We start from the raw sequence: 114095 nt of genomic DNA, 5'->3' as shown, positions 1-114095 counted from the left end.
AGGTCGCGGCAGAAACGCGCGACGACCCGAATTTCCAGATCGTCGCCCGCACCGACGCTCGCACTTCGCTGGGACTCGACGAAGCATTGCGGCGCGGCGAAGCGTTCGCGAAAGCCGGCGCCGACGTGCTGTTCATCGAATCGCCGGAGACCGTCGAGGAACTGGAAACGATCGCACGCACGTTCGATACGCCGCTGCTCGTCAATATCGTCGAAGGCGGCCGCACACCGCAACTGACGCCGGCCGAACTGCAGAAACTCGGCTTTTCGATTGCGATTTATCCGGCCTCGGGCTTTCTCGCGGTGGCCAAAGCACTGCAGCAGATCTACGGCGAAATCAAGGCGCAGCGCGGCACCACGGGTGCTGAGCAAGCCATGTACCCGTTCGCCGAAATGTGCAAGCTGATGGGCTTCCCCGCAGTGTGGCAGTTCGACCGTGAGCACGCCGAATGAACCGGCGCTAACAAAATTTCACGTTATTCACCCCACCAGATCGCGTAGCATAGCGGGGCATTTTGCTGCGAGCGCATGCGCTCGCATTCAACCTATCTGCGGAGGATCTGAAGATGAGTATTTTCGGCGACATCGTTCACAAGCTGTTCGGCAAAGCCAAGCCGGACCAACCTGCCCCCGCTGCTGAACCGACTCCCGACCCGGCCGCCGCGCAAGCCGCCGCACCGGCAGCCGCGCCGCTCGCCGACGTCGACGTCGCCGCGGTGATGGATCAGCTCGTCAGCGAAAGCGGTCAGACGCTGAACTGGCGCACCTCGATCGTCGACACGATGAAGGCGCTCGGCGTGGACAGCAGCCTCGAGCATCGCAAGCAGCTTGCGAAGGAACTGAAGTACAGCGGGGATATGAACGACTCCGCCAGCATGAACATCTGGCTGCACAAGCAGGTGATGCAGGCACTCGCGGCAAACGGCGGCAAGCTGCCGGCGGATCTGGCCAGCTAAGCTCGCTAACCGGGGCGGCTAACTACTCTGATTACTCCGATTAGTTAGCTAACCTGGTAAAGCCGCGCGCGGCGAAGCAATTCGCCGTTCACGCGCGGTTGCCCGCGGCAAAGGCGGCGCAACCGCAAAGACGACCGCTGGCAATCATTACTCACTTTTATGTTTCATTTGAGTAATGATTGCCAGCGGTCGTGCGTTTACCGTCGCCCCGCGTGATCTACGAGAGCGACGATGGCGACAGTCGAACTAATTCCAGTAACCGGCACCCGGGCTATTGCGCCGCAGTGAGCTTGAGTCCCGGCCGCAATGGCTGAGGCGCTTCCTGTGGACCTTTGCGTTCGTCCGAGACCTGTTCGATGCCCTTTCTTGTGACTTCTTCGAGAAAGGTCAGGCGGGCCCGATAGTAGTCGGCGCGTAGCTGGGCGTCGAGCACCAGCTGTTCGGCCTGAAACAGTTCCATGCGCAGGTTGTTCAGCGCGCGCTCGGCCTGTTTCTCGGGAGTAGGAGCATGTTGTGAAGCCCAGTTAGCCAGCCACCTCATCATGGTGAAGCCCTCCTTGAGTTCGATGCTCAACTAGCAGACAGGCTATCAAATTCCGCAACGGGCGTGTGTTAATTCGTTTCAGCCGTTGCTTATTGTGCAAGTCATGGTGGGGCAACGCACAATCGCGTGTTAGCGGCGCCACAGCCGCGCCGCCGCGCGAGCAGAAAAAAGCCCGCGCAAAGGCGGGCGAATTCCACTCTCGGTCGACACGTGTCATCACGATGACACGCGCAAAGCTTAGCGTTCCTACAGGGTCGGCGTCAGTGGGCTGACGATCAGTTCGGCGCGATTCGACCCGTGCGATTCAAACTGGATGACACAATCGGCGACGTTGTTCCAGTTCTGAGTTCAGCTCTGAGTTCAGCTTTGACCCAGATGCAATGCGCCGACATTGTTCGCAATCGCCCGCGAAAATTGCGCGACCTGGCGGCCCTGTTCGATCAGATCCATCGCCAGCCGGAACGTCACCACGTCCGTCTTGTCCGTCAGTTGCAGCTTGGCCAGCACGACCTGGCGCGCGGTGGCCGCCAGCTTGTCGATGCTGGCCTTCGCGTCGACCACTTTCGCGACTTCTTCCGGGTCCGGTTGCTCGATCGTGCGGATCGCCTGCTCGAGGTTGCGCAGCACCGCGTCGGTGAACGCGGTGGTCGCCGGTTCGCGCAGGCGCAGCAGATCGACCGGCTGGTTCATCCGCTGCTGGCCGACCGACATCAGCGTGACGCCGACAATGCCGCTAATGCTTTCGAGGTTGCTCGCCACCTGCGTATAGCCGACCATCTGCTGGCCCTCTTCCTCCGAGTGCTGCACCTGCGAAAGCTGACCGATGTAGTGGAAGATTTCGAACGCGAGCCGGTCGGTTTCCTTGTCCTGATCGAGCATCCGGTTGATCTCTTCCATCGTGCCGTTCGACACCATCTGCGAGCCGCGCTGCACGATGTCGAACACCTGTTCGCCGAGCCGGGTCAATTCCATCCGCACGCGCTGCAAGCCGAGCGCGGGCACCGTCAACGACGAGTCGTCGAGATACTGCGGATCGCCCGGGCGTTTGGCGGCCTGCGCGCGCTTTGGCACCACCCATTGCGCGAAACGCGCGATCGGGTCGGTGAACCAGATCATCAGGAGCGTGCCCGCCACGCTGAACAGCGTATGCACATTGGCGACCTGACGCGGCGCTTCGGCCGCGAGACGCGCGACGCCTTGCAGTTCCGGATACGACGGCGAGACCCAGCGCACGAACTCCGCCATTTGCGGAATCAGGAACAGCGCGATCACGACGCCGACCACGTTGAACACCAGATGCACGATGCCGACCTGCACCGCCTCCGCGGTCTTGCCGATCGATGCGAGCAACGCGGTGCCGCAAGTGCCGACATTCGCGCCGAGAATCAGCGTAATGGCGGCTTCGAGCGGCATCAGGCCCTGCCCGCTCAACGCGATCACGACCGCCAGCGTCGCCGCCGAGCTTTGCACGATCGCGGTGAAGATCGCCCCGGCGATCACGCCGAACAGCGGATTGCGCATGTCCTGCATCGCGTCGATAAACGGCTGGTACGTGCGCAGCGGATGGGTGGACTCGCCCATCAGCTGGATGCCGAGGAACAGCAGCCCGAGCCCCAACACGACGCGGCCGATCTCGCGCAACAGTTCGCGCCCGCCGAACGCATGCAGCACGAAGCCGATCGCGAGCATGTACGGGGTGAGCCGCGACACGTCGAACGCGATGATCTGCGCGGTGATGGTCGAGCCGATGTTCGCGCCCATGATCATCGGCACCGACTGCGTCAGCGTCATCAGGCCGGCGGATACGAAGCCGACCATCAGCACCGTGGTAATCGTCGACGAGTTCAGCAACGCGGTCACGGCGGCGCCCGCCAATACGCCGCGAAAGCGGTTCGCGGTCAGCACGCCGATCAGCGACTGCAGTCTCGATCCCGCGATTGCCTTCAGCCCGCCGGTCAAAAACTCCAGACCGAGCAGGAACAGCGCGAGGCCGCCGATCAACAGCCCGAAGATGCCGAGCAGGTTCATGCCGACCGGGTCGATGTCTGCCAGATATTCAGTCATCCTGTTTTGCCTTTGTTCTGATGACGCGAATCCACCAACGAACGCTGGGCGGCGCGAGGCCGGTTCCGACGTCCACGCAATGTGTTCTTTCGTGCTTCCTGTCGTGCCGCTGTGCTTCTCTTGTGTTTGAGGCAGCTACTTAACGCCGGAGTGAGGCGTTGGTGGATGATTGTACTCAGGCGAGGAATAAGGCGGCAGAAGCCCGAGAGCCACAGAACATGCGGCGCGCATCGTAATACGCAATCAGCGAGCGGTAAGCTCGCCCCATCTCGCCGCTTCGCAGTTAACCCCTAGGTAAAAATGCCCATCGTCCCACCCGCTGACGGCTGCCAATAATAGCTCCATCCTCCAGACAAACTTGCTCTACTCACCCCAAAAAGAAGGAGGAATTATGGCAAATCGCATTGCCTACGTAACCGGCGGCATGGGCGGTATCGGTACCGCTATCTGCCAGCGCCTGCACAAGGAAAACTACACGGTCGTCGCGGGCTGCGGTCCGAACTCGGCGCGCAAAGCCCGATGGCTGGAAGAACAGAAAGCGCTCGGCTATAACTTCATCGCCTCGGAAGGCAACGTCGCGGATTGGGAATCCACCGTGAAAGCCTTCGACAAGGTCAAGAAAGAAGTCGGCGAAATCGACGTGCTGGTCAATAACGCGGGTATCACGCGCGACGGTGTATTCCGCAAGATGACCCGCGAAGACTGGCAAGCGGTGATCGACACCAACCTCACGAGCCTGTTCAACGTGACCAAGCAGGTCATCGACGGCATGGTCGAGCGAGGCTTCGGGCGCATCGTCAACATCTCGTCGGTGAACGGTCAGAAAGGCCAGTTCGGCCAGACCAACTACTCGACCGCGAAGGCCGGCCTTCACGGCTTCACGATGGCGCTCGCGCAGGAAGTGGCGACCAAGAACGTGACGGTCAATACCGTGTCGCCGGGCTATATCGGCACCGATATGGTCAAGGCGATCCGCCCGGAAGTACTGGAGAAAATCGTCGCGACGATTCCGGTTCGCCGCCTCGGCACGCCGGACGAAATTGCGTCGATCGTTGCGTGGATCTCGTCGGATCAGGCAGGCTTCGCAACGGGAGCGGACTTCTCGCTCAACGGCGGTCTGCATATGGGCTAACGGTAACGGCGCCGCGCAACGCGCGGCGCACACGTTCACCGTGATGGCGTTTCAGGTTCCGTGATGGTGCCGCGGTCCGGCGCGAGCCGGCCGCGTCAGTAAGCTTATGGCCAGAAAAGCAAGCCCTCCTCGCGACACTCGCGCGAAGTCGCCGCGGCCCCGCTCGAAAGCGATGCTGCGGCCTATCGTGCCCGCCAAAGCAGGCGAAATCTCGCTCGACTATCACATGACGCTCGAAGCATTGCGCAGCGGCGTCGGCAGTCAATATCACGTCGGCAGCATGGCGCAGGCCATTTATATGGCAATGCTGCTCAATCAGCGCGGCTATGGCACGGCCGTCCCCGAACTCTTTCGCGACGCGGAGAGCGTGATTCTGCGCTGCCGGCAAAGCGGTCTCGACACCGGTATCTGCGTGGTCGACAACGATGCATACGCGCTACTCGGCGAAGTACTCACGCTATTCGATCAGCAACTCGCGGCGGCGCCGGTGCAGGAACTGATCGCGATCAACGCGAAGCTGAAAACGATTTTCAATGCGGCTAATGCGCAGCGAGAAGGCAAGGAGAACAGCGCTTCGTAGCGCGCGCCGCTAATGCCGGTTACTTATGCAATGCGCTGCGCACACTCGTTACGTCGTTGCGTGTAACGGGGCCGGCTGTATTTCCCCAGGTATTCCGAACGAAAGTCAGGACACGCGCCATTTCGGTGTCGGTCAGCTTGCCGGCGAACGACGGCATCTTGCGCGACTCCGGTCCCGTCTGCGTATGCGCACTGCCTCCTCCTTCCACCAGCAGCCGCACCAGCGACTCGCTCGACGCGGACAACACCGCCGGATTGCCCGCGAGCCGCGGATATTTATTCGGCACGCCGCCGCCATCCATCTGATGACAACGCGCGCAAAACGATGCGTAGATGCCGGCGCCGGGCCGTTCCACATCGCCGGTCTTTAATGCTTGCGCGGTTTGCCGCGCGGCCTCCGAGCGCGCATTGAAATAGCCGCTCGGCGCGCGCGGCGGCAGACTCTTCAGATAGCCGGCAATCGCGTCGAGGTCGGCGTCGCTCAGGTACTGCGTGCTGTCTTCGACGACCTGCACCATGCTGCCGAACGCGACCAGGCCGCCGCCGTGACCCTGTTTCAGGAATGCGGCGATCTCGGCGGCGGAAATGCGGTTCAGTCCCGAGCCGGGATCGCCGGTCAGGTTCGGTGCGAACCAGTGATCGTTGGTGCCGCCGGTTAAATAGGTCGAGCTTGTTTCGTTGTATCCGCGCTCTTCGTACGCGGGTCCGCGCGGCGTGTGGCACGCGCCGCAATGGCCGAGCGATTGCACGAGATAGGCGCCGCGATTCCATTGCGCGTCGCGTTTGTCGTCGGGTTGGTACACGCCTTTCGGCGCGAAGGCCCAGGCCCAGAACGTCAGCACCCAGCGTTGGTTGAACGGGAACGGCAGCTGCGTTTGCGGCGCGGGCTCGGCGACCGGCTTTACGCCGTGCATGAAGTACGCGTAGAGCGCGTGCATGTCGTCGTCGTTGATCTTCGCGAACGATGGGAACGGCATCGCCGGATAGAGCCGTTTGCCGTCTGCGGCGATGCCGTCGCGTAGCGCTCGCGCGAACTCGTCGTAGGTGTAGCGGCCGATCCCGTAGCGCGCATCGGGCGTGATGTTCGACGTGTAGATCGTGCCTAATGGCGAGCCCATGCCGAGTCCGCCTGCGAATGGCGGTGTGGCGAGCGGCTTCGCACCCGGATACGGTACGCGCGGCGCGGCGGTGTGGCAGCCGGCGCAATCGGCGGCTTTCGCGAGGTAGGCGCCGCGGGCGATCTGGGCGGTGTCGGGGGTGGCGGTGGTGGCCGGTACGCTGGACGTGCTGGACGTGCTGGAAATGCTGGAAGTGACTGACGCGGCTGAAGCACCGTCCAGCGCGGCATTCGCCTCGCTTATCCACGCCCATGTGCACGCAGCCATCACCGCGAGTGCCAACGCCACCACCGCGCCGCCCCACCCGTTGCAGCGCGCCAGAATCGCATCAAACACCCTCTCTTTCACCTTAGCCTTCATCACCACCACCTACACGGCGACACAATCGCAACCGCGATATCCGTCGCGATCAGCGCGAACAGAAACAACCCGCTGCTCATCGCCGCGACATGCACGATGAACCAGTCGAGTTCCGCGCGCGTGCGCCGCTCGCCGCCCAGCGCGCCCCACTTCAGCGGCGCGATCCGGCGCAGATTGCGCACCGCGACCCACGTACCGAACGCGCCCGCCAGCAGACACAACACGCTGACGGCGATCAGCAGCGGATGCATCCACCACACGATCGGCGCGCCGAGCGGATGGTTGTACGGATAACAGGTTTGCGCGGCCACCGCCTCTGTGATCATCATCTGCACCAGCCACGCGAACGGCGCGGCCAGCAGCGCGATCAGTACATAGCGCAGCGCGACGCGCGTGCCCGACTGCGTCGTCATGACAGCGCCCGAAACAGATAAGGCGTCAGATACAGCGTGCTGAAAATAAACAGCCAGACGATATCGACGAAGTGCCAGTAAAGCCCGCCGATCGACAACGCCGCGCAGCGTTTATCGTCGAAATAGCCGAGCGCGGTCCAGATCAGCAGCAGCGTCAGCACGACGATCCCAACCGCGACGTGCGCGATGTGAAAGCCGGTAATCGTGAAGTACAGCGAACCGTACAGATGGGACGTGAGGTTGTACGGATGGTTGTGCCATTCGCGCAGCTGGATACCCATAAAGATGCAGCCGAGCACAATGCCGACCGCCATCGACGCAACAGCCCAGCGCAATCTCTTGCGCCGCACGCATTGTTCGCAGCCCCACACGAACACGCTGCTGCTGAGCAGAATCACCGTATTCACGCTGCCCAGGCCAAGCTTCGGCAATCCTTCCGGCGGCCAATGCTGCTGGCTTTGCGACGCCAGATACAGATACGAGAAGATCAGATAGCCGAACAACGCCCCTTCGGTCGCGATCAGCGTGAAGCAGCCCCACCAGCCGCTCGAACGCTCGCCCGCGCTGCCCACCGGCAACGGCCGCGGGGCGTAGATCGGCTCCGGCGCGGGTGAATCGAAATCGACTGCGTCGCTCATCTCAGCCTCCCGCGTCTTCGACCGTGACCGGCTCGCGCTGGATCAACGCGCGCTCGGGCCACAGCCACGCGATGATCGACACCGCGCAACCGGCCAGCATCGCGCCGGCGAAAACCCACGCGGTCAGCGCCAGTGCCGCGAACAGCAGTGCCGCGAACAGCGCGAGCCAGAACGGCGCGTAGGAATCCTCAGGCATCTTGAGGATGATGTCGGGGCTCGCTTCGAGCGGCGTGGTGCCCATCGCTTCACGCCCTTGCGCGAGCAGATAGCCGTCGCGCAGTTGCGAACGGGTGTGCACGCTCACATCCGGCTCTTCGATGCGGCCCTCCCACAACGGATGGCGGCTCGCGACCGTCGGCACGACCGCGAAGTTATACGGCGGCGGCGGTGAGCTGACCGACCACTCGAGCGTCGGCGCATCCCACGGATTGTCGCCGGCGATCTTGCCGCGTTTCAGGCTCACCGCGATATCGATCAGAAACAGCAGCACGCCGGCCGCGAACAGAAACGAGCCGAGCGACGTGATCAGGTTGACCGAATTCCAGCCCATGTCGGCCGGATAGGTGTACATGCGGCGCGGCATGCCGAGCAGTCCGGCGATATGCATCGGAAAGAACGCGATATTGAAGCCCACGAACAGCACCCAGAACGCGAGCTTGCCGAGCCGCTCGTTGGTCATCCGGCCGGAAAACTTAGGAAACCAGAAGTAAATACCGCCGATCACCGGAAACACGTTGATGCCGAGCAGCACGTAATGCAGATGCGCGACGACGAAGTACGTGTCGGTCAGTTGCCAGTCGAACGGCACCGCGGCGGTCATCACGCCGGACACGCCGCCGATCACGAACAGCAGCACGAAGCCCGCGAAAAACAGGAACGGCACGCGATACACCGGCCGCCCGGTCCAGATCGTCGCGATCCACGCGAACGTCGCGACCGCGCTCGGCACCGCGATCACCATGCTGGCCGCGCCGAAGAACGACAACGCGAGCGCGGGAATGCCAGTCGCGAACATATGGTGAATCCACACCGCGAAGCCGACCACCATTGTCGCGACCGTCGACAGCGCGACCGGCCCATAGCCGACCAACGGCCGCCGGCAGAACACCGGCAAAGCATCGGAGACGATCCCCATCGCCGGCAGCACCACCACGTAGACCCACGGGTGCGCGAAGATCCAGAACAGGTGCTGCCATAGCAGCGGCCGGCCGCTATTCAGGACGTCGAAGAAGTGCGTGCCGATGCGGCGATCCATCCACAGCATCAAAAACGCGAGGCTCACCGACGGCACCGCGAACAGATTGCCGGCCGACGCGGTCAGCGTGCCCCACACCAGCACCGGCACGCGGTCGAGCGACATGCCCGGCGCGCGCATGCGCAGCAACGTGACGACGAAGTTCATCGCGCCGACCGTCGTCGAAATGCCGAGCAGCACCATGCCGAGCGCGTACACGTCGATGTTCGGCCCGGTGCTGTATTGCAGACCCGACAACGGCACGTAGTTGAACCAGCCGGCGTCCGGCGCCTGCCCGCCCGGGAAACTCGCGTACAGAAAGATGCCGGCGAACAGAAACACCCAGTACGACAGCGCGTTCAGACGCGGAAACGCCATGTCGCGCGCACCGAGCACGAGCGGCCACAAATAGTTCGAGAAGCCCGACAGCACCGGCGACGCGTACAGGAAGATCATCGTCACGCCGTGCATCGTGAACAGCTGGTTGTACTGCTCCGGCGTCAGCACGGTCGCGTTCGGGCGCGCCAACTGAATCCGCATGAGCAGCGCTTCGACGCCGCCCATCAGCAGGAATACGAACGCGGTCACCAGATAGCGCAGGCCGATCGCCTTGTGATCGACCGTCGAGAACCAGCCGCGCCAGCCCGGCGCCGTCTCCCAGATTTCGCGCAAACGCTTTTCCTGCTCGCTGCCGGGTTCGACGCGGCCGCGCTCCGGGATGCGTTGCAGTGCGGGCGGAGAAACAGGTGGCGAAGCGGGCAGCGGATGATCGGACATCGAACGGGACTCCATACGTGCGGTGCGGTGTGCGTCAATGCAGCGTCGCGAGATACGCCGACAACGCGGCAGCCTCGTTCGCGCTGAGCGCGATACTGGGCATCAATCCATCGGGTTTGATCTGCTGCGCGTGCTGGATCCAGTCGAGCAGATGGTCGGGCGAGTTCGCGAGCATGCCGGCCGCGATCGTGCGGCGCGAACCGAGATGGGTCAGATCGGGGGCCTGCTGGCCGTTGGCGTCGCTGCCGCGAATCGCGTGACAGCCGGCGCAGCGCTCGCCGAACAGATGCTTGCCGGCGGCGACCGCGGCGTCGCCGGTCGGCACGCTGGCCGCGCGGCCCTGCGCGTCGCGCCACGCGGAGAATGCGGCCGGATCCTGCGCGACGACTTCGAACGCCATATGCGCGTGCTGCGCGCCGCAGAACTGCGAGCATTGCCCGCGATAGATGCCCGGACGATCGGCCTGAATCCACTGCTCGTTGGTCTGGCCGGGAATCGCCTGGGTTTTGCCGGCGAGTTGCGGCACCCAGAACGTGTGGATCACGTCCGCGCTTTTCAGCTGGATTTTGACCGGTTCGCCGACCGGGATATGAATTTCGTTCGCGGTACTGAAGTTACGCGCCGGATTCGGATCGCCGCCGTAGTCGGCTTTCCACCACCAGTCGTACGCGGTTACGGTGATCGTCAGTTGCGGATAGCTTGCGGGCGACGCGACCGATTCGAGCGTGACCAGCAGATAGACCAGCATCGCCAGCAGGACGACCGACGATATGCCTGTGCCGATGTAGATCCAGCGCATTCCGCCCGCTTCCGCGTGCAGATCGTCCGCTGACGCGGCCGGGCGCTTGCGCAGCAGCGCGCCGATCAGCAGGCCCGCAATCAGCAGCGTGACCAGCGTCGAGATCGCCGCGAACACCCAGCCGAGATACATCGTCGGCGTGGCCGCTGGGCCCGCCGCGTGCAGGAAGTAGTTGAGCGGAGCCGCGGGAGCCGCGGGACTCGCGTGGGCGGAAGCGGCCGCTAACGCCAGTAACAACGTCGACGCAAACGTGCGAGCGCCGCGCGATCCATGCCGGGCTGACGTTGCGGACGTTTCCGTTGCTGACACTGGCGGCTCCTCGGGACCTGACGGTGTGACCTCGCACACCGGCGCCTGCGCTCGATGCGACGCCCGAGAAGTTGAGCAAAAAGCAGACCGCTTACCGTGCAGTCAGGAAGTTGAAAGTTACCCGGCGAGTTTCAGGCCCGCGGCGCCTCGCTCTCGCGCGACCACGCGACACAGCCCGCGTAACCTGCCGGCACCTGCAGCCATACCGCGTCGAGTTGCAGCAGCGCGGCGCCGCTGCGCACGCGCTGATCGTTGACCGCGACGCGCGGTTCGCGAGCGTCGTCGTTGTGGTTACCGTTGTCGTTGCCGCTCAGCACCGAAAACCACGTCATACCCTCGCCGATGCCAATGCCCAGCGCTTTCAATAGTGCTTCTTTCGCAGTCCAGACTGCGTAGAACGCGTCGGCTCGCTGTTGCTCCGGCAAAGCCGCTACCCATGCCTCGTCGCGCGGCGCGAACACAGCCGGCGTCAGCCCTTGCCACTTCTTGTCACGACGCGCGACCTCGATATCGACGCCCACTTTTCGCCGTGCGGCGAGCGCGATCAGCGCGTGCTGGCCGGAATGCGATACGTTGAAATCGGGCCACGCGTGAGAGGCCTCCTGCGCCGAATCAGCGCTCGCGGCAAGCCGCGGCCGTCCCGCCGCGTCCTGCTCGAAACGCAAAGCCGCGGGCGCTACGCCGGTTCGTTCGGCGAGCAGCTCGCGCAACGCGACGCGGGTTGCCGCGTGACGCACCGAGTCTTCGTGGCGCAGATAGCGGGCGGCTTTCGCGCGCTCCGCGTCGGACAGCACTGCGAACGCGGAATGGTCGAGCGTCGCGGTGAAATCGAACGTCACGCAGAAAACCTCGACACCGGCGGCGGCTGCGCGTGGTATCGCGAGCGGCTGGAGGTCGAAATCCGGGGCGGCGGCGGCAAGCGTCGAATTCATTCGAGCGGGTAGTGGTGGACAGGAGGCCGTACCATTTACCTGAAATCGACTCGCGCGGCAAGTGCGGCGGTAACTGCCGCGCCAGTTTTCAGCCCGAAGCGAGCGGCCGGCGAAGATCGGCCGGCGAAGCTTTCCGCGCAACACGCGCATTTAGCGGCTAAGCTCGCGATTGCGCGAGGCCAGTCGACGCTCAGCGCGACCGCTCAACGTCAGCGTGAAAAACAGGCCATGCGTTCGAACATCTCTCTTCGCCGCCGCGTCGCGGCCTTGGTGATCGCGCTACCGGTCGCCGCCGCTATGCTGCAAAGCTGCGCGAACGCCGATGCCGGCACGCATTCGCACGCCGGCCCCTATCAGGCCGAAATCCGCCGTACCGCGCTCGGCATTCCGCATATCAAAGCCGCCGATTGGGGCAGCCTCGGCTACGGATACGGCTACGCGCAGGCGCAAGACAATCTGTGCACGATGGCCGAGAGCTTCGTCACCTATCGCGGCGAGCGCTCGCGATATTTCGGCGCGGATGCGCAGCCCAGGTCCGAAGCGTCGTTCGGTCAACCGAATAATCTCGACGCGGATTTCTTCTTTCGCTTCATCGTCGACGATGCGGCCGTCGCGCGTTACCGGCGCAGTCAGAGCGACGACATGCGCGCGTTGATCGATGGCTTCGCTGCCGGCTACAACCGCTACGTTGCCGATCTCACGCGCGGCGACTTTCCGGGCGCGCATGCGGCTTGCCGCGCAGCGCCATGGCTCGGCAAGATCAGTCACGCGGACTTGTACCGGCGTCTGTACGCGGCGAATCTGGCCGGTGGCGCCACACGTTTCATTGGTTCGATCGCCAACGCTCACCCGCCGGTTGCCGGATCGTTGCCGCCGCAAGGCGCGCTGCGCGAGACCTTGGGAAACAACGCGCGACTCACTCTCACCGCGCCGCTCGCCGAATTCGGCGGCCACGCCGGCCTCGGCAGCAACGCGCTGGCGTTCGGCGCGGACGCGACCCATACCGGCATTGCACTGCTGCTCGGCAATCCGCACTGGTTCTGGGACGGCCCCGACCGCTTCTACCAGGCTCAACTGACTATTCCCGGCAAGCTCAACGTCGCCGGCGCGTCGTTTCTCGGCGTGCCGCTGATCATGATTGGCTTCAACGACGACATCGCATGGACGCATACGGTGTCCGCCGCGAAGCGCTTCGGTCTGTTCCAGCTCGCGCTGGTGCCGGGTGCGCCGACCCGCTATCGGGTGGACGGCAAAGCCGAAGCGATGACGCCGACGCGCGTCGACGTCGAAGTGCGCGCCGCCGACGGTTCGCTGCATACCGTGTCGCGCACGCTGTACCGCTCGCGCTTCGGCCCGCTCGTCAATCTGTCGATGCTCTCGCCCGCGCTCGCATGGAATACCGAGCAGGCGTTCGCGCTGCGCGACATCAATGCGGACAATTTCCGCGCGTTCGACAACTTCCTCGAATGGAACCGCACTGATTCGCTGGACGCTTTCATTCGGATTCAGAAGCAATACGCCGCGATGCCGTGGGTCAACACGCTGGCAATCGGCCGCGACGACCCGCGCGTCTGGTATGCGGATATCGGCGCGATCCCGAACGTGCCCGACGAACTCGCGCGACGTTGCACGCCGCCGGCCGGTCGGGCCTTCGCGCAGAAAGTGCCGGGTGTGCCGTTTCTCGACGGCTCGCGCGGCGAGTGCGACTGGCGCGACACGCCGGACGCGGTGCAACGCGGTGCGCTGCCGGTCGCGCAGATGCCGGCGCTACTGCGGCGCGACTATGTCGGTAATTTCAATGGCAGCTACTGGCTCAGCAATCCGGCCGCGCCGCTGAGCGGTTTTCCGCAAATCGCCGGCGCGACCGGCACGCCGCAATCGCTGCGCACGCGCCTCGGCCACACGATCGCCGCGCAATTGCAGCGCGATCCGCACGGCGTTTCCGCCGATGCGCTCGGCACGGCGGCGCTCGACAGCCGTTCGATGTCGGCATTGCTGTTCAAGCAGGCGGCGCTCGATCGCGCATGCAATGGCGAGGCGCTCGCGGCGATGCCGACCGATCCGTCTGATGGAGAGTTGCGCGCGGCCTGCAAGGTACTCGCCGCATGGGACGACACTGGGGCGGCCGATGCCAGAGGCGCAACACTATGGGATGAATGGTGGCGGCGTTTGCAAACCATTGCGCCGGCACAACTGTATGCGGTGCCGTTCGACGCCGCGCAGCCGCTGACCACGCCCGCCGGTATCGCCGCAGACCCCACGAAACTCGCCGCGACGCTGCATGAAGCGATCGCGGCACTGAAGCACGCGGGCCTCGCGCTCGATGCACCGCGCAGCGCGGCGCTCTACGTGCAACGCAACGCCGAACGTATTCCGTTGTTCGGCGGTTGCGACGCGGGCGGCTATTTCACCGCCGCGTGCGCCGCGCATCCGTTCGACGCGAGCGGCTATTCGATGAACGTGAATCCGATGGGAGATACGTATCTGCAAATCGTGCGATTCGCGGAAAACGGAGTCGTCGCGCGCACGTTACTCGCGCCATCCGAATCCGACGACCCGGCCTCGCCGCATTACGCCGACGCCACACGCGATTACGCCGCGCAACGTTGGCTGACGATGCCGTTCACGGAGGAAGCGATCCAGCGCGATCCGGCGTTGAGCATTCAACTGCTGAGTTCGCCGGACACGCCGAGGCCGAAGCAATAGCCCGCGTGGGACCATCAGCCCGCGCGACCGCCTGAATCAAAGATCGAGTACCAGCACCTGCGACTTCGCACGCGAACAACACGGCAGGAACTGATCGTTCGCCGCGCGTTCCTCATCGGTCAGATAGGAATCCAGATGGTCGGGCTCGCCTTCGAGCACCCGCGTCAGGCAGGTACCGCACACGCCCTGCTCGCACGACGTAATGACCTCGATGCCATTGGCGGCGAGAGCCTGCACGACCGTGCATTCCGGCGGCACGTCGATCATCGCACCGCTGCTCGCGATACGTACCTGGAAGCTGCCGCCCGTTGCCGGCTGTTGCGCGGGCGCCGCGAAGAACTCATAGTGCAGCCGGTCTTCCGGCCAGCCTTTCGCGCGCGCGGTGGCGAGCACGAAATCCATGAAGCCGGTCGGGCCGCACACGTACAGATGCGTACCGGCCGGCACGCCGTTCAGCACCTGTTCGAGCGCGAAAGTCGAGCCGCCCGGATGATCGTCGTGATGCAACTGGACCGAGTTTGCGAAACCGGCCTGCGCGATCCGCTCGACAAACGCGGTGCGTTCCTGCGAACGGGTGCAGTAATGCATGTCGAACGACGCGCCGTTCGCCGCGAGTTGTTCAGCCATGCAAAGAATCGGCGTCACGCCAATCCCGCCCGCGAGCAGCAGATGATGCGGCGCCTGCGGCGCGAGTGCGAAAAGATTGCGCGGCGCGCTGATCTGCAGGCGGTCGCCCTCGCGCACCATCTCGTGCACCGCTTTCGACCCGCCGCGTCCCGCTTCGTCGCGCAGCACCGCGATCAGATAGCGATGCGTTTCGCGCGGATCGTTGCACAGCGAGTACTGACGCACCAGACCATTGGGCAGATGCACGTCGACGTGCGAACCCGCTTCGAACGCGGGCAACGGCTCGCCCGTTGCGCTCGCCAGTTCGAAGCTGGCGATCCCCAATGCTTCGTCGCGCCGCTGCGCGACCACCACATTCAACACCGGATGACTCATGTTGCCGCCCGCACCGGAATTACCTTCGTCACTTCCGCGGCCGGCTTGCCGGCGTCCGCCGCCGCGCGCTCCTGCGCAACCAGCCGGTCGATCACGCGACGCGACATCACCCCGCCCGCATCGATATTGAGCTTCAGCAGATTGCGTTCGGGCCAGCGCAGCAGGTTCTGCTGCTGGCGTTCGAGCATGTCCAGATCTTCGCTGAAGATCTTGCCCTGCCCTTCGCGAATACTCGCGGTCAATTCCGCGTCGTTCGGACGGAAATTGCGCGCCATTCCCCAGAAATACCAGATCGACGTTTCGGTTTCCGGCGTGATGAAATCCACCACGATCGACGACGCTTTCTTGTCCGCCGGCGCGTCATAACCGCCATGCCCCGCATGCGCAACGCCGACTTCGATCAGCACATGGCTCGGCGGCGTGAAGTGGCAGATCTGCCAGCGGTCGACCGGCACGTCGTCCGCGAGACCATTGCCGCGCAACGCCATCTTCCAGAACGGCGGCGCGCCGACGTTCTCCATGAAACGGCTGGTGCGCACAGTGTCGTCTTCGGCAACCGTCTTCGGCGCGGCTTCGTCGATTTCCTTCTGGCCGATGCTGTTCGCGTGCACGTAGGTTTCGTGCGTCAGATCCATCAGGTTATCGATCATCAGCCGGTAATCGCAGTTGATGTGATACAGCCCGCCGCCATACGCCCATTCCGAACTTTCGGCCCATTCCAGATGATGCAGCTTGGCCGGATCGGCCTGCGCCGCATCGCCGGGCCACACCCACACGAAACCGTAGCGCTCGATCACCGGGAAGTTGCGAATCGCCGGAAAGCCATTGACGCGCTGACCGGGCATCCCGGTCGCCTTGCCCTGACAGCCCATTTCGAGGCCGTGATAGCCGCACACCAGCGTACCGTCGCGCACGAAACCGAGCGACAGCGGCGCGCCGCGATGCGGACAGAAATCTTCCAGCGCGGTCACCGCGCCTTCGGCGTTCCGATAGAAAACCATCTGCTCGCCGCAGATCTGGCGGCCCAGCGGCTTGTCCGTAATTTCATCGGGCATACATGCGACGTACCACGCGTTCCGAGGGAACATGTCAGTCTCACTCCTGTTTGAGGGGCGCACGCAGCCACGATTAGCTACGCGATCGGATACGGTTCATTCCGTACACTCATTGTCATTCAGTGTACTCAATGAAGCTTTGATGATTAAATAAGGTTTTCCCCTAGATAAAACTTTCATTTAGATAACACGGTTATCATTTGCGCCCCGAGTAGTACGCAACACGACAAGCTTTCAGAATTCTTATGGCCACCTCAACCGAAACCAGTCCTTCCGCGATCAGCATCGACCTGTACAACCAGCCCGGCCATCTGATCCGACGCGCGCATCAGATTTCCGTATCCATGTTCCATGATCTGGTGGGCCGCGAAGTGACGCCCGTGCAATACGCGGTACTCAGAATGCTGCAGGAGTTGCCGGGACTCGATCAGGTCACGCTCGCGCAACGCGTCGGCCTCGATACGTCGACCACCGCCGATATCGCGGTGCGGCTCGAAGCGAAGGGCTGGATCGTGCGTGAACTGTTGCCGCGCCGGCAGCGTCGTCTACTGCTGACGCCGGCGGGACAGGAACTGCTCGATCAGTTGATTCCCGGCGTCAGCGCGCTCAATCACGAGCTGCTCGACGGGATGGGAGAAGAGGATGCACAGGATCTCTTGCGATTGCTGAGAAAGTTCGTGCATCTGAATAACGATCAGAGCCGCGCGCCGCTGCGCAGCGCCAGCGACGAAGCGAAAGCGCAGTGAAGGCTTAGTGAAGGCGTGGTGAAGGTGCACGCTGAATAAGACGAAGCCCGGCCATTACGCCGGGCTTCGTTCATTCGCGATAGCTCGAATCCATCCGGTCGAGCATCCGCAGTAATGCGGGCCATTCCATTACACCATACGGCCGGCGCGTCTGCGGCTGGTAGTTCATATAGGTGTCTTCGAGTACTTTCGCCGGCACCGCATTCAGTTCGACCCCGCAGGCCAGCGCCGCCAGTTGCGACTTGCTCGACAGTTCGAGCCGGTGCATCGCATTGAACGCCTCGGCAATCGTGTGGCCGACGGTCAGCAAGCCGTGATTGCGCAGAATCAGCGCATTGTTGTCGCCGAGATCGTTGATCAGCGAATCGCGTTCGGCCATATCGAGCACGACGCCCATATAGTCGTGATAGCCGATATGAACGAAGCGCATCGCGGTTTGCGTAATCGGCAGCAAGCCGCATTTCAGCGTCGATAGCGCCATGCCGGCCCAGCTATGCGTATGGATCACACACGCGAGTTCCGGCTTCGCATCGTGGATCGCGCCATGAATCACGAACCCCGCGCGATTGATCCCGTAGTCCGCGCCGGCGAACGCCGGCTTCGCGAGAATCCGCCCTTCGTTGTCGATCTTGATCAGACTCGACGCGGTCACTTCCTCGTACATCATCCCGTACGCGTTGATCAGAAAGCTGCCGTGCTCGCCCGGCACACGCGCCGAAATATGATTGGCGGCCATATCCGACATGCCGTAATGCGCGATCAGTCGATAACACGCGGCCAGATCGACGCGGGTGCGCCACTCTTCTTCGGAACAATGTTCGCGCATCGACGGAATGGAAAATTCGGGGAATGTGGTCACAGCGGCCTCCTGCCAGCCAGAGATGTCGAAAGATGTGAGGTGTCGGATTTGCGCATGCACAGCGCCGCGATCAGCGTGCAGGCAATGCACGCGGACGCATACAGATAAAAGCCGGTTTCGTGGCCGATGCTCTTGAACCAGAGCCCGACGTAACCCGCGGTGCCGCCGAACAGCGCGGTCGCAATCGCATACGGCACGCCGACGCCGAACGCACGCAGTTGCGCGGGAAAAAGTTCTGCTTTCACGATCGAGCACACCGACGTGTAGCCGGTCACGATCAACAGTGCGAGCGACAGCAGCACGAACGCCATGCCGACGCTATGCGTGTGCGACAGCGCGGCAAGCAGCGGCCACGTGCCGAACGTGCCGCCAATGCCGAATGCGATCAGCAGCGGACGCCGGCCGATCCGGTCGGAGAGCGCGCCGAACACCGGTTGCGCAAGCATGAACAGCGTCAGCGTCGACAGTGACACCCAGCCGCTTTGCTGCGCACTCAGGCCGACCGTGTTGATCAGATAGTTGTGCATATAGACGGTGTAGGTGAAAAACGCGAGCGTGCCGCCGGTCGTCAGACCGAATACGAGAAGCGCCGCGCGCGGGTGCTTCAGCAATTCGCGAAAGCCCGAGCGTTTCCGCGCTTCGTCGGTGAGCTGGGTGAATTCGCTGGTCTCGTCGATGTTACGGCGTACGTAATAGGCGACCAGCGCCAACGCGGCGCCGATCAGGAACGGCACGCGCCATGCCCATGCACTCAGTTGTTCGCTGCTGAACACCAGCCCCTGCAACGTCACCTGCACCGCGGTTGCGAGCAACTGGCCGAGAATCAGCGTCACGTAATGGAAGCTGCTGAAAAAGCCGCGTCGTCCGGGCGGTGCGATTTCGCTCAGGTACACCGAACTCGCGCCGTATTCGCCGCCGAGCGAAAAGCCCTGCACGAGGCGCGACAGCAGCAGCACCAGCGGCGCGGCCAGACCGATCTGCGGATAGGTCGGACACAGGCCGATCGCGAGCGAGCCGCCGCACATCAGCGCGACCGATAAAGTCAGCCCCGCGCGCCGCCCTTTCAGGTCCGCATAGCGGCCGATCAGCCAGCTGCCGACCGGCCGCAGCAGGAAGCCGAGCGCGAACACGGCGGCTGCGCTGAGCAGCTGGATCGTGCGGTTTTCGCGCGGGAAAAACGACGCTGCGAAGTACACCGAAAAAGTCGTGTACACATGAAAGTCATACCACTCGATCAGATTACCGATCGAGCCGCCGACAATCGAACGCGCCTCGCCGCGCGCACGGGTTGCCGGCGTTGCGCGCGCCGCCGTGCTGTCGTAACTGCCGCGCGCTCCTGTGCCTGAGGTATCCGCCATTTTTGTCTCCGGTTTTTTTATTGAACGACTGGGATGAGATGCGCCGCTAAGCCGCCGCCGCGGCCAGCGCGGCAGCGTGCGTGATCTCATTGCATAAAGGCTCGCCGCGCTGCCAGTGCGCGAGGTTGTCGAGTCACATTCGATCGACCACCGCCGCATTGCCGCTCGAATGGCCGGCGCTATGCGGCGACACGATCACATTCGGCAGGTCCCACAGCGGCGACGCGGCAACCAGCGGCTCCTGTTCGAACACGTCGAGATACGCGCCCGCGAGCTTGCATTGCGCAAGCGCGTCGATCAGATCCGCTTGCACCAGTACTTCGCCGCGCGCCACGTTGATCACGTGCGCGCCGTCGGCGAGCAGGCCGAGCCGGCGCGCGTCGATCAACCGATCGGTCTGCGGCGTCAGCGGACACGCGAGAATCAGCCAGTCGGCGTCGTGCAGTGCGAGATCGACGTCGTCGAACGAAAAGGAGTTCGCGGTACTCGCCGAGCGCCGCACGATGCGCACGTTCAGTTCAAACGCTTCGAGCAGCTTCGCGATGCGTTGGCCGATCGGCCCGAAGCCGACCACCACCGCCGTTTGTCCGGCCAGCGGAGGCGGCGCATCGGTGAGCAGCTGACGCCATGCGCGGTCGCGTTGCGCGGCGGCGAGGCGCGGAAAACGCCGCGCCAGTGCAAGCACTGCGCCCACTGCCGTTTGCGCGACGATCGGCGCATTCGCCCCCGACGAAGTGGTCACGCGCACGCCGCGTTGCAGCAGTTCCGGAAAAATCGGCCGATCGGCGCCGGCCGAATGCGTATGCACCCACGTGAGTCGCGACGCCGCTCGCAATGGCACATAGAAGTCGAGCAGCGAGCGTTCGAGCTGCGTCTTCGATGAACCGCCGGTTACGTCGCGGCTGATGAAGGCGATATCGATCGCGGCGCCGCGCGCTTCGTCCGGTGTGATCAAACGATGCGGCCGCTGCGCGAGCACACCCGCAATTTCGTGCCGCAACCGCTCGCGCGTGGCGGCGGATAAAAGTATCTCGATCAAGCCTGTCTCCTTGCCTCGTAATTGCCGAGGTCTGGAGATCGATTGTCGTCGTTCGTCACCGGCGTGCCAGGCCATTTGGTGAACGCAGCTTTTCTTTTCGTTCAACGCACGCACGGCGTTATATTGACGGCCGACGTCTTCTAATCAGAACTCCCCATGAAAATAGACCTCCCCGGCCTGCAGATGCTGGTCGCGGCCATCGAGCTGAAAAGCCTGTCGAAAGCGGCCGAACACGAGAATCTCGTGACTTCGGCGGCGAGCAAGCGGATCGCCGAACTCGAACGGCAGCTCGGCGCGGTGCTGCTCACCCGTCATGGTCGCGGCGTCGAGCCGACGCCGGCCGGCATCGCGCTGTACCATCGCGCGAAATCGATTCTGCGCAGCGTCGAACTCGCGCAAAGCGCGGTCGCGGAGTTTGGCCCTGGCGGCATGCCGCGCATCCGGCTCGCGGTCAATCGTTCGGCGATCATCCAGTATCTGGCGCCCGCGTTGAGCCGCTATTTCGGGCTCAAACCCGATGCGCAGGTCGATTTGCAGGAGCGCTACAGCTACGATATTCCGCGTCTCGTGCACGAAGGCGAGGCCGATATGGGTATCTATCACGCGCTCGCGCCGGCGCCTGGTGTGGAGTCCGTACCGTATCGACGCGATCGGGTCGGCCTCGTCGTGCCGCTCGATCATCCGCTCGCGACGCACACGGAGATTCTGCTGGAACAGGCGGTCGAATATCCGTTCGTCGGGTACTTCCCGCGCCATTCGTTCGCGGCGTTTCTGTCGCTCGCCGAGCGCAGTCTTTCACACCCGTTGAAGGTGCGAATCGAAGTGTCGAATTACGAAGCGCGCTGCCGGATGATTCGCGAAGGGATCGGCATCGGCATCATGCCGGAGCAGATCGCCGCTTCCTATGTCGCCGCGCATGGACTGAAGACGATTCATTTGCGCGATCCGTGGGCGTATCGGCAGTTCTATCTGTGTACGCGTTCTCGCGAAGAACTGGTGCCGTCGGTCGTCGATTTTCTCGAACATATGCTCGCGCAGTAGTGAGCGTGCTGCAGTACGCGTGCAGTACCGCGAATGCAAAAGCGGCGATGCCATTACAGCATCGCCGCCTCGATCTTCCCGCAACGGGCAAACCGCCTAGCCGAGTTCCGCCTGCAATTGCGCGGCGCCGCCGCGCCGATACAGCGCCAACGTCGCCGAAAATCCGCACACCGCCGCGAAGATCAGCCAGTACGCCGGCGCGGCTTTATCGCCGGTTACCTGAATCAGGAACGTCGACACCGCCGGCGTAAAGCCGCCGAATAGCGCGGTCGCGAGACTGAATGCGAGCGAGAAGCCCGCTACCCGCACATTGACCGGCATTATTTCGGTCAACGCAGCAACCATCGCGCCGTTATACGCGCCGAAGAAGAACGAGAAATACAGCAGCACCACCAGCATGCGCAGAAAACCGGGGGCCGCGGTGAGCCATTCGAGCGCCGGATACGCGGTCACGATCGCCAGCGCCGACACGAACAGCAGCAGCGGCTTGCGGCCGATCCGGTCGGACAGCGCGCCGCCGATCGGCAGCCAGATGAAGTTCGACACGCCGACCAGCAACGTGACGATCAGGCTGTCCGAGGTACTCAGATGCAGCACGGTCTTGCCGAACGTCGGCGTATAGACGGTGATCAGATAGAACGTCGTGGTGGTCATCGCGACCATCAGCATCCCGGCGATCACGGTCTTCCAGTTCGCCAGCATCGAGCGGAACACCTCGCCGCTCGCGGGCCGATGCGCGCGCGCTTCGAATTCGGCGGTCTCCTGCAACGAGCGGCGCAGCACATAAAGAAACGGCACGATCGCGCAGCCGATAAAGAACGGCACGCGCCAGCCCCATGCACCGATCTGCTCGTGACTCAACCACAGATTGAGCGCATAGCCGAGCGCCGCGGCAACGACGATCGCCACCTGCTGACTCGCCGATTGCCACGCGGTATAGAAGCCCTTCTTGCCGGGCGTCGCCATTTCCGCCAGATACACGGACACGCCGCCCAGTTCCGCGCCCGCGGAAAAGCCCTGCAGCAGGCGGCCGACCAGCACCAGCGCCGGCGCCAGCAAACCGATGCTCGCGTAGCCGGGCACGCACGCAATCAGGATCGTGCCGCTCGCCATGATCGACAGCGTGACGATCAGACCGCGCCGCCGTCCGACCCGGTCGATATACGCGCCGAGCACGATCGCGCCGAGCGGGCGCATCAGAAAACCCGCGCCGAATACCGCGAAGGTCTGCATCAGCGAAGCGAATTCGCTGGCGGCCGGAAAAAAGGTCTTCGCGATGAAAGTCGCGTAGAAGCCGAACAGAAAGAAATCGAACTGCTCGAGGAAATTGCCGCTGGTAACGCGCAGCACCGCGCCGACTTTCGAAGCAGTAGGCGTGCGCGTGCTCGCGTTGTGTATGTGGGGAGTGGGTGTCATGAAGTCTCCTGGCGGACGGCTTGACCGTGCCGTGCCGCCTCTTTTATCTATGTTCCGCGTGCGCGTCGCGCCCGCTCAATCTTCGACCAGCAAGCTGCTCGGCTTTCTCTTCTCGATCGACCATTTCAGCAGCGCCGCGCTGCGATAGATGCCATGCGCGAACTTGCCGTACGGCAGCGTCAGAAAGAGTGCCATCACGATGCCCAGGTGAATCGCCAGCAATACGCCCATCAGCGACGTATCGCGCAACAGCATCAAGCCCAGGCCGCTCGCGCTGGTCAGCAGCAGCAACGCGATAAAGCCGCGGTCCATCGGCCGCTGCGCGGCATCGCCGGCGAGCGGATGACGCTTCAGGTTCAGCCACAGCAGTCCGGCCGGACCAATCAGCAAACCGAGGCCGCCCAGCGTGCCGAGCACCACCGGCAGACTCGTCAACGCATACGGCGCTTCGAGCGCGAATACGTAGTGGTAGAGCGTCGCGACGCAGGTCGCCGCGAAGCACAGCATGAAGCCGTAGAAGGTCAGGTGATGAAAGCGGCGGCGCGCGAGCGAGAACGCGTCGTTATCCGTATTGCAGCCGGAGCCGTGGCCGCCGCCCAGATAGCGCAAGCTCAACACGTCGTGCACGGTTTCGCCGAGCGCGGCACCGGACATCGCGCCGGGGTCCTCGTTGCGCCAGAAGCGTCGCACGCCGACGCCGAGCGCGCCAATCGCGAACACGAATACCGCGCCGAACAGCAACGCGAGCGTGTTGTGCGGAAACACCGCGTAGAAATTGCCGGCCACCGGCGTGAACAGCGACGCGCCCTTGAACAGCATCGCCAGAATCAGGAATAGCGCGAGGCCGCCGGCCAGCGCCAGGGCGAGCGTCACGCCATTGCGCTTGTACAGCTTGCCGAAGCCGGCCGGCCACGCGTAATCGGTGTAGGTCTGCAAGCGCACCTGGGCCATCGCTTGCGGCACGTTGACCGCGAATTCGTGCGGCGGCGCGTACTGGCACGCATGCAGACAGGCGCTGCAGTTGTGGCACAGATTGGCGAGAAAATGCGCGTCGCCGCGGCCGAATTCGAGGCGCCGCGTCATCGCCGGAAACACCGCGCAAAAGCCTTCGCAATAGCGGCACGCGTTGCAGATCTGCATGATGCGGCTTACTTCCGATTCGGCCGCGCTCATCGCGCGCGTCAGCGGCATTTCGTTCGACGCGAGCGCACTCGCCTCACGGGTCAGCGCTTCAAGCGACTGCATGATCGGTTTCCTTGGTTTTCTGCTTGATGTTCTGTTTAGCCAGCAGCGCCGCGCGCGCGGCCTCGGTGCCCGCAATGCGGCCGAACGCGGTGCCGATCGACATCCCGACACCGGCCGTATAGCCTTTGCCGAGCACGTTGCCGGCCATCATTTCGCCGGCCACGTACAGGTTCGAACTGGGCTTGCCGCCGAAATGCACGGCCGAACGTTCGTTGACCTTAAGGCCCAGATAGGTGAACGTGATGCCGGGGCGCAGCGCGTACGCGTAGAACGGCGGTTTGTCGATCGGTTGCGCCCAGTGGGTTTTGGCGGGCTGAATGCCTTCGGTATGGCAATCGTCGAGTACCGCGTGATCGAAGCTGCCGACGCGGCACGCGCGGTTATATGTCTCGATCGTGTTGACGAATGCCGTTTCGTCGAGGCCGGTCGCGCGCGCGAGCTCGGCCAGCGTATTCGCCTTGGTGCCCGGAAAAACCGGCGGCATGAAGCGGCCGATCGCTTTCGAATCGATGATCGAATAGCCGATCTGCCCCGGCTGCTGCGCGACGAGCCGGCCCCAGATCGCGTAGCGTTTCGGCCAGAAGTCCTCGCCTTCGTCGTAGAAGCGCTGCGCGTGCTGGTTGACCACCACGCCGAGCGACACGCAATCCACTCGCGTGCAGATCCCGCCGTCGTAGAGCGGCGCGCGCGCATCGATCGCGACGCAATGCGATTGCGACGGATCGCCGATCGCATCCGCGCCCGCGTCGATCATGTATTTGAGCAGCACGCCCATATTGAAACGGGTGCCGCGAATCAGGAAGTTCTCGGCGACCCATTCGCCGTTGACCTGCCCCCACGCTTCGCGCAGCCACTCGCGATTCGATTCGAAACCGCCCGCGGCCAGCACGCATGCGCGCGCTTCGATCCGCTCATCGCCGATCCGCGCGGCGACGAAGCGGTCGCCGTCGAGTTCGATCGCATCGACCGGCGCGTTGTAGCGGATCTGCACGCCGAGCGCCTCGGCGCTGCGGTAATACGCGTTGACGAGCGCCTTGCCGCCGCCCATGAAAAACGCGTTGGTGCGCGCGACGTGCAGCGCGCCCGACAGCGGCGGCTGGAAATGCACGCCGTGCTGGCGCATCCAGCCGCGGCAGGTCGACGACGCGCGAATCGCGATACGTGCGAGCTTTTCGTCGGTCAGCCCGCCGGTGACCTTGAGCAGGTCTTGCCAGTACTCTTCTTCCGGGTAGGCATCGACCAGCACGTCTTGCGGCGCGTCGTGCATGCAACGCAGATTGCGCGTGTGCATCGAATTGCCGCCGCGCCATTCGCGCGGCGCCGCTTCGAGCAGCAGCACCGACGCGCCCGCCTCGCGCGCCATCAGCGCGGCGCACAACGCGGCGTTGCCGCCGCCAATGACCAGTACGTCCACCATGTTCGAGCGTCTCCTCCAGTTGCCCGGAGTGTAGGACGCGCTCGACCTGATCCGCCAGCAGGCAGCCGGCAATGGGTGTTCACGAATCGTGAAGGCTACCCCGCTTACGCCGCTTACGCCGCCTCCATCTCCTACCCCGCGAGCGTCGCGCCGGCCCAGCGCCCTTCGGTCACCAGCGAACGCGCAACGTCCGCGAGCACCACGCGCGCCGCGAGGCCGGCCGGCGACAGTTCGTCGTCGGCGAGGCTGACCAGTTGATTGGGGCGCACCATCTGCCGGTCCGCGAGCGGCAACGCGCGAAACGCGGCCGGATCGCGCCGCGCGAGCGCGGCGCCGGGCTGGATCGTCACGCCGATGCCGCCGCCCACCGCATCCATCAGCATCGCCAGGCCATCGATTTCGGCGACCACGTTCGGCGTGCATTTCGCGCTCGCGAACGCCGAAGTCAGCAGCGCGCGCAAACCGTGCGGACTGCTCGGCAGGATCAGCGGCAACGGCGCGACCTGCGCGAGCTTGACCTTCTTCGTGTCCGGCAGCGCGCCGAAATCGGCCGACGCGATCGCGAACAGTCGCTCGTCGATCAACGGCGTCGCGCTGAAACGTTGCTGGCTGTCGGTACTCTGGAACAGGATCGCCAGATCGATCTGGCGCGCGTTGAGCATCACCGCGAGATGCCCGGACAGGCTCTCGACCATCCGCAGCCGCACCGCCGGGTAGCGCTCGCGCATCGCCCGCATGAACGGCAGACCGAGCACGCCGGTCGTGCTCGGCGCCATGCCGACGCTGACGTGGCCGGACAAACGCGCGTGCTGGGCCGCATGCGCGGCATCGTCGACGTGGCGCAGCGCCAGTTGCGCCTGGCGCCAGAACGCGAGGCCCGCATCGGTCGGCAGTACGCCACTGGACGTGCGTTGCAGCAAGCGCGTCGACAGTTCGCTTTCGAGCCGGCTGATCTGCTGGCTCAGCGCGGACGTGACCACGCCGAGTTCGGCCGCCGCGCGGCCCATGCTGCCGTGTTCGACGACAGAGACGAAATAGCGAAGCTGGCGCAGTTCCAAGTGGTCCCCTTTTCCGCGGCGTGTTTTGACATGGAAGTCTTATACACGAATGCGCGGCAAAGGATCAGTCGGGCGTGCGCGGAACCGGCAATCACTGGGTCGAATTACCGGCGCGGCTTATCGTGGCCTATCGTGGCCTCCCGCGGCTATTGCGCGACCTCCACGACGAGCTTGCCGCGCACATGGCCTTTGGCAAGCCGTTCGAGCGCCTTCGCAAGCGCGTCGAACGCAAAGCGCTCGGCGACCGCGACCCGCACGCTGCCGTGGTTGATCAACGCCGCGATTTCGGCCAATTGCCTGCCGTCGGGTCGCGCGGTATAACGCGCGGCTCTCGCGCCATGCTTCGACGCCTCGGTCTGCGACGGTTCGGTGAGCGTAGAAATCAGCGCGCCGCCGGAGGCGACCGCCGCCCACGAGCGGCGCTGCGTATCGCCGCCGATCAGATCGAATACGAGGTCCATGTCGCGCGCGACGTCTTCGAAACGTTGCGCGTGATAGTCGATCACCCGGTCCGCGCCGAGCGAGCGCACGAATTCGATGCCGTCGCCCGACGCCGTCGCGAACACTTGCGCGCCATGCTGCTTCGCGAACTGCACCGCGAAATGGCCGACCCCGCCCGCGCCGGCATGAATCAACACGCGGCCGCCCGCTTCGAGCTTGCCGTGATCGAACAGTCCCTGCCACGCGGTCAGCGCGGCAAGCGGCACCGCGCCCGCGGTGACCGCGTCGACGTGTCGGGGCCGCCGCGCCAGCGCAGCCGCGGCAACCACGACGAATTGCGCATACGCGCCCTGCCCCTGGCCGACGAAGCCGTACACGCCGTCGCCCGCGTGCCACTGCGTGACGCCGCCGCCGGCGCGTTCGACGACGCCCGAGAAATCGCGGCCCAGCGTATAGGGCAGTTTGTCCTCGCGAATCAGCGGGTACTGACCCGCGCGGGTCTTCAGGTCGACCGGATTCGCGCTCGCCGCGCCCACCCGCACCAGTACTTCGCCGGCGCCCGGCTCGGGAATCTCGATGTCTTCTGCCTTCAATACTTCGGGACCGCCGAAACCGTGAATGCGGTAAGCGCGCATCGTGCTCATGATTGCCTCCTTGAACGATCCGCGCCTGAAGCGACGCGCGAGCGGAATTGGTCGACGCTGCGCAAGCGGCGTTCCCAGTTGGGTTGGACGCGTGGTGCGTCTGGATTTGGGCTGGGTGCGAGCCTGCATGCGTGCTGCTCGAACGCAACGGACCGCCGCCATTTCGATGATCGCGGTACGAGATAGGCGAATGCGCGTTTCGACGCGCAGTGCTTGATGAAACAACCCGGTTTGCAGACAGCGCCCGCGACTGCAACGACCTGATTACTTGCCTTTGCGCGCGAGTGCAAGTGCGAGTTTCTGCGCGGTTTGCAGCGCGGCCACGATCTTCTCGTATGCATTGCGACGCGTATCGGGATCCGGCGCGCGCAGTGCGAACGACGGATGATAGGTCGCGACGATACGCTGTTCGCCGCGCTCGATCGTCTTGTCGAACGCATCCTGCAAGCGCGCGTGCGAATCGTCGAGTATCGCTTTCAAAGCGGTCGCGCCCAGTGCAACGACTACTCGCACATCCGGTTTTACCAGTTCCTGCTCGAGCCAATAACTGCACGCATCCACTTCCCGTTGCGCCGGCGTCTTATGCAGCCGGCGCTTGCCGCGCGCAATCCATTTGAAATGCTTGACCGCATTCGTCACGTAGACGTCGTCGCGTTTCAGGCCCGCTTCTGCGAGCGCTTTATCGAGCAACGCACCGGCCGGACCGACGAACGGCTTGCCCTGCAAATCTTCCATATCGCCGGGCTGTTCGCCGACCAGCACGATCGATGCGTGTCGCTGGCCTTCGCCGGGCACCGCCTGGGTCGCATTGCGCCACAGCGCGCAGCGGCGGCAGTCGTCGAGCTTCGCGGGCTGCTGATCGGGGTCGACGTCCGCCTGTTCCGCTTGCTGCGGTCGAGCACTGCCCCGCGCGCGCTTTTTCCGCTGTCCGTCGGTCATGGGCGTAATGCGTGGCTTAATGTAACGCGTAATGCGACGCGTAATGCGACGCGTATTGCGCGTTATTTATCGTGCTTTTTCGGAATCTTCGCGCCGGACTTGCGCGCCTGATTCAGCGCAATCGCGACCGCCTGTTTGTGCGGCTTGCCCTGTTTCGTTTCGGTCTTGATGTTGTGCGACACCGTCTCTTTCGACGTCCCTCGTTTCAGCGGCATGATCTTCTCCTGTTGCGTGGTGAACCGGAAATGACAAACCACCTGGTGCGGCGGTTGCCGTGCTGAAAACGCGCAGCATACGGCGTGCCGCGTCGACGCACACACATACCACCGCGTTTCGCGAATTCAGCCGGCAAGCCGGCCGGCGCGTGCCGTTTTGCTCTTCGCGCCGCCGCGCTTCCCACCGCGTTTCCCGGCGAGCGACGGCGAACGCTCGGTCAGTGCCGGCACGCTTTCGTCCTCCGCCTGCCGTGTGCCGGTGAATTGCTGCCGGTACTCGGCCGGCGTCATCGCCTTCGAGAGCCTGAATTGGCGGTTGAAATTCGCGACGTTCGCGAATCCCGAACGCGCGGCGATTACCGAAACCGGCAGGCCGGTCCCGGTCAGCAGGCGGCACGCATGGCCGATCCGCACCCGCGCGATATAGCGCCCGACACTCTCGCCGAGATGCTGTGTGAAGTGCCGCGTCAGCGAGCGCTCGGACAATCCGGACGCTTTCGCGAGCGTCGCGAGCCGCAACGGATGCGCGAATTGCGTGTCGATCAGCGCGAGAACCCGGTTCAACTGATCGGGCTGATAACCGGACGGCGTACCGGTATGCGCGCCGCCATGCGCATCGAACGCGCTCGGCGACGCGAGCGGCGTGCCCGGTGCCTCGGCCAGCCAGTCGAGTACATCGAGTACCGCTTTCAGCCGTTCGCGCGGGTCGGCTGATAGCAGCCGGTCGAGTTCGCCGCGCAAATGCGCGCCCGCGCCCGGCTCGAACGCGAGCCCGCAGGCCGCGCGCCGCAGCAGATTGCACAGACCGTTGTACTCGGGACAGACGTCGGCGAGCCGCCGCACCCACGCGCCGTCGAACCAGACGACGATCGCGACCTGCGCGGCGGACGAATCGATCGAGCGATTCGACGCCCATGTATGCGGCAGATTCGGCGGCACCAGCACGAGATCGTCGTCGCCATAGACCGTCACCGAATCGCCGATAAAGCGCTTGCCCTGACTGTTCATCGTCAGCGTCAGTTCGTATTCGGGGTGGTGATGCCACTCGAACGGAATTCTCGGCAGCCGCCGATGGTAAACCCGCACTGAACAACTCGCACCGATATCGACGTGCTCGTAGGTCGCCTTCATGACCAGATACGCAAAGAGATTGGCCCGATCATATCACTCGAATTTGCGCCGCCGCAGTACGCTCTTTACATCGCCCCATCACTCATCACCCATCGAAATATGGAGACGACACCATGGCCCTGCAAATCGACGACCTGCCGGCAAGCATCAGAAATGCCAAACGAGAACTGCGCGCAATGCTGCCCAATTACCGGGAAGTCTTCGGCGAAGTCGAAGCGGCGATGACGCGCGAAGCGCAGCAGATCGCCGCGCTGCGCGAGCGCGGCGAAGCGGTAATCCCCGAAATCCGTTTCGCCGACATCGCGAACAATCGCGTCACCGCCGGGCAGATCGCGCTCGTCAAAGCGCGCGGCGCCTGCGTGATTCGCGAGGTGTTCGAGCGTTCGCGCGTCGAGCAATGGGATCGCGATATCGCCGACTACGTCGAGCGAAATGATCTGGATACCAAACTGCTCAATCGCGCCGAAGACAAGTACTTCGGCCAGCTCGCGTCGAGCAAGCCGCAAATTTACGGCGTGTACTGGTCGAAACCGCAAGTGCTCGCGCGCCAGTCGGCCGAACTCACGCAGGCGCGCGTATTCCTGAACCGGCTGTGGCGCAGCGAAAGCGAAGGCCGCGTGCACTTCGATCCCGATCATGTACCGGTCTACGCGGACCGCCTGCGTCGCCGCCCGCCCGGCTCCGAATCGCTGGGGCTGTCCGCGCATTGCGATGGCGGCTCGGTCGAACGCTGGATCGAAGCGAATTTCCGCAAAGTCTATCGGCACGTGTTCGCCGGCAACTGGCGCGACTACGATCCGTTCGATGCCGCGTGGCGAACCGACGTCGAGGAAATTCCGTCGCCGGCGGTCTGCTCGATGTTCCGCACGTTTCAGGGCTGGACCGCATTGACGCCGCAGGGCCCCGGCGACGGCACGCTGCAACTGGTGCCGATTGCGAACGCGATGGCGTATATCCTGCTGCGCGCGTTGCAGGACGATGTCGCCGACGACGATCTGTGCGGCGCAATGCCGGGCCGCGCGCTGTCGATCAACGCGAAATATCACGCGCCGCTATTCGACGCGCTGTCGTCGATTCCGTTGATGCAGGCGGGCGACACGGTGTTCTGGCACAGCGACGTGATTCACGCGGTCGAGGACGCGCATCGCGGCAAAGGCTATAGCAACGTGATGTATATCGCGTCCGCGCCGGCATGCGCGAAGAACGACGCGTATCTGAAGCGGCAACGGGCGAGTTTCGTCGAGGGCATGAGTCCGCCGGATTTCCCGGCCGATCATTTCGAAGTGGATTTCACCGGGCGCGCGACGACCGAAGATCTGTCCACATTGGGCAAGCAGCAGATGGGGATCGGCCTTTCCTGATGAAGTACCGCAATGCCGGCTACGCGACATGCAGTTCGTAGCCGGCATTCAATAGCAGCGATACCCCGCCCACCAGAATCAGGCTCAGCGCCCACACCGCATCGAGATTGAACCAGCTGCGCGACACGAATTTGAGTCCCAGATAGCGATAGACGAGCCACGCGAGCAGACCGCCGGCCGCGATCATCGCGGCCGCGTGAACCGCGGCGACCGCCAGCGCGGTGCGCAATCCGCTTTCGACCAGCGTCTGCGCGGCCCGGTGCGCGTCGTCCAGTTGATCGGCGCGGCACAAGCCCAGATAGATCGGCACCAGCATCAAGCCCGCGCCATGCGCGATCGCAACCGCGAACGACCACAACGCGAGCCGCGCCGGCGGAATTCTCGCGAGTATGCGCGGATGCCGGCGGCGTATCAGCAGCAGCAGACCGAAGCCGATCACCAGCACACTGGCCGCGATCTGAATCTCGCGCTGCCACGCGAGCACGCCCGCGAGCAGCGCGAACGGCAGCATCATCAGAAGAATCGCGAGCGCGTGCCCCGCCGCCAGATACAGCAGCGCGGTAAGGAGTGCCTGCGTGCGCCGCTGCATCAAACCGTTCGATACCGCGAGCGGCCAACCCATCGCCGGATTGAGGCCGTGATACAAACCGCTCGCGAGCACCGCCAGCCACAGGCCGCCTTGCGGCGACACCGCGCCGCTCAAACGCCCACCGACGGATAGCAGAACGAATCGGTCGAGCAGTCGCCGCCTTCGAGGCGGATCTGATGCGCGCGATAACCTTCCGGAAATTCGACGAAGTAATCGTCGGCGAGCGTCAGGCCGCCGTTCGGATCCGCGTACGCCATCACCTGCGCGCCGGGCACGCCGTCCGGGTAGAACTGGTTGTCCCACGTCGAGTACAGCGAATTGGTCCAGTACACGCGCTTGCCGTCGCGACTGATTTCGACCATCTGCGGGCCGCCCGCGAAGCGCTTGCCGTTCGGATGCGGGGTGCAGCGCTGGATTCCGCCGATCCGCACCGAGCCGGTCAGGTTCGGCTTGCGCGGCTCCGTCACGTCGTACTGACGCATTTCGCCGGTGCCCCAGCACGCGACGTAGAGGAATTTATCGTCGATCGACAGATCGATATCGGTCACGAGCGGCGGCACCGCGCCGAAACCTTTCAACAGCGGCGGCAATTCGTCGGCATGCGCGGGTTCGGGCGGAATCGTCGCGGTCTTCTCGATGTGGAACTGGCCGTCCTCGCGCCACCACGTCCAGATCGAGCCCTCCAGATTGGTGGTATCGACGACCACGCCGATAAAACCGTATTCGCGGCTCGGATCGTGCGCGGGCCGCACTTCGAGCGCCATCTGATGATTGGCGCCCAGATCCAGCGTCTGCACGTTGCGGCGCGCGCGCAGATCCCAGAAGTGCACGCGATGTCCGTAGCGGTTAGCGAGCAGATCTTCGGGCACGATGCCGTTTTCGAATTGCGGCGGCAATGCCCATTCGGTCGACACCATATAGTCGCGCGGCAGATTCCACCAGAAGTCGTAATGCTTTTCCTGCGCGCCGCGCTCGATTTCCCAGCGGCCGAGTACCTCGAAGGTTTGGCAATCCATAATGAAAATGCCGGGCGGCCCGTCGGTGCCGTCCTCGCCCGCGCCGCCGAGCGTGCTCACATAAATGCCTTCCGGTCCGCAATGCACGGTGTGCGGGCGCGAATAGCCGGTTTTGCGAAAGATCTCTTCGGGCTCGATGATCTTGTGAATCTTCGCCTGAGTCGGATGCGGCTTCGTATCGACGATATAGATGCGCGACGAGCGCATCCCGGGAATGATCAGATAACGCCGTTCGAGAAACGCATGGCCGGTCAGCGGCGACAATGACGACGAACACGCATTCCAGCCGAAATGGTGGAATTCGTCGCCTTTATTGGGCACCGGCACCGTATGCACGACCTGGCTATAGGTCGGCGAGCCGGGCTTCACGTCGATCACCGCGAGTGCGTCGGGCTGCGAGAAGTCCGGACTGAGCAGCACCGTATACGCATAGTCTTCCGCCGGCGCGTCCATCGCGAGTTTCGGCGACGCATGAAAAGTGGGATCGGGGCGCATTCCCATGACAGCACTCTCCTTGGGGTTCTGACTGAAAGCCCGCAATGGTCCGGCGCTCCGGTTGGCGGGCGAACGCAATCGACTGCGTACTGCGGCGCAACACCGTTTTTCCGGCATTTCCGGCGCCGAGGGCCAGCCCAGCGAAATTCGGGCCACTGCATAGCCTTAAATTTGTAGTTCACAGCGGCGCGGTAAGCAACCGGAAAATCGCCGACCGCCCGCTTAGACGCTCACTGCTGCAAACCCCAGCGCCGCACGGTCACGCGTTCGAGCGTATCGAACACGAGGTGCTCGACCAGCAGACCGATCACGATCACCGCCGCGAGCCCCGCGAATACGCGATCCGTATACAACTCGTTGCGATTCTGGAAGATGTACCAGCCGAGCCCGCCGCTGCCCGAACTCGCGCCGAACACCAGTTCCGCGGCGATCAGCGTGCGCCACGCGAATGCCCAACCTACCCGCAAACCGGCGAGGATCGACGGCAGCGCAGCCGGCACGAGAATCAGCAACACATGACGCAAGCCGGTCAGCCCGTAATTGCGGCCGGTCATCTTCAGCGTCGCCGGCACCGACTGAAAACCCGAATAGGTATTGAGCGCGAGCGGCCACAGCACGGCGTGGACCAGCACGAACAACAGGCTGCCGGTGCCGAGGCCGAACCACAGCAACGCGAGCGGCAGCAATGCGATCGACGGCAACGGATTGAACATCGCGGTCAGCATCGACAGCAGATCGCGGCCGACCCGCGTCGACACCGCGAGCGAGGTCAGCACGAATGCGCCCGCCGCGCCGAGCAGATAGCCGCGCAGCAGAACCGACATCGACACCGCGGTTTTCGCCAGCAATTCACCGGACCACACGCCCTGCACGAACGCGCTGAAAGTCGCGCCGAACGTCGGCAGCAACAGGTCGTTATTGATTGCGCGCGCGGCGATTTCCCAGCCGGCGATCAGCACCAGCGCGATCAATGTCTTACGCAGCCACGCGTGCGCGAATAAACGTTTAGCGGCCGGCAGCGGCGCTTCGAATGCGAGTTCGCCGGGCGCTTCGAGCGGGCGTTCGTATTCGTCGCGCACCGGCGGCAGCAACGTAACGGGAGTACTCATTGCACGGCCTCCGCCGGGTCGAACAACAGATGATGAATGCGCGCGACGCTGCGCTGAAAATCCGCGCGGCCGAAACTGTCCTGCGAATACTGGTGACTGTTCAGTTCCGCGCGCACGCGGCCCGGATGCGGCGACAACAGCAAAATCCGGTTGCCGACCACCAGCGCCTCTTCGATCGAATGCGTGACGAACAGCAGCGTGAAGCGGACCTCTTCCCACAGCCGCAGCAGTTCTTCCTGCATCTTGCGGCGCGTCAGTGCATCGAGCGCGGCAAACGGTTCGTCCATCAGCAGCACGCGCGGCTGCATCGCGAGCGCCCGCGCAATCGCGACACGCTGCTTCATCCCGCCCGACAGCGTGTGCGGATACGCATTCGCGAATGCGGCGAGTCCGACCTTGTCGAGGTAATGCAGCGCGCGTTCGTGCGCTTCCGCCTTCGACAGCTTCTTCGCGACCCGCAACGGAAACGCGATGTTCTGCACGACCGTTTTCCACGGCGGCAACTGGTCGAATTCCTGAAACACGACGATCCGGTCGGCGCCCGGTCCGCGCACTCGCTGACCGTCGAGCGAGATACTGCCGGCGCTCGGTTCGATGAAGCCCGCAACCGCTTTCAACAACGTCGACTTGCCGCAGCCGGACGGACCGAGCAATACGAAACGGTCGCCGCCGTAGACGTCGAAACTGACGTCGTGGGTCGCGCGCACGATGCGCTCGCGGGTCCGGTATTCGAGGCTCAGGTTCTCGACCGTCAGCAGTTTGCCGCTGGTTGCGGGTGTGGTTGCGGCTGTGGTTGCCACGGTAGTTGCCGCATTGGTTTGCGCCGCGTCGTGCGGAAATAGAAACTTAGGATTGGCCACCATCAGAGCGCCTCCCGCGAGTGATTCGAATTCAAAACCGGCGGATTCATCCTCAGCTCCCCGCCGCGGTCGCCGGATCGTCGAAGAAGTAGTCCTGCCACGACTTCGGTTCGTTCCTGATCACGCCGACGCGATGCATGAACTGCGCGAGCCCGACGGTGTTCTGCGGGACGATCTTGAACTGCACCTGCGGGTTAGTGATGATCTTCACCAGCAGATCGCGATCGATCTTCGACTGATTGGCGCGGATATAGATATCGGCCGCGCCTTGCGGATTCGCGTTGACGTACTTCGCCGCATCGGCCAGCCCATCGACGAACGCGCGATAGGTCTTCGGATTGTCGCGGCGGAATTTCTCGGTCGCGTACAGCACGGTGGCCGAACTCGGGCCGCCGAGCACGTCGTAAGAACTGAGCACGATATGCGCTTTCGGATTGCCGGCCAGCTCCTGCTCCTGGAACGGCGGATTGCCGAAGTGGCCGGTAATTTCAGTGCGGCCCGCGATGATCGCCGCCGCCGCGTCCGGATGCGGCAATGCCTGGGTGTACTTGTCGAGCCGGTCGTATTCCTTGTCGCCCCAGCGTTTGGCCGCCGCGTATTGCAGCACGCGCGACTGCACCGACACGTTCACCGCCGGCAACGCGATCCGGTCCTTCGGCGAGAAGTCGGCGATCGTCTTCACGTTCGGATCGTTGCTGATCAGGTAGTACGGCAGATTGCCGAGCGACGCGACGCCCTTCACGTTCTGTTTGCCGTGCGTGCGGTCCCAGATCGTCAGCAGCGGACCGACGCCGGCACCGGCGATATCGATCGCGCCCGACAGCAACGCGTCGTTGACCGCCGCGCCGCCCGACAGCTTGACCCAATCGACCTTGATATCGAGGCCCTGCTTGCGGCCTTCGGTCTCGATGAAATGCTGATCGCGCGCGACGTTCAGCAGCAGGTAGACGATGCCGAACTGTTCGGCCACGCGGATCTGGCCTTCGGCGTGCGCGGGCGCGGTGACGGCGAGACTCGCCGCGCCGGTCGTGAGGCTCAGCAATAGCGCGGTTAAACGGCGGAAATGGCGGAAATGGCCGCTATGGCGGCTACGGCGAGTAAACGACGGCCGTGCGGCGGTCGGACGAATCAGGCTCGGCATTGCGACTCCAGTCGGCGGGCGGTGTGTATCGGTGTGCTTGTAATAGAAGCGCGCTGCTCAGAACGGCACGTCGCCTTCGATCGTCGTGCGATACAGCTTGCGGCGCAGATGATCGGGCGTGCCGGCGGCCAGATGCATCAGCGAGCGGTTGTCCCAGAACACCATGTCGTGCGCGGTCCAGCGATGCCGGTACAGATGCTCGGGCCGCACGCTGTGCGCGAACAGTTCGGCGAGCAATGCGCGGCTCTCGTCTTCCGGCACGCCGATCACGCGAGTCGTGAAATGCTCGCTGACGAACAGCGCCTTGCGGCCCGTTTCCGGGTGCGTGCGCACGATCGGATGCACGACCGGTTTCACCTGGGCGATCTGCTCGGCCGACAGATTCGGCCGCCACGGGCTGCGCTTTTGCAGTTCCGCGTATTTCGCCAGGTACGTGTGCTCGGCGCTGCGCCCTTGCACCGCGCTGCGCAGATGCGCGGGCAACGTGTCCCACGCGAGGTGCATGTTCGCGAACAGCGTATCACCGCCTTCCGCCGGCAACTCCTGCGCGTGCAGCAGCGAACCCAGGCTCGGCTTCTCCTTGTATGAAAGGTCCGAGTGCCAGTAATGACCGGCATCGCCGAGACCGATCGGCTGGCCGTTCTCGATGATGTTCGACACCACCAGCACCTCCGGATAACCTGGCAACCCGAACTGATGCAGCACATGAATCTGCAGCGGGCCGAAGCGGCGGCTGAACGCGATCTGCTGTTGCGGCGTGATGCGCTGATCGCGAAACACCAGCACGTGATGATTCAGATGCGCGAGGTGCAGGCGCGCGAAATCGTGCGCATCGAGCGGTTGGCTCAGATCGAGACCGATTACTTCGGCGCCGAGCGGCGCGTCGAACGGGCGGATCTCGAAGGATTGGGCGGACACCGCGCGGTCCGCGGCGGGCGTGGTGGATGCGATAGACGCGGTGGGCGTAGCAACAGAGGCAGCAGCGGTAGTCGTCGTCACGGGAGGCTCTTCGTCGGATCGGTTCAGCGGGCGCTTAACGGCGCGGATAGTCCGACGAATGTACCGGCCGGCGCGCGCAAAGCCAACGAAGCAAATCCGATACGGTTATCTGCTGAAGTGATAAACCCGCCGCTGCAACGTGTCGCGGCCTACGGCGCGCCGCCTTTCATCCTTCTTTCAGCGCGTCAGAACTTCGGCAGTCCCGGCGGATTGCTCTCTGAACGCGGCAACGCTTCCGACTCGATGCCCCATAGCGCGAGCGAGCGCCGGTAGGTGCCGTCGGCGATCAGACCGTTGGTCGCGACCGTCAACGCATCCATCAGGCCGCCGCCCTTGCGGGTCGCGATCGCGACATCCGAGCGGGCCGGCCAGCCGGCGTTCAGCGTGCCGACTTCGCGGATCGCGCCGGTGGTGGCCGCGTCGTACGCGAGCGGCGCGTTCGGATTGAATTCGACATCGGCGCGGCCCGACAGCAGCGCGATGCGGCTCGCGGCATCGTCGTCGAAGTACTGGAACTCGACCGGCTTCAGTCCGTTCGCGATGTTGCGCCGGTTCCATTCGAGGATGATCTTCTCCTGATTGGTCCCCGACGACGTAATCAGCCGCAGTCCGGCCACGTCCTGCGGCTGCGCGATCTTTCTGATCGGACTCGCGGTTCTCACATAGAAACCGTGCAGCCCCTGCCGGTAAGTCGTGAAGTCGAACTTCTCCTTGCGCTGCTCGGTCACGCCGACGTTCGAGATCACCGCGTCGTATTTGCCGGAACCCAGACCGAGCGGCCAGTCGGCCCATGCGATCGGCACGAGGTTCAGCTTCAGGCCGAGCGAATCGGCAATCAATTGCGCGTAATCGGGATCGGCGCCGACGACGGTACGCGCATCGGTTGCATAGGTCGCGGTCGGCGGCACGTGCGGCGTGATGCCGACCGTGAAATAGCCGTCTTTCGCGAAGCGGTGCTGATTGCCGAGCGCCGTGAGTGCAGCCGGATTCTTTTGCACGCGGATCCGGTTCGGCTGCTGCGGACTCAGGTCGACCGTGTCGCGCGGCGTGGGTGCCGCGTGGGCAAGTTCGAACGAGTTGCGCAGCAGCAGAGCGCCGAGCGCACTGCCGGTGAGAATGAATTGACGTCGATTGGGCATGGCCAGGTTCGTAATGCGTTCACAGAACACGCGACAGGAATTCGCGCGTGCGCGGATGGCTCGGCTGATTCAGTACCTGCGCGGGCGGGCCCGCTTCGACCACGCGACCGCGATCCATGAAGACGATGTTGTCCGCGACTTCGCGCGCAAAGCCGATTTCATGCGTGACGATCACCATCGTCGTGCCGGAGCGCGCGAGTGCCTTGATCACGTCGAGTACTTCGTTGACGAGTTCCGGGTCGAGCGCCGACGTCGGTTCGTCGAATAGCAGCACCTTCGGCTTCAGCGCCAGCGCACGCGCAATCGCGACCCGCTGCTGCTGGCCGCCGGACAGCTGACGCGGCCACGCATGCGCCTTCGCTTCGAGACCGACCCGCGCGAGCAGACTCAACGCGAGGCTTTCCGCTTCCGCGCGCGACAGGCGCCCCAATGCGACCGGCGCCTCGACGATGTTTTCGAGCACGGTCAGATGCGGAAACAGATTGAAGTTCTGGAACACCATGCCGACTTCGACGCGGCGGCGCAGAATCTCTTTCTCTTTCAGTTCGTATAACGTGGCGCCGTCGCGGCGATAACCGATCAGCTCGCCGTCGATATCGATCAGGCCGGAGTCGACGCGTTCGAGATGATTGATCGTGCGTAGCAACGTCGATTTGCCGGAACCGGACTGGCCGAGAATCACGGTGACGCTGCCGGGATGCATCGTCAGCGACACGTTGTCGAGTACTTTCAGCGTGCCGAAGCTCTTCGATACCTGCTGGATCACGATGCGCGCGCCATCGCGCTGATCGGCCCAGCGTTGCGGCGAAGCGGTGGCAGTGGCGGCGGCTTTGGCATTAGCGGCGGCGCTAACCGCTTGCGCGTCCGCCTTCGTCACAACTCGTGCGGCGACGCGCGCTTCGTTGCCGCCGCGCGCGAGACCCACGTATTTCAGCAACCCGGCGAAAACAGACGGCGCAGTATTGCGCTTCACGCCGCGCGAGAAATGCCGCTCCACATACACCTGCAGCGCGGACAGCACGGTCAGAATGATCAGATACCAGACCGTCGCGACCATCAGCAGCGGAATCACTTCGAGATTGCGCCGGTAAATGATCTGCACCGTATAGAACAACTCCGGCATCGCGAGCACGTACACCATCGACGAACCTTTCGCGAGCGCGATCAGATCGTTGAACGCGGTCGGCACGATCGCGCGCATCGCCTGCGGCAGCACGATGCGCCACGCCTGCCGTTCGCGCGGCAAGCCGAGCGCGGCGGCCGCTTCGAGCTGGCCGTGATCGACCGACTGAATCCCGCCGCGTATCACTTCCGCCGAAAACGCCGCGTGATTCAGCGTCAGGCCGAGCACCGCGGCGAGGAATGGACTGATCAACTCGGTAGTCGGCACGTCGAGCAGTACTACGCTCGTGAACGGTACGCCGAGCCGCACGGTTTCGTACAGATAGCCGAGATTGTTCAGGATCAGCAGCAGCACGATCAGCGGAATCGAGCGGAACAGCCACACGAATGCCCACGCGCAACCGGCCAGCAACGGCGACCGCGAAACGCGCGCGAGCGCGAGCGGAATGCCGAGCGCGAAGCCGAGCACCGCGCCGAGCGCGGTCAATAGCAAGGTGCGGCCGAGCCCGGACAGTACCGGCTCGGACAGAAACCACTCGGCGAATACCGGCCAGCCCCAACGCGGATTGACGAGTACCGAATGCAGCACGAGGCCGATCAGCGCCGCCGCCGCAACGGTGCCGAGCGTGCGCGCGCGGTGCCTCGCCGGCACGATCCGGTAGTGGTCGCGCTCGCGTGGGGAGTCGGCGTGCGCGGCGGCGAGTGGCGGGTTGGCGAGTTTTGCGGTGTCGTTCATCGTGGTCTACTCCGCTCGCTCAGGCCGCTGCGGCCACGGCCGCCAGTTCCGGTGCCGGTGCCGGTGCCGGTGCCGCCGTCGCGTAACGGCTCGCCTTGCGCGGCAAACCAAGGTGATCGCGCAACGTCGCGCCCGTCAGCGTGCGCTCGTAGCGGCCGCGCTGTTCGAGTTCGGGCACCACATAGCGCACGAAATCGTCGAGACCTTGCGCCTGCACCGCGAAGCCGAGAATAAAACCGTCTGCGGCGCCCGCGTCGAGCCAGCGGATCAGTTCGTCGGCAATCTGCGCGGGCGTGCCGAGAAAATGCGTGCGTGGCGTCGCGACTTCGAGTGCGACTTCGCGCAGCGTCGAGCCCTTCTTGAGGGCGTCAGCCTTGATGCGGTCGGTGGTCGAACGAAAACTGTTGCGGCCTATCTCGCCCAACTCGGGGAACGGTTCGTCGAGCGGATATTGGGTGAAGTCGTGGTGATCGAAATAGCGGCCCAGGTACGCGAGCGCTTCGTCTATCGTCAACAGTTCGCGAATTGCGCGGTACTTCTCTTCCGCTTCTTCGGGCGTCGCGCCGACGATCGGGCTGATACCCGGGAAAATTTTCACATCATCGCGGCTGCGACCGTGTTCGACCGCGCTGTCTTTCACGCGCTGTGCAAACGCGCGGGTTTCTTCGAGCGACACCGAATGCGTAAACACCGCGTCAGCGTATTTGCCGGCCAGCCCGATGCCCGCATCCGACGATCCGGCCTGGAAGATCACCGGCTGCCCCTGCGCCGAGCGCTGGATATTGAGCGGCCCCGCGACCTGAAAGAACTGGCCTTCGTGATTCAGCGTATGCAGCTTGTCGCGCTCGAAAAACACCCCGCTCTCGCGTTCGCGCACGAATGCATCGTCGTCCCAACTATCCCACAGCCCTTGCGCGACGTTCAGGTATTCGTCGGCGATTTCGTAGCGCAATGCATGTTCCGGATGCGAGCCGCCGTAGTTTTTAGCGGTGCCTTCGAGCGGCGTCGTCACCACGTTCCAGCCCGCCCGGCCGCCGCTGATCAGATCGAGCGACGCGAACTGACGCGCGACCGTAAACGGATCGCTATACGACGTCGACACGGTGCCCGCGAGCCCGATCTTCGACGTGACCGTCGCGAGTGCCGACAGGATCGAGATCGGTTCGAAGCGGTTCAGAAAATGCGGGATCGACTTCTCGTTGATATACAGCCCGTCCGCGACGAACGCGAACGAAATTCCGAACGCCTCGGCCTTGCGTACCGTATCGACGAAGAACTTCAGGTTCACGCTCGCGTCGGCGGGACCGGCCGGATGCTTCCACGAATTCATATGGCTGCCGGCGCCTTGCAGCATGATGCCGAGATTGAGTTTGCGAGTACTCATGGGATCGTCCGCGAATCGATGAAGGGTCGTTGGGAAAGGTCACGCATACGCGGGCTCGATCGTGCCGCCGAGCAGCTCGACCGAGCGCAGGCGCGCCGGATAGTGTTGCAGCGGCGAATCGATCACGAATTCGTCGATGCCGTAGCGATGGCTCAGCGTGTCCAGCTGCTCGCGCACGTCTTCGGCCGTGCCTTTGACCACGTGCGGACGACGCTCTTCGAGCGTGTAGTCGCTCACGCCCGCTTGCCGCGCGTACTCCTGCGCGGCTTCGACGCTCGGCAAATTCACGCTCTGGCCGCCGGCCAGTTGCAGACGGAAAACCCGCAGCGGACCGCTGAGCCGCTCCGCTTCGTCGCGCGTCGCGGCGGCGAGCGCGTACAGCGCGAGCAACGGCGCGCGGCCACTCGCGTCGCGATACGTCTGCACCGTGCGTTCGATATTCGCTTCGTCGCCATTGAAATGGCCGGCGTAGCAGAACTGCCAGCCCTGGCGCGCCGCGAGTGCTGCGCTGTCGGGACTGCCGCCCAGCACGATGCGTTCGACTGGAGCGGGCGCCACCGGAAAAGCGAGCGCGCCCGCTAACGGATGGTCCGCGTCGACGCCGTCGCCGAGAAACGCATCGAGTTGCGCGAGCTGCGTGTCGAAGCCCGGCTTGTTGTGCCGGTCGTGCAGCCATTGCAGTGCCCGGGTGGTTTGCGGCAGTCCGCCGGGCGCCTTGCCGACGCCGAGATCGACGCGGCCCGGCGCGAGCGCCGCCAGCAGCTTGAACGATTCGGCGACCTTGAACGGGCTGTAGTGCTGCAACATCACGCCGCCCGAGCCGACCCGGATCCGCGACGTGTGCGCGAGCAGATGCGCGACCACCAGTTCCGGCGCGGAACTCGCAAGACCCGGCGCGCCGTGATGTTCGGCGACCCAGAAGCGTTTGAAGCCGAGTACTTCGGCGCGTTTCGCGAGCGCGACCGTGAAGCGCAGCGCGTCGGCCGCGCTCGCGCCGGCGGCGATCGGGCTTTTATCCAGTAACGAAAGCGAATAAGTCATGGGATAGCGAATAGGCAAAGAAGAGAGACGAGACGCGCTGGCGGGTTCAGGATTTCGGCAGGCCGGGCGGATTGGTCGCGGCTTTCTCGATCGCTTCCGAGCCGAGATTCCAGCGCTCGAGCACCGAGCGGTACTGGCCATTGCCGATCAGATCGTTCAGCGCGATCGTCACCGGCGCCGCGAGTCCGCTGCCTTTGCGCGTGGTCACCGCGACTTCGGCGGTGCGCGGCCAGCCGCCGCTGACGGTGCCGACCTGACGCGTCTTGCCGCGCGCGGCCGAGTCGTACGACAGCGCCGCGTTCACGCTGAAGATCGCGTCGGCGCGGCCCGATTGCAGCGCGACCGATTTGACCGCATCGTCGTCGTAGTACTGCACCTGGATCGGCTTCAGTCCGTGCGCGACGTTTTCCTTGTCCCATTCCAGCAGGATCTTTTCCTGATTCGTGCCGGCGTCGGTAATCACCCGCAGGCCCGCCACGTCCTTAGGTTCCCTGATCGATTTGATCGGACTGTCGGTCTTCACGAAGAAGCCGACTTCGTCGCGCCGGTAGGTCGAGAAATCGAATTTCGCCTTACGCTCTTCGGTCACCGTGGCGTTCGAAATCACCGCGTCGACCTTGCCGGAGGCGAGCGCGAGCGGCCAGTCCGGCCACGAGAGAATCACCACGTTCAGCTTGCGGCCGAGACTGTCGGCCACCAGTTGCGCGAGATCGGGATCGAAGCCGACCACGGTTTTCGCATCGGTTGCGTAGGTGCTGATCGGCGGATGCGCGACGACGATGCCGATCGTCAGCGCGTCTTTCGCGACGAACGGGTAGTTCGCGGGCAACGCTTTCGTCGCGGCCGCGTCCGCTTCGGCGCGAATGCGGCCGTGCTGTTCGGGACTCAGATCGAACGCGGTCGCGGCGAATGCGCTACCGCCCGTATACAACAGCGCGGCCACCACGAGCGACGACAGTTGCAAAGCTGCTTTCATGTTTTGTCCGTTGTAGTGTGGGAAGAGAGGAATGAATCTCTAGCGCGCCGTCAGCGCCGCGTCTTGCGCGCGCAGATCGTCGAGCGTGTCGATCCGCTGCGGCGCGAGCAGATCCTTGCCGTAACGCAGATGCACGTGTACTTCCGGCGGCAACGCGGGATCGAATAGCGTCGCGTAACCGGTGCGCTCGTAAAGCGCCCACGCTTCAGGCTGTTTGAAGCCGGTAGTCAGATAGATGCGGGTGTAGCCCTGCGCGAGCGCGCGCGCTTCGAGCGCCTCCACGACCTGGCGGGCGAGACCCTGGCGACGCAGATCGTCGCGCGTCCAGATGCGTTTGAGTTCGGCCGTGCGCGCGTCGTAGCGCTTGAACGCGCCGCCGCCGACCGTCTCGCCGTCGCGGATCAGCAGCACGAACGCGCCATGCGGCGGCGCGAACAGCTCGGCCGGATAGCGCGCCATTTCCTGCGCGGCGGCCGCGCCGCCATCCTTGCGGTACGCCTCGTAGCGGCTCGCGTATTCGAACAGCAGCGCATCGAGTAGCGGTTTCGCGCGCGGATCGTGCGGCGTGGTGTCAACGACGATAGTGCTCATGAACGATCGACTCGAAGTCGGCGGATATTCAGGAGCTCATACGATAGCGTGCGGCCTCGTTGCGGCTAACGAACCAATTTCGCTATGTTTATCTGGTATCGAGATCGGCTGCGATCGCCGTGAAAAGCGCTGTAATAGCGGCTTCGAATGGCGATGTGATGCCGTGATGGATGCCGTAACGAACGGCTGCGCGCAGTGCCTGCTCGATGCGCGATGCGCGCCGCATTGCACTCTTTAGCCGGTCACTTCTTCGGCGAGGTGGAATAGACAGTCGCCGCGTCTGACTAGCGCGGGCACGCGCTTGCAGACTACTTCGCCCGCGCTCTGGAATACACAGGTCACCGGTTCCTTTAACGGCGTGTCGGGAAAATGAATGCGCGCGGCCGGCTGTCCTTCGACGACCCGTTCGCCGAGTTCGACCAGCGGCTCGAACAGGCCATTGTCGTATGCATACACGTAGTGACGCGCGCCGGCCACACGCAGAAAACGCGTCTGGGCCGGCGGCGCAGCCGGCACGAGCGGACCGTGCAATAGCTCGATCGCGCCGAGAAAATGCAGCAGGCCGTGGCGTGCCTCGCGCAGCAGCATTGCATCGACGGTGCCGGCGCCGCCCAATTCGGCCGTGATCGACAACGCTCCTTGCCGGCGCGCGGCGCTCGCCGCGTGCACCGGATTCTCCGCGTGCAGAAATGCGTTCGGCAAGCCGAATGCACGCAATGCGTATTGCAGTCGCCGCTTCTCTTCGTCGTCGCGCGGCTCGATTGCAAGCATATTGTTGCCGCGATAGAGCAGCGAACTGCCGCCCGAATGCAGATCGAGCAGATAGTCCGCGCGCGCCAGTAGCCGGTGCTCGATGTAATCGGCAATCACCTGGGTCGGCGTGCCTTGCGGGTCGCCGGGAAACTCGCGATTGAGATTGCCGCCGTCGAGCGGCGACGTGCGCAAACCGGCCTCGGCGGCCGGCGCATTGGCCATCGGCAAAAGAATCAGCTGGCCGGACACAGTGGCCGGATCGATTTCGCGGATCAATTGCGACACGAGGATCTGGCCTTCGTATTCGTCGCCGTGATTGCCGGCCATCACCAGCACGACCGGCCCCGCGCCGTTGCGGATCGACGCGATCGGGATCGGCAGCCAGCCATATGCGGAACGATGCACCGAGTGCGGCAGGCGCAGATAGCCGGCATGTTTACCGGGCGCGTCGAGGTCGATTTCGCAGCGGATGGGGTTGGGGTGGATTGAAGTGGCGGTTCGGTTCATTAGGTGGTCCACGGAAATTGACGGCCCTGTCTGCCGACCGGGTGCGCCGTACTCCCCCACTACTACCCGCTCGCGGCCCGAACCGCAAAGCGCCAAAACTGCTTTGATTCTGAACTTTAATTGGTTAGCCGGCGGGCGAATTTCCGCTACGCTCAAGTCACCGGCTCACATCTCGCGAATGTCGTCCGTTATTGCCCGCTCTCGTCTTTCAGCCAGTTTTCGAGCTTAATGCCGGGATAGGCAGCGAAGTCGCGTTCGTTGTTGGTGACGAGTATGACGCCCAACGAAATCGCGTGTGCGGCGATGAGCTTGTCGAGCGCATCCTTCTTGCGCTCCCGCGTCGCTTCGCGCACCGGACCATGGGCACGCGCGGCGGCCGTATCGAACGGCACGACGGGTATGTCCTCGATCAAGGCCGCCAGATTGCGGCGTTCGCGCGCCTTGTGCTCACACACCGCAACGCCGTATTCGAGTTCTGCATAGGTCACAGCCGAAATGACCACGTCCCCGACATAGCACTGTGCGAATCGTTGCGCTACCTGCTCCGGCTGGTTTTTCATCAGATAGATGCAGATGTTGGTATCGAGCATGAAGCGCGGCATCACAGGCCCTCGCGCTCGGCCTGATCCTGGTCACCGCGCCCTTCCTGCATGAAGTCCGGCCCGAATTTCGCGAACTTCTTCAGCACGCCCGCGAGCGGACGGCGCACCGGACGAATGCGGATTTCATCCCCTATACGCTCGATTTCGAGTTCGACGTCGCTGCGCTCATAAGCCAGATCGGCAGGAATGCGGACGGCCTGACTGTTGCCGTTCCTGAATACGCGGGTGGTTTGCATAGCGCCCCCAAATGTGTGTACGCTGGATGTACTATAGATCAATCCGTGCGCAAAGTAAATCCGGCGTGTGTACAAAGATCCGCTCGCGGCCCGAACCGCAAAGCGCCAAAACTGCTTTGATTCTGAACTTTAATTGGTTAGCCGGTGCGCAAGCATCCGCTACATTCGGAGTCCGATCACACGCAACCATAAGGACAACCGATGTCACTCGCCCGGGGCCTGGCATTCTTCACTCGGCGTCGTCTGCTGAAAGCGGCAGCGGCGGCATCAGCGGCCGCATTCGCATTCTGCCTGGCCGGCAATGCGCACGCCGCGCCGCTCGGCGAACTGAAACTCGACTACGCGTACTACTCGCCGGAAAGCCTGGTGATCAAACGCAACGGCTGGCTCGAACAGGAGTTCGCCGCCGACCACACCCAGGTCAAATGGATACTGAGTCTCGGCAGCAATCGCGCGCTCGAATACCTGAATAGCGGCGCGATCGACATCGGTTCGACCGCGGGACTCGCGGCAGTACTCGGCAAGGCGAACGGCAATCCGATTCGCGCTGTATATATCTTCTCGCGCCCGGAATGGACCGCGCTGGTCGTGCGCAAGGATTCACCGTTCAAAAGTCTCGCCGATCTGAAAGGCAAGAAGATCGCCGCGACCAAGGGCACCGATCCGTTCCTGTTCACGCTGCGCGCGTTGCACACGGCAGGCCTGTCGCGCGACGACGTCGAGATCGTCAATCTGCAACACCCGGATGGCCGCGTCGCGCTCGCCAATGGCCAGGTCGACGCATGGGCCGGTCTCGATCCGCATATGGCAGCCGCGCAGATCGACGACGGCGCGCGCCTTCTATACCGCAATGTCGACTTCAATACCTGGGGCTTTCTGAACGCGCGCGAAGACTTTATTCGCGAGCATCCGGAAGCGCTCACGCGCGTGCTGAAGGTTTACGAAAAAGCCCGCGTGTGGATCGCCGCGCACCCGGACGACACCGCGAAGATCGTCGCGGAAGAATCGAAGGTATCGCTGCCGGTCGCGAAGCTGCAATTGAGCCGCAACGATTTCAGCCAGCCGCAGCCGGGCCCACGGCAGATCGCCGCGCTGAAGGCCGCCGCGCCGATTCTGGTCGACGAGCAACTGGTGAAGAGCGGCACCAATCTGAACCAGATCATCGATGCGCTGATCGACCCGCGCATTGCCGGCGCGGCACTCGCGACGGCTAGCGCGAATAACACCGGCAGCGCGCAATAACGCATTGAATCGAATACCCGCGTGCTGTTGCCACGCGGGTTTCCGTCAAATCATGACAGTCGCAAAAGAAGCCCTCGCCCGCCTCGGCCACGCCGACGAATGCACCGCGTGCAATGCAAGTGCACGTGCCCAACTCACGCGCGATCCATTGCGACGCTGGCGCTATGCGGGCCTCGCGCTGCCGTTCGTGTTTCTCGCGGCAATCGAAGCACTGGTGCGCGCGTCAGTGCTGCCCGCGCATCTGGTGCCCGCCCCCAGTTCGATCGCGCAAACGCTGTGGGACCTCGGCGCCGCGCGCCTCGCCCGTCATATCGGCGCGAGCGTGCTGCGCGTGTATGCCGGCTTCGCGCTCGGCGCGGTGTTTGCGGTGCTGATCGGCGCGGCAATGGGTTTGAGCCGGCGCATCGATGCATTGCTCGACCCCGCATTTCAGGCCTTGCGCGCAATTCCGTCGCTCGCGTGGGTGCCGATTCTGCTGCTGTGGATGGGCATCGACGAAGCGCCGAAAATCACGCTGATTGCGATCGGCGCGTTCTTTCCGGTGCAACTCGCGGTGGTCGCCGGCATCCGTGGCGTCGATCGCAAGCTGATCGAATTCGGCCAATTGAATCGCTTGAGCCGGCGCGTGCTGTTCACCCGCATTCTGCTGCCGGCATCGATGCCGCAGATTTTCACAGGCTTACGTACCGGCTTGAGCCTCGCATGGATGTTCATGGTGGCCGCCGAACTGATCGCGGCGACCCGCGGACTCGGCTATCTGCTCAGCGACGGCCGCGAAACCGGCCGCCCCGATCTGGTGTTCGGTGCGATTCTGCTGCTCGCGCTGCTCGGCAAACTGAGCGACGGTATGCTGAAAGCACTGGAAATACGCGTGTTGTCGTGGCGCGATGCGCACGAAGCACCGGGAGGCGCGCGATGAATCAGGCACTCGCCCCGCTACTCGAAGTGCGCGCACTATCGCGACGCTTCGCAGGCCGCAAGATTTTCGATCAGGTCTCCTTCACGCTCGCACGCGGCGAGATCGTCAGCCTCGTCGGTCCGAGCGGATGCGGCAAGAGCACATTGCTACGCGCGCTGGCCGGTCTCGATCACGACGCGCAAGGCAGCGTACTGTTCGAGCGCGAGCCGCTGCGCGAACCGTCGCCGCGCGTCGGCATGATTTTTCAGGAACCGCGCCTGCTGCCGTGGCTCAGCGTCGCCGATAACATCGCATTCGCCGCCGGCCCGCGCGCGGGTAATGATCCGCGCGTCGCCGCGCTGCTCGCCGAAGTCGGTCTCGCGGGCGTGCACGATGCGCTGCCGAAGCAGCTGTCCGGCGGCATGGCGCAGCGCGTCGCGCTGGCCCGCGGCTTATTCACCGAACCCGATCTGCTGCTACTCGACGAACCGTTCAGCGCGGTCGACGCGCTCACGCGCGCGCGCCTGCAGCAGTTGCTACTCACGCTGAAGCAGGCACGCGGCACGACAGTACTGCTGGTCACGCACGATCTGGACGAAGCGCTTGCGCTGTCCGATCGCGTTCTGCTGCTATCGCCGGCGGGCACGGACGGGCCCAGCCGGATTGCGCGAGAACTGCCGATCACATTGCAGCGGCCGAGAAATCCGCGCGACGTATCGCTGGATGCACTGCGCGACGTGCTGCTCGAAATGCAATAGGTGTAGCGCGCACGCTACTGCACGAACGCGATGCTGGTGGGATCGGCAAGCTCGGCGGCCTGGCCGGTATCGGACAGCGTGCCCGACTCGGTATCGATACCGAATACGGTCACCTTGCCGCTGCGCTGATTGGCGACCAGCAGCCATTTGCCCGTCGCATCGATGCCGAAACCCCACGGCTTCTCGCCGCCCGACGACACCCGCTGCAACAACGAGAGTTCGCCGGTGTGCGGATTCACCCGATACACGACCAGCGAATTTTCGCCGCGATTCTCGACATACACGAAACGCCCGTCGTGACTGAGCGCGATTTCGGCGCCGCTTTTCACGCCTGCGAATCCATCGCTGCTGATCGGCAGCGACTGCACCTGCGTGAGCGTGCCTTGCGCGGCATCCCAACGAAACACGATCACTTCCGCGCTCAACTCGGTCAGCAGATAAACGAACTGGCCGTTCGCGCCGAACTCGAGATGACGCGGCCCGCTGCCCGGCGGCGCCACGTAGCTGTGCGCGCGCGTGGTGTCGTCCTGCGCTAGCGCATGCGTCGCGCGATCGAAGCGATAGACGAACACGCGGTCCGCGCCCAGATCGGGGACGAGCGCATAGCGGCCGGACGGATCGATCGCCACAGCGTGCGCATGCGCGCTCGCCTGGCGGCGATTCGGGCCCGAGCCGGTTTCTTCGATTGTCGATACGAGCGCACCGACACTGCCGTCCGGATTGATCGCGACACTCGATACCGACCCGCTGTTGTAGTTCGCGCCGAACACGGTCGCCGAGCGCGGATCGACTCGCAGAAAAGTAGTCCCGCGCCCGCCGGTAAGAACCGAATTGATTTTGCCGAGCGAGCCGTTATCGCGATCGACCGCATATGCGGTGATGCTGCCTTCTTTCGTGCTGTCGTCGTCGACCGCATAGAGGACCGGCAGTGTCGGCGATGCGCTGACCCACGTCGATTTCGGCCCGCTGGCAACGGGGCCGATTGCAGTCAGAGCGCCGCTCGACGTATCGAGGCGCAGCGCGCCGATCTGCTTTTGCAGCGTGCCGACGTAGACCAGTTCTGTATGCGGAGCCGGCGCCAAAGCGGCGGCCATCAATGGCGCGGCGAAGCTGCCGACCGACAACGTCAATGCGGCACCCGCCGCCGTCAGCGCACGACGCGCGACGCGATTTTTCTGGAACAACCGGGTCATATTCGATGAACGTAAAGACGCAGGCAAGGTGAGCGATCCGGCCAAGCGTAGCCGAATCGCCAGCCGGCGTCCTTGCACAAAAAAACGCTTCGCCTGGATTTATTGCTGACGCGCGGCGACGCGAAACTGGCTCGGCGCCTGGCCGACTTCGCGGCGGAAAAAGCGCGTGAAATAAGCGGCATCCGCGAAGCCGAGTCCGAACGCGATCTGCTCGACCGACATATCGCCGAAAATCAGATTGCGCTTCGCCTCGGTGATGATGCGCGCGTGAATCATCTTGGTCGGACTCTGCTCGGCCGCCGACGCGCACGCCGCGCGCAATTGCACCAGCGACACGGCCATCATCGACGCGTAATCCTGCAGCGTCAGATTTTCGCGGTAGTGCTCGTCGATCAGCTTGCGAAAGCGATCCACCTGGCGCATATCGTTGCGCGTGGTGTTTTCGCTCGCCGGCTGTTCGAGCGGCGTTTCGCGCGCGAGCTTCAGCAGCAGCATGGTCAGCAGCGCTTCGGTGCCGACCACGTGGCCGATCGCATCGGATTCGGCCTCCTGCTTCAGGCTATTGATCAGGCTGTAGAACTCCATGCCCGCCGCCGGCGAATCCGCCAGCGGAATCACCCGAGGCGCTTCCCACAGCGCGATGAACTCGCGCAGCTTCGCGTTCACCTGGGTCAGATACGCAACTTCGATCGTCACGACCCAGCGGTCGACGTCGACTTCGTAGTCGAGCCCATGCACGCATTCGGTCGGCAGCAGCAACGCGCACGGCCCTTCGAACGGCACGCTGCTGCCTTCCAGATTCATCACACCGCGCCCGCTGCGCACGAAAATCCCCTGACCGTAGGCCGGATGCGCGTGCGGCTCGGTGCGCCAGCGGCCGCGATCGGTCACGTGGCCGACGTTCACGAACCAGTGCTTTTCTTCCGGCCGCTCCACGTATAAACGAACCTTCGGCACGGTGGTCCGCTTCTCTTTCCGGGCGGCTCTGGGCTGCTGCTTTGCCGCGGCGCTGAGTGTCATACAGTCTCCTTACGGCCGTTCGTTTCCGCTCGCGACGCTGCTGGCCAGCACGCGCCGCCGCGGAACATCGACGGCTGCCGGGCCGCGGCCTACTCGCGGCGATGCCCGGCATTCAGTACTTTTGATGGTTGGAGCCGGGGCAGGTAATTACCCTGATCATCGCGTAAGCCGCCCCGGCTTCGGCGCATCATCCTAGCACCGTCGAAGCGCTCACGGAAACCGGGAATTTTTCCGATCATTTCGGCGCGTGGGCCGAATTCTCTTTATACATACGTAGGCCTAAATTTAATGCGCGAATAGGCCCGCTTATTTTTCGCATTGCAACTGCGCACCCGCGGATTAAAAAAATGCCAGCGAATCTAACTTTTGTGTAAAGGCGCCCGCGCGACCATCCCATACCATCTGTCTCACACAAATAAATTACCGACGGAGACAGCCCACCCCAGTCAATCCGGCGCACCACGCCACGCATCCGCATTTCCCCTGGCCTTCTACAGAAAACGTACGCCGACCGGTTCAAGCCGGCATCGCGTATCAGGCCCCCGCTCGTCCTCGAGAAACGTCTAACGGCAACGGGGCTGAAAAAAACCATATGGACGGAGACATGAAGAAGATTCCCCCTGCTTTGCGCAAGTCGCTGCTCGGCGCGGCCCTGTTCTGCTGCTTGAGCGAATTCAGTCATGCCGAAGTATTCAGCCCGCCGAACGCGTCGCCGGCCTCGCCCACGCAGCAGCCTCTCGTCACGCAACCGAACGCCAACGCGCCGCTCGAAGCCCCCGATCTGAAATCGGCCGAGCAACTGGGCGCGCCGCCGGTGTCGTGGAACGACACCTATATCGGCTATCGCTATGGCAGCAACTTCCACTACCCCGGCGTCCCGGAGAAGGTCGCGCAGAACATCGGCTATCTGACCACGATCGGCGGTTTCCGCTTCGGCAGCTACGCGTTCAATGTCGACTATCTGGTGTCGAACTCGGCCAACCCGGAAGCCGGCGGTCCGTCCAACGGCGGCGCGCAGGAGGTCTACAGCGTCGGCCGGGTCACGCTGAGCGCCGGCAAGATTCTCGGCCGGCCGGTGGGGATCGGTGTGATTCGCGACGTCGGCATGACCGTCGGCTATGAATTCGGCGTGAAGAACGACTCTTTCGCGCAACGCGCGCGGATGCTCGTGCTGGGGCCGACGGTCGAGTTCAAATTGCCGCGCGGCTTCCTGAACTTCACCGCCGGGGTGCGCACCGAAAGCAATCACAACGGCATTGTCGGCGCCGACGTGCATTTCAATCCCGCATGGCACCTCGAAAGCTCGTGGCTGTTCCCGTTCCGCGCGGGTCCGGTGCCGTTGATGTTCCGCGGCTTCGCGAGCGTGACCGGACCGAAGGGCAAGGACGGCTTCGGCGTCGAAACCACCACGGAATTTCTCACGCGCATGTCGCTGCTCGCCGATCTCGGCTCGTTCATCGGCCATCCGCGCGCGTTTTACGCGGGGCTCGGCTACGAGTACTGGTATCACATGTACGGCACGCCGACTCACGCGGCGGTCAGCACGATCACGTCGGCACCGATGGTGATGGCGGAAATTCATTTCTGAGCGCGAGTGCCAGTGAAATAAACCGGTTGAATAGGACCGGTTGAATGAAACCAGACTTCGGCGGCCCGCCATAGCGGGCCGCCGAAGTTCGTTTAACGGCCCCGCCACGACACGGAAGTCGCCACGATGAAACTCGCACTCCGCCCCGACTCACGCACCGAGAACCCGTGGGCGATCCTCGTGCTGCTCGCACTCGGCCTGATGATCTCGTTCGTCGATCGCACGAGCCTGTCCGCCGCGCTCGCGGACCGGCATTTCGTGCGCGAATTCGCGTTGACCAGCGTCGAGCGCGGCTGGCTCAATTCGGCGGTGTTCTGGTCGTATGGTGTCGTGCAGATGCCGATGGGCTGGATCGTCGATCGTTACGGCGTCAAATGGCCGTACGCGCTGTGCTTCGTGCTGTGGTGTCTCGCCGCCGCGGCGACCGGGATGGTAACGACGCTGGCCGCGTTGATCGCGATGCGTCTCATGATCGGCGTCGCCGAGTCGGTCGTCGTGCCGGCCACTTATCGCTATCTGGCCGACCACTTCGCGGAAACGCAGAAAGGCACCGCGCTCGGCATTTTTTCGATCGGCGGCAAGATGGGTCCGGCGCTCGGCGCACCGATCGCCGCGTGGATCATCGTCAATCATTCGTGGCGGGCGATGTTCGTCGCGACCGGCCTGATCGGTTTGCTGTGGCTGCTGCCGTGGCTCGTGATGGTCCGCAACGACTATCCGTCGCGCGAAGCACTCGCGGTCGCGAAGCGGCGCGCCGCGTCGGTCCCGCTGAAAAATCTTCTGGTCAGTCCAGTCGTGTGGGGCGGGCTCGTCAATAACTTCTGCTACAGCTATTTCGCGTTCTATTGCATGACGTGGATGCCCGCCTATCTGGTCGAGCAACGCGGTCTTTCGCTGGAAAAATCCGGACTCTATACGTTCTTCAGTTTTGCCGGCATCGCGATCGTCGCGGCGCTCGCCGGTTGGAGCGCGGACCGGCTGATCGCGCGCGGCCACGATGCGGTGCTCGTGCGTAAATGCTTTATCGTCGCCGGCTTTATCGGCGGCACCACGGTACTGCTCGGCGCGTATGCGCCGACGCTGCGCATCGCGTTGTTCTGGAATGTAGTGTCGTTGTCGCTGCTCGGCCTGGTCACCGCCAATACGCTCGCGCTATGCAAGCTCACGTTGATTCCGAAACAGGCGGTCGGTCTGAATACCGGTTTGCAACAGGTGGCCGCGAGTCTCGCCGGCGGCGTCTCCGCGAGTCTGTCCGGCTGGCTGCTGCATATCGGCGGCAGCTACGAATGGCCGATGCGGGCGATCTTCGTTTTTCTGCTGACCGGCGCGACGAGTACGGTTGTGCTGCTGCGGCGCGAATGGGCGCCGAAAGTCAACGATATGAACAATGAAGCGCAGCTCACGCAAGCCGATGCCTCCGCCGGCGGGCGCCGCGAAATCCGCGAATAAAGGAACCGCGAAGCCGGCTTCGACGATCATCTGGTCAAGCCGGTCGAGCAGGCGGCGTTGCAGCGGAGTCTGGGACACGCGCGGGGCGGCTGAAGCTCACCCCGCGCGCGATGCTTCGGAGGCCTTACTGCTTCGGGATATACAACGGCATCGAATCTTCCCAGACCGTATCGGTGATCGCATGCCGGTCGCTGCCGTCCGCGTTCATCACCCAGTTCTGACCATCCGGCTGGAACGTATCGTCGTACAGCGAAAGCTCGTCGCGGAACCCGTACTCGCCGGAGCTGTACGCGATGCGGTTATCCCACGTCCATGTCGCGTGCGCCTGGTTCGAGCCCTGCGGCGTCAGGCGCCGCACGTCCGTGCCGTCCGGGTTGATCGTGTACACGTCGTAGTGGAACTTGTTAGTATCGCCAGGATTGATCTCCTTGCGCGTGAACACGATCTTCGTGCCGTCCGGCGACCAGCCCGGCAAGTTATCCGGCTCGGTGGTCAGCACCGTGCTCTGGTGCGTGGCCAGATCGAGAATCCGCAGCCCCTTGTCCTGCTCGCTCCACACCCGGTACACAATCCGCGTGCCGTCCGGCGAATAGCTCGGAAAACCCGCGTTTTCCTTGCCGTCGGTCAGAATCTCCGGCTTGCCGTCCATGCTGCCGTCGGCCTTGATGCGCATGATGCGGCCCGGCATGTGGTCGCGCATGAAGAACCAGCCGCCCACGCCGAACGCGACCCATTGCTTGTCCGGCGACCATGTCGGCTGGAACGCGCCCGCCAACCCCATCTTGATCAATTTCGGTTCGAGGCCACTGGTGAGCGGATCGTAGATATGACGCGCGTCGCTGAAGTCGGTATTGGCGACCACGATCGACGAGCCGACCGCCTTCTCCGTGTACACGAGCGATTTACCGTCGCGCGAGAGCTGCGGGAACACGTCGACGAAACGGTAGTTCCACTGCGGATCGAAACTGAACAGCTTCGTACCGTTCGGATGGAACGGCTTGCCGTACACGACCTTTTCGTAGACGACCTGCTTGCCGTCCGCCGAATAATGCGGCGAGCGGATGCCGCTGCCCGCGGTCGCGCGCGCGTGGCCGTCCGTCGTAAATAGCCCTTCCTGCGCGCCGTTCTTGATGTGATACGCGACGTTGCTCGCGCCGACGAATTGCGGAAACACCTTGAATCCCGGCGTATTCGTCAGTTCGGTGCGCGCGCCCGACGCGACGTCCACCTGCACGAGTTGCGTGCTGACCTTGCCGATTGCCTCGGGACGATGCGCGCCCCACGTCGATTCGACCGGCGTCTCGTAGAACACCACCCGCTTGCCGTCCGCCGACCACGCGGGCGAGCCCTGTGCATAACCGGCGCGCGCGCTGATCTGCTTAAAACCCGAGCCGTCCGGATGAATCTCGTAGATCGCGCTTTCCTGCGTGCGCTCCCAACCGACCGGCAAATTATGGCCGCGCCAGTCGGTGCCGAGATCCGACGACAACGCAATCCATTTGCCATCCGGCGACCACGACGGCCGGAAGAAACTGTGCGGCTTATCGGCGTCGAACTTGAGGTCGCCGGTCACGTTATGCAGCGCGCCGGTCTTCAGATTCAGCGTCCAGATATTCGTGGTGCCCCACGTATCGCGCTCGCGCCGCGACGACACGAACGCAATCAGATTCGGATCGGCCGGATTGAAGACTGCCGCATCGCTGATGCCGATCGAGTCGGTCAGCCGTTGCAGTCCCGTGCCGTCCGCGCGCACGCGATACAGGCTCGCGTGACCGAGGCCGTCGCGCTCCGACGTGAACACGATCCATTTGCCGTCCGGCGAAAACGAGCCGTGATAGTCGAAGCCGTCGGACGGCAGCAGCCGGTGTTCGTTGCTGCCGTCGGCATTGGCGATATATAGCTCGGAAGTGGTCGGGCCGATCCGGTAGATCAGCAGGTCGCCTTTGGTGGCCGTTACGGTTGCAGTCGCCGTCGCGGCGCCCGCCGCCGGCACGAATGCGGCGGCAATAGCCGCGGCAATCGCGAGGCCGGACAGAACTTTCGTTTTTATCTGCAGTGAAGCACGCACAGTACTAGTCTCCATTTTTAGTCTTCATCGGCGCCGGACCGGCAGCGCGGCCGGCGCTTATCACTCGTGGCCTCACGCTCAGCCGAGGCTGCCGGTCACGTCGTCGAACAGCTCGTCGACCGACAGACGATGCGGCAGGATCTTCTGATCCAATGCCCAATCGATCGCCAGTTGCAGGCCCTTGCGGTTCTGCTCCAGACCGATCGGCGGAAACACCGCCGGCGTGCCGCCTTCGGTTTGCGCGCGGCTCTCCACGATCATCCGGTACAGCTCACGCACGATATCCGGGCGCGCTTTCGACAGTTCTTCATGAACGACGAACATATGATTGACCGGCACCACGCCTTCACGCGCGAACCACGCTTTGGCCGCGTTCTGCGCATCGGGCACCAGCGTGCGCACGCGCGCATCCTTCGGCATGTCCTCGCCGAGCAATGCCGCGGCGAGTTCTCCGTTCATCATCATCTGCGGAATCGACGAACCGGCCGGCAGGCGCACGCAGTTGTTCGGATCGCGGTACTCGGAAAGGTGGCCGTCGCCGAGCGTCATCCACGTGACCTTGTCGAGATCGACGCCGTATTCGTGGCGCAGAATGCCGCGAATCCACAGCGCGGTGGTCTGCGTGTAGGTGCGCACGCCAACCTTTTTCCCTTCGATATCCTTAGGGTCGAGATGGCCGAAGTCGATATTGAAGCCCGCGCAATGATGCTGGAAACGCCCCGAGATCGGTGCCGGCAGCAGCACGTACGGCTTGCCGTACGCCTTCGCCTGCAGGAACGTGACGATCGCGAGTTCGCCCGCGTCGAACGCGTTCTCGCGCACCATCGCCTTGAAGCCGTTATGCGCGGGCGTCGGTCCGCAGAAGTCGAGTTTCGCGAGGTCGGTACTCACGCGGCCGTCGCGCAGCGCTTTGGTCACCGGATATTCGGCCAGATTGACGCGCAGCGTCGGCGCCGTGGTTTGCGTCGTGGTCATGGATATCGATCCTTATGCTTGAATGAAATTACAGTCTCACCTCGATGAGACACGGGCCGGCCGCGTGCACCGAATCGCTCATCGCCTTGTGGAAAGCGTCCGCGCTGTCGACCGCGACCGCCGGCACGCCCATGCTCTTCGCCATCGCGAGCCAGTCGATCCGTGGACGGTCGATATCGATCATCGCGAGCGCGCGTTCGCCCGGCGCGCCGGCGCCCATGTTCGCGTACTCGGCCTTCAGGATTGCGTAGCTGTTGTTGGCGAAAATGATCGTCGTGATGTTCAGACCTTCGCGCGCCTGGGTCCACAGCGACTGGATCGTGTACATCGCGCTGCCGTCGCCGACCATGCAGAACACCCGCCGCTCCGGACATGCGAGCGCGGCGCCTGTCGCGACAGGGGTGCCATAACCGATCGAGCCGCCCATGTTGTTGATCAGATCGTGGCGCGCGGCGCCGACGGTCAGACCCATCGTCTCGCGCCCGGTGGTCAGCGACTCGTCGACGAGGATGCAGTCCTCGGGCAACGCGGCGGCCAGTGCCTGCGCGATGCTCGCCGGCGTCAATGCGCCACTCGGCGCGACCGCGTCCGCGCGCTGCTGCAACACGGCCGGCGTATGCGCTGCGTTCAAAGCGTCGACCAGCATTTCGAGCGCGGCGGTGCCGTCCTCGCCGGTTTCGGCGAGCGCGTGCACCGTGGTGCCGGGCGCTTTCAGCAGACTCGGTTTGTCCGGATAACTGAAGAATGCGACCGGCTCGGTGGTCTCGACCGTGATGATGTGGCGAAAGCCTTTCAGATAATCGACCGCCGCATTGACCGCGTACGGAATCCGTTCGAGCGTCACGCGTCCCGCGCCGCGTTCGATCCGCGCGCTGAAGAACTGCGTCGCGAGACGGCAGCCGCTGGCCGCCTTCAGCTTGCCCGCCAGTTCGAGCGCGCGGCCGCGGGTGGCGCGGCCGGCCAGCACGATCAGCGCGGGCTCGCCCGAGCGCAATACCTGGGCGATATGCTCGACGCGGGCGGCGTCGGGCTTGCGTGGCTGAATAACCGCCGGCTCCGGCACCGAGACCTTCTCGCCGGCCTCCTGCCACGACGCATCGCCGGGCAGGATCAGCGTGGCGATTTGCCCCGGATACTCGCTGGCTTTATCGACCGCGGCGGCGACGTCCCACGCGACCGCGCGCGACGACTCGACCCGCCGTACCCAATGACTGAGCGGGCGCGCGAGCCCTTCGATATCCGACATCAACGGCGGATCGTATTTCAGATGCGCAGCCGAATGCTCGCCGACGATATTGACCATGCCCGACGACGCGCGCCGCGCATTGTGAATATTCGCGAGCCCGTTCGCGAGTCCGGGCCCGAGATGCAGCAGCGTCGACGCGGGCGTGTCCTTCATCCGGTAGTAGCCGTCGGCGGCGCCGGTGCACACGCCTTCGAACAGACACAGCACGCTGCGCATGCGCGGGTTTTCGAGCGCCTTCAGAAAATGCATTTCCGACGTACCCGGATTCGCGAAGCAGATATCGACGCCGCGTTCGGTCAGCGTGTCGACGAGGCTTTCGGCTCCATTCATTTAGTACCCCGCCATCTCGCGCGCCATGCCGACCACGCCATAGCTGCGCAGCGGCGCCGACATCAGGAAGCGGTAACCCTCTTCGATCAGCCGCTTGTGATTCTTCGCGTTCACGTGCGGATTGCCGACCACCACGTTGTGCTTGTGGCAGGTAGCCACGATCTGGCGCATCGCGTCGACCACTTCCGGATGTTCATAGTCGCGCGGATGGCCGAGCTGCTGGCTCAAGTCGCCTTCGCCGATCAGAATGAAACCGATGCCCGGCACGTTCGAGAGAATGTCGTCGAGGTTCTCGATCGCCTCGGTGCTTTCGCACATCAGGCCGACGAGAATCTCCCCTTCCGGCGCGAGCGGCCACACGTCGGCCTTGCGGTAGTAGTCTGCCATGCTGAGGCCCCAGTAGCGCGATGCGGTTGCCGGGCCGTCGCCGCGCACACCCTTCGGCTCGTACAGCGGCGCGTTTTTGGGCCGCGCATAGCGGCACGACGCGACCGCGTTATATGCCTGCTCGACGGTCGAAATATGCGGCCACACCACGCCATACACGCCGCGATCGAGTACCTGCTTCGCGAATGCCTGATTCATTTCCGCGCCGTTGGCCGGAATCCGCGCGATCGGCGTCACGCGCGGCGCAACCGAACCCGCTTCGACGATCGCCTTGCGATTGAGCATGTACTGCAATGCGTCACCGAGGGCGCTCACGTCGTACGGGTTGTGCTCCATTTCGAACACGATGCCGTCGTACGGCGCGTCGCTCATGTCGATCGCGGTCTGCTTGTCGAGCTTCGAAAATGCGGTGAATGCGGGCTTGCCGGATTCGAACGCGCGAATGATCCCATTGAGGCGGTTATCGCTCATGATGTGTTTCTCTCGTGAATAGCGGATAAAGCTGGACTTGCCTGCTCAGTCGGCGGCTTTCCAGTACATGAAGCCCATTCCTTCGCCGGTGCCGGCCGGCGTGCGCCAGCACGGCACGTAATCGACCAGCGTCATTTCCGCGCCGGTTTCCTGCACCGCTTTCATCACGCTGACGTACAGCTTGATTTCGGAAGTACCCGACTGGTACGAACGGTTGTCGACCGCCGCGAGACCGTCGTAGTCGTACTCGGCCAGCATCTTCATGATGCGGTGATCGAACTCTTCGTCATTGACGAAATGCGACAGCCCGCCCGACGCGAAAATGCCGACCCGCACATCGTCCGGCCACGCATTGAGCGCGTCGCGCAGTACCCGGCCGAATTCGATGCATCGCGACATCGAAGGCTGGGTCGGCGGATAGAAGCAGTTCATGATCACCGGCACGTGCGGCGGCGGGTTGTCGCCCATGATCTGGTGATAGACGAAGCTGTACGCGTGCGGCACCACCGGGTACTCGGGCAACGGTTTCATCCACACGTTGTCGGGCCACGCGAACAGATCGGTCAGATCGAAGTTCTCTTTCTGGAAGTACTCGATCAGGTAAGTCGCCAACTTCGGATGACAGTCGTGCGTGACGTGATGATCGGGCGCGTACACCGACCGTTGCGGCGGACCGTTGTGCACTTGCGCGCCGCTATAGATCGCGATCGACGGCGAGAAGTCGGTGAAGATCTCCTTCTGGTCCTTGCCGAGAATGATCGCGACGTCGATCTTCGCTTCGCGGTACGCGGCGGCCATCGTGTCGAGCGCGCTGCGGCAGCGCGCGGCGCGCGCGGTGCGTTCTTCGAGGGTCAGGTACGGCTCGAACGCCGCTTCGCGATGCGCTTCCAGTTCCGGGTAGGTCCACGTGCGATTGCGGAACCACAACTGCGGATTATTGCGGTCGCGCTCGCCGTTCTTGAGCCAGTCTTCCGGTGCCTGACCCAGCATGCCGCTGTGCGGCACCGCCATCCCGAATACGATTTTCGCCATGTGTGTTTCTCAGTGAATTGATGTGTGCGCAGGCCGTTCAGGCCTGCCGTAGCGTGTTCGGTGCGTCGGTCACCTTCGGCGACCATTCGGGGCGATACAGAAAAATCGTGGCCAGCGCGCCGACGATCAGGAATCCCAGGATCACCATCATCGGCATCGTGTAGCTGCCGCTCACGTGCAGCAGCCAGCCGGACAAACTCGCGGCCACCCCGCCCGCGAGACTGGTCGCGAGTTGCTGCACGCCGGTGACGAGGCCGATTGCCTGACGCGGAATCAACGTCAGCCGCGACAGCACGAGGTTGTTCGCGGTGACGAAGCCCAGCAGCGACAGCGACAGCACATTCCAGAACAGCGCCATCTGCAAAGTCGGTGCATACGCGCCGAGCAGCACGCTGCAGCCGCCGATGAAGCCGGTCACCGTGAACGCCTTGCGCACCAGGATCGGATCCTTGCCGCGCGCGATGATCAGGTCGGCCGCCGAGCCCGCCAGCGCCGCGACGATCGCGATACCGGCGAAGCTGAAGAACGTGAACAGCCCCGAACGCGTGATCGACAGACCGCGTTGCTCGACCAGATAAGCCGGCATCCACGTCATGCAGTAGAACGTGAAGTAGCCGTAGCAGAAGTTCGTGATCATTCCGCCCCACACCACCGGACTCGACAGGATGTTCGCGAGCGTCACCGTGCGGGCGCTGCGGCTCGCCTGCGAGAGCTGCTCTTTCGACGGCAGATCGTTGCGCACCATCAGCAGCCACGGCGCGAGCCACAGCAGGCCGATCAGACCGGTCGCGATGAACATCAGCTTCCACGAGTACGTGACGATGATCCACGCGGCGATCGGCGCGCCCAGCGCGGGGCCGAACTTGTTGCCCATCGCCAGCAGGCCGACCGCGAGACCGTTCTGCCGCTCGTCGAAGTTGTTGCGGATCCAGCGGTAGCTGGCCGGAATCACGATCGCCTCGGCCACGCCGACGATCAGCCGCATCAGCACCAGCGCGCCGAGCGTCGTCACGAGGCCCATCAACGCGGTCGCGATGCACCACAGCGCGAAGCTGATCGCATACGGCCATTTGACGCCGTAGCGGTCGGCGACCCAGCCCATCGGCACCTGAAACAGCCCATACGACCAGAAGAACGCCGCGTTGATCCAGCCGCGATCGATGTCGCTCAGCGCGAAGTGCCGCACGAAAGCCGGATCGGCCAGCGTCGACGAAATGCTGGTGCGATCGACAAACGAAATCAGCACGCCGAGCGCCAGCAGCGCGAGCACCGCCCAGCGGTTCACGCTGCCGCGCGGTTCGGATTTGCCTGTCTCCATCTGTTTGTTCTCTTCGGTTGGTTTGATTGCCGCGAGGCGGCCGCCGCTGAATTTTGCTCAGTCGCGCCCGGCCGCCTTCGCCCGCTATCAGGCGAGCGCCGGATACAACTGCCGCGCGGTCTTGCCAAAAATCCATTCGCGGTCCGTATCATTCAGGCACGCGAGCCCCGCTTGCGCGGTCGCGAGAATTTCCGCGAGCGTACCCGGCGAAGTCGGATAGTTCGAACCCCACGCGAGCCGCTGCGCGCCGAATGCTTCGACCACGCGCGGGAAAAACGTCTCCGCGCTCGCCTTCTCTTTCTTCACGTCGCCGAAAATGCGCGGCGTCAGCTTCATGTAAAGATTCGGCAGATCGGCCAGCTCGAACAGGCTCGCCGCGTTCGCGTACGGCGGCCCGTCGAGCACGTCGGGACGGCCGAGGTGATCGAGGATGATGTTCACGCGCGGAAACTTCTCCGCCAGCATACGCACTTGCGGCAGCCCGATCGGGCCGGTCTGGATGCACATCGGCAGCGCCAGTTCGGCGAGCGCTTCCCACGCGCGGAACGACTTCGGATTGTCGAGTTCGCTCGGATCGAAATCCTTGGTCGAGCCGCCGGTGAAAATCCGCAGACCCGCGAGGCCCTTGCCGGCCCAGCCTTTAATCACCGCGGGAACATCGTCGGCCAGCATATCGACCGAACCGACCGCCACCAGCCGGTCCTTGTACTGATTGCAGCCGTCCACCACGTAGCTATTGTCGAAACCATAGGTCGTCGACGAATGAACCACGGCAGCCTTCGCGACGCCGGCCGCGTCCATCGACGCGATCAGCGTCTCGACCGTGGTCGGCCGTTCCTGCGACCAGTCCGAGCGCTTGCCGAACAACGGCGCGGGCGGATAGCGCTTTTCGTCGTCGGAGATGATGTGCGGGTGAATATCAACGATTGAGGAAGTCATGAATGCCTCGGTAGCTTGCTCATGGCGAGCGGCTGCGCGCCGCCCGCGTTTGCGCGGTCAATGTTCGCGCGCTTATTTTCCGCGCGCCTTCAGCCGTGCATCGAGGCGCGGATAGACTCGCCGTGCATTACCTTCGAAGATCTTGTAACGGTCTTCGCCGCTCAACGCCGCGCAGCTGTCCAGATAGCGCTTGGTGTCGTCGAAGTAATGACCGGTGGCCGGATCCTTGCCGCGCACCGCGCCGATCATCTCCGAGCCGAACAGCACGTTATCGGCCGGAATCACCTTGGTCAGCAGTTCGACGCCCGGCTGGTGATACACGCACGAGTCGAAGAAGATATTGTTTAGCAATCCTTCCAGCGGACGCTCGCGCATTTCCAGCGACATCCCGCGATAACGGCCCCAGTGATACGGCACCGCGCCGCCGCCGTGCGGAATCACCAGCCGCAGCGTCGGGAAATCCTTGAACAGGTCCGATTGCAGAATCTGCATGAACACCGAAGTATCCGCATTCAGATAATGCGCGCCGGTGCCGTGAAAACACGGGTTGCACGATGCGGCGACGTGAATCATCGCGGGCACATCGAGATCGACCAGCGCTTCGTACAGCGGATACCACTCGCGGTCGGTCACCGGCTTGCCGGTCCAGTAGCCGCCGCTCGGGTCCGGATTCAGGTTACAGCCCACAAAACCGAGCTGTTCGACACAGCGGCGCAACTCGGCAATCGAATTGGCCGGCGCGGCGCCCGGCGATTGCGGCAACTGACAGACCGGCGCGAAATTGTCCGGATACAGTTCGGTCACGCGGTACACGAGGTCGTTCGACACTTCGGCCCATTCGAGGCTCGTGCGTTCGTTGCCGAGGTGATGGCTCATCAGGCCGGCGATCGGCGAGAACAGCGTCAGGTCGCTGCCGCGCTCGCGCTGCAGTTTCAGCTGACCGTTGCCGATCGCTTCGCGAATCTCGTCGTCGCTGACATAAGCGCCGTCACGCGACGGCGCGTTGGCCGGGTCGTTCGCGAATTCGACCTGTTTCGCGCGCCATGCGCGAAAGGATGCGGGCACGGTCGTGAAGTGACCGTGGCAATCGATAATCATGGTGTCTCCGTTCGAATCGTCGAGGTTCGGCGTGTGGCGCTCACTGAGCGAGCGGATCGACGAACAGCTCGTCGATCGACATGCGGCGCGGCGTGAGCCCTTGCTTGAACGCGGTGGCTTCGAGCGTTTCGATCGTCTTCAGGTTTTCCTTCAGACCGTACGGCAGCGGATCGTGGCCGACGATCTTGCGCAATTCCAGATACTTCTTGTCGCTCGCGGCCTTCGCTTCGCCCGCGTCGAGGCGTGCGAGCCATTCGTTTTTCGCCTGCGAGAAAGCATCGAACAGCGACTTCGCGATCCACGGATGCTCGGCCAGCACCGAGTCCTTCACGACGATCGTGCCGTGCATCGGATAGACGCCGGTGCGCGCGTAGTACTCGGTTTCGAGTTCGGTCGCATTCGGCAGCAGGTCCGGATAATCGGTTTCGAGTTCCTGCCAGCCGCCGGTCGGCGCGCCGGTGCGGCCAATCCCCGCCGCCGCGGCAAAACCCGCGACCAGTTCGCCCGACGCCATCATCTGATTGAGCGAGCTGTCCTTCGGCGCGTGCACGACGTTCTCCGGCAGCTTCAGTTGCGTCACGTGCTCTTCGTCGTCGACGACCCACGTGACCTTCGACGAATCGAGGCCGAATTCGTCGATCAGCACCTGGCGCGTCCACACGCCGGTCGTCACCGAATACGCGCGCACGCCGACCTTCTTGCCTTCGAGATCCTTCGGCGTATTGATGCCGGCATCCGGGCGCACCAGCAGACCGCCGTGATGGAAACGCCGCGTGACGAAAATCGGCAGACCGACGAACGGCGCGCCATACGCGCGGGCGATGATGTAAGTGGTCGGCGCCAGTTCGCAAACGTCGAACTCGACGTCGCGCACCATCCGGCGGAACGCGCCGATTTGCGGTTTGACGTCGACGAATTCGGCGTCGACGCCTTCGATCGGAATCGAACCATTGCGGACGGCCAGCGTATGCGGAAGCTCAGCGATCGCGATCTTGAGCGGGACTTTCTTGGTCAACATCCTCTCCTGTGGATTAATCGCCGGGCGCCGCGGGGATTGGGGTTGCGGCACCGGACGTGTCGTCTCGATGGCGTAAGAATATGGGAGGACGGGACGGGCGTCCCTACACAAAAAGTAGATTCAATGGCACTTTTTTTGAGTGCGTGCGAAGCGCGGCGGGAGGCTCTGGGCGAGCCCTGGACGGGAAATGGAGGGGTGCGGCGGGTGGATCCGCCGGGGTGGTGACGCGTGGTTCGGAGAGGCCGCCGCGATTACACGCGAAACGGCAGCGTCCATTTGCGCTTTGCCGCGCGAGCCGCCGGCGCGCTTCCGGCTTGTGCGCGGCGACTCAACAAACGCGTCGCGCCGTATTGAAGCAGAGAACACAACAGCAGATAAACGACGCCGACGAATAGAAAGATCTGCACCGGGTAGATCATTAGCCGGTTATTGACCTGGTTCGCGAGAAACGTAAACTCGGGCACGCCGACGATATAAGCGAGCGACGTATCTTTCACCAGCGACACCCACTGATTGACGAACGACGGCGTCATGATCCGGACCGCCTGCGGCAACTGCACGTAGCGCAACGCCTGCCAGCGCGTCATGCCGAGCGAAACCGCCGCCTGCGCCTGACCCGCGCCGACCGCCGCAATGCCCGCCTGCACCGAATGCGACAGATACGCGCCGCCGATCAGCGCGAGCGCGCAGACCACGGTCGCGAGGCCGGGCACGTCGACGTGCAACAGCATCGGCATCAGGAAGAAAGTCCAGAAGATCAGCATCAGCACCGGAATCGCGCGAAAGAAACCGATAATTGCGGTCAGCGCGAGATGCGCGACGCCGCGTGTAAGCGACAACGCAATGCCGCCGGCCAGACCGAGCGCGGCCGACAGCAGCGCCGACACGAGCGCCAGCGCGACCGTCAACGCGAGGCCGCCGAGCGGCCCGTCGGGGAACGTGCCGAGCAACAGATAGCGCAGCGTCGGCAACCAGTCGAGCGCGCTCATCATCGCCCCGCCTGCCACGCGCGTGCACTGCCGCGCTGCCAAACCAGGAGCGCCGCCTCGATCACCGCGATGATCGCGATATACAGCACGGTCGCCGCGCCGAACGCCTGAAAAGTTTTGAACGTCTCGGTATCGACCTGGCGCGACACGTACGACAATTCCGCGAGACCAATGGTCATTGCCAGCGACGAGTTCTTCACGAGATTCATGTACTGCCCGGCGAGCGGCGGCGTCGCGATCCGGATCGCCTGCGGCAGGATCACGTAGCGGAATGCGGCGAACGGTGTGAGCCCCAGCGCGGCGGCCGCCTGATGCTGCGTGTCCTTCACGCCGCGCAGGCCGGCGCGAAATTCCTCGCCGACGAACGCGGTCGTATAGCAGGTCAGTCCGACCCAACCGGCGACGAACTCAAACGGCGGCCACGCGAGATTCCAGCCCCACAGTGTCAGCGTGTGAGACGCATTGAGCCATTCCATCCAGCTTTGCGGCAACAATGTCGCCGCGCCGAAATACCAGAACAGCAATTGCACGAGTAACGGCGAATTGCGAAACGCCAGTACATAAAGCGCCGCGCCTCGCGCGAGCGCGGCATGGCGAGCATCACGCGCGAGCGCGAGCACGAAACCGGCGAATGTCGCCGCGATGCCCGCGCATGCCGACAACAGCAGCGTCAATAGAAAGCCGTGGGCGATCCAGCCAAGGTACTTCGGTTCCAGCCAGCCGTTCATGCTGTTCTTCTGCTCGGATATTTACGTTGCCAAATGAAATGCGGCCCACCGTGTCGATACGGCAGGCCGCCTGCAAAAGTTCTGATTCGCTGACTCAGCTTTTCTGCGGATCGCCGATCTTGAACAGACGCGGCAGCGGCGCGCGGCTCTCCGGCCCGAACCAGTGGTCGTAAATCTTCGCGGCGCTGCCGTCCGCTTCGAGGCTCTTCAGCGTATCGTCGACCGCGCTCAGCAGACGCGCTTCGCCTTTCGGCACGCCGACGCCTTCGTAGTCGTTCGAGATCGTGAAAGCGGGAATCTCGTAGTTCGTCTTGTCGGGTATGTTCGCGAGCAGCGCGACCAGCTTCGGGCCGTCCTGGGTGATCGCCTGCACATTGCCGGCGCGCAGCGCGGCGAACGCGAACGGCGTGTCGTCGTACGCGACGATCGTCGCGCCCGGGAATTGCGCGCGCACCTGCTGTTCGTTGGTGGTGCCCTTGTCGGCGCCGACGCGCAGCGTATTGAGTTGCTGCGGCGACTTCAGCACACCCTTCTTCGCGATGAACTGCGTGCCTGACGAGAAATACGGGGTGCTGAAATCGACTTCCTTTTTACGCTCGTCGGTGATCGTGAAGTTCGCGAACACGAGGTCGACCTTGCCCGACTTCAGAAACGCGATCCGGTTGGCCGGATTGGTCGGCTGGATTTCGAGCTTCACGCCGAGCTTGTTCGCGACCGCGCGCGCATAGTCGACGTCGAGGCCGACGATCTGGTTGCTCTTCGCGTCGACGAAACCGAACGGCGCATTGCTGTCGAAAGTGGCCACGCGCAGTACGCCGGCTTTCTTGATGTCGTCGAGACGGTCGGCGTGGGCGACGCCGGAAAGTGCGAGCAGCAACCCCATGACTGCTGCGCCAGCGATTCTGATCTTCATGATTAGGCCTTGTTTTTGAGTGTGGGCGCGGCGCGATGCATTGAATCGTGCGTTCCGCCGGCGTCATTCAGGACTGCGAGACGCGACTGTAGCAACGCGTCGCGCGGCGGCGAACCAATCAATCGTCAGGAGCTAAGCGATGTAACTGATATGCGGCAGCCGGCACTCAGTGCTTGCCCTTCCAGGGCACCAGCCGGCGCTCGAGCGCGCGCATCCCAAGATCGAACAGCCACGCGATCAGACCGATCAGCACGATGCCCATCACGACGACGTCGGTGCGCAGAAAGCTCGACGCGTTCAGCACCATCTGCCCGAGGCCGGCGGTGGCTGCAACCATTTCGGCGGCCACCAACGTGGTCCAGCCGAAGCCGATCGCGATCCGCAAGCCGGTGAGAATCTCCGGCAGCGCCGCGGGCAACACCACGTGCAGCACCACCTGGCGGAAATTCGCGCCGAGCGACCACGCGGCGTTGACCTGCTCGACGCTCGCGCTGCGCACCCCGGCGCGCGCGGCCATCGCGATCGGCGCGAAACACGCGAGCCAGATCACTACGATCTTCGCGGCCTCGTCGATGCCGAACCAGATCACAACGAGCGGCAGATACGCGAGCGGCGGCAGCGGCCGATAGAACTCCAGAGGCGGATCGAGCAGCCCGCGCGCAACGCGGCTCACCCCCATCAGAATGCCGAGCGGAATCGCGGTCACGGCAGCGAGCAGGAATGCGCCGAATACGCGCAGCGCGCTCCACAGCAAATGCTCGGACAACGGCAGGCCACCTTGCAGACGGCCGTTCCACGCATCGACGAATGCGCGCCAAACCGCTTCCGGCGCGGGCAGAAACAGCGGCGCAAGCCAGTGGAAATGCGTGGCGGTCCACCACAAGATCGCGAACGCGATGACGCAGCCCACGCTGAGCGCCGCGGTCGGGCCTTCGCCGGGCATCCCGCGAAAGGTTTTACCGGTTCGTACAGCGAAGCGCTTGCCGCGTTGTTGTTTCGCACTGCCACCTGATTCACGGGCGACGCGCGACGATTCGAGCACACTCATCAGGCGACCTCCCGCAAGGTTTCATGCAACCGCCGCGTGAGCCGCTCGCGCCAGCCGATGAAATCCGCCGACGACTTCACCGCGCGCGCATCACGCGTGGCCAGATACTCGCGGGCGAACGGCAGGTCGTGAACTTCGGCGATACGGCCGGGGCCCGGCGTCATCAACACGAGGCGCGTGGCGAGAAACAGCGCCTCCTCGACGCTGTGCGTGATGAAAAACACCGTCTTGTGCGTGCAGTCCCACACGTCGAGCACGAGTTCCTGGATCGTCTCGCGGGTCAACGCATCGAGCGCGCCCATCGGTTCGTCCATCAGCAGGATTTCGGGATCGCTCGCGAGCGCGCGGGCAATCCCGACCCGCTGCTGCATGCCGCCGGACAGCGCATAGATTTTCGCGTGCGCATGACGTTCGAGCCCGACCAGCGCGAGCGTACGGCGCGCGATCTCCTCACGCTCGGCGCGCGCGACACCGCGAAAGCGCAGACCGAGCGCGACGTTATCGAGCACGTCGAGCCACGGCATCAACGCATGCTTCTGGAACACGACGCCGCGCTCGGCGCCCGGCCCGACGATCGGCTCGCCGTTCAGACGCACCTGCCCTTCGCTCGGATCGACGAAGCCGGCGATGCAGTTCAGCAGCGTGGTCTTGCCGCAACCGGACGCGCCGAGCGCAACCACGAATTCGCCGCGTTCGATGCGCAGATCGACACCCGCGAGCGCGGGCTCGGCCGCGCCGTCGTAGGTCACGCGCAGTCCGCGGATGTCGAGCATGCTCATCGCGCGGCCTGCTGCGCGAAGCGTGGATTGACGGCCGCCGAGTAGTCGGGCAGCACGTTCTGGATCGTGCCCTGGGTCTTCAGAAACGCGGCGGTGGCCGCCAGCGATTGCGCGGCGCCCGATTGCTTGCCGCCGCCGAGCCACGTCGCCGATGCCTGCTCGGCCGCGCTCGGGAATGCGTACAGCGCGAGACTCGCGGGCACGTCGGCGGCGGTTGCACCGGACTCCTGAGCAACTGCCTCCGCCTGCTTCGAGGTCGCGGTCCAGTCGGCCTTGTGATCGCGATACTGCGCGTCGGTGTCGGCCAGCACCTTGACGAGACCGGCCATAAAGGCCGCGTTGTCGCGCTCGAACTGACGCGCCGCGACGAAGCCGTCGAAAGTCGCCTTGCCCGATTGCTTCGCGACGTCGCCGGACGTGATCAGCACCTTGCCGTTCTGTTTGACCTTCGCGAGCACCGGGTCCCAGATATAGGTCGCGTCGATGTTGCCGCGCTGCCACGCGGCCGCGACTTCGGGCGGACGCAGATTGAGGATCTTCACGGTCGCGGGATCGACGCCCGCCTGCTGCAACGCGACCAGCGTGTGGAAATGCGAAGTCGACACATACGGCACACCGATCGTCTTGCCCTTCAGGTCGGCGAGCCGGGTCACGCCCGAGCCGTCGCGCGCAACCAGCGCCTCGGCGTCGTTGATGTTGTCGAGAATCCAGAACAGCGATAAGTCGACGCCTTGCGATAGACCGGCCGCAATCGGGCTCGAACCCGCCTCGCCCAGCTGGATCGAGCCGGACGCGAGCGCGCGCACGACGTCGGCGCCGCTACCGAGCTTGCGGTAGGTGACCTTGTAGCCGGTGGCTTTTTCGACCGCGCCGGTGGCCTGCGCGTAGCGCCACGGCACTACCATGTCCTGATAGCCGATTACGACCTCATGAGTCTGCGCGTGCGCGGACGAAATGAACGGCGTGAACGCGGTGACAGCCGCCGGGACCGCGACGAATGCGACGGCACGCAGCGCGCGGCGGGCGCGCAGCAAAGAGGAATTGAGCGGGAGCATGCGGATGGAATGAGGTTCGGTGAAGGCTCCGACTATAGGGAGTTTTCACCGGCTTCGTTCCAACGAATCGTGCATTGCTAATGACGGCGCGGCGCAATTGCTTTGCGTTGTTTTGCTTTACCGCTGGGACGCGCTGGGTCGTGCCGAATTGCTTATCCGCCCGCGCGCCGCGACGCCATAAAAGCTTCGACGTAACGCAGCGCCTGTTCGCATTGTTCCGGAGATAATGCGTGAATGCTGCCCGGCAGCGGTTCGAAACCGAGTTCGGTCGCGACCCAGCGGATCGCTTTGGCGCGCGCCTCGAACGCATTGACGCCGTCGCGGCGCACCTTGCCGGCGACCAGCGGTTCGAGCAAGTCGTGCAGATTGCTCTTCGCTTCGCGCAACGTCGCGTCGGCGAGACGGCCGAGCGGCACGTTGTGTTTGCTGCGCGCATACACGCCGATCCACGCCTGACACGCGGTGCAGATCCACAGCGGTCCCTGATCGCCGCGATACGGATAGCTGTCGTCGCCATAACGGACGAGCAGCGCGCGGCTGCCGCAATAGTCGCAGGACGGTTGCGGCAGCGCCTTGACGGGTTTGCCTACGCGCATCGGGATGCCTCCCGCGCGAACTCGGAGCGCTTCATCTGTTGAACCTGACTTACGTAAAACTTGGGTAAGCCAGCAGTTTAATGGAAACGACCTGTGGAACCCGGCGGGATGTGAAGTCAATCCCCGCGTTGCGCGATCTCCATCACGATTCGACGCCGCTCGGCAAAGCCTGCTGCCGAACGCTGCGTGACAAGTTCGACCACTTCGCGCGGCGCGGTCCGTGGATCTCCGGCGGCAAACGGCGGCGCCGGCGCGTATTCGAGTTCGAGCTGGATCGCCTGCGCCTCGTGCTGCCCCGCCAGTTCAGCGGCCACGGTCAAGCCGAAATCGATGCCGGCCGTCACGCCGCCGCCGGTAATCAGATTGCCGTCGCGCACGACGCGCGCCTGCGTCGGAATCGCGCCGAGCGGTTCGAGCAGCGAGTGAAACGCCCAGTGCGTCGTCGCGCGACGGCCGCGCAGTAGACCCGCCGCGCCGAGCAGCAAGGCGCCGGTGCACACCGACGTTACATAGCGCGCGCTCGCCGCCTGGCGGCGCACGAACTCGACCGTCTGCTGATCCTGCAATAGCGCGGTCACGCCGCTGCCGCCGGGCACGCAGATCACGTCGAGCGGCGGACAGCTTTCGTAAGTTGCGTTCGGCGTCAGTACGAGCCCGTTACTCGACACCACCGGCTCGAGCGTTTTACCGATCAGATGCGTGACCGCGCCGGGCACCGATGCGAGCACGTCGTGCGGGCCGGTCAAATCGAGTTGCTGGACTTGCGGAAACACCAGAAAGCCGATGTGCAGTGTCATAGGGATACCTTATTGAATGGATGAATCGGATCGCAACCGGGAGCGCTGTTGCAAGTGGACGAATCGATTCTATGCGCGTAGTCTCTGGCGAGATTGCCAATCATCCCTTGGTTTCTGCCACGCCGGCCGGTGGCGTAATCCAACCCTGCCATGTCTGACGAACCTCGCTCCGTCGTCCTGCTCACTTTCCCGAACGTGCAATTGCTCGACGTGAGTGGCCCGCTACAGGTCTTCGCGTCCGCCAACGAACTCGCCGCGCAGCGCGGCCTCGCTCCGCTGTATGCGCCGCGCGCGGTGGCGGCCGAGGCCGGGCCGGTTACGTCGTCGTCGGGGCTGGCGTTGGTCGCCGGTTCGATTCGTTCGGTGAAAGCCCCGCTCGATACGCTGATCGTTCCCGGTGGCTTCGGGGTGAACGCCGCGTTGACGGATAGCCGACTGATCCGTTGGACCCAGCGCCAGGCGCCGCGCGCGCGGCGCGTCGCGTCGGTCTGTTCCGGCGCGTTCCTGCTCGCCGAGGCGGGGCTGCTCGACGGCCGGCGCGTCGTCACGCATTGGGCGCGCTGTGATGAGCTGACGCAACGCTATCCGCAACTGCGGGTGGAAACCGATCCGATCTTTATTCGCGATGGTGCGATCTGGACTTCGGCGGGCGTGACCGCCGGCATCGATCTCGCACTGGCGCTACTCGAAGAAGATCACGGCCGCGCGCTCGCGCTCGATGTCGCGCGTGAGCTCGTGGTGTTTCTGAAGCGGCCCGGTGGGCAGTCACAGTTCAGCGCGACGCTGTCGCTGCAAAATGCCGACGATCGTTTTGCGGACTTGCATGCGTGGATGGCCGCGCATCTCGCGGCGGATTTATCGGTGCCCGCGCTCGCGCGGCGCCTGCATATGAGCGAGCGCAGTTTCATGCGTCACTACAAGGCGCAAACCGGGCGCACGCCGGCACGAGCGGTCGAGCAATTGCGTATTGAGACTGCACAGCGGTTGCTGGGTGAAACTTCGTGGTCGATTAAACGGATTGCCGCACGATGTGGATTCGGTAGTGAGGAAACGATGCGGTGCAGTTTCGTGCGGATTTTGAAGGTCGCGCCGCAGGTTTATCGGGAGCGGTTTTCGGTTGGATGAGGTGCGTGCCGTTGAATATCGGGATATTGGGAAATGGGTAATTCGAATATTTGATTTTTCTGCGTGCGGTCTGGAGAACTGGACCCGGCGAGCTATAACGGCCGCCCTGCGGCGATCCGCCGTATTTCCGGGCATTATTCAGGGGACGCGCAAAGCTATTTCCGAGACGAAATGCGGGCTGCGGGAATTTTGATTCCAGATAAATACTACTTTTATCTCTCTATTTTTCCTCCTCATTTAAATCCATTCAAGATCCTGTGAGTCAACAGGATTAGTCCTATTTACAAATTTCTCCTGTCTTTCCGGATTGTTTTTGCATTTATTAAATCTTTCGTTTTGCTTTCTACGTTATTTTTCAGGAGGATTAACGTTAGGCATTACTGAAGATGAATACGAAGATGTTCCGGCTGGTCTACAGCCGGTGCCGGAGAATGCTCGTTGCAGTGGCTGAGACTGCGAGCGCGGCCGGCAAGACCCATGCGGGTGAAAGCGTCTCGGGTGCGCGAATCGCCGCCCGTTCCGCCACACGTGTATCGCTGTTCGCGATGCGGTTCGCGGCGTTTGGCGCGCTGCTCGCGTTTGGTGTGGTGCCTTCGCTGGTCGTCGCGCAGGTGGTCGGTGGCGGTGCGCACACGCCCGATGTGATCCAGACGCAGAACGGTCTGCCGCAGGTCAATATCAATACGCCGAGCGGCGCCGGTGTGTCGGTCAATACCTATTCGCAGTTCGACGTGCAGAAACCCGGCGTCATCCTGAACAATTCGCCGACTATCGTTCAGACCCAGCTGGCGGAACTGATCAACGGCAATGCGAATCTCGCGCCGGGACAGTCCGCGCGGATCATTCTCAATCAGGTCAACAGCAATTCGCCGAGCCAGTTGCGCGGGGCGCTCGAGGTCGCGGGTAACCGGGCGGAAGTGATCGTCGCGAATGGCTCGGGGATCGTGGTCGATGGCGGCGGGTTTATCAATACCACGCGCGGGATTCTGACTACCGGTGCGCCGGTGCTCGATGCGACTGGCGGCCTGAGCGGTTTTAACGTGACCGGCGGCACGATTGCCGTGCAGGGAGACGGGCTCAATGCGAAGAATGTCGATCAGGTCGATCTGATTGCGCGGGCTGTTGAAGCGAATGCGGCTATCTACGCGAATGCGCTCAATGTCGTTAGCGGTGCGAATCAGGTTGGGCATGATTCGCTGGCGGCGACTGCGATTAGCGGCAACGGTTCCGCGCCGGGTGTGTCCATCGATGTCAGCCAGCTCGGCGGGATGTACGCGAACCGGATCGTGCTGGTGGGGACGGAGAATGGCGTCGGTGTTTCCAATGCGGGGGTCATCGAGGCGCAGGCCGGTGAGCTGACGCTGACCACGCAGGGCAAGCTTGTGCTCACCGGGCGGACGAGCGCGAGTGGCGATCTGACGGTGTCGGCTGCGGGTGGGGTCGAGAACAGTGGCGTGACCTATGGGCAGCAGTCGGTTGCGGTTCAGACGGCTGGTGTGCTGGGCAATAGCGGCACGCTGGCGGCGCAGCGGGATCTGAACGTTGCCGCGGGCAGTATTGCGTCAGACGGCGTGCTCGGTGCCGGGATCAATGACGATGGATCGCTTGCGCAGTCGGGTGACCTGACGCTCAGTGCGAGTGGTGTACTGACGGCGACCGGCACCAATGCCGCCGGTGGTGACGCCATGCTGCAAGGGGCGGTGGTTGATCTCGCGGGAAGTACTACGGCGGCGAACGGCGATCTTGTATTGACCGCGACGGGTGGCGATCTGGATGCGTCGGGTGCGCAAGTTGGTGCTGGTGGCGCGCTGACGGTTACCGCAGCCGGCACGCTCGACACCAGTGCGGCGACGCTTGGTGCGGCGCAGCTGGACATTCAGGCTGCGAACCTCATCAATCGTGGTGGTGCGATTACTCAGACCGGTACGGCCCTAACCAGCATTAGCGTAACCGGCACGCTGGATAACACCGGCGGCTCGCTTCACACCAATAGCGCCAATCTCGCGCTCGGCCCGGCTGCCCTGCTCAACGACCAAGGGACGATCACCAGTTCCGGTGATGGCACGCTGTCCGTCAATACAGGCACGCTGTCGAATAACGGCGGCACGCTGGCGACAAACGGCGCGCTAGATATTCATGCGGGAGCGGTGGCGAATCAGGGCGGTACGCTGGCGGGGCAGTCCGCGGCTACGTTCCTGGTTGCGTCGCTTGATAACAGTGCCGGTGGGTATATCGGCGCGCAGAACGTATCGATCGATAGCGCCGGCTCGCTGGATAACACAGACGGTACGGTGCAGGCGAGCGGCGTGCTCGATGTATCGGCGCAGACCGTATCGAACGACGGCGGCCGGATCGCAAATGGCGGCTCCGGCGCGACGTCCGTGAGCGCGGACGGCGTGCTGACTAATACCGGCAATGGACTGATTGGCGGCAACGGCGATGTATCGGCGGTGGGTGGCAGCATTAATAACGCCGGCGGCACCATCACTGCGGGCGGCGCGGCAACCGTGCTGTCGGACAGCACACTGGATAACCGGTCCGGTCTGATCCAGGGCAACGACGCGGTCACGGCATCCGCACAGGGCGCGATCGATAACACCAGCGGCCAGATCGAAGCAGACGGCGCGACAGCAAAGCTTGCGCTCACGGGTGCGTCGATCGACAACACGAACGGACGCGTCGCCAACATCGGCACCGGGGCGACGACCATCAACGCGGCAACGGTCACGAACGCCAATTCCGGTGGTGCGGTCGGCGCAGGCACGATTGGCGGCAACGGCGATGTGACGGTCAACGCGCAGACGCTGTCGAATACGGCGGGTGCGCTGGTTCTGTCGGGACGCGATCTCGCGCTGAATGTGGCGCAGTCGGTCGATAACGGCGGGGGCTCGCTGTCCGCTGCGAACCATCTCACGCTGAGCGGGCTCGGCGGTGAGCGGACCGGCGGCACCGGACCAACCCTGAGCAACCAGGACGGCTCCATCCACGCCAGCGGTGAACTGGCACTGAACGTCGCCGCACTCGACAACACCTCCGGCCGCATCGGCAATGATGCCGGCAGCGGCGGCAGCGTAGCGATTACCGCAGGCACGCTCGCGAACCAGGACGGCGCGATCGGTAGCGACCAGAACCTGAGCCTCACGACGAACCAGCTAGACGGCGACGGCAGCATCATCGCGGGCCACGACGGTGCAATCACGATCAACGGCGATTACACGCAAAGCGCGGCGAACCTGATCCAGGCAAATCACGACCTGACGTTCAGCGCCAGCGGCAACCTCGTCAATCTGGGCGCGCTGGCTGCGGTCAACGCGCTGACGCTCAACGCCGCGAACCTCGACAACCAGGCCGGTGCCACGCTCAACTCCACCAGCACCACGGTGAACGCCGCGAATGCAATCGCAAACGAAGGCCGCATCGAAGGCGACAACGTCACGACGAACAGCGCGACGCTGACCAACACCGCAACGGTCATCGGCCACAACGTCACGCTGAACGCCAGTTCCTCCATTGCGAACACCGGCCCCGCCGCGATCATCGCCGCCGCCTCGGAACTGAACCTCTACTCCCCCGGCGACATCTCGAACACAGCGGGCGCGAACCTCTTCAGCCTCGGCGACATCCACATCGCGGCCAACGCATCGCGCGACGCGAACGGATTACTGGCCAACCGCAGTACCTCGGTCACCAACGACCAGTCCACGATCGAAGCGCAAGGCACCATCGAAATCGCCACCCAGACGCTGACCAACACGCGCCCGGCCCCCACAGTCGAAACGGTCACCACCGACGTCGACACGGTCCACCAGACCAAGCGCGCCCGCTACATGGCCTGCGCAACCGGCAACAGCGTGGGGGACCGCTGCACGCAGGCGATGTGGAACAACGGCTACCGCACGCCGCTCGACGCGACCTTCAACGCATCGCAGATCGTCTCGCAGTCCTCAGGACCGAACGCGACCGACAACGTGCTGATCGTCGACATCGACGGCCAGCAGCAGACCCTCTGGTACAACACGCTGACGCCGAACGGCGACGGCTCGGTGACCGTCAACTACTGGGACGACTACGACCCGAACGTCAACTACCTGCCCTCGACCGAGTACGCGACCCGCAGCGACGGCCACAACGGTTACCAGCGCGTCGAGATCGCACGCGACACGACGACCACCACGCAGCAGGACCAGGTAACAGGTCCCGAGGCGAAGCAGGCCCAACTGCTCGCAGGCGGCAACCTGGTGCTGGCCAACGTCGGCACCCTGAACAACCACCACAGCGCAATCGCGGCCGGCGGCTCGATCCAGATCGGTTCGAGCGAACAGAACGGCGACATCGCCAACGGCACTGGCAATTACGGTGGCACCACCGTCAACAACATCGGCCAGACGCTGTACCAGTACCAGCGCCAGGACATCGTGTCGACCTACGCGTGGAACGAGAACATCACGCAGGACGTGGGCACGGTCGTGCAGCCATCGGTGGTGCTCACGCCGGTGGCGATCGGCGGCACGGGCGGCACGATCATCGCGAACAACGCAGTGCAGATCAGCGCCACTGACATCAGCAACACCAACGTCGCGGCGGCCGACTCCGCGACCGGCGCGACCGGTGCCACGCTCGGCGCGAACCATCTGCTCGCGGGCACGCAGGTGAATGCGCCGCAGACCGTCGCGACTAGCACGGGCACACTGGACATCACGCTGCCCACCAGCGGCCTGTACACGATCCACAGCACGCCGGATGCGTCATACCTGATCGTCACCGACCCGCGTCTGACCAGCTACACGAACTTCATCTCCAGCGACTACATGCTGCAGCAGCTCGGCCTCAATCCGCAGACGATCGAAAAGCGCCTGGGCGACGGCATGTACGAACAGCAACTGGTGCGCGAGCAGATCACGCAGCTGACCGGTCGCGTCTATCTGGACGGCTATACGGACAACCTTGAGCAGTACCAGGCGCTGATGACGAGCGGCGCGAACGTCGCCGAACAGTTCGGCCTCGTGCCCGGCATCGCGCTCACAGCCGCGCAGATGGATGCGCTGACGAGCGATATCGTGTGGCTCGTCAGCCAGACCGTCACGCTGCCGGACGGCACGACGCAGCAGGTGCTGGCACCGGTCGTCTATCTCGCGCAGACCCATGCGAACGACCTGCAACCGACCGGCGCGCTGATTGCGGCCGATGACGTGCAGATTCACGCGACCGGCAGCGCGGTCAACTCGGGCGTCATCAAGGGCGGCACGCAGACCGTGATCAGCGCGACCGATATCCTGAACCGGGGCGGCGCGATCGGCAGCAGCGATGCGGACGGCACGACGATTCTCGCGGCGAGCAACGACGTGGTGAACGCATCGGGGATGATCAGCGGCAATCGCGTGGCGGTGCTGGCGGGCAATGACATCGTCAACACGACGCTGGTCGACGTGAATGGCATCAGTTCGGCGGCCGGCAATAGCAACGTCAGCCAGACGCTGCTCGGCGCGCAGGGCACGATTGCATCGACCGGCGACATGGTGATTGCAGCCGGAAATGACCTGACGGTGCGCGGTGCCAACATCAGCGCGGGCGGCGCTGCGCAGATCACCGCCGGCAACGACATCACCGTCGATGCGGTGCAGTCCAGCACATCGCAATCGCTTGCGCTGAACGACCAGCATCACTGGGAAGAGAACACCGTCATCAACCAGACCAGCGCGATCACGGCTGGCGGCGACCTCGCGATACAGAGCGGCAACGACGCAACGTTCAGGGGCGCGACGGTAACAGCCGGAGGCGACATGGCGGTCGTTGCAGGTGGCGACCTGACGGCAACGACGGTTACGAACACGGCCACCCGCGACAACGTCGCCGCCGACAGCGACACGCGCAAGGAAATCAGTCATACGTACGACGAACAATCGGTGGGCACGACGTTCACCGCGGGCGGCAACGCGACGCTCGCGGCGATCAGTACCGATGCGGACAAAGGCAACGTGACACTCACCGGCTCGGGCCTGACTGCGGGCATGACCGACGGCGTGGACAACGGCGCAGGCACGGCAACGATCGCGGCCACCGGCAACGTCACCCTCAATGAAGCACGCGAACAGCACGATAGTTATCTGGAGACCGAATCAAAACGCGGCAGCGCATTCGCGGGCTCGACCACCAACACGATGGAGAGCATGCAAACGAACCTCGGCATGGGAAGCATCGTATCGGGCGATACCGTCAGCATCACCGCGGGCAAAGACCTGACAGTGCAGGGTTCGACGGTCGCGGGGACCCATGACGTCGCCCTCGCCGCCGCTGGCAATGTGACCATCACGACGTCGCAGGATACGCAGAGCACTTCCAGCTATTACCGCAAGCATGAATCGGGCTTCGGCACCGCCGGCGGCCTCGGCATTTCGTTCGGCACTAAAACCCAGACCGACACCGCCAATACGTCACAGGTCGTCAATACGGGGAGCGTCGTCGGCTCGCTGAACGGCAATCTGGATATCACCGCGGGCAACGATCTGCACGTGACGGGCAGCGACCTGATCGCAGCCGGCAACATCACCGGCACGGGCGCCAACGTGACCATCGATGCCGCGACGAACAGCGCGCACGCCGACGAAACGCACGAACTCAAACAGAGCGGCTTCACGCTGGCCTTGAAGGCGCCGGTCATCGATGCGATTTCCAACGCAGTCGGCCAGACCCAGGCCGCGAGCAACAGCAAGGACGGCCGCGCCGCCGCCCTGCACGGAATCGCGGCGGCTAGCGCGATGTGGGACGCGGACCAGGCAGCGGGCGGTCTTGTCCGTAGCCTGGCGAACGGCGAGATGCCGCAAATGAAGCTCGAACTGAGTTTCGGCTCCAGCAGTTCGAAGAGTACTTTTAGTGAGGACTCCACTACGAGTGTCGGTTCGAGCGTGACGGCGGGCGGCACGGCGGCATTCCTCGCGACAGGAAACACGACGCCCGGCAGCGGCAACGTGACGATCGTCGGATCGGACGTGAATGCCGGCGAAGTGATTCTCGCCGCGCAGAACCAGGTCAATCTGCTCAATTCGACCGATACCGACTCGACCCGCAGCACCGACGAGTCGCGTAGCGGCAGCATCGGCGTTTCCATCGGCAGCGGCGGGATCGGATTGAGCGCGGCGATGTCGAAGGCAAACGGCGACGGCAATAGCGATGCAACCATTCAGAACAACACGCACGTAAACGCATCGGGAACCGCAACGATCATTTCCGGAGGCGACACGAACATCATCGGTTCGAACGTGAGCGGGCAGCAGGTCAATGCGAGCATCGGCGGCGACCTGAATATTGCGAGCGTGCAGGACACGATGACGAGTGCCGCGCACCGGGAGAGTATCGGCGGCGGATTCAGCATCAGCCAGAGCGGCGGCAGCGCGAGCTTCAGCCAGACCAACGCGAACGCGAGCGGCAGCTATGCGGGCGTGAACGAACAGGCCGGCATTCAGGCCGGCGACGGCGGCTTCAATATCAACGTACAGGGCAACACGGATCTGAAAGGTGCGCTGATTTCGAGTGAGGCGGATGCGTCGCAGAACACGCTGGCCACCGGTACGCTGACGTTCTCGGACATTCAGAATTCGTCGAATTACGAAGCGCATTCGGGAGGATTCGGCGCGGGCGTAACCGCGGGCGATGGCGGCGCGAACTACAGCACGCACGGCAGCACCTCGGGCATCAACGGCGGCGGCATTGCGCCTATGCTGAGCCAGAACGACAGTGGCAGCGACAGCGCGACGACGAAAACGGCCGTCAGCGAAGGGACGATCGTCATCAACGATCAGTCGAACCAGACGCAGGACGTCGCGGATCTGAACCGCGACACGTCGGACACGAATGGCACGGTCGCGAAGCTGCCGGATGTGAACGATCTGCTGGACCGTCAGGCCGACATGATGGCGGCGGCGAGCGCCGCGGCCGAAGCGGTGTCCCGGCGTATCGGCGACTACGCGAAGATGAAGTACGACGAGGCCGCCGCCGCGGGCGATCGGGCCGGGATGGACGCGTGGAAGGAAGGCGGCACGGACCGCGCGATGATGCAGGCGGCGGGTGCGGCACTCGTAACGGGGCTGGCTGGGGGGAATGCGCTCGGTGGCGCGGCGGGGGCGGCGATTGCATCGATTGCGGCGGGACAGTTGAATAGTCTTAGCGAGGAGATTGCAGGATCGGATCCGACTGGTAATGCTTCGATGAATCTGGCGCTTGGGAATATTGTCGCGAATGTGCTCGCGACGGGGGCTGGTGCAGTTGTGGGTGGTGAGGCAGGGGCGTTCGCGGGGTATAACGTTGATCGGTTTAATCGGCAGTTGCATCCGGAAGAGAAGGCGAAAGCACAACAGATCGCGGCGGACGCAGCGGCACAGGGCATCACGAATCCGGACAGTTCGCCGATAACGGCGGCGCAGATCGAAGATGCGATGCGCGCGGCGGACAACAGCCAGTATGAGGAATACACTTCGACGGGCATTGTGGTTCCACTGAACGCGGATACACCAACAAATGCGGTTTATGACACGACGAGCATGAACCTGGTGACGGACAGCACGGGACATTACCTGATGCAAGACGCGTCGATATTGGCAACGCCATCGAAGGCAGTGCAAGACCTTATTACGCAGAGCACGGGCGACGCAAGCTCGCCATACAGCTGGGGCACGTCGAGTGCGCAGGCAGCGACGCCGAAGGTCGATCCGTATGGGCCGTTTTCGCCCGGGTTTAACACGGGGGATTATTCTGCAGGGTTTGGTGAATATGGACGTGGACTAGCACCTGATTACGCCACAATTGGCTCTGGATCGCTGTCAGCAAGTGCAGATCTAAGCGTCAATCTGCATGACGGAACTACGTACGCAGCCGGAGGCATCACACAGAGTAACCCCGGATCAATCTCGGTAAAACCCGGTGGCGTAGCTTCTCTTGGTTGGATATTCGGAGATAGAACCGGCGCCGGAACAAATTCATTTATGAATGGCGATGGGGTGCAGGGATTTATCTCAGTACCCACGCCGTTCAATGTGAATGCATTCCTTGCAATTACTCATGCATATGGAGGAAATACCGCTCTTGAAGTTGGCGTTGCGACCCCTGGATCAACTTCGTTCGGTGTCTCCCCTTTCAGTCATTCAATTCCAATTTCAGGATCCAAGGAGAATTGACATGGTTGCACCAGGTGGGCCCGACGATAAGACGTGGGCAAAGATGAGCAAAAAATCAAAAATAATTTACATTTTTTCCATAATCGCTTTCTGGACTGCTTTTCTCTGCATTTTGGTTAGAAAGTTTTTTTTCAATTGAAAAAACGAACTTAATATCAAGCATGTTTTTTTATGATCCATTGTTCAAGCAGGCATGCAGCTATATAACGGGCAACCGTTTGATTGGGCGAGAATGGGCATGGCCGGAGTAACTGGCGGTGTCGTTACCGGCATGGGGTTTGTGCCTGCCTTGCTTATCAATACAGGCGGGGCGCTGTATGGGGCAGGCATCGTCGCTGGCGCACCTGTTGCGGCGGCCATAGGTGGGATTGCTTATTCGGTCATCGGGGGCGGTGCGAGCGCAGGGATGGACGCTGCTGGACAGTATCAACAGTCAGGAACGATACGGCCAGCGCAATCTGCTTTCGCTGCGTCAATAGGCGCAATCGTTGGATCTCTCGGTGTGAATGCTAGCTTTATGAGCAATGCACTCCTGGGAGGTGCCGGGAACGTCGCTACAACTATGTTTAACAATGCGTACTACGGCGAAACGGCCAGCCCATATTACACGGGTGCGATTGGGACATTGGCTGGGGCTGCGGGCTACGGTACGGGCTTGGTCGTGACACCTGCGATTGCGAAAATTGCGAGCCCATGGGTCTTCCCCAATTTGAATCCTGAAATTCCCGTGATTCTCCAGGCAATTCGGAACCCTTTGCCTGGATTCGCAGGTGCCACCGCAGGCTCAGTGGTAGGCGGTGTCGGATCGCTTGTGCCAAGCAAGGAACTTAAGAAATGAAGGAAGACAAAGTTGGCTTGTTGCTCCGCGCGCCGGGCTGGAAGGGAGCATTGGCGCGCGAGGTTTTGCTTACCGCTATTTACATTACTGCTGTCTACTTGCCTTCAGTACTCCCTTGGATTTCAACATATTATCAAGCGGTAGCAATGTCTGATGCTCAAAAAGCTCAGCATCACGGAATTGTCTTGTTTTTTCGTGCATTTTTAATATTTGTTGTCGCAATGGAAATGATTTCCGCTGTCTTGCGATTTATCGGGAATAAGAGGGAGCAGTAACAAATTTTATGAAAAAAATGAAAAAACGCATATTTATTTACACGGCGTTCGGCGGCATGTTCGCAATCTCAATGTTTCACGGATTTTTTTATGGGATTTTCGACTATTCAAACGGTTTCAATCCATGGAGCATGTTCGAGGCGTTGCTGGTTGGCGCTCTCGGTTGGGGCATTTCGAATCGCATTGCACGGAAGCTTAACGTAGTAGCCAATGTGCCAAACGATTGACAGCTTGACACTAGATATTGGTTGATGCCATTCCTTTTGGCTGCGATCGCCCCGGCTTTATTAGGTGCCCTTGTTGGCGTTCTGTTGCGTAGTAGTCAAATGCTCGGCGTTGCAATGATCGTGACGAACGTTGTTGTCACTCCGGTCGTGTACTTCAACATTGCTACGCGGGTAACCAGAGAACCACTAGCACACGTTTGCTTCTCGTCGTTACTCGTCTGGTTGATCGCTTTTCCGTTGTTTTGCTTCGTTGGGCAACCTATTCAACTCTGGTTTGCTGCGTTTCCCCTTTCAGCACTCCTCGCATTGATAGGATATTTAACAGCACAGGGTGTGAAGGCGATCCGCTGTCGATCGGTCGATCTGTAGATTGTTTCGACAACAAACATCAATGACGTGCGTCACGTGGGAGGCACGAGATGAACTCGCGCAGACTCTACGCGACGTGCAGGTTTGGTGCGCAATCGCACTGTTTGCATTCACATGTCCAGAAGCTTCGTCCTTCGTTATCGCAGGGCTGTGCCGTCTGGCATTCGACTTGCGTGAAAGCGTAGCCATGTCCCTAATCGGACTATTCAAGCGGCTGGAAGCAAATAAGGGGATCTATATGGCTGTAGGTGGAGCACCTAATCCAGAGCAGTGGGCGAAAATGACGCGCACCCAAAAAATTGGGTATTGGGTTTGCGTTGGTGCAGTGGCTGCGTTTATCGGAACCCTCCTGGTAATCAAGTTCGTTTCTTAATGCAACAAATCCAGCCTTGCGCCGGGTTTGTTGTTTGTGGGGTTGAATTCGTGGAAGGAAGGCGGCACGGATCGCGCGTTGATGCAGGCGGCGGGTGCGGCGCTCGTGACCGGGCTGGCTGGGGGCAATGCTCTCGGCGGCGCGGCGGGGGCGGCGATTGCATCGATTGCGGCGGGACAGTTGAATAGTCTGAGCGACGCGATCGCGGGATCGGACCCGACGGGGAATGCTGCGATGAATCTGGCGCTTGGGAATATTGTGGCTAATGTGCTCGCGACGGGGGCTGGTGCGGTTGTGGGTGGTGAGGCTGGGGCGTTCGCGGGGTATAACGTTGATCGGTTTAATCGGCAGCTTCACCCTGATGAATATGCGATGGCAAAAAAGGACGCCAAGATCGTTGCGAAAGAACTTGGTATCAGCGAACAGGAAGCCGAAGGCCGAATTGTTGCCGAGATTCTTCGTAACTCCGACCAGCAGACAGCGGACGGTTCCGGTGGCGTTCACGACTACGAGGTTCGCGCGATCATCGGCTGTCAGAACCTGAACTGTGACGGCTACAAGAACGATCCACAGTATGCAAACCACAACTACAACAGCCAGTACATCCCGAGCAATCAGCAGGCTTACGACGCTGGACAGAGCCAGATCAGCAAGGGCCTGACGTACAACGACCTTGTGAAGAACAACGTCAAGAACAACCCAGCTAGTACGGCTATCGCTGGTGTCGCCATGATCGCTACTGGCAGTGTAGTTGCAGGAGGTATGCCCGCTGTTGCCGGGATGTTTGCAGGAGGGAGCTTGGGCTCTGTAGTCCATGCTGGGGCACAGTACGTATTCAATAATGGACAAATCGATCTGGTAGATACAGCAGTTGCTGGTGCAACAGGTGCTCTTACCTTTGGTACTGGCCTGTTGCCTAGCCTGCTAATCAATACGGGCGGTGCTCTGGCTGGCTCCGCGATGAAGGGCGACAACCCAAACATGAACATGGCAGGCGCCGCAGCGGGCACGTTAGCGGGCTATAAGGTGGGCAGTTTGACAGAAAGCGGCTTGAACTCATGGTTGAATCCCTGGTATCGCTCTGAATGGGTCGATTTGGGAATGGGCGTTTCCAAGTACGTACCACCTAATGCATTGCCGTCACTTGGCGGTACGTTTATGGGCTCCGCTGGATCAGAGGCAACAAGCGGCGGCATTCTCGGTCTTATCGCTAATCCTCCTGAAAACACATCAAAGAAATGAGCAATATCAAAAACGAACTTAAGCTCTACATTTACTTTCTCATCTTCTTTCTGGTGATCGTAGGTGCGGGTGCAACGTTCTTCGAATTTATTTTCTGGCCCGCACTTGCATGGCTACAAGGTGACTCTTACTTTCCGCAGATTGACCGGTTGTACAGATGGCTAAAGTTCGCGATGCTGGTTGTTCCCGTATGTTCACTTATAACGTGGATTTACCAAAGATCGCGCCGCTAAATGTGAATGCGTTCCTTGCAATTACTCATGCATATGGAGGAAATACCGCTCTTGAAGTTGGCGTTGCGCCCCCTGGATCAACTTCGTTCGGTGTCGCCCCTTTCAGTCATTCAATTCCAATTTCAGGATCCAAGGAGAATTGACATGGTTGCACCAGGTGGGCCCGACGATAAGACGTGGGCAACGATGAGCAAAAAATCAAAAATAATTTACATTTTTTCCATAATCGCGTTCTGGACTGCTTTTCTATGCATTTTGGTTAGCAAGTTTTTTTCCAATTTAAAACACGAACTTAATATCAAGCATGTTTTTTATGATCCATTGTTCAAGCAGGCATGCAGCTATATAACGGGCAACCGTTTGACTGGGCGGGAATGGGCATGGCCGGAGTAACTGGCGAAGGAAAGCAAATAAAGCTTATAGACGATGGCAACCTGACCTGGTGGATGTGCACGGCACTCATTGTGGCCGGCATTGGAATATCGTATGCCACATTAAATATGCACCCCCTTCTATTTTCAGCGTATTCCTCGCATTATTTGGATTCCTGCTTATGGCAAGCGACGGCATAAGTAGTCGTGTTCGACTACTAAAAATAAGGCCTTTTGATGATGGATACGTGAAAGCACGCAAAAGCTACGAGACTACCCCCGATGCATGTGCACCCGACAAAGACAGCTCCGAGGACAAAAAATGATAGATCGATAGCTTCAACAAACACAGCCCGCGACTCCACCCGTCGTTCGCACGACTGCCCAAGCCGAGCGCAGGAAGAAATCGCAAGCGCTTAACGGTGCCGCCCACAGCCACTGAACGCAGCCAAGAACACAAAAATTACCACGCCCTCAATACTTCTTCTTAACAATCAAAGTCGCCCCCGTATCATGCGAGCGCAACAGCGCAACCCTAGCCGTCCCAGTGAACACCCAATCATCGACGGTCAGCGACAACCGCCGTTGCGGCGAAGCGCCGATCGACAAGGTTGAACTGTTCATCTGAACGATCGAGATTTGCGGCCCGGTCCCCGAAGTGAAATGAACCGACCTGGCAGCCTGCTTCGAAACAGGCCCGGAGACAGTTCCAGAAGCCGCCCCACCCTCTCCATCGGAACCAGCAACAGACCCAGCACCAGACCCAGAACCAGAAACAGACCCAGGCGCCATCCCCGCCTCGAACGCAGGATCGAAACCCACCCCACTCACCGGCAGGAACTGCACCGTCGACGACACCAGCGGCTTACTCTCACTGAGCCGCACGTCATGCGTCACGTCCGCGCTATAAAAATTCTCGATTTGCGCATAGAACGGCTTGTCCTGCTTCGACTGATATTCCATCGCGTAGCGCTGCTGCTGAAAGTAGCGCTGAGGCTCCGGTATCGGCGGCACCACTTCGACGGGCACCGCGGCGATGTTCGCGACTATCATCGGCTGGGGCGCGTCGAACGCCGGGCCGTCCGCGAACGCGGAACCGCTCAGCACAACGAATATCGCTCCCACAATCCTCTCGTTCGGGCACGTCATCCATGCCTCCAGTAAAGGAGTGCAACCTCATTTGCCTATCCGTCCTGGCTGAACAGGCCTCCCCGCCGCTGCACCGGCATTCACTCATTGTAGTCAGCGATTTGCGCAACGGTAGGTCAAAGTGTGAGGTATCGCGCGCGCTCGCGAGTACAGCGGAGCGGCCTCATCCACCGGAAGCGCTTTCAGGGAATAAATGACCGGCGGACGGCGAGCCCGATACCCTCGAGCGGCTCACGCCCGGCAAGTCTTGCAGCGTAGTCGCGTCGCATCGTTGCAACAGTCCATGGTTGCAGAGTCAACCTTTGCTGGAGAAACGTTTCATTCGACGCGCGGCCGCCCGTTCGACATCCGCGGCACACGCCAAACTGCCGTTCGAATCCGTCGCGGCCATGCGCTCAACCACTGCCAGGCCACATCGGGTACGAAGCGCGCGACCAGCAACAGCAACGCGAGCAACGCCGGCGCCCAGCGCAAATCGGTCGGCACCGGTTCGCGACGAACGAAGCGCGCATCGAGCAGCGCGTCGCCGAGCGTCGTCGCGGCCCACAAGCGCCGATAGTCGAAGCCCGTTTGCGACGCCACCGACGCCAGATACTGCCCGCGCAACTGCGACAGCTCCTCGTGCGAGTCCTCCTGCACCGCGGCGCCCGGCACGGTCGGCACCTGGATCACGTCGCCGGCCTGCCAGTAGCCGATCCGCCTGCCGTCCGCGTCGCTCTTCGGAATCGCGGCCGGCTGGTCGCCGCCCACGCCGATCAGCCAGCCCTTGATGCGCGCGGCATTGATGTCCGGCATCAGCGCGCGCGATGCCGCGACCGGCGGCGCCTCCTGCCCATCGGTGACGAACACGATCGCCGCGCCGTCGCCGACGCCCTGCGCGACCCGCACCGCCGAGTAAAGACCGCCCTCGGCAATCCGGCTCCAGTTGGTCCAGCGCATCCGTCCGTCGATGCCGTCGAGCGACCCGAGCAGCGCATCGTAGTTGTCGCACACCTCCACCGGCGGCAGCAGCAGCAGGGTCTGCTGCCCGGTGAACACGCTCCAGCCGACCTTCGAGCCGCACGGCAAGCGGCCGAGCGCATCGTGCATCGCGGCCTGCGCGAACCTCAGCCGGCTCAGCGGCGCGCCGTTGAGCAGCACGTCCTCGACATCCATGCTCTGGGTGATGTCGAACGACACGATGTAGTCGTACGTGTCGCGCGGCAGCGTCACGTCCGGCATCGCGACCGCCGCGATCAGCGCGGCCAGCGCGAGCGGCGTCGACCATTGCCGCCATCTGGCGATGCCGCCGCTACCGCTATCGCCGCCGCCACGCCGCGGGCTCCTCATGGCAGATCCTGGCTCTGCGCGCCGCGCAGCTTGACGCCGTGCTGCTCCTTCACGTCCGGGCGTTCGAGCGCGGCGCCGGTTTCCGGCGCGAGCCACAGCGCGCGTTCGAGGTTGTAGCGCGCGTCCCAGTCGTCGGGCGCCGCGCGCAGCACGAGCCGGTAGCGCGCCTTCGCCTCGCCGATCATCGCGAGCGACTTCAGCGCCTGCGCGCTGCCGTCGCTGCTGCCCTCGCGCAAATACAGGTTGCCGAGATCGAACAGCGCCGCGCGGCCGACCTCGTCGAGCCGCCCGCCCTCGCGAACCAGACCGTTATAAAGCCGCGCCGCCTGCTCGTAAGAGCCCGCTTTCGACAACGCAATTGCACGCGCCAGTTGCACCTGGCTGGCGTCATCGGCGGCGCGATCGTTGCGCGGGTCCGCATGCGGCGTGCTCGCCGCGACAACGGCCGCGTTGATCCGCTCGGCCCGTTGCAGACGCGCCCAGCCATACGCGGCCCACACCGCGCAAGCCACGGCGACGCCGCCGAACATCGCGTGTATCAGCGCGCGCTTCATGCCCAACTCCTTACCTGGAACGTGTGCAGCAGCACCAGCAGCGCCGAGCACAGCAGCGCGAGCGCGAAGCAATACGGGCTCAGATCCTGGCGCGGCAGATGCTCGATGAACGTGGTGGTCGCGTTCTGCTGGCGGTTGATCTCGGCGATCGCCGCCATCATCCCCTTCGCGTCCTCGGCCTGGAACAGCCGGTAAGGGGTGCGAAGCGTCAGAAAGAAGCGATGCAACTCGGCTTCGGCCGAACTTTCGCTGGCCGGCAGCCGCGCGTTCAGATCGGGGCTGTAGACGCTGCTACGCAAATAGATGAAGTAGAGCGAAATATTCTGCCGTTGCAGCGCGGTCTGAATGCGCCGCTGCACGTCCGGTTCGAGCCGCGCGCCGCCGTCCGACACCAGCACGATCGCGCGACGCCCCGAGCTCGGCTGATCGTCGAACTGTTCGAGCGCGGCCAGCATCCCGCGATCGAGTTCGGTGTCGGGCATCCCGCGGCCGATCGCCGTCGCCGCGATCGCCGCATCGATCACCCGATGGTTGTACGTGAACGGCATCGCCAGCACCGGGCTGGTGCCGAACATCATCAGCGCGAGCCGGTCGTTGGGCCGCAACTCGACGAAGCGCGTCAGCGCGGCGCGCGCGACCTTGTTCTTCGAATCGCCGCGCGGCGACTCGACGCCCTTGCTGCCCATCGGCTCGTCCATGCTCGCGCTGCGGTCCATCAGCACGAGGATCTGCGCGCCGCTGCCGGTGCGGACCACCTGCAGTTGCGAACGTCCGGGTCCGGCGAGCCCGACCACGATCGCCGCGATCGACAGCACCGCGCAGCCGCGTTCGAGCCAGCTGGCCCAGCGTCCGAGATGATCGGTCGGCAGCCACGCGACGCTCGCGAACACCAGCGTATCGCTGCGCCTGCGCAGCAGCGGCAGCAGCGCGAGCGGCAGCAGAAGCAGCAGCCACGGAAACACGAAATCGAAGGGCCGGCTCATTGCTGGTGACGCCGTTCGGCCCGGTACAGCGCGCGGCTGAGCGCCTGCAACGGAAACTCGGCGGCGCCCGGCGCGGGCGCGAAAAAGCGCTCGGACGACACCCGATAGAAATGTTCGAGTTGCGCGCGCAACGGTTGCAGATACGGCGCGCGCGTCAGCAACGCGGCCAGCGATCCCGCATGCACGACCTGGCCGGCCGCTTCGTTCAGCGCGCGATGCACGCACAACCAGGCATCGCTCGATGCCGCCGCCTGCGGGTCCGGCACGCGCTGCATCTGCCGCCACGCGCGCGCGAACGGCAGCCGCGCCGACTCGCGCCGGTTGCGCCACCCCCACCAGCCGGCCCACGCGAGCACGCTGACGAGCAGCAGCCCGAGCGACCACGCGATCTGCCGGCGCCAGCCGGCGGTTTGCAGCGGCGGCGCCGCGCGATCCGGGCGCAACGGCAGCAGATCGCCGCTCGCGAACGCGCTCGGCGGCGTCAGCGGGCCGATGCTGGCCGGCCATTCGGCGACCTGCAATTGCGTGCCGCTCGCCGAGCTCAGCGTCAACGCGGGCAACGCGATCTGCGTGAGCGTCTGCGGCGCATTGACGACCTGATACGCGATCACCATCCACGTGCGGCCGTCCGCATCGGTTTCGAGCGACACCGGCCGGCGTTCGAGCCACAGGCCAGTGCGGCCGACCGACGGCGGCGCGACCGCGTCGAGGTTCTGGCCGTTCGCCTGCAGCAGCACGCGCTGGATCAACACATCGCCGAGCGTGTAGCCGAACGCGCGCGGCTCCTGCACGGTCGCGGGCAGCGGGGCCGCCGCGACGGCGGTGGGCATAAAGGCAAACGCACAGGCGATGGCAAAGACAACCGCAAGCGCGCCCGCGGCCGCCGCGCCGGAACCCACGAAGCGCCCCCACCGCCGCCGCGCACTCATACCGTCATCTCCAGGAAGTACCGCGACATCGCTTCCGGATCGAACTCGCCTTCCAGATAGAACGGCCGCATCCCGCGCGCACCGAACAGCGCACCGAGTTCGTCGCGCCGCTTCGCGACGCCGTCGCGCCAGCGCTCGCGCATCGCGCGGCTCAGCCACACGCGGCGCTCCTCGCCGGACTCCGCATCGTTGACCGCCAGCAGTTGCGCGCGGCGCGGCGGCGCGGTCTCCGCTTCGTCCCACACAACCACCGGCACCACGCACGCATGCACCAGCATGTCGAGCACCGGCGCCAGTTGCGCGAGCGGCCAATGGAAATCGGAGACGACGAACACCAGCGCCTGGCGGCCGGCGAGCCGCACCGCGCAGCGCCGCAAGCCTTCCACCGCGCCGCTGCCGGCAGGCCGGCTCTCGCAACCGCGCAGCATCGTCGCGAGCAGATGGCCGGTGCCGCGGCCGGTGCGCGGCGGCATGAACAGGTCGTCGCGTTCGCGGGTGTCGAAGGCCATCATGCCGAGCCGGTCGCCGACCCGGAACGCGCTATGGCCGAGCGCTTCGATAAAGTCCGCGGCGACTTGCAGCTTCGCGCGGCGCCGGCCGAACTGCATCGACGCCGACACATCGACGATCGGGACCACCTGCACCGCGACCCGTTGCAGATGCACCCGCACCAGCCACTCGGAGCGCGCCGCGCGCAGGCTCGCGCGCAGATCGAGCCGGCGCGGATCGGGGTAGTCGAACAGGCGGCCGTGCATCGCGAACTGCTGGCCCGAGCCGAAGCTCGCGCCCGGATGCGAGCCGGGCCGCGCGCCGGCCGCGCGCATCGGCAGACGGTAGTGGAATTCGGCGGTGCCGTTCATGATCGTTCAGTTATCCCGACATTCAGCGCGGCACCGCGACCGTGGCCTTGATCTGCGCGATCAGCGCTTCGGCCAGCTCGTGACGGCGCAGCTCGTAGATCGGCGTGAAGAACACCCGGTGACCGAGCGCCGGCAGCAGCACTTCGTGAATGTCCTCGGGCAGCAGATGGGTTCTGCCCGCGAGCCACGCGACTACACGCGCGGCCCGCAGCAACGCGCTCATTCCGCGCGGACTTGCGCCGGCGAGAATCAGCTGCTCCATATCGACGCCGTCGAGCGCAATGCCGAAGCGCGCCGGCGTTTCGGTCGCCTGCCAGATATCGAGCACGTAGCGCTCGATCGTCTCGCTCGCCTGCACGCCCTGCTGGATCGCCGCGCCGATCCGGTTCAGCTGTTCCCACGGCACGATCGACGGGGTCAGCTGCGCGAGCAGTCCGTCGACGTCGTGAAAGCGCGTATCGAACACCAGCGCGCGGCGCGCGTCGGCTTCGTCCGGGGTCGGCATGTTCAGCTCGAACAGGAAGCGGTCGCGCGCCGCCGACGCCAGCTCGAAAGTCTCTTCCTTCTCGACCTTGTTGCGGTCGGCGAACACGGTCATGTGCGGAAAGCGATGCTCGCGGCCGAACGCCCACACCGAGCGCTCGGCCATCGCGCGCAACAGCAGCGACTGCACCTGCGGACGCGCGCGATTGATCTCGTTGAAGAAGAACGTGGTCAGCTGCTCGCCGTGACGCAGCAGCGGGCCGGGCTCGATGCGCGGCTTGCCGTCGACGTCGACATAGGTGTGATAGACGAGGTCGCCCGGCATCAGATCGATCGTGCCTTCAACCCGCTCGAAGTCGCCGCCGACCACCCGCGCGAACGCGCGCAACACGGTGGTCTTGCCGACCCCGACGCCGCCTTCGAGCAACACGTGACCGCGCGCGAACAGCGCGACGTTGATGAGCCGCAGCGTGTGCTGCTGACCGACCACGACCCGCGCGACTTCGGTTTCGATCTGCTCGGCGTGAGCACGCCAGTCCTGAAGCTGTTCGGCGGAAACCATCGTTGCGCTCCCCTTCGCTGGTAGTGGGCGTTGTGGTGCGCGTCGCGCGAATGTCGACGCGCCTCTGATTCGCCAGCGTTGTGCTAAAGCATGCTTTGTGCCGATGATGCGAACGTACGTGCGGGGCTTGATCAAAGGCGTTGCGTTGGCAGGCTGTCACGGACGTTGGAGACAGACTGTGCCATCGGCGACGAGAAAGCCGACGTGGTGGTGCGTGTACCGATTCGCGCCGGCCACGCGTCGCGACGCTCAGTGCGTGGCGACGCCCGTCAGCAAGGCCACCAACGCACTCGCCCCGCGCTGCCACGACAGATCCGTATTGCCGCGAATATCGACCGAGCGCTGAAACAACGTCTTGCCGCTCGCGACGTCTTCGACGCGCAGGTTCAGATTCAGGATCAGGTTGCTGACTTTCTGCACCCAGCAGAGCCCGACCTGTTCGACGCCGAGCGCGCGACCGACTTGCCGTGCGCAGCCGTCGCAAGTGGTGAGATCCTGGCCCGCGCCGAGCTTCGCGATCAGTTCGGCCGCACGGCTGTTGTCGGCAACGCGATAACGCTGGCTCGCATCGAGTTGCGCGCGCACCGCGTGGCTGACCATCTCGATGCGCGCGGCCTGCTGGCGATTGATCTCGGCATCGTTATAGGCGGCGTTATCGTCGATCAGAGCGCAGTTCAGCACCGCGATGGAAACCGCTTCGGCTTGCGCCGGCGCTGCGTACAACGCGAACATTGCCGCCACGCTCACGCAAAGCATCGCAACCCCACGCGCCGCCCGGCGCGCAACCGCCGCCACGCAAAACCAACACGAAAACCAAAACGAAAGCCCGCCCGGCATCGCGCTACCGCTCCGCGCCGACCGGCGCCTTCGCAAAACCACCGGTAAACGCCGCATATTCCTGCTCCAGATGCAGCGCCGCGTGATCGAGCAGAAACTGCCGGAACATCATGCTGGTCGGCGACAACTGCTTCGAGCGCAGATGCACGATCTGCCACGTGCGCTCGATCGGCGTGCCGTTCACGTCGAGCACCGCGATCTCGCCGGTGCGCAATTCCAGTTGCAGCGTATGCAGCGAAATCAGACTCACGCCCATCCCCGCCATCACCGCCTGCTTGATCGTCTCGTTGCTGCCGAGCGTGACGGTTTTAGCGGGCGTGAACAGATGCTGGCGGAACATCGCCTCGGCGGCGATCCGCGTGCCGGAGCCCGGTTCGCGCAACAGAAACGTATCGCCGCGCAGCTCCTGAAGATCGAAGCGGCGCGCACCGCGCAACGGGTGACTCAATGGCGCGATCAGCACCTGCGGATGGCTCGCGAGCGGCTCGGCGTTGGTGTCGAGTTCCGGCGGCGGCCGGCCCATGATCGCCAGATCGATCGCGTTGTCCTGCAATAGCCGCAGCAGCGCGTCGCGATTGCCGACCGAGAAATGGATATCGACCTTCGGATAAAGATGCGAATACATCGCCAGCAGCTTCGGCGCGAAATAGGTCGCGGAACTGACGATGCCGACATTGATCGAGCCGCTGTCCGCCTGCTTCAGCGACATCATCGCGTCCTCGGCATCCTTGATCTCGCCGAGAATACGGCTCGCGTGATGAGTCAGCATCTCGCCGGCCTCGGTCAGCGTGAGCTTGCGCGCGACGCGCTCGAACAGCCGCAGGCCGACCGCGTCTTCGAGTTGATGAATCTGCATCGATACCGCCGGCTGCGTCAGATGCAGCTCCTCCGCCGCGCGCGCGAAACTCGTATAGCGGCTCGCGACCACGAAGATCTGCAACTGCCGCAGCGTCAGCGTGCGGACGAAATTCAGCTTGATCCGGCTCGCCGCCGCACGCGCGCTTTGCATCGGGACTAGCCGCTTTGCTGACCGAACGCGTCGAGCGCGCGCGCCGAATAGACCAGGGCCGCGCCCGCATTCAATGCGATCGCCACCGACAACGCCTCCGCCACCTCGTCGCGGCTCGCGCCCGCCTTCACCGCGGCCGCGCTATGCACGGCGATGCAGCCGTCGCAACGGGTCGTCACCGCGACCGCCAGCGCGATCAGCTCGCGCGTTTTCGCGTCGAGATGGCCGCCTTTGGCGGCGGCGCCGTCCAGCGCCTTGTAGCCCGCAAGCGTGGCCGGCGCGGCCTCGCCGAGCTGGCCGACGGCTTCGAGAAGTTTCGGTGTGTAGTCCCTGGTGTCGATCAACATGCATGCGCTCCATGCGAAGGAAAACGGTGTGCTTAGCGACTCGCCCGCGGCGCGTTCGCCGCCGGCTTCGCCGGCATTTCGTCGGACGGCAGCTTGCGCAGCGCCGACTGGAAACTCAGCGTCTCGCTATGGGCCGGATGCGCGAAGTCGTTGTTCGGCCCCGGCACGTCGGTGCGAATCTGCACGATCTGGCCGGGCACGTCGTCGGCGAGCACGAACGTATAGCGCTTGCCGGTCAACTGCTCGAAGCGCGCCGCGTTCGGATCGTGCAGATACGGCTGCACGACGATCCGCCGCGTGTTCACCTGCTTGCCGCCGAACTGGCCCGGCACGCTCTCGATCTTCGGCCCGGCGGCGAGCGCCAGACGCAAACGCTGCTGGAAATAGCGGCGCTGCCCGCCGGTCGCGCCCTGCATCTCCGCGATGTCGTGCTCGAGAAAATAGATGATCGCCGGATTGCATTGCAGCCCGCCGATCGGCAGGTTCACGTTGCCGCTATGGTCCGACACCTTAGCGTCGCCCTTCGCGTTGTCCGGGCTCACCACCAGCACCTTGACGACGTCGGCCGCGTGCGACGGCTGCGCGGAATCGAGAAACGCGTAGTCGAGTTCGGTTTGCGCGGCGACGCCATGCAGGTGATCGGTCAGGAAGATCAGCCGCTCGGCCGGCGTGATGTCGCCGGTGCCGGGCTCGCTCGCCGCGCGCGCCGCGCCCGGCAACGCGCCCAGCACGCACAGCGTCGAAGTAAAGGCGGCGGCGGCCGCCGCGCGCAGCCACGCGCGTCGCGCCGCCGTCATTGCGACGCGGCGCCGGAACCGGGCGCCGGCGCGTCGATCGGCTTGAGCATCGGCACCTGGTAGGTCGCAAGGATGCTGTCGATCTTGTCGTGATTCGCGCCGATCCATTGATCCACCTTGTCCTTCCAGTCTTTTTCGCCGTAGCGCACGCCCATCGAGATCGTGTAGTCGAAGCGGATGCCCGGTTGCGGCGCGAACGGCACCAGCCGCACCGAATCGCCGGCGCGCTTCGCGAAGTAGCCGGCAATCGGCCCCCACAGGAACACCACGTCGACGTTGCCCGCGCTCAGATCGTGTTCGATCATCTGCCCGGGGTACTCGCCCGGATCGCCGCTTTGCACGCGGTACGACACCGCCTGCTCGATCAGGTTGTGGCCGAGCAGCCAGTCCACCGCGGGTGTTTGCGAAAAGATCCCGAAGCGCAGCTTGCGCAGCTGTTCCGGCGGCAGCTTGAGCAGATCGTCAGGCGTCCTGATGCTGGCGAACTCGGGCTTGTTCGGCACCACCATCGCGTAGGTGGAGTGCAGATACGGCTGGGTCGTCGACGTCATGTCGTAACCCTTCGGCACGCCGATGATCAGGTCGCAGCGGTAGCGCTCGCTGCCCTGCTCCTTCTCGCGCAGCGTATGGCGCACGAAGCCCATCCGCTGCGGGAAATACGTGTATTCGAGCTTGTAGCCGAAGTCGCTGGCCATCTGCGCGGCGATCCGGTTCTCGTAGCCCTCGCCCTTGTCGTTCGACAACGGCATGTTGTTCGGGTCAGCACACACTCTGAGCACACCGTCGGCGCCGTCGTTGTTCGGCAGCGCCGGGCCGTCGGCCCGGACCGCGGCGCTCGCGAGCGCCGCGCAGAACAGCGCGGCCGCGACGACGGTGACATGCACGGACATGCTTCTCTTATCATGCATCGTGAGCCTCCGGGGAAGTGGCATACAGCGTTATTGCGAGTCGATCGCGTGCAGGTCGCCCGGCTTGATCTGCCCTTCGGAGCGCCCTTTCAGATACGCGTAGAGGTTTTCCCAGTTCTTCTGCATCATCTGGCTCGAGCTGAAATCGGGCATGCCCTTGGCGACCCGTCCGCCGAACACCGTGCGATGGAACTCGTCCTTGTCGAGCGTCTTGAACGCGTCGATCAGCGACGGCCCGACCATCCCCTGTTGCTGCGCGCCGTGGCAGCGTTCGCAAGCGAGCGCGCGCCAGGTCTTCCATCCCTGCAGCGTATTGCTGTCGACCTTGTTGCCGTCGACCACCTTGAACGCGACCTGCGCAATCGAGGGATTGTTCTGCGCGTAGACCACGGGCAACAGAACGAGCGTCGCGGGCAATGCCGCGAGCAACAGGATTGATCGGCCTTTCATGCAAATGTCTCCTTCATCCTTCGGTATGAAACCGCGCGTCGCTACGCTGCGAGAGCGTCTCCCTGCGGGCGCGAATGGCGTAATACGTCGTCTGTGAGGTATTGCGGGCTATTGCGGGGTAATTCGGTGGTCATGCGTCACCCATCCGCGTCACCCATCCGGCGAGCGGCCGGGACGGCCGGCCGGTGCGCCCGCTTGCTGCCTGGACGCGCCGGTCCCGCCGTTTCGAAGCTAGCCGTTCATCGAGCCGTTTGCGTCAGCTCTTTTCGTTAGGAATCGCGAACACGAACAGCGTGCCGCCGAGCGCGGTGTACTTGGACAGCTCGCGATAGCCGCCGACCGCGCCGAGACCTTCGGTCGACTTCTCGAGACCCGCGGCCATGCCGATGCCGGCCCAGCCGCCGATACCCGAGTAGACGCCGACATACTGCTTGCCGCCGTGCTCATAGGTGAAGACGTTGCCGATGATCCCGGACGGCGTCTTGAAGCGCCACAGTTCCTTGCCGTCCTTGATCCGAACCGCCTTCAGGTAGCCTTCGAGCGTGCCGTAGAACGCGATGCCGCCGCCGGTCGCGAGCACACCCGACCACACCGAGAACTTCTCCGGCTTCGAGTACAGGATCTTGCCCTTGCTCGCATCCCACGCGATGAAGTTGCCCATCGCGTTGTTCTCGTTCGGGCCCGGATACATCGACAGCGTCGCGCCGACATACGGCTGGCCGGACACGTAATCGACATCGAACGGTTCGTAGTCCATACACACGTGGTTGGTCGGCACGAGGAACATGCTGGTGTTCGGATCGAACGCGGCCGGTTGCTGGTCCTTCGAGCCGAGCGCCGCCGGGCAGATGCCCTTCACGTTGTGATCCGACCCGGCTGCCTGAGTCGAATACGCCGCGTTGCGAACCGGCAGACCGCTTTGCAGATCGACGCGATCGGCCCAGTTCACCGCCGGGTCGTACTTCTGCGCGACCAGCAGCTGGCCGGTTTCACGATTGAGCGTATAGCCGAAGCCGTTACGGTCGAAGTGAACGATCGCCGGCACTTTCTTGCCGTTGATGTTCAGGTCCGACAGGATCATTTCGTTGACGCCGTCATAGTCCCATTCGTCGTGCGGCGTCATCTGGTAGACCCAGCGCGCCGTGCCGGTATTCAGGTCGCGCGCGAAGATCGACATCGACCATTTGTTGTCGCCCGGACGTTGCGTCGGGTTCCATGTGCCCGGATTGCCGGTACCGTAGTAGACAAGGTTGAGCTTTGGATCCCACGCATACCAGCCCCACGTGGTGCCGCCGCCGAGCTTCCACTGATCGCCCTTCCACGACTTCAGCGACGAATCCGCGCCGACCGGCACCATCTGGCCGTTCGCGTACGTCATGGTCTTTTGCGGATCGAGCAGCATCTCGTTGTCCGGGCCGGTGCTGTACGCGGTCCAGACCGGTTTGCCGGTCTTGATGTCGTACGCGATCAGCCGGCCGCGCACGCCGAACTCGCCGCCCGAAATGCCGGTCAGCACCTTGTCGCCGAATACGTGCGGCGCGTTGGTGTTGGTTTCACCCGCTTTCGGATTGCCGTTCTGCGCGGTCCACACCACCTCGCCGGTCTTCGCGTTCAGCGCGACCAGCTTGGTGTCGGCCTGTTGCAGGAAGATCTTGCCGTCGCCGTATGCGAGACCGCGATTAACGGTGTCGCAACACATCACGGAGACGACCTGGTCGTCCTGTTTCGGCTGGTACTGCCACAGGAAGGTCTGATCTTTCAGGCTGACGGCGATGACCTTGTTCGGAAACGGCGAATGGATATACATCGTGTCGCCGATCACGAGCGGCGAGCCTTCGTGACCGCGCAGCACGCCCGTCGACATGGTCCAGGCGACCTGTAGCTTGCCGACGTTGTTCTCGTTGATCTGCTTGAGTGGGCTATAGCGGTGATTCGCATAGTCGCCCGCCTGGGCAGCCCAGTTCGATGAGTTCTTCATCATAGTGTCGAGCTGCGAATCGGCCTGCGCAGCGAACGAACTAAAGGCTGCGGATGCGAGGATCGCGAGCCCAAGAACCACAGTGCGTAAGTTCATGTCTCCTCCAGAATTGTCCTGCGTTCAACTCACGAATGACCCACGCTACCTCGTCGCATCGTTCGCGCCTTCTCGAGTACAGGTAACGATTAACGCGCTATCCCGATTCGATGTCGGGCTTCGCGGCGCATGGACGGCCAATGCAGGTTCCATGCCGGAATCTCGCGAGCCTTGCGCACGCGGGGCTCGCGCGGGCGGCAACGCAAGATGCGCGTCGCGTGGCGGGCGATTTGCGCCGTTCGTGTGGCGCACGCGAGAGGCCGCGATGTGGCAACCTTGAACCGGTTGCGTCACCGCGGGCGACACATACTGTGTCACTTCGCGATACGAAACGTGTCCTTTGCGAATCGTGCGCCGCAGCACGGTTGCGCCGCCTGTCGCGGTGCAGCGTGCGGGCCGCGATCGCCCGACCTTAAGGAGTCCACGTCATGGCCAACACCGAGCAGGTTTATTCCGACGACGAAATCCAGCAGCGCCTCGTCGGTCCGCTGCAGCACTGGTATATGGAAGACGGCTGGCTGCGCCGCAAGTACCGCACCGAAGGCTGGAAAGGCACGCTGATGGTGGTCAACGCGGTCGGCCATCTGGCGGAAGCCGCGTGGCATCACCCGGATCTGACGGTGTCCTACGCATTCGTCACGGTCAAACTCAAAACCCACAGCGCGAAGGGCATCACCGACAAGGACTTCGCGCTCGCCAGCAAGATCGAGTCGGTGATCCACTGGCAGCCGGGTCTCGAAGGCGGCCCGCTCGAAGGCACCCCGGCCGACGATCAGCGCTTCCGCTATATCAAGTACGACGCGCCGAAATCCGCGTAGCGCGATGGGTTGCACAACTTGGTCGCGCGACCGGGTTGTGCAACTGGCTCGCGCGCCCGGGGCGCGTGGCTGACCCAAGCCCCCGCGCCAATGAAACAGCGCGTTACACAGTGCACCTTCCGCGTCACATAGCGTCCGCGCGCCGCCCCGCCTTTCCGCCCGAGCCCCGCGACGGCGGCCCTTGCGCGCGCACTGGTACGGCTTCTGCTTGAAGTCGCCGGACGTCCCGCCGCGCGCCCCTCGCGTTGCTCCGCCAGCACACGCCGCCGCGCCCGCGCGCCGACCGCCCGGAGCGGTCGCGCACACCGGCAGGACCCCGAACCAAAACCGAGCCCACCCAAGGACACTCGAGATGCCGCTTCAGCTTCATCGCCTGCAGCAGCGCGGGCCCATCACGGTCGATGCCCCCGCGCGCCTGCATCTGGGCTTTCTCGACCCGAACGCGTCGCTCGGCCGCGCGTTCGGCAGCCTCGGCCTCGTGATCGACGGTTACGGCACGCGCATCGACGCGCGTCTGGCCGAACGCGAACGGATCGACGGCGCGCTCAGCGACGCCGAGCGCGAACGCATCGCGCTGTGTCTCGAACGCCTGCAAGCCGCGTACGGTCCGGCGTCGCTCGCAATCGACGTGGTCCATGCGCCGCGCCCGCATACAGGCCTCGGCTCCGGCACCCAGCTCGCGCTGGCGGTCGGCACCGCGTTCGCGCGGCTCGTCGGCCAGCCGGCCAGCAGCGCCGAAATCGCCGCGCTGCTCGGGCGCGGCGCGCGTTCCGGAATCGGCATTCTCGGCTTCGATTGCGGCGGTCTGCTGCTCGACGGCGGCCCGCCCGGCGACCTGCGCCAGAGCGCGCCGCCGCTGCTCGCGCGTCAGCCGTTTCCCGAGCAGTGGCGCGTGCTGCTGGTCAGCGACAACCGCATCGAAGGCCTGCACGGCGCCGACGAGCGGCGCGCGCTGGCCTCGCTCGCGCCGTTCCCGCAGCGGCTCGCCGCGCATCTGTGCCATCTGGTGCTGATGCAGATCCTGCCGGGCGCGGCCGAGCACAACTTCGCGCCGTTCGCGCGCGGCCTCACCGAGTTGCAGCAGACCATCGGCGAATACTTCGCGAGCGCGCAAGGCGGCGTGTTCGCGAGCCCGGACGTCGAGCGGGTGCTGCGCGCGGTCGCCGCCGAGCGCACCGCCGGGATCGGCCAGACCTCGTGGGGGCCGACCGGCTTCGCGGTGCTGGCAAGCGAGCGCGAAGCCGAACGCGCGCTCGCCACCGCGCGCGCGGCGGCGCAGACGCTGCCGCATCTCGAATGCTGCGTGGTCGCCGGCCGCAACAGCGGCGCGACGATCCGCAACGCCGAGGCGCGCGCGCCGCGCAGCGACGCCGCATGACGCGCGGCCGCTCAACCCCCGGCGACCCGCCGGCCGGTCGCCGCGCCGGCGGCGGCGCGATCTTCAGGATTGCCACTCAATCGAGCCCCAGCCATGTCCGAAACCATTGAAAGGCCCTACATCCTGCACATGTTCACGGCCACCCCGCAGATGAGCCCGTTCGACGTGAACATGGCCGCCGACGCGGGCTACCAGGTGATCGTCCCGTACTGCAACGTCGACCCCGGCATGGTCACGAACCTGACCCAGGACGCGATCTTTTCGCGCGGCCCGAAAGGCGTGTCGCGCACCGGCATCTTTATCGGCGGACGCGACGTGATGCAGGCCGCCGACATGCTCGACACCGCGCGCCGCGCGATGGTGCCGCCGTTCGAGGTGTCGGTGTTCGCCGACCCGAGCGGCTCGTACACGACCGCCGCCGCGCTGGTCGCGCTGGTCGAGCGGCATCTGGGCAAGCAGCATGGCGTCGAACTCGGCGGCAAGCGCGTGCTGATTCCGGGCGGCACCGGCGCGGTCGGCCGCATCGCGGCGGCGATCGCCGCGTCGCGCGGCGCCGACGTGACGATCGCGAGCCATCACGACGAAGCCCGCGCGCGCCGCGCGGCGAGCGAGCTGAACGAGCGCTTCGGGATCGTCGTCAACGGGATCGGCATCGCGACGCCGGACGCGCTGCGCGGCGCGCTGGCCGACGCCGAAATCGTGCTGGCCACCGCGATCGCCGGCGTGCAGGTAATCGGCAGCGCCGACCTCGCGGTCGCGAAACGCCTGCTGGTCGCCGCCGATGTCAACGCGGTGCCGCCCGAAGGAATCGCCGGCGTCAACGTGATGAACGACGGCAAGCCGATCGACGGCGTGCCGAGCACCGGCGCGATCGGCATCGGCGCGCTGGCGATCGGCAACGTCAAGTATCAGGTCGAGCACCGGCTGTTCATGCGCATGCGCACCGGCGGCAAGCCGGTCTACCTCGGCTTCCGGGAAGCGTACGACGAGGCCCGCGCGGTCGCGGCCGGACTCGGCTGAGCGCACGGCGATGAAAACCTCCCGCTCGTGTGCGCCGTTCGTCGCGGTGGCCGGGCTGTCCGCGCGGCTGCTCGCGCAGTCGGCCGCGCGCGCCGGGCTGCGGGTCGCCGCGCTCGACACGTTCGGCGACCGCGACACCCGCGAGGCCGCCGAGCTGTGGTTCGACATCGGCAGCGGCGCGCTGGAGATCGAGCGCGCGCGGCTCGTCGATGCGCTCGCGCGGGTCGCGCGGCTGCCGGGGCTGATCGGCTGGATCGGCGGCAGCGGGCTCGAACCGCTGATCGGCGAGCTGTGCGACGAACCGGGCCTGCCGCGCCTGCTCGGCAACGACGCGCGGGCGCTGGCCGCGGTGCGCGAGCCGCGGCGTTTCTTCGGACTGCTCGACGAACTGGGGATCGCGCATCCGGCGGTGTCGTTCGACTGGCCCGCCGATCCGCCCGGCTGGCTGTTCAAGCTCGCCGACGGCTGCGGCGGCACCCATATCCGAGCGGCCGAACTGCTCGACTTCGCGTCGCTCACCCGGCAAGGCTATTTCCAGCGGCTCGGCCAGGGCCGTTCGCTATCCACACTCTTTATCGCCGCGCGCGGCCGCGCGTATCTGCTGGGCTTCGCCGAGCAACTGACCTGCACGGTCGGCACGCTGCGCTTCGTGCATGCCGGCTCGCTCGGCCCGATCGATGTATCGGCCGCGCTCGCCGCCCGCGTGCAGCAGGCGCTCGACGCGCTGTGCGAGCGCAGCGGCCTCGTCGGCCTGAACAGTTGCGATTTCCTGTCCGACGGCAGCACGTTCGACGTGCTCGAAATCAACGCGCGCCCATCGGCGACGCTGGCGCTGTACGAAGCCGCGTCGCCCGATGCGTGGCCGGCCGGCCTGCTCGCCTGTCATCTCGACGCGTGCCGCCACGGCCACCCGCCGCCGGCCGCGAGTCTCGCGCTCGCGCGGCGCCCGCGCGGGCGCGCCGGCCAGCGCGTGCTGTTCGCGCCCGCGCCGTTCACCGTCACGAACGCGTTCTCCGACGCCTGTCTGCGCGACCCGCAATGCCGCGACGTGCCGATGCCCGGCACCCGCGTCGACGCCGGCCAGCCGGTCTGCACGCTGCTGGTCCGCGCGGCGTCGCTCGCCGCGGTGAGCGCCGAACTCGACGCACAGCATGCGCGCGTGCTGCAACGAATCGAAACCCGCGAAGAAGAAACCGACCATGCCTGCCTCCACACCCACTCCTGAACCCGCCGCCTCTGACGCCGCCGATGCCGCCGAAGCCGCGCCGCCGAGCGTCAACGCGCTGAGCGAGCGCCTCGTCGCGCGCCTGCTGGATCAGGCCGCGCGCCTGGGCGTCGCGCTCACCCGCACCGAAGCCGGCACCGTGATCGCCGACGCCGGCGTTAAGGCGCGCGGCGGTATCGAAGCGGGGCTGCTGATCGCGCGCATCTGCATGGGCGGACTCGGCCGCGTCGCGTTGCGCGCGAACCTCGACGCCGCGCCGCTGTGGCCGACGATGCTCGAAGTCAGCACCTCGGCGCCGGTGCTCGCGTGCCTGGGCAGCCAGTACGCGGGCTGGAGTCTGTCGGCGACCAAGGAGCAGACCGGCGGCAAGAAGTTTTTCTCGCTCGGCTCCGGGCCGGCGCGCGCGCTCGCGGTCAAGGAGCCGCTGTTTGCCGAACTCGGCTATCGCGACCGCCACGCGCGCGGCGCGCTGGTGCTGGAGGTGGACCGGCTGCCGCCGCAGGTCGTGATCGACAAGGTGCTGCACGACTGCGGCCTCGCGCCTGAGCAACTGACGCTGATCGTCACGCCGACACAGTCTGTCGCGGGAACGGTACAGGTGGTCGCGCGGGTCGTCGAAGTGGCGCTGCACAAGGTCCACGTGCTCGGTGTGCCGCTCGACGAAGTGCTCGAAGCGAGCGGCTCGGCGCCGCTGCCGCCGCCCGCGCCGGACGGCATCCAGGCGATGGGCCGCACCAACGACGCGATCCTGTACGGCGGCCGCGTGCATCTGACCGTGCAGCACGACGAAGTCGCGCGGCGGCTCGCGGACGAGTTGCCGTCGGCCACCTCGCGCGACTACGGGCGGCCGTTCGCGGAGATTTTCACGTCGTTCAATTTCGACTTCTATCAGATCGATCCGGCGCTGTTCGCGCCCGCCGAGGTGTGGGTCAGCAGCCTCGAAAGCGGCGCGACCTATCACGGCGGCCAGCTCGACGGCGCGCTGCTGCATCACCAGTGGGGCGGCCCGGCCGGCGCGCGATGATGCTCACGCCCGCCGCCGCGACGCCGCCCGGCCTGCGCGTCGCGATCATGACCGACGAGACCGGCTGGCACACCGGCCGCCTGAAAAAAGCGCTGCGCGCGCGCGGCGCCGACGGCCGCTGCGTCGACCTCGCCGATTGCCGGATCGACACCACGCAGCCGCATGGGCTCGTGGTGCCCGGCTTCGGCCACGCGCTGCCGGACGCGGTGTTCGTGCGCGGGATCGCGGGCGGCAGTCTGGAGCAGGTCACGCTGCGGCTCGGCATCCTGCACGCGCTGCGCGAATCGGGCGTGCCGGTCTATAACGACGCGCGCGCGATCGAGCGCAGCGTCGACAAATCGATGACGAGTTTCCTGCTGCATCGCGCGGGCGTGCCGACGCCGGCCACGTGGGCGGTCGAATCGGCGGCGTTCGCGCAACGCGTACTGATGCGCGAGGCGGCGGCTGGCCGGCAGGTCGTGCTCAAGCCGCTGTTCGGCTCGCAGGGGCATGGGCTGAAGCGGCTCGGCGCGCGCGGCGGAGCGCTCGCGCCGTTGCCGTCGCTGCGGCCGTACCGGCAGGTCGCTTATTTGCAGCGCTTCGTGCCCGCCGAGCGGGCTGGAAACGCGCCGGGCTTCGACTGGCGCGTGCTGGTGATCGGCGGCAACGCGGTCGCCGCGATGCGGCGCAGCGGCGGCAAGGGCTGGATTCACAACGTCGCGCAGGGCGCGCGCTGCGAGGCCGCCGAACTGACGCTGCCGCTCGCGCAGACCGCCGTGCAGGCGAGCGCCGCGCTCGGGCTCGACTATGCAGGGGTCGATTTAATTCCGAATCCTGACGATCCCGCGCGGCCTTTGGTGCTCGAAGTGAACGGCGTGGCCGCGTGGCGCGGTTTGCAGTCGGTGACGTCGCTCGATATCGCGGCGGCGCTGGTTGCCGATCTGCTCGATCGCAAGCTGGCTGCCGTGCTCAATGCGGTGCGAAACGCGGACGAGCCGGGCGTTTTGGGCAACGAGGCGGCGGTGGCCGGGTTGTCCGGGCACGGCAGCGCGTGAGCGGTTTCGGACACCGAACCTTAGCGAAATGCGTCAGCGCCGTGGCCCACCCCGGCCCTGGCGTCGCACATCAGTACCGACCCAGCGGAGCCACCGCGTGACCTTTGAGCCACCCGCCGTTCCACTCGACGCCGCCCGCGCGGCTTTCCTCGAAGCCTGCGCGCTCGACGTATCGACGCCGAAACCCGGCAACGTCAGCGCGCAAAGCCCCGGTCACGGAATGGACGCCGCGCAGTTCCTCGCCAGCGCCGACGCATCGCTCGAGGCGCTGTTCGCGCCCGGCGCGCGCGTCGGCCAGCGGATTCTCGACGCGGTCACGCGCACGCGCGCGGCGGCCGGCTGCAATACCAATCTCGGCATCGTGCTGCTGGTCGCGCCGCTCGCCGCCGCGCTCGACCAGATCGGCACGATGGACGCCAAGAGCGCTACTGCCCTCACCGCTCCGCGATGGCGCACAGCCGTCGCGCAAGTGCTGGCAAAGCTCGACGTCGAAGACGCCCGCCTCGCGTACCGCGCAATCGCGCTCGCCAATCCGGGCGGCCTCGGCGACGCGCCCGAGCAATCGGTCCACGCGGCGCCGACCATCGGCCTGCGCGACGCGATGCACCTTGCCGCCGAACGCGACAGCATCGCGCGGCAATACGCGAACGGCTTCGCGGACCTGTTCGACACCGGCCTCGCCGCGTTCGCGCAAGCGCCGGCCGACGCGCCGCAAGCCGCGATGCTCAACGTGTTTCTCGCGTTCCTCGCCGGCTGGCCCGACTCTCACATTGTGCGCAAGCACGGGCTGGCGCTGGCGCAGAGTGTCACGCTTGCGGCACGCGAACAGCACGCGCGCTGGCGCGCCACAGCGCTCGAAGAAGCACGCCGCGCGGCCACCGATCCGCGGCTCGACGCCTGGGATGTCGAACTAAAATCCCGCGCGATCAACCCCGGCACCAGCGCCGATCTGGCGGTGGCCACGCTGTTCGTCGCGCGCGTGCTCGAAAACGCCGGCCGGTCGCACGCAGCAATTCAGCACGGATAGCGTCACACCGAAACTGGCACGGAACCTGTTAGTTAGTACCGCCGTGCATCCCCGCGCCGCCGCGCGATGTCCCCAAGCAAGGCAAGCGCACGCGGCGCCTCGTCAGCAAGTCCATACCTACTCATCGGAGGAACAGAATGGCCAAGATCAACCGCGTCATGATCGGCGAGTCGCTAGTCGGCGACGGCAACGAGGTCGCGCACATCGACTTGCTGATCGGACCGCGAGGTTCCGCTGCGGAAACCGCGTTCTGCAACGCGCTCACCAACAATAAGGATGGCTTTACATCGCTGCTGGCCGTCGTCGCCCCCAATCTGCTCACCAAGCCGAACACGATCCTGTTCAACAAGGTCACGATCAAGGGCGCCAAGCAGGCGGTGCAGATGTTCGGTCCGGCGCAGCACGCGGTCGCGCTAGCGGTCGCCGACAGCGTCGAAGACGGCACGATCCCGCGGGACGAAGCCGACGATCTGTTCCTGTGCGTCGGCGTGTTCATTCACTGGCAGGCGGAGGACGACAAGAAGATCCAGCAGTTCAACTATCAGGCCACGCGCGAGGCGATCAAGCGCGCGGTCAACGGCGAACCGAGCGCAGCCGAAGTGGTGTCGAAGAAGAGCACCGTCGCGCACCCGTTCGCGCCGAACTGAGCGCCCCCGGACGGGGCTGAGGAGACGCGGCGCCGCCAGCCGGCCCCGCCTCCTCGCGCAGCCGCCCGCCGGGCGGTTCGTGACGCAGACTCAATGCACTCGCAGAGGCATCACATGATCAGCAGATGTCGCGCGCTTCTCGCCTTTACCTGTCTCGCGCTGGCCGCGCCGCTCGCCGCCGCGCAAAACGATGCGCCTCCGAAGGCCGCGCCGGCCGGCGGCTACAACTATCCGACCGAGGGCCGGGTCGAGTACGTGCTCAGTTGCATGGACGACAACGGCCACGATTTCGCCAACGTCTACAAGTGCTCGTGCGTGATCGACAAGATGGCCGCGTCGCTTTCCTATGACGACTTCGTCGATCAATCGACGTTCTCGAAGTACGCGACGCTCGGCGGCGAAGGCGGCGCGGAATTTCGCGTCGACCACGCGAAGGCGCAGACCAAACGTTTCCGCACGCTGCAGAGCGCCGCATATCAGGCCTGCGGACTCGGGCCGCAGAAAACCTCGACCGTCGCGAAATGAACGGCAGTTGACGCATTGCCCGGAAGGCGGCGCGCCCGCCTCCGGTCGTGCCGCGCGCGTCAGCTCGGCACCAGCCCCTCGCCCAGCGACGCATACCGTGCAAGCCCCACTTGCGCCGCCGACGCATCGCCGCGGCGCCGCTCGATCTGCACGCCAACGGCGGCGACGTCGTCGAACTTCGCCGGCTTCGCGAGCGACACCCTCACCCAGTGCGCGCCAAAATCGGCGATCAGCAGCTGCGCAATCGTTTCCGCGAGCGCTTCGAGCAGTTGCAGCCGGTGCGACTCGAACAGCGCGAGCAGCGCGTCGCGCACCGCCGCGTAGTTGACCGTGTCCTCGATCCGGTCGGTCGTGCATGCGCGGATCGCCGGCACGCCGATGGTCAGATTCACGCGCACCGGTTGCGGCACGTGCAACTCGCTGCTGTCGATACCGATAACCGTATGGCCTACGAAGTTTTCGATGAAGACGAGGTCCAGCCGCTCGGCCGGCGCGCCGGCATCGGCGCCGCGGTTCGAGAAAGCGGCAAGGCGAACGGTGTCGATACGATCCATGATGGTCTCCGCCGCGGCGCGGCCAGGGAATTAAACAGCGTGTCGATCCAACCCAGGGTAATCCGGTAATAACGAACTAGCGCGCGACGCCAGCGGCTGCCAACGGGTAACTGTGACACCCGCAGTGACATCCGCGGTGACACGCCGCAGCACACTGTGTGTCGAGGTCGCGACAGACTCACGCTATGCACCCGGTATCGCGGGGCTTCGTCAGGAAAAGCAAAATCCGGGCACGCTGCGGTAAACATGGGGTGACTTCCAGTTGAACGAAACTGACATCGGGCGTATTGTTTTCAGTACCCGCTTGAAATGCCGGGCGGTCGCGAGGGCGCATGCGAACACCAGATTGTGCAGCGCCGAGGGCAATACAAGACTTGATAAAGCGGCATTTCGCGGCGCGCGAAGCAGGCGCCGTTTCCGGAATGACGCAACGGAGACAGATCCCATGTCGTTGCTCGCTGACAGCAGTACCCACGTCCGTGAAGTGCTGAACGTCGTCAACCATCAACTGACCACCCGCCCGACCAGCGACTCCGTCGCCCAATCGTGGGCGCGCTGCATCAATGAATTCCGGCTCGATCCGGGCCGCTTCGTGCCGCCGCCGGTGCTCACCGAATACGAACTGACCGCGCGGCGCGAGGCGGTCGGCGATCTGATCGCGTGTTCGAAGCTGGAAATGACGACGCTTTATCAGCAGCTCGCCGACCCCGAACTCGCGGTCGTGCTGGTCGACTCGGGCGGCGTGATCGTCCATCAGGTGTCGTCGGTGCCGTTTGCCGAGGCGGTCGCCGGCGACGGCTTCCGGGTCGGCGCGCTATGGACCGAGCGCGAAGCCGGCACCAACGGCATGGGGACCTGTCTCGCGGAGCGCGACTGCATCGCGGTCTGCCAGCACGAACATTTCTATCCGCGCTATACGTCGCTGACCTGCTCGGCCGCGCCGATCTTCGACGACAGCGGCGAGATTGCCGGCGTGCTCGACGTGACGAGCCGCTCGAAGCTGCTGCAGCAGCACTCGCTGGTGCTGGTCGGGATGTCGCGGCAGATGATCGAAAACCGCCTGCTCGACGCGCGCTACCGGCACGCGAACATGATCCACTTCCACAGCCGCCCGGAATTCGTCGGCACGCTGCACGGCGGCAAGCTCGCGGTCGCCGACGACAGCACCGTGCTCGCCGCGAATCGCAGCGCGCTGTTCCAGCTCGGCTTCCGCTCGCTCAGCGAGTTGCGCGGCCGGCGGATCGAGGAGGCGTTCAACGCGTCGCTCGAAGACATGATCGCGCGCAGTATCCGCGGCTCGTTCCATCCGGTCACCGTGTACAGCGCGAACGCGACCAACCGCTTTTTCCTCGTCGCGCAGACGCCGCAAAACAGCGCGGGCCGCGCGTCGCGGGTGTTGCTGCCGGATGCGTCCACCACGACGCCCGCGAGCCGCGCCAGCAGCTCGAGCGCGGCCGAGCGGCACCCCACGTCGCCGAAGCTCGACGAGATCGCCCACCTGGAATTCGGCGACCCGCGCATGGCCTCGCAGATCCAGCTCGCCGCGCGGGTGATTCAACGCAAGATTCCTATCGTGCTGCGCGGCCAGACCGGCACCGGCAAGGAAGTGTTCGCGCAGGCGCTGCACAGCATCAGCCCGCACTCCGACGGCCCGTTCGTGCCGGTCAATTGCGCGTCGCTGCCGGAGAACCTGATCGAGAGCGAGCTGTTCGGTTATCGCGCCGGCGCGTTCACCGGCGCGCAGCGCGAAGGCCGGCGCGGCAAGATCGTGCAGGCGAACGGCGGCACGCTGTTCCTCGACGAAATCGGCGACATGCCGCTGGTGTTGCAGGCGCGGCTGCTGCGCGTGATCGAGGAACACGAGGTCACGCCGCTCGGCGCGGAAACCACCGTCAAGGTCAATTTCCAGCTGATCAGCGCGAGCCACCGCAATCTGCTCGAACTGGTGCAAAGCGGCCAGTTCCGCGAGGACCTGTATTACCGGCTCAAAGGCGTCGAGCTGAATCTGCCGGCGCTGCGCGATCGGGTCGACAAACTGCCGCTGATCCATCATCTGCTCGCCAACGAAACCGACGATCCGCCCGAGCTGAGCCCGGAAGCCGAACACGCGCTGCTGAGCTACGCGTGGCCGGGCAACATCCGTCAGCTGCGCCACGTTTTGCAGATGGCGATCGCGCTGTCCGACGGTCTGCCGATCCGCTGCGAGCACCTGCCGCCCGAAGTCACGCAGCGCGCCCCGTCGCTCGACATGCCGGCCGCGTTGCGGCTCGCGAGCGCGGAGCTGGACCCGCATCTGAGCGACGACGCCGATATCTCGTCGCTGAACGCGATCCAGCTGAACGAGCGCGAGACCGTGCTGTCGCTGCTCGACGAGCATCGCTGGAACGTCAGTAACGTCGCTAAAGCGCTCGGCATCAGCCGCAACACGCTGTATCGCAAGATGCGCAGGCTGCATATCCGGCTCTCGCACGAAGGCTCGTCGCCGGACGGCATGCCGCTCGATCTCGACGCATGACGCGCGCGCCGGGGCAGGACTCCAGCCGCGATCCCACGCGCGACCTCGCCGACTTCAAGGCCGATGCGCGCTTCGCATGGTGCGTGACCGGCTCCGGTCACATGCTCGAAGAATCGATCGCGCTCGCGCGGCGGCTGCCGCGCGTCGATCTGTTTCTGTCGGCCGCCGCCGAGGAAGTGCTGCCGCTGTACGGCTGGACGCTCGACAAACTGCGCGAGCAGTTCCGTGTGCTGCGCGACAACAGCGCGAGCGGCGTGCCGGTCGGCATGCTGTATCACGGCATCTATCACACGGTCGTGATCGCGCCCGCGACCAGCAACACGGTCGCCAAATGCGCGTACGGCATCTCCGATACGCTGCCCACCAATATGTACGCGCAGGCCGGCAAGCAATGCATTCCCGGCATCGTCTATGCATGCGATACCGAACCGAGCGTCGTCACGCATAGCCCGGACGAATGGGTCGAACTGCGGCCGCGCAGGATCGAACTGGAGAACGTCGAACGGCTCGCGCGCTTCGAATACACGACGCTCGTGCGCTCGCTCGACGAACTCGAAGCAGCGCTCGCCCAACGCCTCGCGACTCTCGATCTCGCATGGACCACCTCCTCTTCCTGACCGGCCGGCTCGCCGAACCGAGCCTGCGGCGCGTGCTCGACGGCATGGCGCCGGCGCCGTTCAGTTGGGAGGTGCGCGAAATCGGCGTACAGGTCGCCGCGTTGATGACCGCCGATCTGATCCAGCGCCGGCTGGCCGCGCCGCTCGCCGCGCAACGGGTGATCGTGCCGGGCCGCTGCCGGGGCGACCTCGATGCGCTGAGCGCGCATTACGGCGTGCCGTTCGAGCGCGGGCCCGAAGAGGTGAAAGACCTGCCGCAGTTTTTCGGCCACAAGGCCAAGCCGTTCGACCTGAGCCGCTACGACACCGAGATCTTCGCGGAGATCGTCGATGCGCCGCGGCTCGATCTCGACGGCATTTCCGCACGCGCGCGCGAATATAAAGCGCAAGGCGCGGACGTGATCGATATCGGCTGTCTGCCGGATACGCCGTTTGCGCATCTGGAAGACGCGGTGCGGCGCCTCAAAAGCGAAGGCTACCGGGTCAGCGTCGATTCGATGCGCACCGACGAGTTGCTGCGCGGCGGCCGCGCGGGCGCCGACTATCTGATGAGCCTGAACCTCGACACGCTCTGGATCGCCGACGAAGTGCCGGCCACGCCGATCCTCGTGGCGCGCGAACCGGGCGACCCGGCCTCGCTCGACGCGGCGATCGACGCGCTGTCCGCGCGCGGCCGCGCGTTTCTCGCCGATCCGATTCTCGATCCGATTCCGTTCGGGCTGGCGACGTCGATTGCGCGTTATGTGCGGCTGCGCGAACGCTATCCGGACATCGCGATCATGATGGGCATCGGCAACGTGACCGAGCTGACCGAGGCCGACACCAGCGGCATTAACGCAGTACTCCTTGGGATGGCCGCCGAGCTGCGGATCGGCGCGGTGCTGACCACCTCGGTGAGTCTGCACGCGCGCCGCGCGCTGCGCGAAGCCGATGTCGCGCGGCGCGTGATGCATGCGGCGCGCGACGCGCAGGTGCTGCCCAAGGGAATCAGCCCGGACCTCGCGCAAGTGCACGCGAAGCGGCCGTTTCCGTATAGCGCCGACGAGATCGACGAACTCGCGCGCGGCGTGCGCGATCCGAATTTCCGCGTGCAGGTCAGCAGCGACGGCATCCACGTGTACAACCGCGACGGCCACCGGCGCGGCGACGATCCGTTCGTGCTGTACCCGCAGCTGAATCTGGAACACGACGGCGGCCACGCGTTCTATATGGGCGTGCAGCTCGCGCGCGCGGAGATCGCGTGGCGCCTGGGCAAGCGCTTCGATCAGGATCAGCCGCTCGACTGGGGCTGTGCGCTCGAGCGGCCCGAACAGGATCTGCTCGCGTGGTGCGCGCCGGGCGAGACGATGAAAAAGCGTTGAGACGCGCAGGGAACCGAAACGCCCGCCTCATTTCGACGCCGCGAGACTCAGCGGGTCGTGCACGCTCGCCAGCTCGTCGCGCATCCCGCTAATCGCCCGAG

General features: G+C 64.2%; 103 protein-coding genes (2 of these 103 cut by a window edge). 32 read left to right on the top strand and 71 right to left on the bottom strand.

What is annotated here, in order from left to right; all coding sequences use genetic code 11:
• A protein-coding gene (locus BTH42_RS11790; protein ID WP_075299340.1) for an oxaloacetate decarboxylase crosses the window boundary here: on the top strand, positions 1–452 show its 3' portion. It extends 421 nt beyond the left edge of the window; 452 of the gene's 873 nt are visible here — the last part of the coding sequence; the start codon falls outside the window, past its left edge; its stop codon occupies positions 450–452.
• 113 nt (positions 453–565) lie between these two features.
• Positions 566–955, top strand: coding sequence for a DUF3597 domain-containing protein (locus BTH42_RS11785; protein WP_075299467.1), 390 nt, complete (start codon positions 566–568; stop codon positions 953–955).
• Positions 956–1226: 271 nt separating this feature from the next.
• On the opposite strand, the gene BTH42_RS11780 is transcribed toward BTH42_RS11785, so the two are convergent.
• On the bottom strand, positions 1227–1499 hold the full coding sequence (locus tag BTH42_RS11780; protein WP_075299339.1) for a hypothetical protein: 273 nt from the start codon (positions 1497–1499) through the stop codon (positions 1227–1229).
• Positions 1500–1859: 360 nt separating this feature from the next.
• Positions 1860–3563 (bottom strand): Na/Pi cotransporter family protein, encoded by a 1704-nt coding sequence (locus BTH42_RS11775; RefSeq protein WP_075299337.1) that lies wholly within the window; start codon positions 3561–3563, stop codon positions 1860–1862.
• A gap of 391 nt (positions 3564–3954) precedes the next feature.
• Between BTH42_RS11775 and BTH42_RS11770 the strand changes: the two genes are divergently transcribed.
• Entirely contained in the window at positions 3955–4695 is a 741-nt protein-coding gene (locus BTH42_RS11770; RefSeq protein ID WP_075299326.1) for a 3-ketoacyl-ACP reductase, read from the top strand.
• A gap of 172 nt (positions 4696–4867) precedes the next feature.
• Positions 4868–5275 (top strand): Fis family transcriptional regulator, encoded by a 408-nt coding sequence (locus BTH42_RS11765; RefSeq protein WP_075299324.1) that lies wholly within the window; start codon positions 4868–4870, stop codon positions 5273–5275.
• A 19-nt stretch (positions 5276–5294) separates the two neighbouring features.
• Here BTH42_RS11765 and BTH42_RS11760 read toward each other — a convergent pair whose 3' ends face one another.
• From BTH42_RS11760 to BTH42_RS11735, 6 genes are all read right to left on the bottom strand, one after another.
• Positions 5295–6659: a cytochrome c gene (locus tag BTH42_RS11760; RefSeq protein ID WP_075299465.1), complete on the bottom strand. Its 1365-nt coding sequence runs from the start codon at positions 6657–6659 to the stop codon at positions 5295–5297.
• A 92-nt stretch (positions 6660–6751) separates the two neighbouring features.
• Positions 6752–7165 (bottom strand): hypothetical protein, encoded by a 414-nt coding sequence (locus BTH42_RS11755; RefSeq protein WP_075299323.1) that lies wholly within the window; start codon positions 7163–7165, stop codon positions 6752–6754.
• On the bottom strand, positions 7162–7803 hold the full coding sequence (locus BTH42_RS11750; RefSeq protein WP_075299321.1) for a cytochrome c oxidase subunit 3: 642 nt from the start codon (positions 7801–7803) through the stop codon (positions 7162–7164). The genes BTH42_RS11755 and BTH42_RS11750 overlap by 4 nt, the downstream gene beginning before the upstream one ends.
• 1 nt (position 7804) lies before the next feature.
• Positions 7805–9814 (bottom strand): cytochrome c oxidase subunit I, encoded by a 2010-nt coding sequence (gene ctaD, locus BTH42_RS11745; protein ID WP_075299319.1) that lies wholly within the window; start codon positions 9812–9814, stop codon positions 7805–7807.
• Positions 9815–9848: 34 nt separating this feature from the next.
• On the bottom strand, positions 9849–10922 hold the full coding sequence (coxB, locus tag BTH42_RS11740) for a cytochrome c oxidase subunit II (RefSeq protein ID WP_372237259.1): 1074 nt from the start codon (positions 10920–10922) through the stop codon (positions 9849–9851).
• 131 nt (positions 10923–11053) lie between these two features.
• On the bottom strand, positions 11054–11854 hold the full coding sequence (locus tag BTH42_RS11735) for a 4'-phosphopantetheinyl transferase superfamily protein (protein ID WP_075299315.1): 801 nt from the start codon (positions 11852–11854) through the stop codon (positions 11054–11056).
• 228 nt (positions 11855–12082) lie between these two features.
• Here BTH42_RS11735 and BTH42_RS11730 point away from each other — a divergent pair, with 228 nt between their 5' ends.
• Entirely contained in the window at positions 12083–14560 is a 2478-nt protein-coding gene (locus BTH42_RS11730) for a penicillin acylase family protein (protein WP_075299313.1), read from the top strand.
• Positions 14561–14596: 36 nt separating this feature from the next.
• On the opposite strand, the gene BTH42_RS11725 is transcribed toward BTH42_RS11730, so the two are convergent.
• Together BTH42_RS11725 and BTH42_RS11720 are read right to left on the bottom strand one after the other, a co-directional pair.
• Positions 14597–15562, bottom strand: coding sequence for a PDR/VanB family oxidoreductase (locus tag BTH42_RS11725; protein ID WP_075299311.1), 966 nt, complete (start codon positions 15560–15562; stop codon positions 14597–14599).
• Entirely contained in the window at positions 15559–16650 is a 1092-nt protein-coding gene (locus tag BTH42_RS11720; RefSeq protein WP_075299309.1) for an aromatic ring-hydroxylating dioxygenase subunit alpha, read from the bottom strand. Before BTH42_RS11720 ends, BTH42_RS11725 begins: the two co-directional genes overlap by 4 nt.
• A 212-nt stretch (positions 16651–16862) precedes the next feature.
• Between BTH42_RS11720 and BTH42_RS11715 the strand changes: the two genes are divergently transcribed.
• Entirely contained in the window at positions 16863–17363 is a 501-nt protein-coding gene (locus tag BTH42_RS11715; RefSeq protein WP_075299307.1) for a MarR family winged helix-turn-helix transcriptional regulator, read from the top strand.
• Positions 17364–17433: 70 nt separating this feature from the next.
• Here BTH42_RS11715 and BTH42_RS11710 read toward each other — a convergent pair whose 3' ends face one another.
• The 3 genes from BTH42_RS11710 to BTH42_RS11700 form a co-directional block, all read right to left on the bottom strand.
• Positions 17434–18189 (bottom strand): class II aldolase/adducin family protein, encoded by a 756-nt coding sequence (locus BTH42_RS11710; protein WP_075299463.1) that lies wholly within the window; start codon positions 18187–18189, stop codon positions 17434–17436.
• A 29-nt stretch (positions 18190–18218) separates the two neighbouring features.
• On the bottom strand, positions 18219–19580 hold the full coding sequence (locus BTH42_RS11705) for an MFS transporter (protein ID WP_075299305.1): 1362 nt from the start codon (positions 19578–19580) through the stop codon (positions 18219–18221).
• Between the two features lie 133 nt (positions 19581–19713).
• A complete protein-coding gene (locus BTH42_RS11700) occupies positions 19714–20619 on the bottom strand; it encodes a D-2-hydroxyacid dehydrogenase (protein ID WP_256701971.1) in 906 nt (301 codons plus the stop codon).
• Positions 20620–20775: 156 nt separating this feature from the next.
• Here BTH42_RS11700 and BTH42_RS11695 point away from each other — a divergent pair, with 156 nt between their 5' ends.
• Complete coding sequence (locus tag BTH42_RS11695) at positions 20776–21660, top strand: LysR family transcriptional regulator (RefSeq protein WP_075299303.1); 885 nt, start codon at positions 20776–20778, stop codon at positions 21658–21660.
• 96 nt (positions 21661–21756) lie between these two features.
• On the opposite strand, the gene BTH42_RS11690 is transcribed toward BTH42_RS11695, so the two are convergent.
• From BTH42_RS11690 to BTH42_RS11660, 8 genes are all read right to left on the bottom strand, one after another.
• Complete coding sequence (locus tag BTH42_RS11690) at positions 21757–23076, bottom strand: MFS transporter (protein WP_075299301.1); 1320 nt, start codon at positions 23074–23076, stop codon at positions 21757–21759.
• Between the two features lie 75 nt (positions 23077–23151).
• Positions 23152–24321 carry a tricarballylate utilization 4Fe-4S protein TcuB gene (gene tcuB / locus BTH42_RS11685; protein WP_075299299.1) on the bottom strand — a complete coding sequence of 390 codons (1170 nt, stop codon included), beginning with the start codon at positions 24319–24321 and terminating at the stop codon, positions 23152–23154.
• Complete coding sequence (gene tcuA, locus BTH42_RS11680; protein WP_075299297.1) at positions 24308–25738, bottom strand: FAD-dependent tricarballylate dehydrogenase TcuA; 1431 nt, start codon at positions 25736–25738, stop codon at positions 24308–24310. The genes tcuB and tcuA overlap by 14 nt, the downstream gene beginning before the upstream one ends.
• A 131-nt stretch (positions 25739–25869) precedes the next feature.
• A complete protein-coding gene (locus BTH42_RS11675; protein WP_075299295.1) occupies positions 25870–26796 on the bottom strand; it encodes a LysR substrate-binding domain-containing protein in 927 nt (308 codons plus the stop codon).
• A 146-nt stretch (positions 26797–26942) separates the two neighbouring features.
• The gene (locus tag BTH42_RS11670; RefSeq protein WP_075299293.1) at positions 26943–27881 is read right to left on the bottom strand and encodes an NADP-dependent oxidoreductase; all 939 of its coding nucleotides are present in this window, start codon (positions 27879–27881) and stop codon (positions 26943–26945) included.
• A 264-nt stretch (positions 27882–28145) separates the two neighbouring features.
• A complete protein-coding gene (locus BTH42_RS11665) occupies positions 28146–28820 on the bottom strand; it encodes a UdgX family uracil-DNA binding protein (RefSeq protein ID WP_075299291.1) in 675 nt (224 codons plus the stop codon).
• Between the two features lie 62 nt (positions 28821–28882).
• Complete coding sequence (locus tag BTH42_RS35415; protein ID WP_178392150.1) at positions 28883–29035, bottom strand: DUF6496 domain-containing protein; 153 nt, start codon at positions 29033–29035, stop codon at positions 28883–28885.
• Positions 29036–29161: 126 nt separating this feature from the next.
• Positions 29162–30166, bottom strand: coding sequence for an AraC family transcriptional regulator (locus tag BTH42_RS11660; protein ID WP_075299289.1), 1005 nt, complete (start codon positions 30164–30166; stop codon positions 29162–29164).
• Between the two features lie 113 nt (positions 30167–30279).
• Between BTH42_RS11660 and BTH42_RS11655 the strand changes: the two genes are divergently transcribed.
• Positions 30280–31527 (top strand): DUF1479 domain-containing protein, encoded by a 1248-nt coding sequence (locus tag BTH42_RS11655; RefSeq protein WP_075299287.1) that lies wholly within the window; start codon positions 30280–30282, stop codon positions 31525–31527.
• Positions 31528–31546: 19 nt separating this feature from the next.
• Here BTH42_RS11655 and BTH42_RS11650 read toward each other — a convergent pair whose 3' ends face one another.
• The 12 genes from BTH42_RS11650 to BTH42_RS11595 all read right to left on the bottom strand — a co-directional run bounded on the left by BTH42_RS11650 (position 31547) and on the right by BTH42_RS11595 (position 44725).
• On the bottom strand, positions 31547–32230 hold the full coding sequence (locus BTH42_RS11650) for a hypothetical protein (RefSeq protein ID WP_075299285.1): 684 nt from the start codon (positions 32228–32230) through the stop codon (positions 31547–31549).
• Positions 32227–33633, bottom strand: coding sequence for a selenium-binding protein SBP56-related protein (locus BTH42_RS11645; protein WP_075299283.1), 1407 nt, complete (start codon positions 33631–33633; stop codon positions 32227–32229). Before BTH42_RS11645 ends, BTH42_RS11650 begins: the two co-directional genes overlap by 4 nt.
• A gap of 224 nt (positions 33634–33857) precedes the next feature.
• Positions 33858–34736, bottom strand: a complete 879-nt coding sequence (locus BTH42_RS11640; protein ID WP_075299281.1) for an ABC transporter permease — start codon at positions 34734–34736, stop codon at positions 33858–33860.
• A complete protein-coding gene (locus tag BTH42_RS11635; protein ID WP_075299279.1) occupies positions 34733–35599 on the bottom strand; it encodes an ABC transporter ATP-binding protein in 867 nt (288 codons plus the stop codon). The genes BTH42_RS11640 and BTH42_RS11635 overlap by 4 nt, the downstream gene beginning before the upstream one ends.
• A gap of 49 nt (positions 35600–35648) precedes the next feature.
• Complete coding sequence (locus BTH42_RS11630) at positions 35649–36737, bottom strand: ABC transporter substrate-binding protein (protein ID WP_075299277.1); 1089 nt, start codon at positions 36735–36737, stop codon at positions 35649–35651.
• A 57-nt stretch (positions 36738–36794) separates the two neighbouring features.
• Positions 36795–37688, bottom strand: coding sequence for a TauD/TfdA family dioxygenase (locus tag BTH42_RS11625; protein WP_075299459.1), 894 nt, complete (start codon positions 37686–37688; stop codon positions 36795–36797).
• A 233-nt stretch (positions 37689–37921) separates the two neighbouring features.
• The gene (locus tag BTH42_RS11620) at positions 37922–38875 is read right to left on the bottom strand and encodes an ABC transporter substrate-binding protein (protein WP_075299275.1); all 954 of its coding nucleotides are present in this window, start codon (positions 38873–38875) and stop codon (positions 37922–37924) included.
• A gap of 19 nt (positions 38876–38894) precedes the next feature.
• Entirely contained in the window at positions 38895–40733 is a 1839-nt protein-coding gene (locus BTH42_RS36300) for an amino acid ABC transporter permease/ATP-binding protein (protein WP_075299273.1), read from the bottom strand.
• A gap of 19 nt (positions 40734–40752) precedes the next feature.
• The gene (locus tag BTH42_RS11610; protein ID WP_075299271.1) at positions 40753–42117 is read right to left on the bottom strand and encodes an LLM class flavin-dependent oxidoreductase; all 1365 of its coding nucleotides are present in this window, start codon (positions 42115–42117) and stop codon (positions 40753–40755) included.
• Between the two features lie 39 nt (positions 42118–42156).
• Positions 42157–43158, bottom strand: a complete 1002-nt coding sequence (locus BTH42_RS11605; protein WP_075299269.1) for an LLM class flavin-dependent oxidoreductase — start codon at positions 43156–43158, stop codon at positions 42157–42159.
• A 46-nt stretch (positions 43159–43204) separates the two neighbouring features.
• Complete coding sequence (locus BTH42_RS11600) at positions 43205–44134, bottom strand: ABC transporter substrate-binding protein (protein WP_075299267.1); 930 nt, start codon at positions 44132–44134, stop codon at positions 43205–43207.
• Positions 44135–44173: 39 nt separating this feature from the next.
• Complete coding sequence (locus tag BTH42_RS11595; protein WP_075299265.1) at positions 44174–44725, bottom strand: GNAT family N-acetyltransferase; 552 nt, start codon at positions 44723–44725, stop codon at positions 44174–44176.
• Here BTH42_RS11595 and BTH42_RS34790 point away from each other — a divergent pair.
• Entirely contained in the window at positions 44724–44963 is a 240-nt protein-coding gene (locus BTH42_RS34790) for a hypothetical protein (RefSeq protein ID WP_143752018.1), read from the top strand. The genes BTH42_RS11595 and BTH42_RS34790 overlap by 2 nt on opposite strands.
• Here BTH42_RS34790 and BTH42_RS11590 read toward each other — a convergent pair.
• The 3 genes from BTH42_RS11590 to vapB form a co-directional block, all read right to left on the bottom strand.
• Positions 44960–45985 carry a succinylglutamate desuccinylase/aspartoacylase family protein gene (locus BTH42_RS11590; protein ID WP_075299263.1) on the bottom strand — a complete coding sequence of 342 codons (1026 nt, stop codon included), beginning with the start codon at positions 45983–45985 and terminating at the stop codon, positions 44960–44962. The genes BTH42_RS34790 and BTH42_RS11590 overlap by 4 nt on opposite strands.
• 188 nt (positions 45986–46173) lie before the next feature.
• Complete coding sequence (locus BTH42_RS11585; RefSeq protein WP_075299261.1) at positions 46174–46587, bottom strand: type II toxin-antitoxin system VapC family toxin; 414 nt, start codon at positions 46585–46587, stop codon at positions 46174–46176.
• Complete coding sequence (gene vapB, locus BTH42_RS11580) at positions 46587–46823, bottom strand: type II toxin-antitoxin system VapB family antitoxin (RefSeq protein ID WP_075299259.1); 237 nt, start codon at positions 46821–46823, stop codon at positions 46587–46589. Before vapB ends, BTH42_RS11585 begins: the two co-directional genes overlap by 1 nt.
• Before the next feature lie 201 nt (positions 46824–47024).
• Here vapB and BTH42_RS11575 point away from each other — a divergent pair, with 201 nt between their 5' ends.
• Genes BTH42_RS11575 through BTH42_RS11565 form a run of 3 tightly spaced genes read left to right on the top strand, consistent with a single transcriptional unit; the run spans position 47025 to position 49721 of the window.
• On the top strand, positions 47025–48065 hold the full coding sequence (locus tag BTH42_RS11575; protein ID WP_075299257.1) for an aliphatic sulfonate ABC transporter substrate-binding protein: 1041 nt from the start codon (positions 47025–47027) through the stop codon (positions 48063–48065).
• 52 nt (positions 48066–48117) lie between these two features.
• Positions 48118–48984 (top strand): ABC transporter permease, encoded by an 867-nt coding sequence (locus BTH42_RS11570; protein WP_075299255.1) that lies wholly within the window; start codon positions 48118–48120, stop codon positions 48982–48984.
• The gene (locus BTH42_RS11565) at positions 48981–49721 is read left to right on the top strand and encodes an ABC transporter ATP-binding protein (protein ID WP_075299253.1); all 741 of its coding nucleotides are present in this window, start codon (positions 48981–48983) and stop codon (positions 49719–49721) included. The genes BTH42_RS11570 and BTH42_RS11565 overlap by 4 nt, the downstream gene beginning before the upstream one ends.
• 14 nt (positions 49722–49735) lie before the next feature.
• On the opposite strand, the gene BTH42_RS11560 is transcribed toward BTH42_RS11565, so the two are convergent.
• Positions 49736–50914, bottom strand: a complete 1179-nt coding sequence (locus BTH42_RS11560; RefSeq protein ID WP_075299251.1) for a lactonase family protein — start codon at positions 50912–50914, stop codon at positions 49736–49738.
• 99 nt (positions 50915–51013) lie between these two features.
• The gene (locus BTH42_RS11555) at positions 51014–51934 is read right to left on the bottom strand and encodes a helix-turn-helix domain-containing protein (protein WP_075299249.1); all 921 of its coding nucleotides are present in this window, start codon (positions 51932–51934) and stop codon (positions 51014–51016) included.
• A 604-nt stretch (positions 51935–52538) separates the two neighbouring features.
• Between BTH42_RS11555 and BTH42_RS11550 the strand changes: the two genes are divergently transcribed.
• Both BTH42_RS11550 and BTH42_RS11545 read left to right on the top strand, forming a co-directional pair.
• A complete protein-coding gene (locus BTH42_RS11550) occupies positions 52539–53522 on the top strand; it encodes a hypothetical protein (RefSeq protein WP_143752017.1) in 984 nt (327 codons plus the stop codon).
• Positions 53523–53648: 126 nt separating this feature from the next.
• Positions 53649–54971, top strand: a complete 1323-nt coding sequence (locus BTH42_RS11545; protein WP_075299245.1) for an MFS transporter — start codon at positions 53649–53651, stop codon at positions 54969–54971.
• Positions 54972–55095: 124 nt separating this feature from the next.
• On the opposite strand, the gene BTH42_RS11540 is transcribed toward BTH42_RS11545, so the two are convergent.
• The 17 genes from BTH42_RS11540 to BTH42_RS11460 form a co-directional block, all read right to left on the bottom strand.
• Positions 55096–57054 carry a hypothetical protein gene (locus BTH42_RS11540; protein WP_256701970.1) on the bottom strand — a complete coding sequence of 653 codons (1959 nt, stop codon included), beginning with the start codon at positions 57052–57054 and terminating at the stop codon, positions 55096–55098.
• 63 nt (positions 57055–57117) lie between these two features.
• On the bottom strand, positions 57118–58014 hold the full coding sequence (locus tag BTH42_RS11535; RefSeq protein WP_075299241.1) for a phosphate ABC transporter substrate-binding protein: 897 nt from the start codon (positions 58012–58014) through the stop codon (positions 57118–57120).
• 28 nt (positions 58015–58042) lie between these two features.
• Entirely contained in the window at positions 58043–59590 is a 1548-nt protein-coding gene (locus BTH42_RS11530; protein WP_075299239.1) for an acetolactate synthase large subunit, read from the bottom strand.
• The gene (locus tag BTH42_RS11525; protein WP_075299237.1) at positions 59591–60448 is read right to left on the bottom strand and encodes an HpcH/HpaI aldolase/citrate lyase family protein; all 858 of its coding nucleotides are present in this window, start codon (positions 60446–60448) and stop codon (positions 59591–59593) included.
• A 45-nt stretch (positions 60449–60493) separates the two neighbouring features.
• Entirely contained in the window at positions 60494–61480 is a 987-nt protein-coding gene (locus BTH42_RS11520; RefSeq protein ID WP_075299235.1) for a protocatechuate 3,4-dioxygenase, read from the bottom strand.
• Positions 61481–61517: 37 nt separating this feature from the next.
• Positions 61518–62798, bottom strand: a complete 1281-nt coding sequence (locus BTH42_RS11515; RefSeq protein ID WP_075299233.1) for an MFS transporter — start codon at positions 62796–62798, stop codon at positions 61518–61520.
• 87 nt (positions 62799–62885) lie between these two features.
• Positions 62886–63737, bottom strand: coding sequence for an amidohydrolase (locus BTH42_RS11510; protein ID WP_075299231.1), 852 nt, complete (start codon positions 63735–63737; stop codon positions 62886–62888).
• A gap of 72 nt (positions 63738–63809) precedes the next feature.
• A complete protein-coding gene (locus BTH42_RS11505; RefSeq protein WP_075299229.1) occupies positions 63810–64835 on the bottom strand; it encodes an amidohydrolase family protein in 1026 nt (341 codons plus the stop codon).
• A gap of 40 nt (positions 64836–64875) precedes the next feature.
• Entirely contained in the window at positions 64876–65853 is a 978-nt protein-coding gene (locus BTH42_RS11500; RefSeq protein WP_075299227.1) for a PhnD/SsuA/transferrin family substrate-binding protein, read from the bottom strand.
• A gap of 251 nt (positions 65854–66104) precedes the next feature.
• Positions 66105–66842: an amino acid ABC transporter permease gene (locus BTH42_RS11495; RefSeq protein ID WP_143752024.1), complete on the bottom strand. Its 738-nt coding sequence runs from the start codon at positions 66840–66842 to the stop codon at positions 66105–66107.
• A complete protein-coding gene (locus BTH42_RS11490) occupies positions 66842–67570 on the bottom strand; it encodes an amino acid ABC transporter permease (RefSeq protein WP_075299225.1) in 729 nt (242 codons plus the stop codon). Before BTH42_RS11490 ends, BTH42_RS11495 begins: the two co-directional genes overlap by 1 nt.
• A gap of 94 nt (positions 67571–67664) precedes the next feature.
• On the bottom strand, positions 67665–68483 hold the full coding sequence (locus tag BTH42_RS11485; RefSeq protein ID WP_075299223.1) for an ABC transporter substrate-binding protein: 819 nt from the start codon (positions 68481–68483) through the stop codon (positions 67665–67667).
• Positions 68484–68649: 166 nt separating this feature from the next.
• Positions 68650–69531, bottom strand: a complete 882-nt coding sequence (locus BTH42_RS11480) for an ABC transporter permease subunit (protein WP_075299221.1) — start codon at positions 69529–69531, stop codon at positions 68650–68652.
• Positions 69531–70310: a taurine ABC transporter ATP-binding protein gene (locus tag BTH42_RS11475; protein ID WP_075299220.1), complete on the bottom strand. Its 780-nt coding sequence runs from the start codon at positions 70308–70310 to the stop codon at positions 69531–69533. The genes BTH42_RS11480 and BTH42_RS11475 overlap by 1 nt, the downstream gene beginning before the upstream one ends.
• Positions 70307–71365: a taurine ABC transporter substrate-binding protein gene (gene tauA, locus BTH42_RS11470; protein WP_075299218.1), complete on the bottom strand. Its 1059-nt coding sequence runs from the start codon at positions 71363–71365 to the stop codon at positions 70307–70309. Before tauA ends, BTH42_RS11475 begins: the two co-directional genes overlap by 4 nt.
• Positions 71366–71517: 152 nt before the next feature.
• On the bottom strand, positions 71518–71961 hold the full coding sequence (locus BTH42_RS11465) for a zinc-finger-containing protein (RefSeq protein ID WP_075299216.1): 444 nt from the start codon (positions 71959–71961) through the stop codon (positions 71518–71520).
• A gap of 116 nt (positions 71962–72077) precedes the next feature.
• A complete protein-coding gene (locus tag BTH42_RS11460) occupies positions 72078–72758 on the bottom strand; it encodes a DJ-1/PfpI family protein (protein ID WP_075299214.1) in 681 nt (226 codons plus the stop codon).
• A 150-nt stretch (positions 72759–72908) separates the two neighbouring features.
• Between BTH42_RS11460 and BTH42_RS11455 the strand changes: the two genes are divergently transcribed.
• From BTH42_RS11455 to BTH42_RS36450, 6 genes are all read left to right on the top strand, one after another.
• Positions 72909–73883 (top strand): GlxA family transcriptional regulator, encoded by a 975-nt coding sequence (locus BTH42_RS11455; protein WP_075299212.1) that lies wholly within the window; start codon positions 72909–72911, stop codon positions 73881–73883.
• 386 nt (positions 73884–74269) lie between these two features.
• A complete protein-coding gene (locus BTH42_RS11450; protein WP_075299210.1) occupies positions 74270–83050 on the top strand; it encodes a hemagglutinin repeat-containing protein in 8781 nt (2926 codons plus the stop codon).
• Between the two features lie 834 nt (positions 83051–83884).
• Complete coding sequence (locus BTH42_RS11445; RefSeq protein ID WP_075299208.1) at positions 83885–84163, top strand: hypothetical protein; 279 nt, start codon at positions 83885–83887, stop codon at positions 84161–84163.
• Positions 84164–84171: 8 nt separating this feature from the next.
• Positions 84172–84390: a hypothetical protein gene (locus BTH42_RS11440; RefSeq protein WP_075299206.1), complete on the top strand. Its 219-nt coding sequence runs from the start codon at positions 84172–84174 to the stop codon at positions 84388–84390.
• A 778-nt stretch (positions 84391–85168) separates the two neighbouring features.
• On the top strand, positions 85169–86374 hold the full coding sequence (locus BTH42_RS35960; protein ID WP_256701968.1) for a hypothetical protein: 1206 nt from the start codon (positions 85169–85171) through the stop codon (positions 86372–86374).
• 157 nt (positions 86375–86531) lie between these two features.
• Positions 86532–86750 carry a polymorphic toxin type 22 domain-containing protein gene (locus BTH42_RS36450; RefSeq protein ID WP_143752016.1) on the top strand — a complete coding sequence of 73 codons (219 nt, stop codon included), beginning with the start codon at positions 86532–86534 and terminating at the stop codon, positions 86748–86750.
• Between the two features lie 702 nt (positions 86751–87452).
• Here the strand turns inward: BTH42_RS36450 and BTH42_RS11420 are convergent.
• The 14 genes from BTH42_RS11420 to BTH42_RS11355 form a co-directional block, all read right to left on the bottom strand.
• Complete coding sequence (locus BTH42_RS11420) at positions 87453–88127, bottom strand: hypothetical protein (protein ID WP_075299202.1); 675 nt, start codon at positions 88125–88127, stop codon at positions 87453–87455.
• A 318-nt stretch (positions 88128–88445) separates the two neighbouring features.
• A complete protein-coding gene (locus BTH42_RS11415) occupies positions 88446–89456 on the bottom strand; it encodes a vWA domain-containing protein (RefSeq protein WP_075299200.1) in 1011 nt (336 codons plus the stop codon).
• Complete coding sequence (locus tag BTH42_RS11410; RefSeq protein ID WP_075299198.1) at positions 89453–90010, bottom strand: MxaK protein; 558 nt, start codon at positions 90008–90010, stop codon at positions 89453–89455. The genes BTH42_RS11415 and BTH42_RS11410 overlap by 4 nt, the downstream gene beginning before the upstream one ends.
• A complete protein-coding gene (locus tag BTH42_RS11405) occupies positions 90007–90993 on the bottom strand; it encodes a VWA domain-containing protein (RefSeq protein WP_075299196.1) in 987 nt (328 codons plus the stop codon). The genes BTH42_RS11410 and BTH42_RS11405 overlap by 4 nt, the downstream gene beginning before the upstream one ends.
• Positions 90990–91922, bottom strand: a complete 933-nt coding sequence (locus tag BTH42_RS11400) for a calcium incorporation protein MxaA (protein ID WP_075299185.1) — start codon at positions 91920–91922, stop codon at positions 90990–90992. Before BTH42_RS11400 ends, BTH42_RS11405 begins: the two co-directional genes overlap by 4 nt.
• On the bottom strand, positions 91919–92782 hold the full coding sequence (locus BTH42_RS11395; RefSeq protein WP_075299183.1) for a DUF58 domain-containing protein: 864 nt from the start codon (positions 92780–92782) through the stop codon (positions 91919–91921). Before BTH42_RS11395 ends, BTH42_RS11400 begins: the two co-directional genes overlap by 4 nt.
• Positions 92783–92804: 22 nt before the next feature.
• Positions 92805–93827, bottom strand: coding sequence for a MoxR family ATPase (locus BTH42_RS11390; RefSeq protein WP_075299182.1), 1023 nt, complete (start codon positions 93825–93827; stop codon positions 92805–92807).
• 249 nt (positions 93828–94076) lie between these two features.
• Complete coding sequence (locus BTH42_RS11385; protein WP_143752015.1) at positions 94077–94583, bottom strand: DUF3280 domain-containing protein; 507 nt, start codon at positions 94581–94583, stop codon at positions 94077–94079.
• Between the two features lie 85 nt (positions 94584–94668).
• Positions 94669–95637 (bottom strand): LysR family transcriptional regulator, encoded by a 969-nt coding sequence (locus BTH42_RS11380; protein ID WP_372237261.1) that lies wholly within the window; start codon positions 95635–95637, stop codon positions 94669–94671.
• Positions 95638–95678: 41 nt separating this feature from the next.
• Positions 95679–96020, bottom strand: coding sequence for a carboxymuconolactone decarboxylase family protein (locus BTH42_RS11375; protein WP_372237258.1), 342 nt, complete (start codon positions 96018–96020; stop codon positions 95679–95681).
• Positions 96021–96052: 32 nt separating this feature from the next.
• Entirely contained in the window at positions 96053–96817 is a 765-nt protein-coding gene (locus tag BTH42_RS11370; RefSeq protein ID WP_075299176.1) for a hypothetical protein, read from the bottom strand.
• On the bottom strand, positions 96814–97707 hold the full coding sequence (locus BTH42_RS11365) for a substrate-binding domain-containing protein (RefSeq protein WP_083654747.1): 894 nt from the start codon (positions 97705–97707) through the stop codon (positions 96814–96816). Before BTH42_RS11365 ends, BTH42_RS11370 begins: the two co-directional genes overlap by 4 nt.
• A gap of 48 nt (positions 97708–97755) precedes the next feature.
• On the bottom strand, positions 97756–98175 hold the full coding sequence (locus BTH42_RS11360) for a c-type cytochrome (protein WP_075299172.1): 420 nt from the start codon (positions 98173–98175) through the stop codon (positions 97756–97758).
• A 256-nt stretch (positions 98176–98431) separates the two neighbouring features.
• Entirely contained in the window at positions 98432–100249 is a 1818-nt protein-coding gene (locus BTH42_RS11355; RefSeq protein ID WP_075299170.1) for a methanol/ethanol family PQQ-dependent dehydrogenase, read from the bottom strand.
• Positions 100250–100677: 428 nt separating this feature from the next.
• Here BTH42_RS11355 and BTH42_RS11350 point away from each other — a divergent pair, with 428 nt between their 5' ends.
• The 9 genes from BTH42_RS11350 (at position 100678) to BTH42_RS11310 (ending at position 108947) form a co-directional block, all read left to right on the top strand.
• Complete coding sequence (locus tag BTH42_RS11350; RefSeq protein WP_075299168.1) at positions 100678–101067, top strand: 4a-hydroxytetrahydrobiopterin dehydratase; 390 nt, start codon at positions 100678–100680, stop codon at positions 101065–101067.
• Between the two features lie 352 nt (positions 101068–101419).
• Complete coding sequence (locus tag BTH42_RS11345; RefSeq protein WP_075299166.1) at positions 101420–102445, top strand: beta-ribofuranosylaminobenzene 5'-phosphate synthase family protein; 1026 nt, start codon at positions 101420–101422, stop codon at positions 102443–102445.
• 93 nt (positions 102446–102538) lie between these two features.
• The gene (locus tag BTH42_RS11340; RefSeq protein WP_075299164.1) at positions 102539–103465 is read left to right on the top strand and encodes an NAD(P)-dependent methylenetetrahydromethanopterin dehydrogenase; all 927 of its coding nucleotides are present in this window, start codon (positions 102539–102541) and stop codon (positions 103463–103465) included.
• A 10-nt stretch (positions 103466–103475) separates the two neighbouring features.
• On the top strand, positions 103476–104690 hold the full coding sequence (locus BTH42_RS11335) for an ATP-grasp domain-containing protein (RefSeq protein WP_075299162.1): 1215 nt from the start codon (positions 103476–103478) through the stop codon (positions 104688–104690).
• The gene (gene mch / locus BTH42_RS11330; protein ID WP_075299160.1) at positions 104665–105714 is read left to right on the top strand and encodes a methenyltetrahydromethanopterin cyclohydrolase; all 1050 of its coding nucleotides are present in this window, start codon (positions 104665–104667) and stop codon (positions 105712–105714) included. The genes BTH42_RS11335 and mch overlap by 26 nt, the downstream gene beginning before the upstream one ends.
• A complete protein-coding gene (locus BTH42_RS11325; protein WP_075299455.1) occupies positions 105711–106748 on the top strand; it encodes a RimK family alpha-L-glutamate ligase in 1038 nt (345 codons plus the stop codon). Before mch ends, BTH42_RS11325 begins: the two co-directional genes overlap by 4 nt.
• 97 nt (positions 106749–106845) lie before the next feature.
• Positions 106846–107775, top strand: coding sequence for a triphosphoribosyl-dephospho-CoA synthase (locus BTH42_RS11320; RefSeq protein WP_075299158.1), 930 nt, complete (start codon positions 106846–106848; stop codon positions 107773–107775).
• A gap of 137 nt (positions 107776–107912) precedes the next feature.
• Positions 107913–108422, top strand: a complete 510-nt coding sequence (gene fae, locus BTH42_RS11315; protein ID WP_075299156.1) for a formaldehyde-activating enzyme — start codon at positions 107913–107915, stop codon at positions 108420–108422.
• Between the two features lie 114 nt (positions 108423–108536).
• Positions 108537–108947: a hypothetical protein gene (locus tag BTH42_RS11310; RefSeq protein ID WP_075299154.1), complete on the top strand. Its 411-nt coding sequence runs from the start codon at positions 108537–108539 to the stop codon at positions 108945–108947.
• A gap of 59 nt (positions 108948–109006) precedes the next feature.
• Here BTH42_RS11310 and BTH42_RS11305 read toward each other — a convergent pair whose 3' ends face one another.
• A complete protein-coding gene (locus BTH42_RS11305) occupies positions 109007–109501 on the bottom strand; it encodes a dihydroneopterin aldolase (protein ID WP_075299152.1) in 495 nt (164 codons plus the stop codon).
• Positions 109502–109946: 445 nt separating this feature from the next.
• Here BTH42_RS11305 and BTH42_RS11300 point away from each other — a divergent pair, with 445 nt between their 5' ends.
• The 3 genes from BTH42_RS11300 to BTH42_RS11290 are packed head-to-tail and all read left to right on the top strand — an operon-like array spanning position 109947 to position 113994.
• Positions 109947–112016, top strand: coding sequence for a sigma-54-dependent Fis family transcriptional regulator (locus BTH42_RS11300; RefSeq protein WP_075299142.1), 2070 nt, complete (start codon positions 109947–109949; stop codon positions 112014–112016).
• Entirely contained in the window at positions 112013–112633 is a 621-nt protein-coding gene (locus BTH42_RS11295) for a flavoprotein (RefSeq protein WP_075299140.1), read from the top strand. The genes BTH42_RS11300 and BTH42_RS11295 overlap by 4 nt, the downstream gene beginning before the upstream one ends.
• Positions 112612–113994: a DUF6513 domain-containing protein gene (locus BTH42_RS11290; protein ID WP_075299130.1), complete on the top strand. Its 1383-nt coding sequence runs from the start codon at positions 112612–112614 to the stop codon at positions 113992–113994. The genes BTH42_RS11295 and BTH42_RS11290 overlap by 22 nt, the downstream gene beginning before the upstream one ends.
• Before the next feature lie 27 nt (positions 113995–114021).
• Here the strand turns inward: BTH42_RS11290 and rpe are convergent, their stop codons facing one another.
• On the bottom strand, positions 114022–114095 hold the 3' end of the coding sequence (gene rpe, locus BTH42_RS11285; protein ID WP_075299128.1) for a ribulose-phosphate 3-epimerase. The gene runs 634 nt beyond the window's last position; 74 of the gene's 708 nt are visible here — the last part of the coding sequence; the start codon falls outside the window, past its right edge — the gene reads right to left on this strand; it ends in the stop codon at positions 114022–114024.

This window comes from Burkholderia sp. SRS-W-2-2016 (genome assembly GCF_001931485.1).
Classification (GTDB): Bacteria; Pseudomonadota; Gammaproteobacteria; order Burkholderiales; family Burkholderiaceae; genus Paraburkholderia.
The sequence above is the reverse complement of the archived record's forward strand: the minus strand, read 5'-3'. Positions and strand labels throughout refer to the sequence as shown.

Excerpts from the sequence above, each read along its gene's own strand:
- BTH42_RS11725 (WP_075299311.1), bottom strand. The coding sequence starts at position 15,562 with ATGAGTCATCCGGTGTTGAATGTGGTGGTCGCGCAGCGGCGCGACGAA.
- tcuA (WP_075299297.1), bottom strand. The coding sequence starts at position 25,738 with ATGGTGGACGTACTGGTCATTGGCGGCGGCAACGCCGCGTTGTGCGCC.
- BTH42_RS36450 (WP_143752016.1), top strand. The coding sequence starts at position 86,532 with ATGGCTAAAGTTCGCGATGCTGGTTGTTCCCGTATGTTCACTTATAAC.
- BTH42_RS11590 (WP_075299263.1), bottom strand. The coding sequence starts at position 45,985 with ATGAACCGAACCGCCACTTCAATCCACCCCAACCCCATCCGCTGCGAA.
- vapB (WP_075299259.1), bottom strand. The coding sequence starts at position 46,823 with ATGCAAACCACCCGCGTATTCAGGAACGGCAACAGTCAGGCCGTCCGC.
- BTH42_RS11395 (WP_075299183.1), bottom strand. The coding sequence starts at position 92,782 with ATGAACGGCACCGCCGAATTCCACTACCGTCTGCCGATGCGCGCGGCC.
- tauA (WP_075299218.1), bottom strand. The coding sequence starts at position 71,365 with ATGCTCCCGCTCAATTCCTCTTTGCTGCGCGCCCGCCGCGCGCTGCGT.
- BTH42_RS11585 (WP_075299261.1), bottom strand. The coding sequence starts at position 46,587 with ATGCCGCGCTTCATGCTCGATACCAACATCTGCATCTATCTGATGAAA.
- BTH42_RS11405 (WP_075299196.1), bottom strand. The coding sequence starts at position 90,993 with ATGAGCCGGCCCTTCGATTTCGTGTTTCCGTGGCTGCTGCTTCTGCTG.
- BTH42_RS11515 (WP_075299233.1), bottom strand. The coding sequence starts at position 62,798 with ATGGAGACAGGCAAATCCGAACCGCGCGGCAGCGTGAACCGCTGGGCG.
- BTH42_RS11290 (WP_075299130.1), top strand. The coding sequence starts at position 112,612 with ATGGACCACCTCCTCTTCCTGACCGGCCGGCTCGCCGAACCGAGCCTG.
- BTH42_RS11375 (WP_372237258.1), bottom strand. The coding sequence starts at position 96,020 with ATGTTGATCGACACCAGGGACTACACACCGAAACTTCTCGAAGCCGTC.
- BTH42_RS11655 (WP_075299287.1), top strand. The coding sequence starts at position 30,280 with ATGGCCCTGCAAATCGACGACCTGCCGGCAAGCATCAGAAATGCCAAA.
- BTH42_RS11660 (WP_075299289.1), bottom strand. The coding sequence starts at position 30,166 with ATGAAGGCGACCTACGAGCACGTCGATATCGGTGCGAGTTGTTCAGTG.
- BTH42_RS11350 (WP_075299168.1), top strand. The coding sequence starts at position 100,678 with ATGGCCAACACCGAGCAGGTTTATTCCGACGACGAAATCCAGCAGCGC.
- BTH42_RS11410 (WP_075299198.1), bottom strand. The coding sequence starts at position 90,010 with ATGAAGCGCGCGCTGATACACGCGATGTTCGGCGGCGTCGCCGTGGCT.
- BTH42_RS11560 (WP_075299251.1), bottom strand. The coding sequence starts at position 50,914 with ATGACCCGGTTGTTCCAGAAAAATCGCGTCGCGCGTCGTGCGCTGACG.
- BTH42_RS11550 (WP_143752017.1), top strand. The coding sequence starts at position 52,539 with ATGAAGAAGATTCCCCCTGCTTTGCGCAAGTCGCTGCTCGGCGCGGCC.
- BTH42_RS11485 (WP_075299223.1), bottom strand. The coding sequence starts at position 68,483 with ATGAAGATCAGAATCGCTGGCGCAGCAGTCATGGGGTTGCTGCTCGCA.
- BTH42_RS11495 (WP_143752024.1), bottom strand. The coding sequence starts at position 66,842 with ATGAGCGCGCTCGACTGGTTGCCGACGCTGCGCTATCTGTTGCTCGGC.
- BTH42_RS11530 (WP_075299239.1), bottom strand. The coding sequence starts at position 59,590 with ATGAATGGAGCCGAAAGCCTCGTCGACACGCTGACCGAACGCGGCGTC.
- BTH42_RS11310 (WP_075299154.1), top strand. The coding sequence starts at position 108,537 with ATGATCAGCAGATGTCGCGCGCTTCTCGCCTTTACCTGTCTCGCGCTG.
- BTH42_RS11525 (WP_075299237.1), bottom strand. The coding sequence starts at position 60,448 with ATGAGCGATAACCGCCTCAATGGGATCATTCGCGCGTTCGAATCCGGC.
- BTH42_RS11755 (WP_075299323.1), bottom strand. The coding sequence starts at position 7,165 with ATGACGACGCAGTCGGGCACGCGCGTCGCGCTGCGCTATGTACTGATC.
- mch (WP_075299160.1), top strand. The coding sequence starts at position 104,665 with ATGCCTGCCTCCACACCCACTCCTGAACCCGCCGCCTCTGACGCCGCC.
- BTH42_RS11775 (WP_075299337.1), bottom strand. The coding sequence starts at position 3,563 with ATGACTGAATATCTGGCAGACATCGACCCGGTCGGCATGAACCTGCTC.
- BTH42_RS11440 (WP_075299206.1), top strand. The coding sequence starts at position 84,172 with ATGAAAAAAATGAAAAAACGCATATTTATTTACACGGCGTTCGGCGGC.
- BTH42_RS11780 (WP_075299339.1), bottom strand. The coding sequence starts at position 1,499 with ATGATGAGGTGGCTGGCTAACTGGGCTTCACAACATGCTCCTACTCCC.
- fae (WP_075299156.1), top strand. The coding sequence starts at position 107,913 with ATGGCCAAGATCAACCGCGTCATGATCGGCGAGTCGCTAGTCGGCGAC.
- BTH42_RS11555 (WP_075299249.1), bottom strand. The coding sequence starts at position 51,934 with ATGACACTCAGCGCCGCGGCAAAGCAGCAGCCCAGAGCCGCCCGGAAA.
- BTH42_RS11480 (WP_075299221.1), bottom strand. The coding sequence starts at position 69,531 with ATGAGTGTGCTCGAATCGTCGCGCGTCGCCCGTGAATCAGGTGGCAGT.
- BTH42_RS11340 (WP_075299164.1), top strand. The coding sequence starts at position 102,539 with ATGTCCGAAACCATTGAAAGGCCCTACATCCTGCACATGTTCACGGCC.
- BTH42_RS11545 (WP_075299245.1), top strand. The coding sequence starts at position 53,649 with ATGAAACTCGCACTCCGCCCCGACTCACGCACCGAGAACCCGTGGGCG.
- BTH42_RS11295 (WP_075299140.1), top strand. The coding sequence starts at position 112,013 with ATGACGCGCGCGCCGGGGCAGGACTCCAGCCGCGATCCCACGCGCGAC.
- BTH42_RS11750 (WP_075299321.1), bottom strand. The coding sequence starts at position 7,803 with ATGAGCGACGCAGTCGATTTCGATTCACCCGCGCCGGAGCCGATCTAC.
- BTH42_RS11575 (WP_075299257.1), top strand. The coding sequence starts at position 47,025 with ATGTCACTCGCCCGGGGCCTGGCATTCTTCACTCGGCGTCGTCTGCTG.
- BTH42_RS11695 (WP_075299303.1), top strand. The coding sequence starts at position 20,776 with ATGAAAATAGACCTCCCCGGCCTGCAGATGCTGGTCGCGGCCATCGAG.
- BTH42_RS11500 (WP_075299227.1), bottom strand. The coding sequence starts at position 65,853 with ATGTTGACCAAGAAAGTCCCGCTCAAGATCGCGATCGCTGAGCTTCCG.
- BTH42_RS11385 (WP_143752015.1), bottom strand. The coding sequence starts at position 94,583 with ATGCTTTGCGTGAGCGTGGCGGCAATGTTCGCGTTGTACGCAGCGCCG.
- tcuB (WP_075299299.1), bottom strand. The coding sequence starts at position 24,321 with ATGCAGTCGCTTGAAGCGCTGACCCGTGAGGCGAGTGCGCTCGCGTCG.
- BTH42_RS11490 (WP_075299225.1), bottom strand. The coding sequence starts at position 67,570 with ATGAACGGCTGGCTGGAACCGAAGTACCTTGGCTGGATCGCCCACGGC.
- BTH42_RS11710 (WP_075299463.1), bottom strand. The coding sequence starts at position 18,189 with ATGCGCGAACATTGTTCCGAAGAAGAGTGGCGCACCCGCGTCGATCTG.
- ctaD (WP_075299319.1), bottom strand. The coding sequence starts at position 9,814 with ATGTCCGATCATCCGCTGCCCGCTTCGCCACCTGTTTCTCCGCCCGCA.
- BTH42_RS11765 (WP_075299324.1), top strand. The coding sequence starts at position 4,868 with ATGCTGCGGCCTATCGTGCCCGCCAAAGCAGGCGAAATCTCGCTCGAC.
- BTH42_RS11325 (WP_075299455.1), top strand. The coding sequence starts at position 105,711 with ATGATGCTCACGCCCGCCGCCGCGACGCCGCCCGGCCTGCGCGTCGCG.
- BTH42_RS11360 (WP_075299172.1), bottom strand. The coding sequence starts at position 98,175 with ATGAAAGGCCGATCAATCCTGTTGCTCGCGGCATTGCCCGCGACGCTC.
- BTH42_RS11565 (WP_075299253.1), top strand. The coding sequence starts at position 48,981 with ATGAATCAGGCACTCGCCCCGCTACTCGAAGTGCGCGCACTATCGCGA.
- BTH42_RS11505 (WP_075299229.1), bottom strand. The coding sequence starts at position 64,835 with ATGATTATCGATTGCCACGGTCACTTCACGACCGTGCCCGCATCCTTT.
- BTH42_RS11535 (WP_075299241.1), bottom strand. The coding sequence starts at position 58,014 with ATGACCACGACGCAAACCACGGCGCCGACGCTGCGCGTCAATCTGGCC.
- BTH42_RS11540 (WP_256701970.1), bottom strand. The coding sequence starts at position 57,054 with ATGGAGACTAGTACTGTGCGTGCTTCACTGCAGATAAAAACGAAAGTT.
- BTH42_RS11305 (WP_075299152.1), bottom strand. The coding sequence starts at position 109,501 with ATGGATCGTATCGACACCGTTCGCCTTGCCGCTTTCTCGAACCGCGGC.
- BTH42_RS11365 (WP_083654747.1), bottom strand. The coding sequence starts at position 97,707 with ATGTCCGTGCATGTCACCGTCGTCGCGGCCGCGCTGTTCTGCGCGGCG.
- BTH42_RS36300 (WP_075299273.1), bottom strand. The coding sequence starts at position 40,733 with ATGAACGACACCGCAAAACTCGCCAACCCGCCACTCGCCGCCGCGCAC.
- BTH42_RS11415 (WP_075299200.1), bottom strand. The coding sequence starts at position 89,456 with ATGAGGAGCCCGCGGCGTGGCGGCGGCGATAGCGGTAGCGGCGGCATC.
- BTH42_RS11600 (WP_075299267.1), bottom strand. The coding sequence starts at position 44,134 with ATGAAAGCAGCTTTGCAACTGTCGTCGCTCGTGGTGGCCGCGCTGTTG.
- BTH42_RS11720 (WP_075299309.1), bottom strand. The coding sequence starts at position 16,650 with ATGTTCCCTCGGAACGCGTGGTACGTCGCATGTATGCCCGATGAAATT.
- BTH42_RS11335 (WP_075299162.1), top strand. The coding sequence starts at position 103,476 with ATGAAAACCTCCCGCTCGTGTGCGCCGTTCGTCGCGGTGGCCGGGCTG.
- BTH42_RS11760 (WP_075299465.1), bottom strand. The coding sequence starts at position 6,659 with ATGGCTGCGTGCACATGGGCGTGGATAAGCGAGGCGAATGCCGCGCTG.
- BTH42_RS11665 (WP_075299291.1), bottom strand. The coding sequence starts at position 28,820 with ATGACCGACGGACAGCGGAAAAAGCGCGCGCGGGGCAGTGCTCGACCG.
- BTH42_RS11420 (WP_075299202.1), bottom strand. The coding sequence starts at position 88,127 with ATGACGTGCCCGAACGAGAGGATTGTGGGAGCGATATTCGTTGTGCTG.
- BTH42_RS11715 (WP_075299307.1), top strand. The coding sequence starts at position 16,863 with ATGGCCACCTCAACCGAAACCAGTCCTTCCGCGATCAGCATCGACCTG.
- BTH42_RS11370 (WP_075299176.1), bottom strand. The coding sequence starts at position 96,817 with ATGACGGCGGCGCGACGCGCGTGGCTGCGCGCGGCGGCCGCCGCCGCC.
- BTH42_RS11475 (WP_075299220.1), bottom strand. The coding sequence starts at position 70,310 with ATGAGCATGCTCGACATCCGCGGACTGCGCGTGACCTACGACGGCGCG.
- BTH42_RS11570 (WP_075299255.1), top strand. The coding sequence starts at position 48,118 with ATGACAGTCGCAAAAGAAGCCCTCGCCCGCCTCGGCCACGCCGACGAA.
- BTH42_RS11630 (WP_075299277.1), bottom strand. The coding sequence starts at position 36,737 with ATGCCGAGCCTGATTCGTCCGACCGCCGCACGGCCGTCGTTTACTCGC.
- BTH42_RS11670 (WP_075299293.1), bottom strand. The coding sequence starts at position 27,881 with ATGAGCACGATGCGCGCTTACCGCATTCACGGTTTCGGCGGTCCCGAA.
- BTH42_RS11345 (WP_075299166.1), top strand. The coding sequence starts at position 101,420 with ATGCCGCTTCAGCTTCATCGCCTGCAGCAGCGCGGGCCCATCACGGTC.
- BTH42_RS11605 (WP_075299269.1), bottom strand. The coding sequence starts at position 43,158 with ATGACTTATTCGCTTTCGTTACTGGATAAAAGCCCGATCGCCGCCGGC.
- BTH42_RS11300 (WP_075299142.1), top strand. The coding sequence starts at position 109,947 with ATGTCGTTGCTCGCTGACAGCAGTACCCACGTCCGTGAAGTGCTGAAC.
- BTH42_RS11390 (WP_075299182.1), bottom strand. The coding sequence starts at position 93,827 with ATGGTTTCCGCCGAACAGCTTCAGGACTGGCGTGCTCACGCCGAGCAG.
- BTH42_RS11460 (WP_075299214.1), bottom strand. The coding sequence starts at position 72,758 with ATGACACTGCACATCGGCTTTCTGGTGTTTCCGCAAGTCCAGCAACTC.
- BTH42_RS11635 (WP_075299279.1), bottom strand. The coding sequence starts at position 35,599 with ATGGTGGCCAATCCTAAGTTTCTATTTCCGCACGACGCGGCGCAAACC.
- BTH42_RS11455 (WP_075299212.1), top strand. The coding sequence starts at position 72,909 with ATGTCTGACGAACCTCGCTCCGTCGTCCTGCTCACTTTCCCGAACGTG.
- BTH42_RS11785 (WP_075299467.1), top strand. The coding sequence starts at position 566 with ATGAGTATTTTCGGCGACATCGTTCACAAGCTGTTCGGCAAAGCCAAG.
- BTH42_RS11645 (WP_075299283.1), bottom strand. The coding sequence starts at position 33,633 with ATGGGAATGCGCCCCGATCCCACTTTTCATGCGTCGCCGAAACTCGCG.
- BTH42_RS11465 (WP_075299216.1), bottom strand. The coding sequence starts at position 71,961 with ATGCGCGTAGGCAAACCCGTCAAGGCGCTGCCGCAACCGTCCTGCGAC.
- BTH42_RS11730 (WP_075299313.1), top strand. The coding sequence starts at position 12,083 with ATGCGTTCGAACATCTCTCTTCGCCGCCGCGTCGCGGCCTTGGTGATC.
- BTH42_RS11595 (WP_075299265.1), bottom strand. The coding sequence starts at position 44,725 with ATGAGCACTATCGTCGTTGACACCACGCCGCACGATCCGCGCGCGAAA.
- BTH42_RS11705 (WP_075299305.1), bottom strand. The coding sequence starts at position 19,580 with ATGGCGGATACCTCAGGCACAGGAGCGCGCGGCAGTTACGACAGCACG.
- BTH42_RS11640 (WP_075299281.1), bottom strand. The coding sequence starts at position 34,736 with ATGAGTACTCCCGTTACGTTGCTGCCGCCGGTGCGCGACGAATACGAA.
- BTH42_RS11770 (WP_075299326.1), top strand. The coding sequence starts at position 3,955 with ATGGCAAATCGCATTGCCTACGTAACCGGCGGCATGGGCGGTATCGGT.
- BTH42_RS11690 (WP_075299301.1), bottom strand. The coding sequence starts at position 23,076 with ATGACACCCACTCCCCACATACACAACGCGAGCACGCGCACGCCTACT.
- BTH42_RS11620 (WP_075299275.1), bottom strand. The coding sequence starts at position 38,875 with ATGCCCAATCGACGTCAATTCATTCTCACCGGCAGTGCGCTCGGCGCT.
- BTH42_RS11445 (WP_075299208.1), top strand. The coding sequence starts at position 83,885 with ATGAAGGAAGACAAAGTTGGCTTGTTGCTCCGCGCGCCGGGCTGGAAG.
- BTH42_RS11610 (WP_075299271.1), bottom strand. The coding sequence starts at position 42,117 with ATGAGTACTCGCAAACTCAATCTCGGCATCATGCTGCAAGGCGCCGGC.
- BTH42_RS11400 (WP_075299185.1), bottom strand. The coding sequence starts at position 91,922 with ATGAGTGCGCGGCGGCGGTGGGGGCGCTTCGTGGGTTCCGGCGCGGCG.
- BTH42_RS11735 (WP_075299315.1), bottom strand. The coding sequence starts at position 11,854 with ATGAATTCGACGCTTGCCGCCGCCGCCCCGGATTTCGACCTCCAGCCG.
- BTH42_RS35415 (WP_178392150.1), bottom strand. The coding sequence starts at position 29,035 with ATGCCGCTGAAACGAGGGACGTCGAAAGAGACGGTGTCGCACAACATC.
- BTH42_RS11510 (WP_075299231.1), bottom strand. The coding sequence starts at position 63,737 with ATGACTTCCTCAATCGTTGATATTCACCCGCACATCATCTCCGACGAC.
- BTH42_RS11355 (WP_075299170.1), bottom strand. The coding sequence starts at position 100,249 with ATGAACTTACGCACTGTGGTTCTTGGGCTCGCGATCCTCGCATCCGCA.
- BTH42_RS11520 (WP_075299235.1), bottom strand. The coding sequence starts at position 61,480 with ATGGCGAAAATCGTATTCGGGATGGCGGTGCCGCACAGCGGCATGCTG.
- BTH42_RS11450 (WP_075299210.1), top strand. The coding sequence starts at position 74,270 with ATGAATACGAAGATGTTCCGGCTGGTCTACAGCCGGTGCCGGAGAATG.
- BTH42_RS34790 (WP_143752018.1), top strand. The coding sequence starts at position 44,724 with ATGAACGATCGACTCGAAGTCGGCGGATATTCAGGAGCTCATACGATA.